At 57.2% G+C, this 115,343-nt stretch carries 101 protein-coding genes and 2 tRNA genes (2 of these 103 only partly in view); 43 read left to right on the top strand and 60 right to left on the bottom strand.

Features of this window, described 5'->3' with window-relative positions; translation table 11 throughout:
* Together G505_RS0107010 and G505_RS0107005 are read right to left on the bottom strand one after the other, a co-directional pair.
* Positions 1–45 carry the start of an acetyl-CoA C-acetyltransferase gene (locus G505_RS0107010; protein WP_028108928.1) on the bottom strand. It extends 1,164 nt beyond the left edge of the window, so only the first 45 of its 1,209 coding nucleotides appear in the window; its start codon is at positions 43–45; its stop codon lies off the left edge, out of view.
* A gap of 282 nt (positions 46–327) precedes the next feature.
* Complete coding sequence (locus G505_RS0107005; protein WP_028108927.1) at positions 328–1,068, bottom strand: TetR/AcrR family transcriptional regulator; 741 nt, start codon at positions 1,066–1,068, stop codon at positions 328–330.
* A gap of 408 nt (positions 1,069–1,476) precedes the next feature.
* On the opposite strand from G505_RS0107005, the gene G505_RS0106995 reads away from it, so the two are divergent.
* Together G505_RS0106995 and G505_RS0106990 are read left to right on the top strand one after the other, a co-directional pair.
* Complete coding sequence (locus tag G505_RS0106995) at positions 1,477–2,061, top strand: helix-turn-helix transcriptional regulator (protein WP_028108925.1); 585 nt, start codon at positions 1,477–1,479, stop codon at positions 2,059–2,061.
* 314 nt (positions 2,062–2,375) lie between these two features.
* Positions 2,376–4,412 (top strand): hypothetical protein, encoded by a 2,037-nt coding sequence (locus G505_RS0106990; protein ID WP_035385149.1) that lies wholly within the window; start codon positions 2,376–2,378, stop codon positions 4,410–4,412.
* Between the two features lie 417 nt (positions 4,413–4,829).
* Here the strand turns inward: G505_RS0106990 and G505_RS0106985 are convergent, their stop codons facing one another.
* Complete coding sequence (locus tag G505_RS0106985) at positions 4,830–6,641, bottom strand: cytochrome c3 family protein (RefSeq protein ID WP_028108923.1); 1,812 nt, start codon at positions 6,639–6,641, stop codon at positions 4,830–4,832.
* A 611-nt stretch (positions 6,642–7,252) separates the two neighbouring features.
* Positions 7,253–7,963, bottom strand: coding sequence for a TetR/AcrR family transcriptional regulator (locus G505_RS0106980; RefSeq protein WP_084643897.1), 711 nt, complete (start codon positions 7,961–7,963; stop codon positions 7,253–7,255).
* 449 nt (positions 7,964–8,412) lie between these two features.
* Between G505_RS0106980 and G505_RS0106975 the strand changes: the two genes are divergently transcribed.
* The 3 genes from G505_RS0106975 (at position 8,413) to G505_RS0106965 (ending at position 13,791) form a co-directional block, all read left to right on the top strand.
* Positions 8,413–10,332: an Ig-like domain-containing protein gene (locus G505_RS0106975; RefSeq protein WP_084643896.1), complete on the top strand. Its 1,920-nt coding sequence runs from the start codon at positions 8,413–8,415 to the stop codon at positions 10,330–10,332.
* A gap of 444 nt (positions 10,333–10,776) precedes the next feature.
* A complete protein-coding gene (locus tag G505_RS0106970) occupies positions 10,777–12,582 on the top strand; it encodes an Ig-like domain-containing protein (protein WP_157509088.1) in 1,806 nt (601 codons plus the stop codon).
* A 231-nt stretch (positions 12,583–12,813) separates the two neighbouring features.
* Entirely contained in the window at positions 12,814–13,791 is a 978-nt protein-coding gene (locus G505_RS0106965) for a helix-turn-helix transcriptional regulator (protein ID WP_028108919.1), read from the top strand.
* 166 nt (positions 13,792–13,957) lie between these two features.
* Here the strand turns inward: G505_RS0106965 and bamJ are convergent, their stop codons facing one another.
* The 5 genes from bamJ to G505_RS0106940 all read right to left on the bottom strand — a co-directional run bounded on the left by bamJ (position 13,958) and on the right by G505_RS0106940 (position 16,992).
* Positions 13,958–14,407: a BamJ family beta-barrel-assembly machinery protein gene (gene bamJ, locus G505_RS0106960; protein ID WP_084643902.1), complete on the bottom strand. Its 450-nt coding sequence runs from the start codon at positions 14,405–14,407 to the stop codon at positions 13,958–13,960.
* 81 nt (positions 14,408–14,488) lie between these two features.
* Complete coding sequence (locus G505_RS0106955; protein ID WP_051215950.1) at positions 14,489–15,193, bottom strand: methyltransferase domain-containing protein; 705 nt, start codon at positions 15,191–15,193, stop codon at positions 14,489–14,491.
* Between the two features lie 582 nt (positions 15,194–15,775).
* Positions 15,776–15,863: transfer RNA gene (locus G505_RS0106950), tRNA-Ser, on the bottom strand.
* A gap of 44 nt (positions 15,864–15,907) precedes the next feature.
* A tRNA-Ser gene (locus tag G505_RS0106945) sits at positions 15,908–15,995 on the bottom strand.
* A gap of 217 nt (positions 15,996–16,212) precedes the next feature.
* Positions 16,213–16,992 (bottom strand): CHAD domain-containing protein, encoded by a 780-nt coding sequence (locus tag G505_RS0106940; protein WP_028108916.1) that lies wholly within the window; start codon positions 16,990–16,992, stop codon positions 16,213–16,215.
* 143 nt (positions 16,993–17,135) lie between these two features.
* Between G505_RS0106940 and G505_RS23450 the strand changes: the two genes are divergently transcribed.
* Positions 17,136–17,690: a type II secretion system protein gene (locus tag G505_RS23450; RefSeq protein WP_051215949.1), complete on the top strand. Its 555-nt coding sequence runs from the start codon at positions 17,136–17,138 to the stop codon at positions 17,688–17,690.
* 60 nt (positions 17,691–17,750) lie between these two features.
* Here the strand turns inward: G505_RS23450 and nadA are convergent, their stop codons facing one another.
* The 5 genes from nadA to astE form a co-directional block, all read right to left on the bottom strand.
* Positions 17,751–18,815 (bottom strand): quinolinate synthase NadA, encoded by a 1,065-nt coding sequence (gene nadA / locus G505_RS0106930; protein ID WP_028108915.1) that lies wholly within the window; start codon positions 18,813–18,815, stop codon positions 17,751–17,753.
* Positions 18,816–19,006: 191 nt separating this feature from the next.
* On the bottom strand, positions 19,007–20,584 hold the full coding sequence (locus G505_RS0106925; RefSeq protein WP_028108914.1) for a dihydrolipoyllysine-residue acetyltransferase: 1,578 nt from the start codon (positions 20,582–20,584) through the stop codon (positions 19,007–19,009).
* Between the two features lie 11 nt (positions 20,585–20,595).
* Positions 20,596–21,573 carry an alpha-ketoacid dehydrogenase subunit beta gene (locus G505_RS0106920; protein WP_028108913.1) on the bottom strand — a complete coding sequence of 326 codons (978 nt, stop codon included), beginning with the start codon at positions 21,571–21,573 and terminating at the stop codon, positions 20,596–20,598.
* A 3-nt stretch (positions 21,574–21,576) separates the two neighbouring features.
* Positions 21,577–22,752, bottom strand: a complete 1,176-nt coding sequence (locus tag G505_RS0106915; protein ID WP_051215948.1) for a thiamine pyrophosphate-dependent dehydrogenase E1 component subunit alpha — start codon at positions 22,750–22,752, stop codon at positions 21,577–21,579.
* 200 nt (positions 22,753–22,952) lie between these two features.
* Positions 22,953–23,999: a succinylglutamate desuccinylase gene (astE, locus tag G505_RS0106910; RefSeq protein WP_051215947.1), complete on the bottom strand. Its 1,047-nt coding sequence runs from the start codon at positions 23,997–23,999 to the stop codon at positions 22,953–22,955.
* Between the two features lie 132 nt (positions 24,000–24,131).
* On the opposite strand from astE, the gene msrA reads away from it, so the two are divergent.
* Positions 24,132–24,614, top strand: coding sequence for a peptide-methionine (S)-S-oxide reductase MsrA (msrA, locus tag G505_RS0106905; protein WP_028108910.1), 483 nt, complete (start codon positions 24,132–24,134; stop codon positions 24,612–24,614).
* 47 nt (positions 24,615–24,661) lie between these two features.
* On the opposite strand, the gene G505_RS0106900 is transcribed toward msrA, so the two are convergent.
* The 4 genes from G505_RS0106900 to seqA form a co-directional block, all read right to left on the bottom strand.
* A complete protein-coding gene (locus G505_RS0106900) occupies positions 24,662–25,171 on the bottom strand; it encodes a GNAT family N-acetyltransferase (RefSeq protein ID WP_028108909.1) in 510 nt (169 codons plus the stop codon).
* Between the two features lie 10 nt (positions 25,172–25,181).
* Positions 25,182–25,589: a hypothetical protein gene (locus G505_RS20785; protein WP_051215946.1), complete on the bottom strand. Its 408-nt coding sequence runs from the start codon at positions 25,587–25,589 to the stop codon at positions 25,182–25,184.
* A 362-nt stretch (positions 25,590–25,951) separates the two neighbouring features.
* Positions 25,952–27,595 carry a phosphoglucomutase (alpha-D-glucose-1,6-bisphosphate-dependent) gene (pgm, locus tag G505_RS0106885; protein ID WP_028108908.1) on the bottom strand — a complete coding sequence of 548 codons (1,644 nt, stop codon included), beginning with the start codon at positions 27,593–27,595 and terminating at the stop codon, positions 25,952–25,954.
* 52 nt (positions 27,596–27,647) lie between these two features.
* Positions 27,648–28,211 (bottom strand): replication initiation negative regulator SeqA, encoded by a 564-nt coding sequence (gene seqA, locus G505_RS0106880; protein WP_028108907.1) that lies wholly within the window; start codon positions 28,209–28,211, stop codon positions 27,648–27,650.
* A 645-nt stretch (positions 28,212–28,856) separates the two neighbouring features.
* On the opposite strand from seqA, the gene G505_RS0106875 reads away from it, so the two are divergent.
* The 4 genes from G505_RS0106875 to fldA all read left to right on the top strand — a co-directional run bounded on the left by G505_RS0106875 (position 28,857) and on the right by fldA (position 30,816).
* Positions 28,857–29,633, top strand: coding sequence for an alpha/beta fold hydrolase (locus tag G505_RS0106875; RefSeq protein ID WP_051215945.1), 777 nt, complete (start codon positions 28,857–28,859; stop codon positions 29,631–29,633).
* A gap of 99 nt (positions 29,634–29,732) precedes the next feature.
* The gene (locus tag G505_RS0106870) at positions 29,733–29,954 is read left to right on the top strand and encodes a DUF2788 domain-containing protein (RefSeq protein WP_028108905.1); all 222 of its coding nucleotides are present in this window, start codon (positions 29,733–29,735) and stop codon (positions 29,952–29,954) included.
* 13 nt (positions 29,955–29,967) lie between these two features.
* Entirely contained in the window at positions 29,968–30,258 is a 291-nt protein-coding gene (gene ybfE, locus G505_RS0106865) for a LexA regulated protein (RefSeq protein WP_028108904.1), read from the top strand.
* A gap of 36 nt (positions 30,259–30,294) precedes the next feature.
* The gene (gene fldA / locus G505_RS0106860) at positions 30,295–30,816 is read left to right on the top strand and encodes a flavodoxin FldA (RefSeq protein ID WP_028108903.1); all 522 of its coding nucleotides are present in this window, start codon (positions 30,295–30,297) and stop codon (positions 30,814–30,816) included.
* Between the two features lie 84 nt (positions 30,817–30,900).
* On the opposite strand, the gene G505_RS0106855 is transcribed toward fldA, so the two are convergent.
* Positions 30,901–31,380, bottom strand: a complete 480-nt coding sequence (locus G505_RS0106855; protein ID WP_028108902.1) for a DUF4442 domain-containing protein — start codon at positions 31,378–31,380, stop codon at positions 30,901–30,903.
* A gap of 294 nt (positions 31,381–31,674) precedes the next feature.
* Here G505_RS0106855 and G505_RS0106850 point away from each other — a divergent pair, with 294 nt between their 5' ends.
* Both G505_RS0106850 and yfbR read left to right on the top strand, forming a co-directional pair.
* Positions 31,675–32,889 carry a pyridoxal phosphate-dependent aminotransferase gene (locus G505_RS0106850; RefSeq protein ID WP_028108901.1) on the top strand — a complete coding sequence of 405 codons (1,215 nt, stop codon included), beginning with the start codon at positions 31,675–31,677 and terminating at the stop codon, positions 32,887–32,889.
* Between the two features lie 128 nt (positions 32,890–33,017).
* Positions 33,018–33,611 (top strand): 5'-deoxynucleotidase, encoded by a 594-nt coding sequence (gene yfbR, locus G505_RS0106845; protein WP_035385148.1) that lies wholly within the window; start codon positions 33,018–33,020, stop codon positions 33,609–33,611.
* Positions 33,612–34,028: 417 nt separating this feature from the next.
* Here yfbR and G505_RS0106840 read toward each other — a convergent pair whose 3' ends face one another.
* Entirely contained in the window at positions 34,029–34,883 is an 855-nt protein-coding gene (locus tag G505_RS0106840) for a cobalamin-binding protein (protein WP_028108899.1), read from the bottom strand.
* A 164-nt stretch (positions 34,884–35,047) separates the two neighbouring features.
* Here G505_RS0106840 and G505_RS0106835 point away from each other — a divergent pair, with 164 nt between their 5' ends.
* From G505_RS0106835 to G505_RS22360, 7 genes are all read left to right on the top strand, one after another.
* Complete coding sequence (locus G505_RS0106835) at positions 35,048–36,319, top strand: DUF2325 domain-containing protein (RefSeq protein WP_028108898.1); 1,272 nt, start codon at positions 35,048–35,050, stop codon at positions 36,317–36,319.
* 65 nt (positions 36,320–36,384) lie between these two features.
* Complete coding sequence (locus G505_RS0106830) at positions 36,385–37,716, top strand: anti-phage deoxyguanosine triphosphatase (protein WP_028108897.1); 1,332 nt, start codon at positions 36,385–36,387, stop codon at positions 37,714–37,716.
* A gap of 274 nt (positions 37,717–37,990) precedes the next feature.
* Positions 37,991–39,034, top strand: coding sequence for a ribosome small subunit-dependent GTPase A (rsgA, locus tag G505_RS0106825; RefSeq protein ID WP_028108896.1), 1,044 nt, complete (start codon positions 37,991–37,993; stop codon positions 39,032–39,034).
* Positions 39,035–39,164: 130 nt separating this feature from the next.
* Positions 39,165–39,677, top strand: a complete 513-nt coding sequence (locus G505_RS0106820) for a phage regulatory CII family protein (protein WP_028108895.1) — start codon at positions 39,165–39,167, stop codon at positions 39,675–39,677.
* A gap of 188 nt (positions 39,678–39,865) precedes the next feature.
* Positions 39,866–40,702 carry a PKD domain-containing protein gene (locus tag G505_RS0106815; protein WP_051215944.1) on the top strand — a complete coding sequence of 279 codons (837 nt, stop codon included), beginning with the start codon at positions 39,866–39,868 and terminating at the stop codon, positions 40,700–40,702.
* Between the two features lie 13 nt (positions 40,703–40,715).
* Positions 40,716–42,044 carry a YfaP family protein gene (locus G505_RS0106810; protein WP_028108893.1) on the top strand — a complete coding sequence of 443 codons (1,329 nt, stop codon included), beginning with the start codon at positions 40,716–40,718 and terminating at the stop codon, positions 42,042–42,044.
* A 213-nt stretch (positions 42,045–42,257) separates the two neighbouring features.
* Positions 42,258–45,083 (top strand): EAL domain-containing protein, encoded by a 2,826-nt coding sequence (locus tag G505_RS22360; RefSeq protein WP_051215943.1) that lies wholly within the window; start codon positions 42,258–42,260, stop codon positions 45,081–45,083.
* Positions 45,084–45,143: 60 nt separating this feature from the next.
* Here the strand turns inward: G505_RS22360 and ahpF are convergent, their stop codons facing one another.
* From ahpF to G505_RS0106790, 3 genes are all read right to left on the bottom strand, one after another.
* Entirely contained in the window at positions 45,144–46,736 is a 1,593-nt protein-coding gene (gene ahpF, locus G505_RS0106800) for an alkyl hydroperoxide reductase subunit F (RefSeq protein WP_028108892.1), read from the bottom strand.
* Positions 46,737–46,848: 112 nt separating this feature from the next.
* Positions 46,849–47,406, bottom strand: a complete 558-nt coding sequence (gene ahpC, locus G505_RS0106795; RefSeq protein WP_028108891.1) for an alkyl hydroperoxide reductase subunit C — start codon at positions 47,404–47,406, stop codon at positions 46,849–46,851.
* A gap of 247 nt (positions 47,407–47,653) precedes the next feature.
* Positions 47,654–48,079, bottom strand: coding sequence for a hypothetical protein (locus G505_RS0106790; RefSeq protein ID WP_028108890.1), 426 nt, complete (start codon positions 48,077–48,079; stop codon positions 47,654–47,656).
* A gap of 410 nt (positions 48,080–48,489) precedes the next feature.
* On the opposite strand from G505_RS0106790, the gene G505_RS0106785 reads away from it, so the two are divergent.
* Positions 48,490–49,404, top strand: coding sequence for an alpha/beta fold hydrolase (locus tag G505_RS0106785; protein WP_028108889.1), 915 nt, complete (start codon positions 48,490–48,492; stop codon positions 49,402–49,404).
* A 177-nt stretch (positions 49,405–49,581) separates the two neighbouring features.
* Here G505_RS0106785 and katG read toward each other — a convergent pair whose 3' ends face one another.
* Complete coding sequence (katG, locus tag G505_RS0106780; protein ID WP_028108888.1) at positions 49,582–51,858, bottom strand: catalase/peroxidase HPI; 2,277 nt, start codon at positions 51,856–51,858, stop codon at positions 49,582–49,584.
* A gap of 520 nt (positions 51,859–52,378) precedes the next feature.
* Between katG and G505_RS0106775 the strand changes: the two genes are divergently transcribed.
* The gene (locus G505_RS0106775) at positions 52,379–53,497 is read left to right on the top strand and encodes an NADH:flavin oxidoreductase (protein WP_157509084.1); all 1,119 of its coding nucleotides are present in this window, start codon (positions 52,379–52,381) and stop codon (positions 53,495–53,497) included.
* A gap of 70 nt (positions 53,498–53,567) precedes the next feature.
* Here G505_RS0106775 and G505_RS20775 read toward each other — a convergent pair whose 3' ends face one another.
* Positions 53,568–54,080: a hypothetical protein gene (locus G505_RS20775; RefSeq protein ID WP_051215942.1), complete on the bottom strand. Its 513-nt coding sequence runs from the start codon at positions 54,078–54,080 to the stop codon at positions 53,568–53,570.
* Positions 54,081–54,315: 235 nt separating this feature from the next.
* On the opposite strand from G505_RS20775, the gene G505_RS0106765 reads away from it, so the two are divergent.
* Positions 54,316–55,293, top strand: coding sequence for a transposase (locus G505_RS0106765; protein ID WP_028108886.1), 978 nt, complete (start codon positions 54,316–54,318; stop codon positions 55,291–55,293).
* Between the two features lie 878 nt (positions 55,294–56,171).
* On the opposite strand, the gene G505_RS0106755 is transcribed toward G505_RS0106765, so the two are convergent.
* The 11 genes from G505_RS0106755 to G505_RS0106700 form a co-directional block, all read right to left on the bottom strand.
* Complete coding sequence (locus tag G505_RS0106755) at positions 56,172–56,981, bottom strand: hypothetical protein (protein WP_028108885.1); 810 nt, start codon at positions 56,979–56,981, stop codon at positions 56,172–56,174.
* Positions 56,982–56,989: 8 nt separating this feature from the next.
* A complete protein-coding gene (locus G505_RS0106750; RefSeq protein WP_028108884.1) occupies positions 56,990–58,009 on the bottom strand; it encodes a hypothetical protein in 1,020 nt (339 codons plus the stop codon).
* 99 nt (positions 58,010–58,108) lie between these two features.
* Positions 58,109–59,602: an AAA family ATPase gene (locus G505_RS22705; RefSeq protein WP_084643891.1), complete on the bottom strand. Its 1,494-nt coding sequence runs from the start codon at positions 59,600–59,602 to the stop codon at positions 58,109–58,111.
* Positions 59,603–60,071: 469 nt separating this feature from the next.
* Positions 60,072–61,832, bottom strand: a complete 1,761-nt coding sequence (locus G505_RS0106740; protein WP_084643890.1) for a sugar phosphorylase — start codon at positions 61,830–61,832, stop codon at positions 60,072–60,074.
* Position 61,833: 1 nt separating this feature from the next.
* On the bottom strand, positions 61,834–63,060 hold the full coding sequence (locus G505_RS0106735) for a glycosyltransferase family protein (RefSeq protein WP_028108882.1): 1,227 nt from the start codon (positions 63,058–63,060) through the stop codon (positions 61,834–61,836).
* Between the two features lie 105 nt (positions 63,061–63,165).
* Positions 63,166–64,026: an HAD-IIB family hydrolase gene (locus tag G505_RS0106730; RefSeq protein WP_028108881.1), complete on the bottom strand. Its 861-nt coding sequence runs from the start codon at positions 64,024–64,026 to the stop codon at positions 63,166–63,168.
* Positions 64,027–64,246: 220 nt separating this feature from the next.
* Positions 64,247–64,915, bottom strand: coding sequence for a DUF7281 domain-containing protein (locus G505_RS0106720; protein ID WP_028108880.1), 669 nt, complete (start codon positions 64,913–64,915; stop codon positions 64,247–64,249).
* Entirely contained in the window at positions 64,912–66,153 is a 1,242-nt protein-coding gene (locus tag G505_RS0106715; RefSeq protein WP_028108879.1) for a hypothetical protein, read from the bottom strand. The genes G505_RS0106720 and G505_RS0106715 overlap by 4 nt, the downstream gene beginning before the upstream one ends.
* Entirely contained in the window at positions 66,153–66,779 is a 627-nt protein-coding gene (locus G505_RS0106710; protein ID WP_028108878.1) for a condensin complex protein MksE, read from the bottom strand. Before G505_RS0106710 ends, G505_RS0106715 begins: the two co-directional genes overlap by 1 nt.
* Positions 66,772–70,482: an ATP-binding protein gene (locus G505_RS20770; protein ID WP_035385147.1), complete on the bottom strand. Its 3,711-nt coding sequence runs from the start codon at positions 70,480–70,482 to the stop codon at positions 66,772–66,774. Before G505_RS20770 ends, G505_RS0106710 begins: the two co-directional genes overlap by 8 nt.
* Before the next feature lie 265 nt (positions 70,483–70,747).
* Positions 70,748–71,659: a LysR family transcriptional regulator gene (locus G505_RS0106700; protein WP_028108877.1), complete on the bottom strand. Its 912-nt coding sequence runs from the start codon at positions 71,657–71,659 to the stop codon at positions 70,748–70,750.
* A 165-nt stretch (positions 71,660–71,824) separates the two neighbouring features.
* Between G505_RS0106700 and G505_RS0106695 the strand changes: the two genes are divergently transcribed.
* From G505_RS0106695 to G505_RS0106685, 3 genes are read left to right on the top strand one after another with little or no spacing between them, the layout of a single operon-like run.
* Positions 71,825–72,274 (top strand): DoxX family protein, encoded by a 450-nt coding sequence (locus G505_RS0106695; protein ID WP_028108876.1) that lies wholly within the window; start codon positions 71,825–71,827, stop codon positions 72,272–72,274.
* Positions 72,275–72,326: 52 nt separating this feature from the next.
* The gene (locus tag G505_RS0106690) at positions 72,327–73,274 is read left to right on the top strand and encodes a glutathione S-transferase family protein (protein ID WP_028108875.1); all 948 of its coding nucleotides are present in this window, start codon (positions 72,327–72,329) and stop codon (positions 73,272–73,274) included.
* A gap of 14 nt (positions 73,275–73,288) precedes the next feature.
* Positions 73,289–74,086, top strand: coding sequence for a DODA-type extradiol aromatic ring-opening family dioxygenase (locus tag G505_RS0106685; RefSeq protein ID WP_028108874.1), 798 nt, complete (start codon positions 73,289–73,291; stop codon positions 74,084–74,086).
* 27 nt (positions 74,087–74,113) lie between these two features.
* Here the strand turns inward: G505_RS0106685 and G505_RS0106680 are convergent, their stop codons facing one another.
* Positions 74,114–74,710 carry a DJ-1/PfpI family protein gene (locus G505_RS0106680; protein WP_028108873.1) on the bottom strand — a complete coding sequence of 199 codons (597 nt, stop codon included), beginning with the start codon at positions 74,708–74,710 and terminating at the stop codon, positions 74,114–74,116.
* A gap of 556 nt (positions 74,711–75,266) precedes the next feature.
* Here G505_RS0106680 and G505_RS0106675 point away from each other — a divergent pair.
* From G505_RS0106675 to G505_RS0106665, 3 genes are all read left to right on the top strand, one after another.
* The gene (locus G505_RS0106675) at positions 75,267–75,983 is read left to right on the top strand and encodes a 4Fe-4S dicluster domain-containing protein (RefSeq protein ID WP_028108872.1); all 717 of its coding nucleotides are present in this window, start codon (positions 75,267–75,269) and stop codon (positions 75,981–75,983) included.
* 6 nt (positions 75,984–75,989) lie between these two features.
* Positions 75,990–79,055, top strand: coding sequence for a molybdopterin-dependent oxidoreductase (locus G505_RS0106670; protein WP_028108871.1), 3,066 nt, complete (start codon positions 75,990–75,992; stop codon positions 79,053–79,055).
* A gap of 232 nt (positions 79,056–79,287) precedes the next feature.
* A complete protein-coding gene (locus tag G505_RS0106665) occupies positions 79,288–79,851 on the top strand; it encodes a hypothetical protein (protein WP_028108870.1) in 564 nt (187 codons plus the stop codon).
* 22 nt (positions 79,852–79,873) lie between these two features.
* Here the strand turns inward: G505_RS0106665 and G505_RS0106660 are convergent, their stop codons facing one another.
* The 5 genes from G505_RS0106660 to G505_RS0106640 all read right to left on the bottom strand — a co-directional run bounded on the left by G505_RS0106660 (position 79,874) and on the right by G505_RS0106640 (position 83,004).
* Positions 79,874–80,074, bottom strand: a complete 201-nt coding sequence (locus tag G505_RS0106660; RefSeq protein ID WP_028108869.1) for a hypothetical protein — start codon at positions 80,072–80,074, stop codon at positions 79,874–79,876.
* Between the two features lie 171 nt (positions 80,075–80,245).
* Complete coding sequence (locus tag G505_RS0106655) at positions 80,246–81,241, bottom strand: hypothetical protein (protein WP_028108868.1); 996 nt, start codon at positions 81,239–81,241, stop codon at positions 80,246–80,248.
* A 120-nt stretch (positions 81,242–81,361) separates the two neighbouring features.
* A complete protein-coding gene (locus G505_RS0106650) occupies positions 81,362–82,105 on the bottom strand; it encodes a class I SAM-dependent methyltransferase (RefSeq protein WP_028108867.1) in 744 nt (247 codons plus the stop codon).
* 62 nt (positions 82,106–82,167) lie between these two features.
* Positions 82,168–82,605, bottom strand: a complete 438-nt coding sequence (locus G505_RS0106645; protein ID WP_028108866.1) for a tellurite resistance TerB family protein — start codon at positions 82,603–82,605, stop codon at positions 82,168–82,170.
* A 75-nt stretch (positions 82,606–82,680) separates the two neighbouring features.
* A complete protein-coding gene (locus G505_RS0106640) occupies positions 82,681–83,004 on the bottom strand; it encodes a cupin domain-containing protein (RefSeq protein ID WP_028108865.1) in 324 nt (107 codons plus the stop codon).
* 273 nt (positions 83,005–83,277) lie between these two features.
* Here G505_RS0106640 and sstT point away from each other — a divergent pair, with 273 nt between their 5' ends.
* The gene (sstT, locus tag G505_RS0106635) at positions 83,278–84,498 is read left to right on the top strand and encodes a serine/threonine transporter SstT (RefSeq protein WP_028108864.1); all 1,221 of its coding nucleotides are present in this window, start codon (positions 83,278–83,280) and stop codon (positions 84,496–84,498) included.
* 180 nt (positions 84,499–84,678) lie between these two features.
* The gene (locus G505_RS0106630; RefSeq protein ID WP_028108863.1) at positions 84,679–85,836 is read left to right on the top strand and encodes a GNAT family N-acetyltransferase; all 1,158 of its coding nucleotides are present in this window, start codon (positions 84,679–84,681) and stop codon (positions 85,834–85,836) included.
* Here the strand turns inward: G505_RS0106630 and G505_RS0106625 are convergent.
* Entirely contained in the window at positions 85,821–86,414 is a 594-nt protein-coding gene (locus G505_RS0106625; RefSeq protein WP_035385146.1) for a DUF938 domain-containing protein, read from the bottom strand. The genes G505_RS0106630 and G505_RS0106625 overlap by 16 nt on opposite strands.
* Before the next feature lie 96 nt (positions 86,415–86,510).
* On the opposite strand from G505_RS0106625, the gene G505_RS20765 reads away from it, so the two are divergent.
* The 5 genes from G505_RS20765 to G505_RS0106600 all read left to right on the top strand — a co-directional run bounded on the left by G505_RS20765 (position 86,511) and on the right by G505_RS0106600 (position 89,955).
* The gene (locus tag G505_RS20765) at positions 86,511–86,906 is read left to right on the top strand and encodes a hypothetical protein (RefSeq protein WP_051215941.1); all 396 of its coding nucleotides are present in this window, start codon (positions 86,511–86,513) and stop codon (positions 86,904–86,906) included.
* Positions 86,907–86,996: 90 nt separating this feature from the next.
* Positions 86,997–87,608, top strand: coding sequence for a peroxiredoxin-like family protein (locus G505_RS20760; RefSeq protein WP_035385145.1), 612 nt, complete (start codon positions 86,997–86,999; stop codon positions 87,606–87,608).
* A 125-nt stretch (positions 87,609–87,733) separates the two neighbouring features.
* Positions 87,734–88,093 (top strand): DUF952 domain-containing protein, encoded by a 360-nt coding sequence (locus G505_RS0106610; protein ID WP_028108861.1) that lies wholly within the window; start codon positions 87,734–87,736, stop codon positions 88,091–88,093.
* A 242-nt stretch (positions 88,094–88,335) separates the two neighbouring features.
* Positions 88,336–89,130, top strand: a complete 795-nt coding sequence (locus G505_RS0106605) for a CLCA_X family protein (RefSeq protein ID WP_028108860.1) — start codon at positions 88,336–88,338, stop codon at positions 89,128–89,130.
* A gap of 171 nt (positions 89,131–89,301) precedes the next feature.
* Entirely contained in the window at positions 89,302–89,955 is a 654-nt protein-coding gene (locus G505_RS0106600; RefSeq protein WP_028108859.1) for a DsbA family oxidoreductase, read from the top strand.
* Positions 89,956–90,060: 105 nt separating this feature from the next.
* Here the strand turns inward: G505_RS0106600 and G505_RS0106595 are convergent, their stop codons facing one another.
* Genes G505_RS0106595 through napF form a run of 5 tightly spaced genes read right to left on the bottom strand, consistent with a single transcriptional unit; the run spans position 90,061 to position 94,411 of the window.
* Positions 90,061–90,672, bottom strand: a complete 612-nt coding sequence (locus G505_RS0106595) for a NapC/NirT family cytochrome c (protein ID WP_028108858.1) — start codon at positions 90,670–90,672, stop codon at positions 90,061–90,063.
* Between the two features lie 3 nt (positions 90,673–90,675).
* Complete coding sequence (locus G505_RS0106590; RefSeq protein ID WP_035385144.1) at positions 90,676–91,122, bottom strand: nitrate reductase cytochrome c-type subunit; 447 nt, start codon at positions 91,120–91,122, stop codon at positions 90,676–90,678.
* Positions 91,123–91,172: 50 nt separating this feature from the next.
* On the bottom strand, positions 91,173–93,665 hold the full coding sequence (gene napA / locus G505_RS0106585; RefSeq protein WP_028108856.1) for a nitrate reductase catalytic subunit NapA: 2,493 nt from the start codon (positions 93,663–93,665) through the stop codon (positions 91,173–91,175).
* A 25-nt stretch (positions 93,666–93,690) separates the two neighbouring features.
* Complete coding sequence (locus G505_RS22700) at positions 93,691–93,933, bottom strand: chaperone NapD (RefSeq protein WP_035385143.1); 243 nt, start codon at positions 93,931–93,933, stop codon at positions 93,691–93,693.
* A complete protein-coding gene (napF, locus tag G505_RS22695; RefSeq protein ID WP_084643888.1) occupies positions 93,926–94,411 on the bottom strand; it encodes a ferredoxin-type protein NapF in 486 nt (161 codons plus the stop codon). Before napF ends, G505_RS22700 begins: the two co-directional genes overlap by 8 nt.
* A 106-nt stretch (positions 94,412–94,517) precedes the next feature.
* Here napF and G505_RS23005 point away from each other — a divergent pair, with 106 nt between their 5' ends.
* The 4 genes from G505_RS23005 (at position 94,518) to G505_RS0106560 (ending at position 97,088) form a co-directional block, all read left to right on the top strand.
* Positions 94,518–94,727 (top strand): hypothetical protein, encoded by a 210-nt coding sequence (locus G505_RS23005; RefSeq protein WP_157509080.1) that lies wholly within the window; start codon positions 94,518–94,520, stop codon positions 94,725–94,727.
* Between the two features lie 55 nt (positions 94,728–94,782).
* Complete coding sequence (locus tag G505_RS0106570; protein ID WP_028108853.1) at positions 94,783–95,130, top strand: DUF1904 family protein; 348 nt, start codon at positions 94,783–94,785, stop codon at positions 95,128–95,130.
* 60 nt (positions 95,131–95,190) lie between these two features.
* Positions 95,191–95,784 (top strand): TetR/AcrR family transcriptional regulator, encoded by a 594-nt coding sequence (locus tag G505_RS0106565; protein WP_028108852.1) that lies wholly within the window; start codon positions 95,191–95,193, stop codon positions 95,782–95,784.
* 80 nt (positions 95,785–95,864) lie between these two features.
* Positions 95,865–97,088, top strand: coding sequence for an NADH:flavin oxidoreductase/NADH oxidase family protein (locus tag G505_RS0106560; protein WP_028108851.1), 1,224 nt, complete (start codon positions 95,865–95,867; stop codon positions 97,086–97,088).
* 63 nt (positions 97,089–97,151) lie between these two features.
* Here G505_RS0106560 and G505_RS0106555 read toward each other — a convergent pair whose 3' ends face one another.
* Entirely contained in the window at positions 97,152–97,454 is a 303-nt protein-coding gene (locus G505_RS0106555; protein ID WP_028108850.1) for a hypothetical protein, read from the bottom strand.
* 233 nt (positions 97,455–97,687) lie between these two features.
* Here G505_RS0106555 and G505_RS0106550 point away from each other — a divergent pair, with 233 nt between their 5' ends.
* On the top strand, positions 97,688–98,758 hold the full coding sequence (locus G505_RS0106550) for an energy transducer TonB (RefSeq protein WP_028108849.1): 1,071 nt from the start codon (positions 97,688–97,690) through the stop codon (positions 98,756–98,758).
* Positions 98,759–98,801: 43 nt separating this feature from the next.
* Here the strand turns inward: G505_RS0106550 and G505_RS0106545 are convergent, their stop codons facing one another.
* From G505_RS0106545 to sdhC, 9 genes are all read right to left on the bottom strand, one after another.
* Complete coding sequence (locus G505_RS0106545) at positions 98,802–98,990, bottom strand: hypothetical protein (protein WP_028108848.1); 189 nt, start codon at positions 98,988–98,990, stop codon at positions 98,802–98,804.
* 341 nt (positions 98,991–99,331) lie between these two features.
* Positions 99,332–100,204 carry a succinate--CoA ligase subunit alpha gene (gene sucD, locus G505_RS0106540; protein ID WP_028108847.1) on the bottom strand — a complete coding sequence of 291 codons (873 nt, stop codon included), beginning with the start codon at positions 100,202–100,204 and terminating at the stop codon, positions 99,332–99,334.
* Entirely contained in the window at positions 100,204–101,370 is a 1,167-nt protein-coding gene (sucC, locus tag G505_RS0106535) for an ADP-forming succinate--CoA ligase subunit beta (RefSeq protein WP_028108846.1), read from the bottom strand. Before sucC ends, sucD begins: the two co-directional genes overlap by 1 nt.
* A 93-nt stretch (positions 101,371–101,463) precedes the next feature.
* Complete coding sequence (gene odhB, locus G505_RS0106530) at positions 101,464–102,666, bottom strand: 2-oxoglutarate dehydrogenase complex dihydrolipoyllysine-residue succinyltransferase (protein WP_028108845.1); 1,203 nt, start codon at positions 102,664–102,666, stop codon at positions 101,464–101,466.
* A 20-nt stretch (positions 102,667–102,686) separates the two neighbouring features.
* The gene (sucA, locus tag G505_RS0106525) at positions 102,687–105,500 is read right to left on the bottom strand and encodes a 2-oxoglutarate dehydrogenase E1 component (RefSeq protein WP_028108844.1); all 2,814 of its coding nucleotides are present in this window, start codon (positions 105,498–105,500) and stop codon (positions 102,687–102,689) included.
* 192 nt (positions 105,501–105,692) lie between these two features.
* The gene (locus tag G505_RS0106520) at positions 105,693–106,400 is read right to left on the bottom strand and encodes a succinate dehydrogenase iron-sulfur subunit (protein ID WP_028108843.1); all 708 of its coding nucleotides are present in this window, start codon (positions 106,398–106,400) and stop codon (positions 105,693–105,695) included.
* A gap of 13 nt (positions 106,401–106,413) precedes the next feature.
* Positions 106,414–108,168, bottom strand: a complete 1,755-nt coding sequence (gene sdhA / locus G505_RS0106515; protein WP_028108842.1) for a succinate dehydrogenase flavoprotein subunit — start codon at positions 108,166–108,168, stop codon at positions 106,414–106,416.
* Positions 108,169–108,516, bottom strand: a complete 348-nt coding sequence (gene sdhD, locus G505_RS0106510) for a succinate dehydrogenase, hydrophobic membrane anchor protein (RefSeq protein WP_028108841.1) — start codon at positions 108,514–108,516, stop codon at positions 108,169–108,171.
* On the bottom strand, positions 108,510–108,884 hold the full coding sequence (gene sdhC, locus G505_RS0106505) for a succinate dehydrogenase cytochrome b556 subunit (protein ID WP_028108840.1): 375 nt from the start codon (positions 108,882–108,884) through the stop codon (positions 108,510–108,512). Before sdhC ends, sdhD begins: the two co-directional genes overlap by 7 nt.
* A 410-nt stretch (positions 108,885–109,294) precedes the next feature.
* Here sdhC and G505_RS0106500 point away from each other — a divergent pair, with 410 nt between their 5' ends.
* Positions 109,295–110,584: a citrate synthase gene (locus G505_RS0106500; protein ID WP_028108839.1), complete on the top strand. Its 1,290-nt coding sequence runs from the start codon at positions 109,295–109,297 to the stop codon at positions 110,582–110,584.
* Positions 110,585–110,739: 155 nt separating this feature from the next.
* On the opposite strand, the gene G505_RS0106495 is transcribed toward G505_RS0106500, so the two are convergent.
* Together G505_RS0106495 and rluC are read right to left on the bottom strand one after the other, a co-directional pair.
* Positions 110,740–111,384, bottom strand: coding sequence for an HAD-IA family hydrolase (locus G505_RS0106495; protein WP_028108838.1), 645 nt, complete (start codon positions 111,382–111,384; stop codon positions 110,740–110,742).
* A complete protein-coding gene (gene rluC / locus G505_RS0106490) occupies positions 111,381–112,361 on the bottom strand; it encodes a 23S rRNA pseudouridine(955/2504/2580) synthase RluC (protein ID WP_028108837.1) in 981 nt (326 codons plus the stop codon). The genes G505_RS0106495 and rluC overlap by 4 nt, the downstream gene beginning before the upstream one ends.
* Before the next feature lie 552 nt (positions 112,362–112,913).
* Between rluC and rne the strand changes: the two genes are divergently transcribed.
* Positions 112,914–115,343, top strand: the 5' portion of a protein-coding gene (gene rne / locus G505_RS0106485) for a ribonuclease E (protein WP_028108836.1). It continues 1,029 nt past the right edge of the window; the window shows 2,430 of its 3,459 coding nt (coding positions 1–2,430); its start codon is at positions 112,914–112,916; its stop codon lies beyond the right edge, outside the window.

Below are 115,343 nucleotides of genomic sequence, written 5' to 3'. Positions count from 1 at the left end.
CCTGGGGGTGCGGATGGCATCAAAGAGGTAGGCGTGCTGAGTCATCAATCGTCCTTGCTGAAGTGAGCCTGTTATCACTCTAGGCAAGGTGGCGGAATTTGATAATGACCTTTCTTGTCAAAGGCAGTGACCTTACTGCTCATCACCATGCTCCAATGGCGATGCCCGGACATAAAAACGCCCCCGAACTCAGGCTCAGGCGCTTGTAACCGACGCAATATTATCCAGTAAGGATAAGTTCAAAAGGGCATGAACAGCACATTGAAGTAGAATGACCGTGTAACGTTGCCTAAAGATATAGGCGGTGACTAAGGATTCTGGTTACCATTACCAAAGTTCTGACACTGATTGCTCAACTTCAGAGCGCAATGCCAGCAAAATAAGTCTTTTATCCGCCCTACCCTCATCTCCTTGCCAATCCAATTGATCCAGCGTATGGCAACACAGACTGATCAGGTCTTCAATCTTAAATGTGTCCTGAGGAATAAACACATGGTTGGATATCACCATCCCCCCACGACCGATTAAAGTCATCTGCCGAAGCACCTGAAATAGAAGCTCCTTATCCGCTTTGACCTTACCGCTATCGACCAAGTCCGAAAACTGCTTCTTAAATCTTATCGTGGACATATCAAAAATGCGCTTGAACTTTTCTCTGGTTTCCGGCCGGGCCTGATTGAATATCGCCTTATTGGTACCTATAAGATCCAGTGACGCGCTGTCTGGGTAGAACTGTCTCAAGTAAAACTGGTAGCAGTGACAACAGACAATTTTTTCCTTTGTTGACAGATCCATCCTGCCAAACTTATACATTGACTCGGCTAGAGTTTCTATGACCGAACTGAACAGATAAACCAGCAAATCATCTTTAGAGGCAAAGGTGCGATATAAAGTGCCAGCGGTTACCTCCACCTCTTTGGCAAGCTCATTCATCGAGAACTGCAAATAGCCCTGCTCTCTGATCAACCTCATGGCGGCTTTGGCAATTTTAACCTTTCTTATCTGAGCTTTATTAAACATTGTAACGTCCAGTGTTGCGTTCTCGTGCAGATAGGAGCGTTGCTCCATCACTCGTATGGCTCCACTATAACACTGAACTCAGCTGCGGCTAATTTGGCCCTGAATGGCAAAAACTCCATCCACCTCTTGATTCAAAATACAGAGCTCACACATAAGCGCCTGATTTAAAAGAATTAATCTTGTAATCAGATCAAGCGCCTGTCGCTCCCCAAAAATGGAGAAACTCTCCACTTCGAACTGGGATGGCAGATGTGATAACACACAGAGCGTGACGCTGATCACATCCAAGGCGCCGACTCCGTATGAAACATTCACCTCGACAAACCGAAGCGTGACACCGATCACACCACCAAGGCTCTGTTATCACCCCTGTGAATCTTGCGAATGGCACTCCGAAATCGGATTTAGGTTTTTCCTACAATGACAGCCATCAAATGCCGCTATCGGAGGATGGTTATGCAATCAGAATTAGGCTGGGTATTTTTCAGTGCAGGTAATGAGCATCTCTCCTACCCGACGCGGGTGGTTGAGATTCATTTAAATGAAATAGATCAATCACTAGTAACAGCCATTTCAGTGTCCGACCATAAGCTGAGAAAAGCCGGTGCGGGCATTGCTCTTGGGCTTAAAGACTGTCTTAAAGGATCGGGCAAAATCACCATAGGAGGACACACCTTATCAGTAAAGTCTTACTCTGTTTTTTCGTCTGATCAACCCATCCTGATGGGCTATCTAGTTGTCGTCTCGAACACAATGCTGTGTCACAACCTTGAACGCTTCTCGACTCAAGATGCATTAAGCCTGGTACGTAACACCATCGTAAAAAACAATCATGCTGGACAAGTTCCCGAAGAGTTGAAGTTAAAAACCCTTCAGGTTGTCAAAATGACCGCGTTGGGTCTAAGCGCCAGTGAAATTGCCGATGTGTTGCATCTAACAAATCGAGGGGTCGATTATCACCTGTCTGTTGCGAAGCAGAAAATTGGCGCAATCAACAAGCCTAACTTAATCTTCGAGGCCAGAAATTTGGGCTGGGTGTAACGCCTCGATCAAACTTCCACCGAAGTCATTTAGCATATTGGCTCTATGGTTCAATCTAGAGAGCAAAATTCTGGTTATAAGCAATCCAGAGTGTTAAAGACACTATGGAATTTATGCAAGTCAGATTTAGATTCAATTTTACACAAAATAATTTCCATAAAAGACAAATCCAAACCATTTTATAAAAAACTGAGATCAAATATGACCTAAAATCAAATGGTTCGGTCATATTCAATCTCATTATCGCCATAATAATTAGAATCCGTATGGCAAAGCCAAAAGTTGACTCTTGGTCAAAAATGGAGAATCGATCGATGATCAAAAACAAAAAGGCACTATCTGGCCTACTCGCATTAATGCTTGCAGGTTGTGGCTCTGACAGCTCTACGACCGCAACACCTGGCCCCGGGCCGGACCCAACTCCAGATAACCCCGCTTGGCAATATGTTGAAAGCGGTAAAATGGCACTCGATACCAGTGGATTAACAGGCCATGTCAATGTGACCTTTGACTACATGAACGAGCAAGTATGGAAGTGGATCCGCGGGATCACCATGGACTCAAGCAAATTCTGCATGACATTGCCAGATAACGTCACCCATCCATGTAACACAGACGTTAATGGCGACGGATTTGTCAATGCCCTCGATGCAAACCTTGCCGGTGTCATTAATCAACAGACAGACATATCTCGAGTCGCAGCCGAAGATATTCATCGAGTATTGTCAACGAATCCCGACGGTCTGGGCGCAGGAACAGCGAGGCCAGACATATTCAAAGAGGGAAGCTACTCTGTTTTTGACCTGCTGCGCTATATGGTCGCAACTCGTGACGACATGAAGTTCGTAGGAGAGATCATTACTCCAGAAAACTCTGACTACAATACGCATGAGTTCACTTTAGCCTACGATCGAAACGGAAATGGCAGCTTTAGCGATGAAGGAGAGGAGTCAAGTAACTGGCACTTTAGATTCACCCAGAGCATGGGCAAGGCCGGGTTGTACAGAGACCATAGCGGGGAGATTCCGTTCAATAGAATGGATATGTTCTTGGTGAAAGAGGAACAACGCATTCGCTTCATTGACGCCTCTTCATCCTTCAAGGCCCGCCTGAAACACCTCTGGAAGAGTGAAGCAGAGCGCCTGGCCTCGAACAATGGAAAAGTCATTGTAGACTGGATTGGCTGGAGCGACGACCCGGAAAACCCAATTGCGACAAACATTGAGGTCAAGGCACACAACCTTAGGAGTGACGTGTACCAAGAGGGCGTCATTACTAACATGGACGTATTTTTGACCTTGGCTGATATGGGACACGACTTCAGGCTCACCTGGTGGCCAACCCTGGAGACTGGCGCTATTGTTAACTCCTTCGCCTTATCCCGTGCCCCTGAACTGGGTAAAACCATAGGGCTGCGCTCCTTCGTCACCACCACTTCTGTCCTGAACGAGTTCGGCAAAGACATCTTTTTCTCAGACCGCATACCAGGGGTCTGTAACTTTGATGCGGTCACGGGTCGCTCCGATACGATCAACACCCCAGTGCCAATGACAGATTGCGTGCGAGACTTCTGGAGTGCATTTGGCATCGGAGGCTTTTTCGGAAACATCAACAACGATCTGTGGATGATGCCTTTTGGTGCCGAAAATGTAGTTTTGTCGAAACAAGATCTAAACAATGCCGGTTACCATAGCCTCGGAACCAAGATCGATAGCGTTTCAAAAAACGAAACCATCCAGTGGGATTACAACTGGCGTCATAATGCGCTTGTGGAAAAAGGCGTTAAGACAGGCTTCATTGACTCTGACATCGTAACTTTGCGCACCCTGACTCCAGCAACAGAAGAAAGTCAGAATGGCAAGGCTCCCCTGTTGAACGAAAACCACTTTGGCTGGAAAGTGGCTGACTGCGCCCTATGCCATAACGAAGAGGCAGCGCCTCTGGGGCATGGCGGCTACTCCTGGCCTGTGAATGCAGCAGACGGATTCGATGAAATCCAGCCCTACTACTGTTCCACTTGCCATGGCAATAATGGTGCTCCCGAAGCCCATGGACGGGAAGCTCGCTGTTTCTGGTGCCACTCAGAAGACAAGTTACCCAAGAATCATGGACCAGCCAGCACTCGCAAGCTGCTGAAACATGAAGATAACTGGATTAATACAGTTACCACGCGTCGCAAAGCAGGAGATGACAACAATATGTATGGATTCTCCGACAACCATAGTGAAGTCCTGGAAGGAGACGAAAAAGGCTATGGCGATCGCTGGGTGTCTTCAAACAATGATTATGACTTCACCAAGAAATTCCCAGACCCATTCTCCTGTGGTACCTGCCACCAAGATAAGCAGTAAATCGCACTACCTGTGAGCCGAATGAAGATCGGTTAACGGCTGTTAATTAAGCCAGTTGTCAATGACAACTGGCTTTTCTATACACCTCGTTATGGACAGCAATTCAGAAGTAGGATTGCATCTCCTCGCTACTGCTCCATTAACTTCAATGAAAGGCTACACCAAGTAGCACTGCATCAGAGTTATAAAGAAGGAACATCTTTACATGTTCCGATTTTACCTTCCTGGCAACCATTAAAAGCAAGTCGTCAATACCAACCTTTTGTCACCTTAGGGTGAATCGCAGTCCAAATAATCAGGCGTATCGTCAAAAAGGGCATACCAACATTGGTATGCCTTCTATTTTATTCTGAGCTCATTCTTCTCAGTCAAGACAAATATCATCGTCTAACAATTGCTTAACTCAGATTCCTGGCACTAGTCGTTGGGATGACAGGTCACACAGGAGTAAGGATCAGGGAAGTCCTCACTGTTGTGCCAGTCGCTGTTGATACCCGTACGTTCACCGGCTCCGTAATACTGCAGGTTATCCGCCTGGTCATGGATGGGCTGCTTAATGCCCCCCCACTCGCCATTAGGACCAGCAAGGCGCTCTGCATCCAGGGTATTCACTGCATTGGCACAAGAACCCTCTTGCATACCATCGAGGTTCAAACCGGTCACGCTGGTACCCTGGCACTCAACGTCACCAAACTTCATGAAACCCGATGCCGAACCGTGGTGAGCCATCTGATTGTCTTCGGTATGACACCAGAAGCAGCGGCTGACTTCACCATGCCCCTTCATGGCGCCATTGCTGCCGTGACAAGCGGCACACTCATAGGGCTGCTCTACCCCCAGTGAGCCCTTATGCACATCATCGTGACAGTTGCGGCAGTCGGCAATTCCCCAACCAAAGTGATCGTCGGTCAAAGGCGCAATGGCGTCATTGATGTCGGCGATTACCTGGTTTTCATAGTCTCCATCTTCATCGACGAAATGGCGTTCGGTGATGTCAAACTGGCCAGGCATCCACGTCTGATAGCCAGCAAAAATCACTCCCTTTGGATAGTGCATGACCTCCTGATCAGGCATGTCGTGGTCCATGAATCCACCAAACTTGTTATACCACTCGTCGATACAGATTTGGGCGGATTCGATGGTATGGCCCTGACCGCCATGCATCCACTGACACTTGCCCTTGAGCTTAGGATCGCCTTCCCCTCTGTCGGCTGCCATCAGTGCACTGGGGGTTGGCCATTCCAGGTCATCCAGGAAGAAGTCCTGAGTTGTAAACATTTCGCCGGTTGCCGCAGCCCAGCCCACCATTCCCTGGGCACGCAGGCCATTGACGGACGTTAACGCGTAGTTGTTAACTTCCGCTTCCGTCGACATGGTGCCCCAATAGGTGAAGCGCACATCGGCCAATCCCTGGTCCTGAAGCGACAGCCACACATCCATGGATGTGATCACGCCGGGCTGAAAGATGTCGGTGCGAAGGTCGTGGGCGGTCACCTCCAGATTTTGAACTTTCACCACGTCATTGCCCTGGGCATCAATTGCCCACACCAACGGCACAATGACTTTATCGCCGTTTGCTCGCCTACGATCCGCTTGCAGCTTGAACTGCATGTTACGACGCTCGGTCACGGCGGAATTGTATGGCTGGATGCGGATGCGCATCTTGCTCTTGGCCAGGCCTAGGTCGGCGCGAACATAGACTGTCTCCAGGTTTGGGGTGCCTTGGAGGCGATCGAACTCTCCGTCGTGCCAGATGTAGGAGGGGTACCAGTCGGTGCTCCGGTTATTCAATTCGGCTTCAGACAGGGTGCCATCGCCATCGGTGTCCCAGGCGGTGCTGAGCAGATGGGTGCCGAGTTCCTCACTCCAGATGGCTTTCACATCCAGGTCGTCGCGGACGTGAGAGGCATAGAGCACCACATCCATTACAGAGAAATGGCCTTCAGCATAGACATCGGGGCGAAGGGGAATGGGGGAGTCAGGCTGTGCCGCATAGGCCTTGATGTCATCGGCCTTCACCTTGAAGATGTACTTACTATCATCCGGGGTAATTTTATTGCGGTTAAACTCGTTATCCGCGTATTCACCCATCGGCGTTGGGGGCTCATCACCGGTGCAATATTGACTGATGTCGACACCGTCACCCTTGTATTCACGCTCCATACAGGGGTACCACCTGCCCAGATAGATGGTGATCTCACCGTCGAAACTGGCCTTTTGTGGCTGCACAATATCCAGTGATTGGTGGGGTTTGCTGCCTGCTGGCGGCTCTACCGGGGGCACTTCCGGAGCCGTTGATTCATCACCATCGGAGCCACCGCAAGCGGTCAGCGTAGCCAATAACAGATATGACGCGCACAGTTGCGCGAGTCTACATGGTCTCATAATCATCATCCAAATTTTGATACTACAAATCCCTGGACAGGCATATAAGCGAATCCAATGTAACTTAGGGAAAAACGATAGACTGAGCCTCTGTCAACTTAGAGCGACTCAGTATCTACCAGCACCAAATATTGTAAATTCGACCACGTTTTTTACCGCTAGAGGCTTCTCACCAAAAGTGTAAAACGCTTATCCTCATGCTTTTTTCTAAGGGGATAACGTTTCCGCCACACTAACTAGAATACTTTTTCACTTTCTCGCTCCCCCTCATTGATCAACACCTCACTAACGCACGAGTGAGATCAGGGAAATGGAGAGTTTCTCCACCGTACTCATCATCAGACAGCCAGCAAAAATCAGAGGGAGCCCAAAGATTAATCCGCCGATCATTACAAGTCCCATTTGGAAGAATCAAAAATCGAATACAACCCTATGAAATAACTATATAAATAGCGTTAACTGGCAAAAGGAAACTGAGATGAATGACCAGATGCTGACTTGTCGCGAACGGTACGCATCGCCAATAGAATAAGTCTAAAATCACATCGTCCCTCGTCCCCAATCCAAGTCAACTGCTCCAGGACCAAATCACAAAACTCCATCAGATCTTCTATCTGATACATCTCTTTCTCAATAAATATATGATTTGCTATAACCATTCCGCCTCTGGAAATTACTATCAGCCGTTTAATGGTCTTTTTCAGCTCCTCTTCACTCGAAATCAATTTCCCCGTGAGAACCAAATTGGTGAAGTTAGCGGCCTGCCACTGAGTTGTCTCATAAAAAATCTCTTTGAATCGATTCCTGGTTTCCTGAGATGCCTGGTTAAAAATCGCAGAATTTGTACCGATCAAGTCCAGGGATGAAAGATCTGGGTTATAGCTTCGAATATAATACTGATAGCAGATTCGGCAAATCACTTTTTCTCTTTCAGAGAGGTCCATACGATCAAACATTCTTAATGATGCTCTCAAGGATCCAACAACAGATCCGAACAGATAAACGAGCAGGTCATCTTTAGATGGGAAAGTTCGATATAATGTACCAGGAGAAACATTCGCGGCCTTACTAAGATCATTCATAGTAAACTGCAAGTAACCGCATTCCCGAATCATTCCTAATGCAGTTTTAGCTACTTTCAACTTTCGAGCATTGTCGTTTTCCATTACTGGCCCCTTAGCTTGATAACTCTGTGGCAGTGGACTCTACATTCGATTCGTTGGCAAGGCGAATTCACCCGCGTCGATGAATCTAAAAATTTCACCCTTTACCTCACGAACGGCATCACCAGCAAATAGCAGCAACATACTGAAGACATTGATTTTAAGAGAGGATTATTAACAACCACGCCCCTTCCCAACCGATTGGAGAACCTCTCCACTTTTTGACGTCGGTAGCCAACCGACGACCTACAGCCCGTGACCTAGCCGGCCTATTCAAACCCTGAAAGTGAAACCGTTTCGCTCCAGATGCAGATTTGTAAAAGAAATGTCACGCCTCGACCCAGGCGACACCCTACCCATGAATCTCTGTCAGCGCGCTCACTCAGCGCCCGTGCCTTTCCACGATACGATCTATTTGCAAAGAAAAATGCGCAAAAAAGGATAACCAAGTGATGATGAAAAAAACTACGCCCCTCATGCTGGCACTGTCAGTGGGCCTGGTTGGCTGTGGCAGTGATGACAACAACAAGATAATACAACTGCCTGACAACCGAGCTCCGGTCACCCAGCCCGATTACGCCACCATAAACCGTGGCGACACTCTGGTGATCGATGCCCTGGCCAACGACACCGACGCCGATGGCGACACCCTGACCATAGTGTCCAGCGATCTGACCATCACCGGAGATGGCAAACTGAGTTTCAGTGCCGCAGCCGATGCCCCCCTGGGCGAGTCCAGCTTCAGCTACACCGTCTCCGACGGTGAGAACCAAACCAAGGGAACCGTCTACATCACCGTAGAGGATGGCGTCATCGAGCCGACCGAGGCCACTTTCGTTACCGCCAAAACCTGTAAGAGCTGCCACTCCAGCCACTACAACGATTGGCAACCGACCAAGCACGCCCAGGATTACCGTCGCCTCTACACCAAGGAAAACAAGACCATTGAGGCGATCATCCCGGAACTGGATTGGGGCACCGAGGCCGACCCCAAGCGTCACACCATTTATGGCAAACCCAATATGGAGTTCTCCACCTATAAAGGGGCCGATGGTAAGTACTACGCCGAACTGCACGATGCCGTCAATACTGACGAGTCTGCGGTGTACCGTATCGACGGCATCTCCAGCACCGTCTCCAAGCAGTTCGTCAGCTACGACTTCCCCTCCGACAACGATCCCAACGTGGAGAGCAGTTATGGCCGGATGATGCCCTTTGCCTGGTATAATAAAGGCGATGTGGCCCGGTTCACTTCGTTCTACACCACCGGGATTTTCTGGAACCAGGACGGCAGCCTGGTCAAAGACGGCGAGATGGTTATGTCATACTTCCCGCCTGCTGGCCCCATCGACCAGCGTGAAGAACTTAAGAAGATGAGCTGGGACAACCAGTGCTTCACCTGTCACACCACTGGCGGCAATGTTGAGGGGTGGGACGTCAGCGAAAAATACACCATGCTGGCTGCTCACACCAACTCCAAAGACTCCGATGCGGTAGAGGATGGCATTAGTTGCGAACGCTGCCACAACGAGGGCTCCATTCACGCCACCAGCATGAGGGGCGACGACATCACCAACCCGGGCAAGATGAGCTTCCAGCAATCCGTGGATTCCTGCGCCCAATGCCACCAGATGGCCAAGCATCCGGACATCTACCACTACTCTCAGCCCTACCTGCCTGAGTTCGATGAAGATGGCAACATCACCACCAACCCCGGAAAGCACTACCGAACCGGCGATGACCTGAGCCTGTTTACCGAAGTGGATACCCAGGACGTGTTCCTTGGCACCGACTACCCCAAGGGGCAGAAGAATCAGGTGGCCACCTACATGACCTCCAAGCACTTCGAGATGCAGATCGACTGCGTGACCTGTCATGACCCTCACGCCATGGGCATGCAGAAAGAGGGAGATGCTCTGTGCACCCAATGTCACCAGGACCGCGGCACCAACCACACCCTGCCAATCCACGACATGGTGGGTGTCTCCTGCGTCGACTGTCACTTCGTCGCCACCGAATCGGTCGCCAACCGCTGGAGCAACGACAACCACAGCTTCGATGCCATCAGCCCGGCCGAGTCCCTGGCCAACTTCGATGCCCTTGCCCCCTACTCCCGTGGTGAAGGCACCGATCCCGTGATGACCAACTGGTGGAACTACATCCAGATGATGGGTGGCGCCAATGGAGTGTGTTACAGCGACGGAATCTTCCGCCCGAGCCAGGTGTGTGATTACTTCGATGTCCTGCCCAATGCCTGCAGCGACTGTCACGACGATGAATATCCCAAGCCTGGGGTGTTCGACGAGACCGAACGCGCCAAACTGGTTGAAGGCACAGAGCGCTACCAGCGCTTCCTGGACCAGCAGAAGTAACACCTTCTTACCTAACCCTAAAAGTGGGTAATTCAGGGCAGCGGCATCAGCCGCTGCCCTTTTTTGTATTCGGCGTCATTGTCTATCTGAATGACATAAGCTTAGATCTCAGTAGCGAAATGACGCCTGAACATTCACAAAAACCTCGCCAAAAAGTGAATCATTTTAACCTTGAACTCATCGTCCAATGGATAAAAATAGACACTATATATAGATGCCAAACCTCTCTTTTTATCCGCTACTGTTTTCACTATCGAATCAAACATAAATTTGTGAACTGGTTAAGCGATCAACGCCACACCGTTCGCGAATCGGAAAAGTTTTGCGTTTGCCTTCAAATCAACCCAGCGGAAAAATGTAATAGCAAACTGCAGACATGCAGATTGCCATTTAATATTTTCACAGGAATGATGATGAAAAAAAATAAACCTATTGTGTGCTGCTTTGATTCCATTGCTTTTTGGGTGCAATGGCAGTGATGACAGCCCGGTTGAGGTAAAAAACTCTGCCCCTTTAGCAAACCCGGATGAGGTTACCCTCTATCAGGGGGAGGCCGTATCAATCGATGTACTAGCCAACGACACCGACCCGGACGGCGACACACTAACCGTCGTTAAAGCCGGCAACCTGACCGTCGAAGACAATCAGGTACTCTATGCCGCCGGGGAAGATCAACCACCGGGCGAGATCTCCGTCTCTTATACAATCTCCGACGGTACGCTGGAGGCCAGCTCCTCCATTACCATCAACGTTCTCGAAAAAGACACTGAGCTGCCTCCCTTAAGCCGGGGAGAGTTTGTCGGCTCAAAGGAGTGCGCCACCTGTCACAGCCGTCAGTATGACGAGTGGAAAGATACCCGGCATGCTACCGTGATGCGCAAACTCTACACCGAAGAGGGCCATACCATCGACGCGCCCTGGGGCACAGAGGATACGCCCCGGGTTGTCTATGCCGACTATCAGCATAAATACACCACCTATATGAAAGGAGATGAATACTGGGTGACTCTGCATGACGGTGTGGATGCCACTAAGGAGGTCTCCTATAGAATTGACGCCGTAGGCTATCGCACCCAAATCAATTTCTTCAGCTATGACCAGGAGAAGAACTCCCTGCAGGTGCTGCCGTTGGTGTATTGGCCCGACACCGGTGTCGGCGAAAACGAGCGATGGACAACCTGGCTATCCTACTTCTGGTATAACCCGGATGGTTCATTCATCGCCGAGCCCACGTGGAGCATGTACAGGTCGATATCCTCCTACGAGAACAAATGCGCAGAGTGTCACTTGACTGCATTTGAAATTGATAAATGGCAGCAATTGCCTATCGGCTTCCCTGTGGTCACCGAGTCCAATATCTGGGACGCCCACTGGGAAACGGGCTGTGAAAAGTGCCACGGCCCCGGAGCCAAGCACAGCCGCTCTATGAACAAAGAGGACATTGTTAACCCAGCGGACCTGACCGGCGACAACAAGGGCTCAGAGTGCTCCAACTGTCACCAGTCTGGCATGCCAGCCAACAAGCCTATCCCATATGCATTGGAGCTGCCCTACAAGTTCAATGAGGAGAACCCGGAAGAGAAAGGTGAGCATTTCAATGTTGGCGACAACCTGTCCGACTTCTACACCTATATGGAAAGGGCGAACTGGATCGGTAACGGCCATAAGCGCGGCTCCAAGAGCCATCCGGAGGAGATCGCGGCATCGTCCCACGGTGAAGCCGGACTGACCTGCAGCTCGTGTCATAACCCCCACTCCCAGGAACTCAAGTTGCCGGGTGACCAGTTGTGCAGCTCCTGTCACACGGATAAGGACAATGCGGCTCACAAGATGACCAGCCACGATATGCTGGGCGTTGAATGCATCGACTGTCACATGCCGTTCAGCAAACACAGTTTTGAGCGCTCACGTCGTTATGATATTCGCAGCCACTCATTCAAGGCCTACTCGCCAACCGACTCTTTGGCCGTTTATGATGCACTTCTCCCCTTCACCGAGGAGGGCGCAGATGAGGAGCAGGATCTGACCAAGGCCTGGCAGACCATCCAGGCTATGGGCAATTGCTATGAAAACTTCGCCTACCCGCCGAACATGAAGCAATGCACTCAATTCGACATCATGCCTAACGCCTGTTCAAGCTGCCATAGCTCAGAGTTCCCCACTCCCGGCGTATTCAGTGATGAAGAACGTAACAAGCTCATCGAAGGTGAGAAGCGCTACCAAAGATTCCTGGATGCAAGCACTCAATAATCGATGCAGCTAATTATCGCTAGTTGAGTTTTCTAAGGCGCTTCGATGAAGCGCCTTTTTCTATCGGTGCCATAGCTACAAATAGACCTGCGGTAAACATGGTTGCCAGTTGATTGTTTCGGTGATGCAGGACATAAAGACCACAAGTCTGTGTAAAGTCACAGTTGGTGACCCCCACCTCCTTAGCTAGAGTCAGGTGATATATTCCGGCTTATGCTCCATGGATGCCTAATGCAATACGAAATCTCTCCAGCCATCTCCGTAAAATCACTGTTGAAATCGGGCAGAGAGATAGGGGTATCCAGGCTTAAACCTTATAATCATATTCTGCAACTGCATGACTTAGAGCCAATAGGTAAACTCACCGCAAACAGAATATTTCAAGTCATGGAGGAGGAAACGGGCAACGATAAGTTTTTTACGAACCACCTCCACAGAATGGCCTCCTCAACCCACCCCGTGTTACCCAATATTGTCGGTCAAGATAACCTTGCCCTCTCCTCAATGTGTCGATACTTATTGGTTTACTCTTCAACCATTGCCAACCCCAACCTATCCATTGCCTGCGACGGCACATCCCTGAAGCTCTCCCACACCCATGCAAGGAAGGACCTGGTGGGTAAATACAGTGACTTGAACATGATCATCTTCCTGCAGTTGATGATGCGTTATGCCGGGCTGAAACCAAGTTCAATGACACTGAAGCTGCCACTTGGAGGGAGGTTTTATGGAGGAGACAAGCCCTGCCTGCAACACGCGGAATTTGACGGCGATGCCTTCGAATTCACTATCAACGGCCCTGACGGCAGTAGGGCTCTGCCCGGCGCAGGTTGCCTGGGTAAGCGCATTGGCATAATCAGGCAGGTTCAGGCAGCACTGAACTCCCTGCCCTTCGAATGCCTCAATGTAGAGCAGTTGTCCCTGATGCTGGGTTGCTCACGTCGGCATCTGGAAATAGTGTTGCGACAACAGGGAGAAACCCCTCTTAAGATGGTTAATGCGGCGATTTTTTCCAGGATGCAGCAGGCTGTTGTTCGGCACAACTGGAATGTGAAGGCGGTGATGCACGAATTCGGAATACGCAGCCAAAGCTCTGTCACAAAGAGGTTCGTACACGCCAGCGGCATGACATTTAAGGAGTACAAGGAGTGGTGGATGAACCCGGGAGGCAAGCCGCTAGGCGAAAATCACCTCTTCAGCCCCGTCTAAAGCAGCCTGATTCACCGGCTGACACAACCGGTACCGGCAGCAGGGGGTAAGGCCCAGTCACGCCTTCGAAACCGAGAAGGCAGGCGGTCCTGCCAACTTGGGAGCCCTGGAACAAAACGCCCCCGAACTCAGGTTCAGGGGCGCCTTTTTGATGGAGACTTTGGCCTTAGTTGATGGCCAGCAGCTCCACTTCGAAGATCAGCAAAGAGCCTGGCGGGATCTTGCCCACACCGCGATTACCATAGGCCAGGCGGGCAGGAATAAACAGGCGGGTCTTCTCACCCTCTACCATGCGCTGCACGCCCTCGGTCCAGCCAGGGATCACCTGGTTCAGCTTGAACTCGATGGGCTCGCCGCGATCCACTGAGCTGTCAAACACCGTGCCATCCAGCAGAGAACCGTGGTAGTGAACCTTCACCTTGTCCTTGGCAGTTGGGTGCACCGCGCCGGCGCCAGGCTGCAGCACCAGCATCTGCAGGCCGCTTTCTGTGGTGATCACCCCATCGCGCTTGGCGTTCTCCTCAAGAAACTCATCGCCAATGCGGGCGTTCTCCTGGGCCACCTTGCCATTGGCGGAGCTCTTATAGAAGAAGTAGCCGACCAACAGCACTACCATGGCGATAATTATGTACTTGGACACTGTTTATCCTCTCGATATCTAAACAGATTTCATGGTAGCAGGGGCAGTGACCCGGGCTCAAGACAATGGTGGCTGACGAAGAGCGAGAATCGACTTGGGCCACCCGGCTATTCGCTCATAGTGCAGCTCTCCATCGGGAAACAGCGCCGCCATCATGGGGGTGTTCAACAACCTGGCACTGTCGACTGTGGCGATGGCTGCATCCAGGTTTGTCGCCTGCTTCCAGTTCCCCAGGGCAAAACGCTGAACCAGGGCCAGTTGCCAGGGACGGGGCAGCCAGTGAAAACAGGGCGTCATGCAGTGAGGCTCTATAGGGAACCAGTAATGGGGTGTCTGGACGAAGTAACCCTGACCGACGCGGGCTATCTCAGCCGCAAAACGCCTCATCCGCTGCCAGTCGCCCACATGCTCAATCACCGAATTGGAGTGCACCAGATGAAAACTGTGGTCGTCGCACAGGCTCAGGTTGCAACCATCGGCTTTAAGCTGGCGGAAATGGCCACGGCCGGTGTCTCTCTTGTGAGGAGCGGGGTTGGCAATGGTGATCTCCACCCGATGCTCTGACAGAAAAGACTCAGGTACGATGCGCCAGTACTGCTCGGTGCCGCCGATATCCAACAGCCTCACCGGCTCCCCCTTGGCCGACAGGCGCTGAATCATTCCCAGCAGAGGCTCAAGCCTGGCACGCCTCAACCTGGCCCCCAGGCAACGGCTGTCCTGATAGTTGACCAGACGCCTGGCCAAGGTTCTGGTTAGGGGCACGGCGGCTCCTTAGGGGCGCAACCTCAGGCAATAACCTTCAAGGATAGTCGCAATTAGAGAGCAGCGTTGGGGAGAGATAGCGAAAGGGGGACAAGAGAACCGAGTTAAGGGGAGATGATCGCCGGGGCGGCTCGAATCAACGACGCTGCCTTAGCGAAGAATTCAAAGGCAGCTTTTCAAACCACTATCGCGGGGCCGAACTAGGGAGAGATGATCGCCTTCGGCGTTACTCCGCTCATGCTTCGCTCCGTTGCGAACTGGAGAGCCCAAACCAAGTCCTCCCGTAACGCGCATAAAGAAAAAACCCCTGCACTTCGTGCAGGGGCTTTTTCTTTGTATGGCGGTTAGGGAGAGATTCGAACTCTCGATACGTTGCCGTATACACACTTTCCAGGTATGCATGGCAGCCCATAGTAATTTGTGGCTTTACCGAGCCAAGTGTCTATAGAGATGTATCAACAGACCGACTCCTGGGCTGCGCACGCATAGGCGTGCATTTTTTCCGCTTCGCGGAGGGCAGCCACTCGGACACCTAACCAACGAAAAAAGGCTCAATCTTTCGATTGAGCCTTCTCTCTTATATGGCGGTTAGGGAGAGATTCGAACTCTCGATACGTTGCCGTATACACACTTTCCAGGCGTGCTCCTTCAGCCACTCGGACACCTAACCATCGAAAAAAGGCTCAATCTTTCGATTGAGCCTTCTCTCTTATATGGCGGTTAGGGAGAGATTCGAACTCTCGATACGTTGCCGTATACACACTTTCCAGGCGTGCTCCTTCAGCCACTCGGACACCTAACCATATTTTTGATTTGTTGTTTTACGAGCTTAAATCTAACTCGGTGGTTTGATGGCTGAGAACCCCGCCTGGGGCGTGGTTATGCTGCGCTGCTGCAGCCACTCGGACACCTAACCAATTTGTTGCGAACAGCGATGCTTCATCGTTGCTGCGGATGCGTATATTAGGGAGACAGGCTGGGGATTGCAAACCCTTTTTACAGATTTCCTGTTGAATGCTCTAATTTTGTTCAGCCTGCCAGCTCTGCTGGTTTAGCTGTGCCAATTGCTGCGCCATTCGCTTGCGCGTTTCCCCAAGCAGAGTCTTCATCTGCGGCCTCACTCCCTCATCCACCTCATCCAGCCTGGACTCAAGAAACCCTATTTGGCTGCAGCTGTCGTTGAACTCACCCAGCGCATCCTGGAGCGCTTTCTCCCGCTTCCAGGGTTTGTGGGGCAAACACACCTCCTTCAGGTAACGCTGAGCCTTTATCCTCAACCTCAATCGGTGCCAGTCCTCGGCGGTACCACTCTCTCTTGCCCTGTGCAGATCCTTTTCCGCCTTACGGGTAAGTTTCCGCTCCAACTTACCGGTGACCTCCTCGAAAGCCTCTTCACCCTTACCCCAGGGAAGTGACAGGCAGACCAAGCACAGCTGCCTCTCCCGCTTAAGTTGCCCCAACGCCAGGTACAACTGTGTGAAAGTTTCCTCCCGCCACTGCCTTACCAGGGCAGCCAGGGGGTGCGCCTCTCCCAGTGAGTCGGCAAACACATCCAAATCCCGCATCCGGTTGCTGATGCGCGCCTGCTGCCCGGTACTGACCAGCAGGGCCTGTACCGCCTCTTGGGGCAGGTAGGGACGATAGAGTTTCAGCAGGCAACGCAGCTTTCGCAGGGCCACGCGATATCGGTGCAACGGCTCGATGTCCCCATGGCAATCCATCGCCATTCCCTGCTCCAGGGCATGCCGATACAGTGACGCCAACCTTGGCTGCAACTCGGTGATCAGGCGGGTTCCCATAGGAGATCTCCAGATATCAAACACCAAACAGTCTAGACTCTGAATCCCAGTCGGTGTCTTATGGCTGTCTGAGGCGACCGGGCTTTACCCGGACAGCCAATCCCCCTATTCTCGTGATTTCCGACGAATACCGGAGCATCCCTTTGCCACAACGCGGCTTCACCCTGATAGAGATTGTGGTCGTCATGATTCTGCTGGCGCTGCTTGCGGCCGTGGCCTTGCCGCGCTTCATCTCCCTGAGTGACGATGCCCACCAGGCCCAGGCCCGGGCCATCTTTGGCGCCTTCAGTTCGGCGGTGGGGCAGTTTCATGGGCTGTGCATGGCCAGGGGGGGAGATATCATCGGCCAGGGGGCCCTGGGAGTCGGAGGTGGGCTGGATTTTCCCGAGTTGGGTGTGCGCTCCAGCACCCTGGGCAGCTGCTATCCTGAAGCCGGCCTGGGAGATGGGCGAATCAGTGATTTTACCGATTGCCTGCAAACGGTAGAGGGGCTGCTCGAGCCGGTGCCCGATCACAACATCAGCGCCCTGCCCCAAAACGAGGCCAGCTACCAGGAAGCGGCCAACTACCACACCCTGGTGATCCACTACGCCGGCGTTCACCAGTGTGAACTCTACTATGTCGCTTCCGGTGAGGGTCTGGCCAGCCCCAGGCTCAGCTATAACGGCCTGACCGGTGAGATCACCACCCGCTTCTAACCCGCACTTACTCATAAAAAAACGGGGCCATTGGCCCCGCTTTTTCTAACCCTCTGTCCGTCAGGCGTTGCCCTTAACCTGCATTCTCAGGTCGGCGGCAAAATCCAGCATCCGGTTCAGCGGAATCATCGCCTTCTCGGCCAGGGACTCATCCACAAACACCTCGTGGTCCGTCAGGTCGTCGGTGTTCAGGCAGCGTTCGATGGCCTGCAGGCCGTTCATCGCCATCCAGGGGCAGTGGGCACAGCTGCGACAGGTGGCGCCGTCACCGCCGGTGGGGGCCTCGAGGAAGGTCTTCTCCGGGGAGAGTTGCTGCATCTTGTAGAAGATGCCGCGGTCGGTGGCCACGATGAAGGTCTGATTGGGCAGCTCCTGGCTGGCCTTGATCAGCTGACTGGTGGAGCCCACCGCGTCGGCAATCTCAACGATAAAATCGGGCGACTCGGGATGCACCAGCACAGCCGCTTCAGGATGCTGCTTCTTCAGATCCACCAGGGCTCGGTACTTGAACTCATCGTGCACCACACAGTGCCCCTGCCACATAATCATCTCGGCACCGGTCTGCTTGGCGATGTAACCGCCCAGATGACGATCCGGCCCCCAGATGATCTTCTTCTCTTCACTGTCCAGGTGTTCAACGATCTCCAGGGCGATGGAGGAGGTCACCACCCAATCGGCACGCGCCTTCACCGCCGCCGAGGTGTTGGCGTACACCACCACGGCATGGTCCGGGTGCTGGTCGCAGAATTCACCAAACTTATCGGCGGGACAGCCAATATCCAGGGAACAGGTGGCCTCAAGAGTCGGCATCAGCACCCGCTTCTCCGGAGTGAGAATCTTGGCGGTCTCCCCCATAAAGCGCACACCGGCCACCACCAGAGTCTTGGCCGGGTGTTCGTTGCCGAAGCGGGCCATCTCCAGGGAGTCAGCCACACAGCCGCCGGTTTCCTCGGCCAGGGCCTGGATCTCGGGATCGGTGTAGTAGTGCGCCACCAGAACGGCGTCTTTCTGCTTCAGCAGGGTCTTGATGCGCTCACGATACTGCTTCTTCTCCTCGTCGCTCAGCTTGGCTGGCTTGGGCGGGAAGGGATAGTGCATATCGTCCAGTTGAGGGACTTCCATCATGATTCTTTACAACAGCCTCTAATTTGGGTCTGACGCCATTATACCTAATTAGAACCGCCGTGCTAAGTCACAAAATCGATTAAGAAGGTCAAAACTGTCTTAACTTTGGTGCAGCAAAAGGGTGGGAAACGTTCAGAAAGGCATAAGCCGGATATTGGCGGGCCCGACTGGGCCCGCCACAGTGGGATTCATCAGCTGAGGTGGAGCATCATCTCCGCCGGATTCTCCAGCAGTGACTTCCACAGGTTGCAGAATCGGGCGATGGTACCGCCGTCAATCACCCTGTGGTCGCCGGACCAGCTCACCTGCATGATGGTGCGGGCTTCCACCTCACCCTGCTCATTGAACCTGGGCAGGGTTTGCAGCTTACCCAGAGCGACGATGGCCACTTCAGGCTTGTTGATGATGGGGGTGGCCACGGTACCGCCCAGGGCGCCGATATTGGACACCGACAAAGTGCCGTCACGCAGGTCTTCCGGAGAGACCCGGCCATCACGGGCAGCAGTGGTGAGTCGGGTCACCTCCTGGGCCACTTCGATGATCGACTTCTCCTGCACCCTCTTGACGTTGGGCACGATGAGGCCCATCTTGCCGTCCACCGCCATGCCGATGTTGTGGTCACCCTTGTAGGTGAGCTCACTGCAGTCGTCGTTCACCTGGGCGTTGAGCACAGGGTACTCCTTGGCCGCCACAGACATCGCCTTGATGATAAAGGGCATCAGGGTCAGCTTGATTCCCTTATCGGCGTAGCGCTGCTTGAGGGAGGCGCGCAGAGTCACCAGCTCGGTCAGATCCAGCTCTTCACAATAGGTGAAGTGGGGAATGGTCTGTACCGAGGCGGTCATCTGCTTGGCCATGGCAGCCTTGATGCCGCGGATGGGTTCCACCCGGTCTTGAGAAGCTGGCGCTGCTACCTGTGCCATCGGCTGTGAAGCGGCAATTGGCTGGCTCGGGCCGTCCACAAAGGCCTGGATATCCTCCTTGTAGACCCGGCCGTTCTTGCCACTGCCGGGCACCTCGGCAATATCCACATTCAGGGTCCGGGCCATGCGCCGCACCGCCGGACTGGCCAGGGCCTTGCCCTGGGTTACGGCGCCGCTGTCGGCAGCTATCTGGCGGTTCACCGGTTCGGGCGCCTCTGCCGCCGCAGCTTGGGCAGGGGCCGGCGCCGCCTTGGCGGGCTCGGCCTGATCCGCGCCGCTCACGGTCAGGGAGAACAGCGGCTCATGCACCTTGGCAATCTCCCCCTTCTGGTAGTGAAGCTTGTGGATGGTGCCACTCTTCACCGCCGGGATCTGCACCAGGGCCTTATCGGTCATCACATCACAGATGGGCTGGTCCTCGACCACCTCATCCCCTTCGCTCACCAGCCATTCGGCCACCTCACACTCGACAATCCCCTCACCGATGTCCGGCAGGATAAACTCCTCCACCTGCTCGCCCTGGGGGGCGGCAGCGGACTGGGCCACAGGGGCCTCTGGCTGTGGCGCCTTGGCGGGGGCTGACGGGGCGGCCACGTCGGCGCTGGCCCCGTTGAGTTCCACCGAGAACAGCGGCTCATGCACCTTGGCCACCTGGCCCTTCTTGTAGTGCAGTTTGACCACCTTGCCATCATAGGGCGCCGGGATCTCCACCAAAGCCTTGTCGGTCATCACCTCGGCGACCACCTGATCCTCTTTGATCTCGTCGCCTTCGGCCACCAGCCAATCCATCACCTCACACTCGACGACGCCTTCGCCGATGTCCGGCAGGATAAATTCCTTAATCATGCTGCGCTCCCTTAAAACTCTACGCTGGCCTTGATGGCTTCAAAGATCTTCAGATGATCCGCCATATGCGCCTGTTCCAGCGCCAGTGGGTATGGAGTGTCCATGCCACACACCCGGGCGATGGGGGACTCCAGGTGCAGGAAGCACTCCTGCTGAATGGTGGCGGCGATCTCGCCGGCAAAACCACCGGTGATGGGCGCCTCGTGGCTCACCAGCAGGCGGCCGGTTTTGCACACCGACTTGGCCACGGTGTCCACGTCCCAGGGCAGCAGGGTACGCAGGTCAATGATCTCGCAGCTGATGCCGATGTCGGCAGCCATCTTGGCGGCCTTCTCAATCAGCTCCATCTGGGCACCCCAGCCCAGCAGGGTGATGTCGCTGCCATTCTGCACCACCTGGGCCTTGGACAGGCTGATGGTGTATTCGCCCTCGGGCACCTCACCCACGGAGGCGCGGTAGAGGCGCTTGGGCTCGAAGAACACCACAGGGTTGTCATCGCGGATGGAGGCCAGCAGCAAACCCTTGGCTTCATAGGGGTTGCGCGGCACCACAATTTTCAGCCCTGGGGTGTGGGTAAAGTAGGCCTCGGGGGACTGGGAGTGGTAGTGACCGCCGGCGATGCCACCGCCATAGGGGGTGCGCACGGTCAGGCGGCCGACGTCAAACTCGTTGCCGGAGCGGTAACGGAACTTGGCGGACTCGTTCACCAACTGGTCGAACGCCGGGAAGATGTAGTCGGCAAACTGGATCTCGGCAATGGCGGTGCTGCCCTGGGCAGCCAGACCGTTGGCAAAGCCGATGATCCCCTGCTCGGTGAGCGGGGTGTTGAAACAGCGCTCCTTGCCGTACTTCTCCTGCAGCTTGGAGGTGGCACGGAACACACCGCCGAAGTGGCCGACGTCCTCACCAAACACCACGGCGGAGTCGTCGGTGGCCATGGCGATGTCCATGGCGCTGTTGATCGCTTGTAACAGGTTCATCTGGGCCATGGGTTACGCCTCCTTGCCACTGTCTGCGGGGTAGTGGTCGGGGTAACGAGCCATGTGATCCCGGGTCTCTTGCAGTTGTTTCTCCAGGTGCTCGGGTACGATGTCGTACACGTCAGTCACCAGGGTGTCGTAGGCAGGCTTGGGCAGGGTTTCCGCCACCTTCACCGCCGCCAGCACCTCCTTGCGGTACTGGTCGTAGAGGGCCTCATCCTGCTGCTCACTCCACCAGCCCTGGGCCAGCAGCCACAGCTTGAAGCGCAGCACCGGGTCGTGCTCGCGCCACTTGGCCTCCTCCTCTCGGGAGCGATAGCCGGAAGGATCATCGGAGCTGGAGTGCGCCCCCAGACGGTAGCTCATCGCTTCGATCAGCACCGGCTTGTTCTCCGCCACGGCGATGGCGCGGGCCTGCTGTGTGGCGGCCAGCACCGCCAGCATGTCGTTGCCGTCCACCCGGATGGTGTTGATGCCATAGCCCACACCACGAGGGGCGATGCCGTCACCGGCAAACTGCTCAGAGGTGGGGGTGGAGATGGCGTAGCCGTTGTTGCGGCAGAAGAAGATCGCCGGGCAGTTGAGTACCGCCGCCATGTTCAGGCCAGCGTGGAAGTCGCCTTCGGAGGCGGCGCCTTCACCGAAGTAGCACAGGGTCACCGCCTCTTTGCCCGCCCGCTTCTGACCATAGGCGTAGCCTGCGGCCTGGGGGATCTGAGTGCCCAGAGGCGAGGAGACCGTCATGTAGTTGAGCTCGTTGCTACCGTAGTGGATCGGCATCTGACGGCCCTTACCCAGATCCTTCACGTTGGAGAACATCTGGTTCATAAACTGCTCGGTGGTGAACCCACGATAGCGCAGGGCCGCCTGCTCACGGTACTGGGCCATGATCATGTCATCCTGACCCAGGGCCGCGGCACTGCCCACCACGGCGGCTTCCTCGCCGATACAGGTCATGTAGAAACTGATGCGGCCCTGACGCTGGGCGGCCAACATCCGCTCGTCCAGTACCCGGGTAAACACCGCAGTGTCATAGATTTTGAGCGCCAGTTCCTGATCGATGTCAGGCAGGGTGGCGCCGGGGTAAGGGGTTCCGTCGGACTGCAAGATCTTCAGTTCAGGGATCTTCAAAGCGTGACCCGAGGTCATGACCGCCTTGTGCACCTGATGTTGAGGTTCGAGGCTCATTATTTCGCTTCCGTCTTGTGTCTGAGGCCAGCATCCCTGGCCGTTTATTATCACCAAACCTGGGTTTGGCCTTGTTATGTTTGGGCTAAGGTTACTGCCTGCCCATAGGGTGCTCAAGGTGGGAGCCATCCATGATCGCGATCACACTTTGTCAGCTGTATCGCAATATTTACAGTGACTTCTCACCAAGCACTCTAAATCTACTCAAATCGTTCGTCTATCTCTGTGGGCACCACAGTCAACAGCGCCCGCTGACCGATGGCCACATTGGCGTTGGGGAAGATGATCGACTCCGCCACCTCCCCGACCCTCACCTCCAGCTCGCCATCGTTGGCCAGCAGATGCCCCGGGGCGAACTCGGTAAAGTTGGCCTGATCATCGGCGAAGGTGAACTGAAAATCTTCATGGTGCTTGTTCACCACCTGGCAGACATCAAACACCACACTCTTCGACAGGGGCGGATAATCCAGCGCCTCGGCGGCAATCAACCTGGCCAGCTGCGCCTTGCAGGAGGCGAAACGGCTCATGTCGTTCTGGCCGAAGGGGAACACCTTGCCCAGTTCCACGGTGAAGGCATCGGCGCCAAACTCGTTGGAGGAGAAATAGCTGTAGGTGGTGGTGGGGTTGTGGGACAGCAGTATGGTCTGCACGCCGCACCCGGCCAGGAAGCGGATCTGCTCGATGCTCCAGGGGCGGCCCGGGCGGTAGGGGTAGACCGCAAACTTCTCCCGCTGGGAATCGCGGATGGCGGTATGCAGATCGTAGTGGAACCGCTTGCGTCCCGGCTCCTTGAAAAACTCTCTGACCGTCTGCTCCAGCAGGGCCGCCCGGCGCTTCTCATCGTTGGGCTCCCCCTCGGCGTGGGCGCCACTGAACAGCCGGTTCATGTTCTCTGCCACGCCCCGGGTGCCATTGACCATCGCCTGGGTATTGCCCAGTTGCACCAGCAGCCGCTGGCGACAGATGAGGCTGCCATCAATGATGGCATTCACCAGCTCATTCACCAGCTCTATGGGGGCGGTCTCATTGCCGTGGACAGCGCAGGAGAGCACGATATCGCTGTCGCCGGGCTCAGCCGGTTCGATGGCCAGGATGCCGGTATCGATGAGGGTCAGCAGGGTGCCGTCGGCCAGGGTGCGGCTTTGCGGTTGCTTGCGGGGGTGGGGATGGGCCAAGGTCAGCGCCAAAAGATCCTGGTGTTCAAATAACACGTCGCACTCCAATTGCTTTTTTCTTGTGCTGGCCATTGTAGCCTCAGAAGCCGCAAAGCGGCACCCCGGACGATTAAGATTCGGGGTTGCAATCTGTCATGGAGCTGATACAGTTTACGGACATTTGGACGTTTAGCCGTCTAGAAATCCAGATTAAGGAGTCACAGTATGGCCATTGCCACCTTCGGTGCAGGATGTTTTTGGGGTGTAGAGCAGTTCTTCAAAGAGCTCGATGGCGTGACCTCGGCGGTGTGTGGCTATATGGGCGGCGAGCAGGACACCCCCAGCTATGAGCAGGTAAAAACCGGCGAAACCGGCCACGCCGAGGTGGTGCAGGTGGAGTTCGATGAAGCACAAATCAGCTATCGGCAGCTGCTGGACACCTTCTGGCAGTTCCACAACCCCACCACGCTGAATCAGCAGGGTGAGGATCACGGCAGTCAGTACCGCAGCGTGGTGTTCTTCCACGATGATACCCAGCGCGACATCGCCGAGGCCTCCAAGGCGCATCAACAGGCAGAGGGGTATTGGAAGGAGAAGACCATAGTCACCGCCATCGAGCCGGTCACCACCTTCTTCCGCGCCGAAGAGTACCACCAGGGTTATTTCGACAAGCACGACCTGCCCAGCTGCCACATCGCCCTGTACTGAGGCCCGGCTCTCGACCAAGCCGCTGTTTTCGGCGTCGACGCTGGGCACTAGAGGGTCAGGGGAAGCACCGCAATGGGGGGGCGCTCAAAGGTGAGATCCCACAGCTGCCTCGCCTCGTTGAAATGGCGCCGGGTGCACTTAAAGCCAAATTTCTCCAGGATCCGGGCAGAGGCGACATTCTGCTCGAAGGCTTCCGCCACCAGAGGCGCATCGGGGTGGTGCTCCGCCACCCAGAGCATCAGCGCCGCCATCGAGGCACTGCCCAATCCCTGGCCCCAATACCGTCGGGCCAGCTTGTAGCCCACCTCGTAGTGGGTGCTCTCCCCCCGATAGAAGGCGGCGGTGCCGATGCTGCCGAGAATGGGGTGTTCCACCACCCACAGCTTCAGCCCCTCGGGGTCGTCGTAACCCGCCAGCAAGCTGGGCATCTGCGCCTGAATCTGCGCCAGCGTCTGCGGGCCGCGGTCGGTAAAGCGCATCACCTCTGGATCACGCTCCAGCTCATAGAGCCACTGCTCATCCTCTGCCGTCAACAACCTGAGACTCAGTTCGGTCAAGGCTTTCTCCTTAGTTCTGCTCCGGGGCTTCGATACGATCTGCCACTACCCTGCCCTGCTCTATCTCCAGAACCCGGGCCCGTTCATAGACCAGCTTAAAATCCAGCTCCGGCTTACAATCGAGCAACTCTCCCTGGGGCAGAGTCAGCTCACCGCTGAACCATTGGGCAAACAGCGGGCCATCGGTGAGCCGGTACTTACCCCTGATCTCTTTCAGATACAGCCGGCCGTCGTCAATGGACCAGGTGCCCAGGTATTCACGCCAGCAACAGGAGGACAGCAGGGCTTTATCCACCTCCTCCCACTCGGCGTCGGCACGCGGGGCTACGCCCTGGCCAAGCGCTGGCAGGGATGGCCAATCATCGAGGGCATGAAACTCACCATCAAGATACATAAAATCCGGTGTCTGTGCGGTCATCGCCCCTCCTCCCTTACATCATCAAAACGGCTTATTTTGAGATAGATGCGCCCTCCAAGGTGGCTCTCCACCTCCCGGGCACCGCCCCTCAATGCCAGTTCACCTAGCCCCCACATGGTGATGGTTTCAGCCATATTGGGGGAGGATCTTCCCGGTGGCGATGGCACTCATCACCACTACACCACTCCTGGAACCCACTGACCTTACCGCTCCTTGGCTGTTTTGCCTAACCCTGGGGCCACAACTCACGCATTAACCATGCCTTTATCACGACACCTCTGACAAGCCGTCTGGCCACCTGCTGTGGCACTAGTCCAAAAAAAACGGCAGCCCAGGGCTGCCGATTTCTACGAGGTCGTCGCTTATTTGGCGGCGAACACGCTGTCCACCAGGGCCTTGGCATCCTCAATCAACTCAGCCAGGTGAGCTTCGCTCTTCAAGCTCTCGGCGTAGATTTTGTAAATCGCCTCGGTTCCCGAAGGACGAGCGGCAAACCAGCCGTTCTCTGTGGTGACCTTCAGCCCGCCGATGGCCGCACCGTTGCCGGGAGCCCGGGTCAACTTGGCGGTGATCGCCTCACCGGCCAGGGCATCAGACTGCACCATCTGCGGATCCATCGCTTTGAGCAGCGCCTTCTGCTCATCGTTGGCGGGAGCATCGATGCGGCTGTAAAACGCCTGACCAAACTTCTGCTCCAGACGGCGATAGTGCGCGGCAGGAGATTCGCCGGTGACCGCCAGGATCTCTGCCGCCAACAGGCCCAGGATGAACCCATCCTTGTCGGTGGAGAAAGCGTTTCCGGCCTTGTCCAGGAAGCTGGCACCGGCGCTCTCTTCGCCGCCGAAGGCCAGATCGCCGCCGTGGAGGCCGCTGACGAACCATTTGAAGCCCACTGGCACTTCGTTCAACACCCGACCATGGTCCGCCACCACCTTATCGATGATGGCGCTGGACACCAGGGTCTTACCCACGGGCAGATCGCTGCGCCAGTTGGGGCGATGCCCCAGCAGGTAATCGATGGCCACCGCCAGATAGTGGTTGGGGTTCATCAGGCCGCCGTCGCGGCAGACGATGCCGTGACGGTCGAAATCCGGATCATTGCCGATGCTGATGTCGAACTGATCTTTAATCTTCAGTAGGTTGGCCATGGCATAAGGCGAGGAGCAGTCCATGCGGATCTTGCCGTCTTTGTCCAGTGGCATAAAGGCAAACGCCGGGTCCACCACAGGGTTGGCCACGTCAATATCCAGGCCATAGCGCTCGGCGATGCGAGGCCAGGTATGGATGCCGGAGCCGCCCATGGGGTCGACACCAATTTTCAGGCCCGCCTTGCGGATCGCCTCGAAGTCGATCACCTCGGCCAGGTGCTCCACATAGGTGCCAATCATGTCCACCTGCTCCACCAGGCCGGTGGCCATGGCCACGTCCAGGGTCACCAGACGCACGCCCTGCAGACCATCGCTCAGATAGGCGTTGGCACGATTGGCGATGTAGCCGGTGGCGTCGGTGTCCGCCGGGCCGCCGTGGGGTGGGTTGTACTTGATGCCCCCATCCTGTGGCGGGTTGTGTGAGGGGGTCAGAATCAGGCCATCGGCCAGGTCGCCGCCCTGGCGGTTGTGATCCAGGATAGAGTGGGAGATCACCGGGGTGGCCACAAAGCCACGCTCCTGCTGAACCCGCACCGTCACCCCGTTTGCCGCCAACACCTGCAGCACAGAAGCAAAGGCGGGCTGACTCAGGCCATGGGTGTCAAAACCCAGGTAGAGGGGGCCGGTGAATCCCTGCTCACTGCGGTAGTCCACCACGGCCTGGGTAATGGCCAGAATATGCTGCTCGTTGAAGGAGCGATTCAGCGCACACCCGCGATGACCCGAAGTGCCGAAACTGACCTGCTCGGCGCCCTGGCTTGGGTTGGGTTTGAGGGTGTAGTAGCTGCTGATGAGGTGGCTGATGTCAATAACATCAGCCGGGCTGGCAACGCTGCCAGCCCGGGAATGGATTGCCATAAATTGTCCTACAAAGTGGCTTCCGTGCGTCGGAGTAGTAAAGGTAGCGGCCTCAGATGCGGGCCGCAATCTCCTTGGCTACGTCCGTGGGGCATCCCAGAGACTCGGCAGCAGAGCTCAGCAGAGAGCGCTTCTTGCCGGTGTTGTTGTTGGTGGTCACCCAGTAGAGGCTGTCGCCAATCTGCTTGGGGTTGGCACTCTTACTGGCGGAGAGCAGCTCGTCTTTGCTGGTGGCAAAATAGAGACGGTCACGGCCGCGAATCTCCAGCACGGAGACAAAGGCTTCTGGCTGCTGACGATAGAGGGCGTCCAGCAGATAGAGGAAGCGGCCAACGGCGCCCTTCTGCTTCTCCAGCAGGGCATCGTCCAACAGCTCATTGAACTGGCCGGCCTCGGCCACTCGGGAACGAACTTCCACCTGCGCCTTAGGCGCTTCAACGACGGCTTCACCGGACTCCAGTCCGGGCTGGCTTACATGCTTGGGCTTAGGGGCCTCTGCCGCGGTACCGGGCAGGTCCAAAAGACGGCGCAAGATGTCAGACGCACTCTCGCCGATACGCTGAGTGTTGCTGGCAATATGACTGTAAAGTTCGTCGTCGATTTCGATGTATTTCATGGGCTTTCCAATCGCCGGGGTTCAAGTCGTCACGCATTATAAACACACCTGGGGAGATCAGACCAAGCCACCGATTGCTTTTTGCCGTTGCCATCCGCACAATTTGCGCCATCAAACTTTAGGGCATGTAGATCTTTACTGAATACTTTTGCGCCAGCACCTGGCCTCTGTGACATCAATAAGATCGAAGTTTGCCCTGAACTGGGTTGCCTCCAAGCGGATTGGAGCGCCCTTTCGGGGCTGGCCTGACGACAACCACTCTGCGTTGTTCGATATTGACGTAGAGCAGTACCAACACAATTTGATATCTGCGAGCTCAGTTGAAATAAAACGGGCTTCAGGCAAGGCAGCCAATCAAAGCTCTAGTGGTTCTAAAGCGAGATTGGCAAACGCAGCATGAAGTCCGTTTTAATCAACCCGCAGGGAAGTTGCCCTGAGCGTTGACTCTGTGTTGTGACTCTTTAGAAGGGCAATACCATTCCTTCAGAGTCACGCCTTGATTCATCACTCATGGCAACTTCTGAGCGACACAGCTACCACATTGGGTTGGTACCTTGCCTGCAATCGAACGCCTTAATTGGTTGCCGTCATTCTCAGCCAAAAGTTCACCATCAAAGATCAACACACCCTAGGAATCAGGATGTCATGTTGAATTTTATTGACCAGGGCAGCGGGCCGGCGGTGGTATTGGTCCACGGTTTATTCGGCAGCGCAGACAACCTGGGGCGCCTGGGACAGACCCTGTTGGAGCACCATTGGAGGGTGATCCGGGTGGATCTCCCCAATCACGGCGACTCCCCAAAGGGCCAGTCCATGGTGTTGTCCGATATGGCGGACGAGCTGGAGTCCCTTCGCCAGCAACTGGGGCTGGAGCAATGGGCCCTGGTGGGCCACTCCTTGGGTGGCAAAGTCGCCATGACCTACGCCCAGAGCCACCCGAACCGGGTATTGGCCCTGGCGGTGGCGGACATCGCGCCCAACGGCTATCGCACCAACCGCCACCAGAGCATTCTGGCCACCCTGACCCAGCTGGAGAATCAGCCCGGGCTGACCCGGAAGATGGCTCAGCAGGCCTTTATGGACGCGGGCATCGAAACCGGCACCACCGCATTTCTGATGAAAAGCCTGAAGCCGGAGAAACAGGGCAGTTACGACTGGCAGCTGGATATCGGCGCCATCGTTCACTACTACCCAGAGATCATCGGCCCGGTACCAGAGCTTCCTCCCTACTCGGGCCCGGTACTGTTTTTGAAGGGTGAGCTGTCGGAATACCTGCTGCCGGAACACCGCGACGAGATTGTCCGCCGCTTCCCCGCCTCCAAGGCACGGGTGATCACCGGCACCGGTCATTGGCTGCATGCGGAAAAGCCGGAGCAATTTAATCGTCACGTGGCCCAATTTCTCGCGTCACACAGGAACTAGAGGGCATCGGCTGCTGTGCTAATCCACACAGGAAAGGCGTTCTAACGCCCAGGTGGTTGTGCTATAGTAGCCCGCCGGTTTCGCCAGGATGGTAAATAGATGTTAGTCAGTGATGTAGCACAGCTCGAAGCAGTAGGATTGAACCTCTTTTTTGCAGCGGTGTTTTTCCTGATAGGAATGTCGATCCGGGACGTATTAAATCGAGGCGATGTCCCTGCGTTTGGTCGCTACATCGTCTGGTTGGTTCTCTTCCTCGGCTGTGCCGGCTTTATCGCCAAAGGCATTATTCAGCTGGTATGGGAAGGGAGCGGAGTAGGTTGAGCAGCGACTTTGCATGGCAGTAGAAAAAACCGATAGAACCACCATGGATCTGTTCGCCACCGAAAGGCGGCGCGGCAGACCCAAGACCAACCCCTTGCCTCGTAAAGAGCAACTGCGCGTCAACAAGCGAAATCAGATTCAGCGAGACCGCTCGCAGGGGTTGAAACGTATTGAACTAAAAGTGTCGGATGCACTCTATAATGCGTTGAATGAGCAGGCGATGACCGACAACGTCAGCCGCAGTCAACTGATTGAGTCCATCCTACTCGAACAGTTTCAACAAGTTGGTAAGGCTCAGGATTAACTCCTGACCTAAGTCAGTGAAAAGATAGGTAGATAAATGGCAAGTGTAGGTCTGTTTTTTGGCAGTGACACCGGCAACACCGAAGCCGTGGCCAAGATGATCCAGAAGAAACTGGGCGGAATGTGCGACGTTAAAGACATCGCCAAGAGCACCAAGGAAGAGATTGATGAGTTCAGCCTGCTGCTGTTCGGCATCCCCACCTGGTACTACGGCGAAGCCCAGTGCGATTGGGATGATTTCTTCCCCGAACTGGAGCAGATCGACTTCACCGACAAGCTGGTGGCCATCTTCGGCTGCGGCGATCAGGAAGATTACGCCGAGTACTTCCTGGATGCCATGGGCATGGTGGGTGACATCGTTCGCGACCGTGGCGGCATCATCGTCGGTCATACCTCCACTGAGGGCTTCGAGTTCGAAGCCTCCAAGGCGCTGGTAGACGACAACACCTTTGTCGGTCTGGGCATCGACGAAGATCGTCAGCCTGAGCTGACCGAAGCCCGTGTTGACGCCTGGGTAAAGCAGATCTACGAAGAGATGTGCCTGGCCGAGTTGGCCTAAGCCCCCAGAGCTTTGCAAAAAAGCGGACCCTACCGGGTCCGTTTTTTTATGGGCCTTAGCTAAGACCTGCGCCCATCAAAACAATCAGGCGGCTTGATCCTGCTTGTTGGCGTATACCTTGCGTACATAGAGGGTTCGGTGCAGACGACACACCACCTCTCCCCGGGCGTCGATCACCTCCACCACAAACTCCGGGTGGTACTTGGAGCCACACTCGGTGGCCTCGCGAATCCTGGCCAGCTGCTCCTCGCTGACGCGAAACTCCGCGGTCAGATTACCCTTGCCGGGTTTGATGAAGTCGATGGACGCAGCCTTATCCCACACCCGGTAGCCACGGCCCAGTTTGCCCATCAGCAACAGGGCATAGATGGGGTCGGTCATGGAGAACAGGCTGCCACCAAAGTGGCTGCGATTGATGTTGCGGTTCCAGGGGCGCTCCTTCAGCGCCACCCGGCAGTAGCTGTAATCCGGCTCCAGGTGTTCCAGCTTGATGCTGCTGAACAGAAAGGGGGGCCAGAGGTTGATCAGGCGGCGAAAAGCGGCCGCAGAAAAAGGGATAGCCATGAGTCTCCGTACTGGTATGACCTGTTGTTAAGAGGGTGTTATAGCCCACGGCGAACAAAAAGTCATCTGTAGATTCAATATTTGAAATCAGCAGATAAGTGAGGCTTGAAAGCCGCTCACCTCTCTCTCCTGCCTCAGCCCAACCACATCACCAGTGATTTCCACTGCACATTTCATCCAGCAAGCCGAATGACGCCGACAAACCAATAAATCCAAGGCTTTTCACCACCAGCATATTTCGCTATGGTGAGCCTCCAGACACTGTTTTTCACCCCCCACCAGAGGTTCCGTGGTATGCATCCCATCCTAAAATCCGACAAGCTCAGTACCGTCTGCTACGACATTCGCGGTCCGGTGGCACGGGAAGCGAAGCGCTTGGAGGAGGAGGGTCACCGGGTCCTCAAGCTCAACATTGGCAACCCCGCCCCCTTCGGCTTCGAAGCCCCGGAGGAGATTGTCCGCGACGTCATTCACAACCTGCCGGAAAGCCAGGGCTATTGTGATGCCAAGGGACTGTTTTCCGCCCGTAAGGCGGTGGTGCACTATTTTCAGCAGATGGGGATCAAGGACGTGGATGTGGACGACGTCTACATCGGCAACGGCGTCTCCGAGTTGATTGTGATGGCGATGCAGGGCCTGCTGAATAACGGCGACGAAGTGCTGGTCCCTGCCCCGGACTACCCCCTGTGGACCGCGGCAGTGCACCTGGCCGGGGGCAACGCCCGCCACTATCGCTGTGACGAGGAAGCCGACTGGTTCCCGGATCTCGATGATGTGCGCGCCAAGATCACCCCGCGCACCCGGGCCATGGTGCTGATCAACCCCAACAACCCCACCGGTGCCGTCTACAGCAAGGAGATCCTGCTGGGGATGCTGGAGATCGCCCGTGAACACAATCTGGTGGTGTTCTCCGACGAGATCTACGACAAGATCCTCTACGATGGTGCCGAACACATCCCCACCTGCACCCTGGCCGATGACCTGTTTATCATCACCATGAACGGCCTCTCCAAGGTGTATCGCGCCGCCGGTTTCCGCGCTGGCTGGATGGTCCTCTCCGGGGACAAAGGGCGGGCCAAGAGTTACATCGAAGGACTGGAGATGCTGGCTTCCATGCGCCTGTGTGCCAACGTCCCGGTGCAGCACGCCATCCAGACCGCTCTGGGAGGCTATCAGAGCGTCAATGAGCTGATCATTCCCGGAGGCCGCCTCTATGAGCAGCGCCAGCTGACCGTGGATCGGCTGAACGCCATCGACGGCGTCACCTGCAAGATGCCCAAGGGCGCCATGTACGCCTTCCCCAGGTTGGATGTGAAAAAATTCAACCTGATGGACGACGAGAAACTGGTGCTGGACCTGCTGATGCAGGAGAAGATCCTGCTGGTACAGGGTACCGCCTTCAACTGGCCGGAGCCGGATCACCTGAGGTTTGTGTTCCTGCCCCACATCGAGGACCTGGAGAAGGCCCTGGATAAATTTGAGCAGTTCCTGAGCCGCTACCGCCAGTAGTTCAGCCTGGATGCAACCTAAGCGCCCCTGACCGGGCGCTTTTTGTTTGCCCCCTTAGTCAGCGAGCGCGTTTCCTGTCCCCCTCCCCTTTGTTATGCTCAGTCGATGAACCTCCACAGGAAGTGTCCATGAGTTATAAGTTTTTGAACCTGGCCCTGCGCCAACGCCTGCTCAAACGCTGGAGCCTGATGTACTCCATGCAGCCGGAATCTGTGCTGGAGCACTCCGCGGTTGTCGGCATCCTCAGTTTCCTGGTGGGCAAAATTGCCCAGCAAAATGGCCGCGATCTGGATCTGTCCAAAATGCTGTCCCACGCCCTGCTCCACGACATCTCCGAAACCATCACCGGCGACGTGGTTACCCCGGTGAAGCGCTCCTCCGACACCCTCTACAACGAATTCAAGGCATTGGAGCGCACCGCAGAGCAGAAGATTCTCAACACCACCCCGCCCGACCTCCATCAGGCCATCGAGGAAGCCTTTAACCCGGGCGGGATTGAGCAGGAGCTGGTGAAGGCCTGTGACATCTACTCCGCCTACCTCAAGTGCCGGTTGGAAGTGGCCTTTGGCAACTCGGTGGAGTTTGGCGATGCCCTGGCACGAATGGAGGACGCGGTGGAGGAGGTGTGCAACAACTACCCAGAATTAACCACCCTGCATCAGTGGTTTGGCGAGGACAGCGACTGTTCGGTGGATCACCTGATCACCTCCAGCAAACCGTAGACAACAGCAGGAAACGACAGAATGTTGGCGGCGTCATCCTTTTGACGTCTTTTCCTTTTAGAATCAACCATTAAGCATATAGCCAAACGGTCTAGAATCACCCCGGCCAACCCGTGTATCTCTCTTATACTTTCCCTACCCATGCGGTCATTATTCTGATTCACAGGGGAGGGCACCCTCTCTGACTGCGCGAATGGGTGTCTGATCGGGACAGGTTCCCCATCAACAGACACCCGACGCTCTCCCCTGTGCTCAGGGCCACCGCATTCATTGGCAATCAAGGAGGAGAGCCTATCGAAACCACACCCAAAACAACGGTCAGCTACCGGCCTCTGCCCCGGTCACGACCGGTTTCCGGCGGATCAGCGGAAACACCCACCTTATGCGCACCTGTGCCTGATCCAGATTGACCCAGCCTTAATTTTGCCCCGCACCCGCGGGGTCTTTTTCCTTCGAGCGGCGCACCTGCTCGATGGCTTCACACAGCTGGGCCATCCCTTTGACAATTCGCGGGCCGGTGCGATGCAACCAGTCACTGTTCACCGACAGGATCTGACCATTGGCCACCGCCGGGATCTCCGGCCAACTCTGCCAACGCTCGGTACTGTTCTCGCCCAGACCATGGTTGGTGGGCACAAGGATCCCTTGCGGCGCGGCCGCCACCACCTGCTCAACACTCACCTGGGGATACTCCGCCAAACTGTCGGCGAACAGGTTCACCCCACCACAATCGCTGATCAGGCCATCCATCCAGCTGCTGGAAGCGGTCATCAGAGGCTCGGACCACAGCTGGTAGAACACCGGCACCGGCGAGCGCCCCTGGTAGGCCGACTTCAGCCTGGCATACTCTGTCGAGAAACGGCTGGCCGCCTTGGTCCCCTGCTCCGTGTGGCCGGTCAACTCTCCGAGGCGGGCCAGCAGTGGTGCAATATCCGCCACTCGAGTGACACTGGTATCAATAACATTGAACCCCAGCTCCTTTAGGCGGGTCACAAAGTGCATGGAGGTATCGCTGATTCCAAGCACCACCAGATCAGGCTGCAGCGCCATCAGGGCTTCGAAGTCCATCTGGTTGTGATGACCCACCCGCCGAATGGACCGGGCGGCGTCGGGATAATCGGCGTACTCCACCGTGGCGACAATCTGCGCACCGGCGCCCACCTCGAACAGCAACTCAACCGAATGGGGCGTCAGCGCCGCGATGGTGGGCTGTTTTGCCAGGGCTGGCACGGTCAAAAACACCAGGGAAAGGGCAAAAAGGCGACGCAGCATGGTTCCGTCCAACAATAAGCTTGATACACTGGCGGCTACTCTAGCAGAGGCCCTGAGCCTTGGCTAACGAGCCAAATGATAATAATTCTCATTGACATCATTTGTCCCGCCGCTAGACTTGTATCACTACTGAAACATATCGGGTTGAATCACAGGAGTTCTCAATGTGTGAGCAACACGCCACCCCAGTCGGGTCCACCGTTATCACCACCTTCAAGGGCAAACGCAAGCTGTGGGAGCTCAACTCCAAGCTGCTGTGTCCGGTGATCGGCACCTGCCTGACCACCATAGAGATCCGCAAGTTGGTGGAGAAAGTGGCCGACAAGCAAGCCGCTCGCAACAGCGACTACTGGCTGCACACCTGGGTGGTCTCCAACTGTGATGACAAGAACCGCCTCTCCATGGCGGTACAGAAGCACCTGGACCGCAAGTTTTCCGCCGCCACAAAGCGCTTTGGTCAGATAAAGGACCGGGAACAGCTCAAGCAGGCCTGGAAGGAACACATCGACCGGGGGGCCGCCGCCGAAGGCCTGTGGGCCCTGCTGACCCACCCACTGTGCGACATCCCCACCCAGGATATGGCCTACGAAACCATCCATATGCTCTCCCACCAGGTGGGGGCGGGCGAACGGGCGGATCTCAAACGGCTGCACGCCCTGGAGAAGGAGGTGGCCGATCTGAAGCGCAACCTGGAGCGCAGCCAGCAGAAAGCCGCCCAGAGTCTGGCCAATAAAGAGAGCCAGATGATCAACCAGCAGCGGGAGATCACCCTGCTCAAGGCGGAGAACCACAAGCTTCAGCAACAGCTGCAACAGGCCACCACCAAGCCGGGGGACAACCTGGAGCAGGTGATCCAGCTCAAGAGTGAACTGACCAGTGCCCAGGCATCCGCCCAGGCCCTGGCCCGTCAGAAGGACGCCTGGCAACAGAAGCTGGAGCAGACCGAAGCCCAGGTGATCACCCTCACCCAGCAACTGACCCGCAAGCAGGAGGAGACCATCGCCCTGGAGGGGATGGTCAGCCAGAGTCTCTCCCCCTGCGGAGGCTGTGGCCCGGAAAAGGGAGGGTGCACCGACTGCACCAAGGTGCCGGATCTCAAAGGCCAGAAGATTCTGGTGGTGGGCGGCTTGCACCGTATGGTGGATCAATACAAGGCACTGGTGGAACGCTGCCAGGGCGACTTCAGTCACCACGATGGCGGCGTCGAGGACAGCCGCAAGCGCCTGGACGCCCTGCTGTGGAGCGCCGATGCGGTGATCTGTGCCACCGACTGCATCAGCCACGACGCCTACTACCGACTGAAAAAATTCTGTAAGCAGCAGGGCAAACGTCACCTGTTTGTGCCCTCCTCCAGCTTGTCCACCATCGCCAAGGCCCTCTCCGATGTGGCCAACGACAGCGGCTGCATCGCCTTCGGTACCCAGGATGCCTCGTAACAAGCCGTTGATTAGTTTATAGAGTTAGTCAAAACTAAGGGGAGAACATACAGAGGAAGCCAGATATGCAGTATTCCGACTCGATGGCGCGCCGGTTCGAAGAGTCCAAACAGCGCCAGGACGATCAACGCTCCCCTCTGCAGCGGGACAAGGCCCGCATCATGCACTCCGCCGCCTTCCGCCGGCTGCAGGCCAAGACCCAGGTGCTGGGTGTGGGGATGAACGACTTCTACCGCACCCGGCTGACCCACTCCCTGGAAGCCGCCCAGATAGGCACCGGCATCGCCGCCCAACTGCGCCGGGCCCATCCGCAGCACGCCGACCTCATCGGCAGTGACCACCTGATTGAATCCCTGTGTCTGGCCCACGACCTGGGGCACCCGCCCTATGGGCACGGTGGCGAAGTGGCACTCAACTACATGATGCGCAACCACGGCGGTTTCGAGGGCAACGGACAGACCTTCCGTATTCTGGCCAGGCTGGAGCCCTACACCGAATCCTTCGGTATGAACCTGACCCGACGCACCCTGCTGGGCGTGCTGAAATACCCGGTGCTGCTCTCCAGCCTGGGCGGACATCTGGAGGAGGCCCACAGCGGCAACTTCCGCCAGCTCAAGGCTGACGAGTGGGCTCCTGGCAAGGGGATCTTCGATGATGACGCAGAGATCCTCGACTGGGTACTGGCGCCACTGGGCGACAAGGACAAAGACCTGGTCACCCAGACCCGTCCCGGTCCCAGCGGTCGCCCGCGCTCTCTCTACCGCTCACTGGATGCCTCCATCATGGAGATGGCCGACGACATCGCCTACTCGGTCCACGATCTGGAGGACGCCATCGTCATGGGGATCGTCTCCTACGGCAGCTGGCGCCAAAAAGTGGCCGAGCCGATCAAGGCCATCGGCGACAACTACCTGGCCCAGCGCATCGAGGCCATCGGCGAGAAGCTGTTTTCCGACGAGCATCACCAGCGCAAAGACGCCATCGGCACCCTGGTCAACGCCTTCGTCACCCATATCCGCATCGAGACGCAGGGAGAATTTGACTCGCCGCTGCTGGCCTACCACGCGGTGATGGAGCCCGGCTTCGATACCTGCCTCAACCAGCTCAAGCGCTTCGTCTTCGAATGCGTTATCCGCAAACCGGAAGTGCAGATCCTTGAGTACAAGGGGCAGCAGGTGGTGATGGAGCTGTTTGAAGCCTTCGCCTCAGACCCGCTGAGGCTGCTTCCCAAATCCACCCAGAAACGCTGGCAGGCCGCCCAGGATGCAGGCCACAGCGGCCACCGAGTGATCGCCGACTACATCTCCGGCATGACCGACGAGTTTGCCGCCCGCCTGCACCAGAACCTGTTTACCCCCAAGATGGGAAATCTGGCGGAGTTGCACTCGCCGTTCTAGACCATTTTTTGCTAGCCCGGCCCGCTGGCTGCCAGTCCAAAAGCTGGTATACTGCGGGCCAGCCCCCCACACAGAAACTGGAGATTTTGATGATTGTGCCAACCACCCACCCGGTAAAGGCCACCAAGTAGAGACCCAACAGCAACCGTCTCCGCTTCCCCCTCCTTTGCCCGGTGTTCTGTAACCGGGAACCGGTCGACCACGACCACACAGGTTTCCAACACTTCTCTGTTTAGTGCACACAGAGTCGACTCTGTATGCCTAGGGAAACCCAATGAGTACACACATCTCTCTCTTACACCTGGGGTGGCAACCCTGCTTTCAACAACAGCTGAACCTGGACGAGTTCGAATTGGCTCATCCCGCCCGGGTCATCGCCCATCACCGCAGTGAGTACCAGCTACTGAGTGAGCGGGGCAAGCATACCCTGGCACTCACTCCCTCGCTGCCACAGATGACCCCGGGGGACTGGCTGCTGCTGGACAACCAGGGGCAATTGCTGCGCCTGCTGGAGCGCAAGTCCCTGTTCAGCCGTAAGGCCCCCGGCAGCAAGCTGGGGCAACAGCTGATCGCCGCCAACATCGACACCCTGTTTGTGGTCTGCTCCCTCAATCAGGACTTCAACCTGAGTCGGATTGAGCGCTACCTGGCCCTGGCTCACGAAGCCGGTGTCGACCCCGTGGTGGTGCTGACCAAGGCGGACCTGTGCGACGACGCCGAAGAGAAGCGGCGCCAGGTGCAGCAACTGGACCCGCTGCTGATGGTGGAATCGGTCAACGCCCTGGAGAGCGACAGCTGCCAGTCTCTACTGACCTGGTGTCGCCCAGGTCAGACCCTGTCGGTGCTGGGCTCCTCAGGCGTGGGCAAGTCCACCCTGATCAACACCCTGCTGGGCAGCGATGCACAGCAGACCGGCGGCATCCGCGAGGACGACAGCAAGGGCAGGCACACCACCACCGCCCGCTCCATGCACCTGCTGCCATCCGGTGGGGTGATCATCGATACCCCGGGAATGCGCGAGCTGCAACTGGCAGAGTGTGAGCAGGGAGTGCGGCGCACTTTCGCCGACATCGACGCCCTGGCCCAGGAGTGCCGTTTCAGCGACTGCCAGCATGGCAGTGAACCCGGCTGTGCCGTCCAGCAGGCCATCGACCAGGGTCAGTTGGAGCCCAGACGTCTCGGCAACTACCTCAAGCTGCAGTCCGAGCAGGCCAGAAACGCCGCCTCCCTGCAGCAGCTTCGCGCCCAGGACAAGGAGTTCGGCAAGATGGTGAAATCCGTCGGCACCGCCTCCAGGCGAATGAAGAAGGGTTACTGACCGTTCACCACCAAGAGCATAAAAGCCAGGCGCGACGCCTGGCTTTTCTTTTTCAAAGTTTGGCTTCAATCCTCTGAAAAATCTCTGTAAATTCCCCAAACAAGCCCCTCTAACCACCAGGATCCTCAAGGTGAGTGACGACAAGATCTACAAGTTTCACAAGACCCTCCATGCCCAGAGCAAGCTGATGGGCATCGACCGCCTCTACGCCAGGGTCGACGACGCCTTCCAGCAAAGCCGCGGCCACAGCGTCAAGAAGAGCACCTTCCACAACAAGATCAATCCGGACAGAGAGGCCCATAAGCTCAATGTGGATGAGTTCATCCTGGTGCTGATGGCCCTCAAGGAGGAGAATCAGCACGCACCGGTGCTCGATGATCTGCTCTCCCTCTACGGCATGCGACTGGAGTACCTCAAGAGTGACGGGGAGCAGGAGCACGACTACAAATCCTTCATGGAGGATTGGATGGGGCTCAATAAGGAGCACGGTGATGTGCAGGTGGCCCTCACCTCGGCCCTCAGTGACTACAAGATCTCCGAAAACGAACTCAACGGCATCAAAGTGGAACTGTCCGAGCATATTCAGGCGCTGACTCAGCTGCGCCAGGCCCTGGACAGCGTCTGCGGCAAACGCCTCGATTAGCCCGTCACCCCGCCCTGAGGTCGCTCCCCCCTGGGGTGACCGGCCTTCCCCTTAACACCACCCCACCTGGGATCACCGAGAAAAGCGCCCGCTTTTCTCGTAGATGCTTTGTGGCGACTTCCTTAGATTCAACCCAACGAAACAATAACTTAGGGCCATGCCCCGTTGAATCGACACAAGGAAGCCATATGCACTCTATGACCCAATCCACGACGCGACGCCACCTGCTCGCCCTGAGCCTGGTGGGGATGCTCTCCGCCTGCGGCGGCTCCGACTCCGACAGCAGTCCAGCCCCCCAGCCAGAGGTCAATCTGATTCCTGTGGCACAACTGGACGGCCCGGCCTCGACCACCGAGCGCGCCGATGTGCTGCTCAGCGCCGAAGCCTCCAGCGACGCCGATGGCGGCATCGTCAGCTACCAATGGCAGCTGAATCTGGGCGGCTATGACCAAGGCCAGATCTCACTGCTTCCCAATGGCGAGACCGCCACCCTCAGGGTGGGTGAACTGGCCGAGGATACCGAAATTGAAATAGCCATCACCGTGGTGGATGACCAGGGCGCCAAAGACCAACACGCCCTCCTCCTCACCTTGGAGGAGCTGGACAAAGACAAGCTGCCACAGATGCCTGACGATCCCGATCAGGAGGTCGCCGGGGTGGACGCAGACAGTGACGGCGTTCGGGACGATGTGGAGATCAAGATTCTCGAGCTCTACCCCCTCTCCCGGCCAGAGCGGGAACTGGCTCGCATGGGCGCCGCCAAATACGCCGAAGTGATCGCTTCCGGCACCGAAGGGGATGACGTCAAACAGACCCTGGCCGCCAACGAGCTGGCCAAGATGAGCGCCTGCTTCGTGAATGAGTACGGCATGGAGGCCAGCCAGAAGGCCGCCGTCATTCGGGCGCTGATGCTCAATACCCGTGAGCGCCAGCAGGCCTATGACGCCTTCGACCGCTCCCGCAGCGGCACCGTGGGCAACAGCTATGACCCCGCCAACCTCGACTGCCAACTGCCTCAGGAGTAAGGAGACCATGACGATGAAGCACAGCACCATTGCACTGGGGATCCTCAGCGCCCTGACTCTGGCCCCTGCCGCCGAGGCCAGCCTGAGTGGTTGCACCTTTCCGGATCAGGGCAGCAAGCAGACCCAGGTCTACTTTGCCAACGGCATCAACACCAAGTACGCCGACGCCCTGATCGCCAGCGATACCTTGCGCAGGGAATACAAGGGTCCACTGGAAGCGCTGGAGGAGAACAGCGCCTATCAGTTCTTCCCGGCCTACAACCTCAGCCAGGGGTTTACCACGGATGTGATTCAGGTGTTCCAGCAAAAAATGCATGAGGATCCGGACGGCAGCATCGCCTACATGGTGTACGACATGCTGCAGGCGGGCCTGACCAACGACGCCATTCGCCAGACCGTGGCCATCGCCGTGACCGACGGCTACCTGCTGGCCGCCGCCCTGACCGATGAACTGCTCGACGAGTTGGCCGACACCATGGCGCAGATCTCCGCCGACGCCATGAAGGATCTGAACCGGGTCAACGACCTTCACAGCGGCCTGTACGCCGATGCCATGCTCAACGGCAAGCGGGTACTGATTGTCGCCCACAGCCAGGGCAACCTGTTTACCAACACCTCGGTTGCCCGGGTGATCGACATGCTGCCAAATCACAGGCAGAGCATCGGCTACTTTGGGGTGGCCTCACCGGCGGCGGAGACCGTCAACGGCGCCAGCTATGTCACCGCCGACGATGACCGGGTGATTCAGTTGCTGAGGGTGACCGAGACCGTGCTGCCCGCCAACATAGACAACGATCCTGGCGTACTGAATGACCACAGGGACTTCCTCAACCACGGCTTCCTGGAGAGCTATCTGGACGGCAGGCTGAAATCCCGTGAACGCATCGACAGCGGCATCCTGCAGCTGGCCAACAGCCTGGAGTATCCCGAACTCATCGCCGGGGAAGGCGCCATTCGCGCCACCCTTACCTGGGGAGACCAGCCCGATGTGGACCTGCATGTGTTTGAGCCCGGCGGCGCCCATGTGTACTACCGCAACCCACAGGGCAACGACGGTACCCTGGATGTGGATGACACCAATGGCTTTGGCCCGGAGAACTACTATGTGGCCTGCAATGACGTCAGCGAAGGCAGCTATCGAGTGGGCGTGAACTACTTCAATGGCCGTGGGCCGGAAACCGCCAGCGTCACCCTCTACCTGGGCAACGGCACCACCTTCGGCCCGCGCCAGATAAGCCTGATCGATGACAGGGGCAGCGCCGGAAACGATGCCCCCAACAGCGCCTTCACCCTGACAGTCAGCGACGATGGTCAGGGCAATGCCCTCTACTCAGTGGAGTAAGCGCCTGATAGCGCATCTCATTAAGAGAGGCTGCGGCCTCTCTTCGCTTCTTCCTCTCCAACACCGCCGTCGCCTGGCCGATTAAAGCCGGGGTAAACGGCAAACCGCGCCAGTCAAAACTATAGTTATTTCCAAGTTGCTCCAGATAGCCTGACCATCACATACAGCCATCCCAATCCGGGCACAACAATCAACCCTGGCCAAACCTGAGACATGACCAGAACAACGGACTCAGACCAACGCTATCAGGCCATCTTCCATCAGGCGGCGGTGGGCATCGCTCGCATCGCACCCGATGGCATGTGGCTTGAGGTCAACGAGAAGATGTGCCAGATCCTCGGCTACTCCGAAGAGGAGCTGCTGCGCCTCAGCTTCAGTGATGTCACCCATCCGGACGATCTCGAGATCAACCTGCAGCTCCAGCAGCAGGCGCTCGCCGGCGACACCCAGTCCTACACCATGGACAAGCGCTACATCCAGAAATCCGGCAATGTCGTCTGGGTCTCCCTGACTGCCTCGCTGGTACGCGGCCCCAATGGCACCCCCAAGTACTTTGCGGTGGTGATTCAGGACACCACCGAACTTCACCGCATACGAGATGACCTGCAGAGGAAAGAGGCTCACTACCGCCAGACCCTCAAGGTCACCAACACAGGCTCCTGGGAGTTTGACCTTATCACCGACGAGGTGTTCTGGTCCGAGAAGATGGAGCAGATCTGGGGCATGCCGCGGGGCAGTTTCGACGGCAAACTGGAGACTGTCGCCGCCTCCATCCACCCGGAGGATCTGCCGGCCTGGCGTGAAGATGTCAGGGCCTGCATCGAGGATGGCAAGGAGCACAACCTGGAGTATCGGCTGTTGCTGGCCGACGGCAGCGTACGCTGGATGCACACCATAGGCGACGCCGAACGGGACGAACGGGGCCGGGCCATTCTGATGCGCGGCCTGACCATGGACATCACCGAGCGCAAGCATCATCAACAGGCACTGAAGGACAGCGAAGCCCGGCTGCAGGTGGCCGGACAGGTGGCCTATGACCTCATCTACGAATGGGATGTGGCCACCGACAAATTGCAATGGTTCGGCAACATCGATGGCTTCCTTGGCTTCAAGCCGGGCGAGATCTCAGAGAACATCGAGGCCTGGCTCAACCTGATTCACGAAGAGGACCGTCAGGCACTGAGTGATGCGGTGGAGCTGCACCGGGTCTCCACCCAGGAGCTCAACTACGAGTACCGCATCCGCGCCAAAGATGGCAGCTATCAGTACTGGAGTGACCGCGCCCTGCCCATCATCGACGGCACTGGTCGGCCCCATCGCTGGATAGGGGTGTGCCGCAACATCACCAAATTCAAGGAGCAGCAACTCGAACTGGAGCGCATCGCCCATTACGACAACCTCACCAACCTGCCCAACCGGGCGCTGCTGCTGGACCGACTGCAACAGGCCCTGGCCTACGCCCAGCGACACTCCACCCAGTTTGCCGTGGTGTTTATGGACCTGGACGGCTTCAAGCAGATCAACGATGAGCACGGCCACGATGTGGGTGACAAGGTCCTGGTGCAGGTTGCCTCGAACCTGCTGACCGCCATCCGCGGGGAGGACACCATAGCCCGTCTCGGCGGTGATGAGTTCGTGGCGATCCTCAATGACTTCCCTCCTCTGGATGAAGGGAAAGCCTTGCTCGACCGCCTGCTGATCGCCGCCGCCACCCCGATCCGGGTGAACTCTCACTCCTTGAGCGTGTCCACCAGCATCGGGGTCACCCTCTATCCCCAGCGGTCGGAAACTACGGTGGAACAGCTGCTGCGCCAGTCCGACCAGGCGATGTACCTCAGTAAGCTGGCCGGAAAAAACCGCTACAGCTTCTACGACCACGAACACGCCGATAACCTGGGCAAACACCACAAGGCGGTGCAGCGCATCGCCCAGGCCCTGCAACGTGACGAGTTCATTCTCCATTACCAACCCAAGGTCAACATGGCCCGGGGAACCTTGATTGGGGTCGAGGCGCTGCTGCGCTGGCAACATCCGGAGCGGGGCCTGCTGGAACCCAATCACTTCCTGCCCCTGGTGCACGAACACTCGGTCTATGCCCAGATTGGCGAATGGGTGATCAATGAGGCGATGAAGCAACTGGAGATCTGGCAGAGTCAGGGGTTCTCCACCCCAATCAGCATCAACATCGGTGCCCGGCAGCTGCAATCGCCGGACTTCATCAAACTGATCGAGTCCATCAAGGCCCGTCATCAGTCGGTCACCACAGACTCCATCGAATTCGAGATTCTCGAGACCAACGCCATTCGTAAGATTGATGAGGTCTCCAAGGTGATGCAGTCCTGCCAGCAGATGGGGATTCGCTTCGCCCTGGACGATTTTGGCACCGGCTACTCCACCCTCTCCTACCTCAAGCAGCTGCCCGCCACCCAGCTCAAGGTGGACCGCAGCTTCATTCGCGACATCATGCAGGATCCGGTGGATCTGGCCATCGTCCAGAGCATACTGGCGATGTCCCTGGCCTTCCGCCAGCAGGTGATTGCCGAGGGCATCACCTCGGAAGAGCATGGCAAGCTGCTGCTTTGGCTGGGCTGCGAACACGCACAGGGCTTTTTCATCGCCCAACCCATGTCCGGTGGCGAGATCCCCGACTGGCTGGCCAACTGGACGCCCCCCGCCAGCTGGTTGAGCACCCGCTCACTGGATCCAACCCGGCTCTCCATCGTCATCTCCATGGTGGAGATCCGCTCCTGGTACAACGAGCTGCAGTGGTTCCTTGAGGATAGGCGCCCCCATCCGCCCGCTCTGGGAGGCCATGACTGCCGCTTCGGCCAGTGGCTGCTCGGTGAGGCCAAGCAGCTGTACGCCGGTCACGCCGACTACCAGTCTCTGGAACACCACTATGCGGAGCTGCAGCGCTACGCCAACCAGGTGAATGACGCCAGACACAAGGGCCAGAGCGCCCGACTCGACGCCGCCCTGCAAAGCCTGACCAACACCAAGGAGATACTGCTGAGCCAGTTGAGCAGCATGGTGAGGTAAGCCCATAAAAAATGCCAGTCAGCGGCACTGACTGGCATTGAAACTTGGCTATGGTGGCGGTCAGGCGGCCTGAGTCTGCTTGGCGGGGACCGGAGTGCGAATCAGGTAATCGAACGCCCCCAGGCTGGCCTTGGCCCCCTCGCCCATGGCGATGATGATCTGCTTGTAGGGCACGGTGGTCACGTCACCGGCGGCAAACACCCCCGCCAGGCTGGTGGCACCGTGGGCATCCACCTCAACCTCACCGCGCTGGGACAGGACCACCTTGCTGTCCTTCAACCATTCGCTGTTGGGCACCAGGCCAATCTGAACGAAGATCCCCGCCAGCGCCAGCCGGTGCAGCTCTCCGCTGCTGCGGTCCTGGTACTCCAGACCGGTGACCCGAGTGCCGTCGCCCAGTACCCGAGTGGTCTGGGCCAGGGTGATGATGTCGATGTTGGCGGTGGCATTGGCCTTATCGATCAGCACCTGGTCGGCTCTCAGGGTATCGGCAAACTCCAGCACAGTGACATGGTCGACGATGCCGGCCAAATCGATGGCCGCTTCGATGCCGGAGTTACCTCCGCCGATCACCGCAGTCCGCTTGCCCTTGAACAGCGGACCGTCGCAGTGGGGGCAGTAGGCCACTCCCTTATTGCGGTACTCCTGCTCACCGGGCACCTTCATCTCACGCCAGCGGGCTCCTGTGCTGGTGATGACGCTGCGGGCCCTGAGCACCGCGCCGCTCTCCAGCTCCACATGGATGTAGCCGTCACCGCTCTCCTCGGCGCCGACAAGATTGGCCGCACGCTGCTCGGTGATGATCTCCACCCCGTACTCCTTGACGTGCTCCTCCAGACTGGCCACCAGTTTCGGGCCTGTGGTGGCCTTGACCGAGATGAAGTTCTCGATGGCCATGGTGTCCTGCACCTGACCGCCGAAGCGCTCGGCCACCACCCCGGTCCGAATGCCCTTACGGGCCGCGTAGATGGCGGCGGAAGAGCCTGCAGGTCCGCCGCCCACCACCAGCACATCGAAGGGCGGCTGCTGGTTGAGCCTGGCCGCCTGCTTCTCGGCAGCGCCGCTGTCCACCTTGCCGAGGATCTCCGTCAGGGACATACGCCCCTGCCCGAAGAGCTCGCCGTTCACGAACACACTGGGTACCGCCAGGATGTCGCGGGACTTCACCTCGTCCTGGAAGGCGGCGCCGTCGATCATGGTGACCGACACCAGCGGGTTAATGGCCGCCATCATGTTGAACGCCTGCACCACCTCGGGGCAGTTCTGGCAGGAGAGGGAGATAAAGATCTCCACCTTGAGCGGGGCATCCAGGGCCGCAATCTGTTCTATGGTCTGCGGCTCCAGCTTGATGGGATGACCACCGCTGTGCAGCAGCGCCAACACCAGGGAGGTAAACTCATGGCCCATGGGCAGACCGGCAAAGCCGATGGCGGTGCCCTTCTCCAGGTTCTCCACCAGCATCAATGGCTTGCGCTCGCTGTGGCGGTCATCCCGCACCACGCTGATGCGGTCACTGAGGGAGGCGATGTCCGCCGCCAGCGCCGCCAGCTTGCTGCCGGTGTCGCTGTCATCCAGGCTCAGGCGCAGCTGCACATCGGACTTCAGGTTGGACAAGTAAGAGTGTAATTGCTGCTTCATCGCGTGGTCTAACATGGTGGAACCTCAGAATTTCAGTGGTGGTCGATGATGGGAGTGAAGTGGTGGCCGGTGACCACCCCGCCGCACCAGGGCGGCGGGAGGCACTGGGGAGAGACCCCGGCAGAGATTAGATCTTGCCGACCAGGTCCAGGGAAGGGGCCAGAGTCTGTTCACCCTCTTTCCACTTGGCCGGGCACACTTCACCTGGGTTGTTGGCCACATACTGGGCCGCTTTCACCTTGCGCATCAGGTCTTCCGCGTCGCGGCCGATGCCTTCGGCGGTGATCTCCATCGCCTGGATGACGCCCTCAGGGTCAATCAGGAAGGTGGCGCGGTCTGCCAGGCCCTGGCCTTCACGCATCACGTTAAAGTTGTTGGTGATGGTGCCGGTCTGGTCGCCCACCATGAAGTAGTTGATCTTGCCGATGGTGTCGGAGCTGTCGTGCCAGGCCTTGTGGGTGAAGTGGGTGTCGGTGGACACGGAGAACACCTCGACGCCACGGCGCTGCAGCTCTTGGTAGTGGTCCGCCAGATCACCCAGCTCGGTGGGGCAGACGAAGGTGAAATCCGCAGGGTAGAAGAAGAACACCGCCCACTTGCCCTTCACATCCTGCTCGGTGATCTCGACAAACTCGCCCTGTTTGAAGGCGGTGGCTTTGAAAGGCTTAATCTGAGTGTTGATCATGTCGTATCTCTCTTATTCGCAAGGTTTAAATGGTGACGCCCGCTGCGTCGATGGAGCTATAGTGCCCCAGACCGGTCACCAACAAAAGCGGTTGCAAACTATCAATACAAACTCATTTATCGATTAAGAGGGTGAGAAAGGATAGAGAAGGGAAAAGCGAGGAGGAGCAAGGGGGGAGATTTAGGCTGACCCGCCAGGCCTAGCTGAGCACTTCTGCAGCGCCAGAAGCACTCAGCCGATGGACAGTCTAGGAGGAGTGCTCGGCGGTGGATGAGACGGTCAGATGCCTCTGGGTCAGCCACAATACAGTCACCACAATGTACATCGCCAGGGGAAGCAACCTGACGGTGATGGAGGTGGCCTCGGGACTGGCTGCCAAACCCAGCATGGGGGTCTCGCCCAGGTCCCACGCCCCGAAAGTGCCGTGCAGATAGAAGGACTGCGCCGCCCAGAACAGGCTCACCAGCACGAAGGGAAAGCGTCGGCGCGACAACATCTGATAGCCGCCATAGGCCCCGGCCAGGGACAACAGGCAGATGGCAACAAAACCGGTCAGTTCGGCGCCATTGGTCCAATCGGAAAACATCAGGGTATTGAACAACCGGTAGATGGCGTAGAACACGGTGATCGCCATACTGGCCACCAGGGCCTTCGCTTCCTTACTGTGGGTCACATTCAGCTCCTTTTGGCAATGCTTCCTCTGGCAATCTCAAGGCAGATCTCTTGTTTACTCAGAAGATTAGGCTAAACCACAAGAGTATCAGAACAGTCGGTATAAACACCGCGGAAAAGTGACCCCTTTTGTAACAACTCTAATTCGACTCCGGCCGCCTGGGCGCGAGCGGGCGATCGCTCTTTAGCAAAAAGTGTTGATCATTAGTTACATTCCCGGCCATACTAAACTAGAGCAATTACTCTAATTCAGATATTGCCATGAGGATGACACGGCCGCTGCCCTAAGGGTTGGCACTCGCGACTGTCAGGCGGCTGCGGGGAGTACCGAAAGTCGGACAACACAGAGATTCCTCTATGTCGAAGAGGAGTACGTTCAACTCACAAAGAAAACGCAGGAAAGGAAGCAATATGAAGAAAGTCTTCGTGACCGCTGTGATAGCAGTACTGGTATTACTCTCTCCCGTTCTGTACATGCTCTATTCGTTCTCCACCAACGGTCCCATGCCCGACGAGGCGTTCCAGGCCAAGTTACCGGAGATCGTCAACAACCTGGAAGTCCAGATTGAGGGCAATGGACCGCAGACCCTGGTGCTGATCCACGGCTACCCCGACAGCCTGGAGATGTGGGACAAGCAGGTGGACTACCTCAAGGACCACTACACTTGCGTGCGCTTCACCCTGCCGGGCTTCGAACTGGACGACAATGGCCAGCGCCCCGAATTCAACATTCAGCAGACCCGGGCGATCATCGACAGCTTCATTGAATCACTGGGCAAAGACAAGGTGACGGTGCTGGCCCACGACTGGGGCGCGGTGTTTGCCTTTAAGTACCTGGAGAAGAACGACCTGGTAGACCGGGTGGTGCTGTACGACATCGGCAGCTTCGGCGACGAGAAGCGCCCCGCCATCAACGTCAAGTACACCTTTGCCCTGGCCGTGGCCTGGGCCCTGCCCGAGTCCTGGGGGGAGAGCCTCACCCGCTACACCGCCGAGGAGATTCTGCACATCGAAGATGTGGACCCGCATAAGACCATCGACGACCTGCGCTCCGATCCTCGCCTGACCTACCCCTACTGGCATCTGTGGAAGTCGATCCTCGCCAAGCAGCTTCCGCCCTCTCTGGAGGTGGAAGACTATGGCACCCCCTTCCTGTTCCTCTACGGCAAGGATAAGAAGGTGTGGTTCCACGCCAATAGCTGGGCCGAGAAGGTAGAGGCCCTGAACAAGGGCCAGGTGGAATCGGTTCCCGGCGGCCACTGGTTCATGCACTCCTCCGCCGACCTGGCCAACGAGAAGGTACACGACTGGTTGCAGCAGCATTGAGGCGTCAGAGGTCACCCGCCTCAAGCAAAGACGCCCGGAAGCTGAGCAGATAAGAAGGCCCGCTTGGCAGTTGCCAAGCGGGCCTTTCATACGCTTCTGTCAATCGCTTGTGATACCAGCCCCTCACGGCTGGGAAAAGTTGAATGCTCGGTTAAACACCCAAACCCGCACCGAGTTTCAGCGCTGGCTCAGTTGATGGCCCAAATCGAAACGATCCAGCTGCATCACCTTACTCCAGGCTTTAATAAAGTCATCAACGAACTTCTGCTGAGCATTATCGTAGGCGTACACCTCTGCCACGGCGCGTAACTCTGAGTTGGATCCAAAGATCAAATCCACCGTGGTTGCGGAGAACTTCTGCTGGTTACTGTCCCGGTCGAAGCCGTAGTAAAGCTCCTCCTGCTCTGCTTTCTCCCAACGAATGGACATGTCCATCAGGTTCACAAAGTAATCGTTGCTAAGCTGCCCCTCCTTATCGGTGAAAACGCCGTGGGGGCTGTTATCGCTGTTGGCACCCAGTACCCGCAATCCGCCCAGCAATACGGTCATCTCGGGCACCGTCAGATTAAGCTGTTCAGCCCTGTCCACCAGCATCTCTGCCGGTGGGCGATAGCTGCGCGACGCATCAAAGTAGTTGCGGAAGGCATCGGCTGTGGGCTCCAGCAGGGCGAAGGAGGTCACATCGGTCTGTTCCTGGCTGGCATCGGTACGACCGGGAACAAAAGGTACTGCCGCGGTTACGCCGGCCTGCCTGGCCGCCTCTTCCACTGCGGCGGCACCGGCGAGCACAATCAGGTCGGCCATGGAGATGGCTCCGCCACCTTCCGCAAACCGCTTCTGGATCTTGCCCAGCTCAGCCAACACCGTTTTCAGCTCATCAGGGTTGTTCACCGCCCACTGGTTTTGCGGAGCCAGCGCCACGCGGGCGCCATTGGCCCCGCCACGCATGTCAGAAGCACGGAAGCTCGATGCAGACGCCCAGGCGGTTCTGACCAGCTGACCCGTGGTCAGCGAAGAATCAAGAACCTGCTGTTTCAGTTGACGCACCTGCGCCTCGGTCACCAGTGGGTGCTCCACTGGCGGCACGGGATCCTGCCAAATCAGGGTTTCACTGGGCACTTCACTGCCCAGATAGCGAGCCGCCGGCCCCATGTCACGGTGAGTCAGCTTGTACCACGCCTTGGCAAAGGCCAGGCGATATGCCTCAGGATCCGCCAGGAAGCGCTCGGCCACTTTGCGGTACGCCGGGTCAAACTTCAATGCCAGATCGGCGGTGGTCATCACCGGGGGATTCTTCTTGCCCTCGATGTGAGCATCAGGAACGCTGTCATGCACCGACTTGTCCGTCGGTACCCAGATGATGCCCCCTGCCGGGCTGCGGCTCTGCTCCCATTCGAGGTTAAGCAGGTTTTCCAGGTAAAGAGTGGTCCACTGAGTCGGCGCCTGAGTCCAAGCCCCTTCCAGGCCGCTGGTGACCGTGTCTTCCGAGTGGCCCTTACCGCAGCGGTTCTTCCAGCCCAAACCCTGCTCATCGGTTCCTGCAGCGCCCGGCTCGGCACCGACACAATCCGCTGGCTTATGGGCACCGTGCATCTTGCCGAAAGTGTGCCCACCGGCAATCAAAGCGACCGTTTCCTCGTCGTTCATGGCCATGCGGCCAAATGCGACGCGAATGTTCTTAGCAGATCCGGCGGGATCCGGCTTGCCTTTGGGCCCCTCCGGATTCACATAGATGAGTCCCATATGAGTAGCACCCAGCGGCCGCTGCAGCTTTCCGCTGCTGTCTTCCCGGTCGCTGGCCAGCATCTCAAGCTCCGGTCCCCAATAAACCAGATCGGGTTCCCAGTCATCGCTGCGGCCACCGGCAAAACCAAAGGTCTTGAACCCCATGTTTTCCAGGCCAACGGTACCAGCCAAAATCATCAGGTCGCCCCAGGAGATCTTCTCACCATACTTCTGTTTCAATGGCCAAAGCAGGCGTTTGGCTTTGTCCAGGTTACCGTTGTCAGGCCAACTGTTGAGCGGGTCAAATCGCATTTGACCACCATCGCCGCCGCCGCGACCATCCAGGGTGCGATAGGTGCCGGCGCTGTGCCAGGCAAGGCGAATGAACAGTGGCCCGTAATTACCGAAATCGGCAGGCCACCAGTCCTGGGAGTTGGTGAGCAACTCGTTCATATCAGCCTTGAGTTGTGCCATATCCAATTGGCTGAACGCCTTGGCATAATCAAAGTCGGCACCATAAGGACTGGAGTGGGCATCATGGTCTCGCAATGGCGACAGGTCCAATTGCTGCGGCCACCAATAATGGTTCGGCTTCGCTTGTCCGACGGAGGCGTTGTCCTTGGGATCTTCAGAGGAAACAGGTGTGGCGGCAATGGCTCCGGCACTGCACAGCGCCAACATCAGCGCACTGACAGCCCAGCGACTTGATACTCGAGCATTGATTTTCATGACCTCTACCTATCTTGAGTGATTGGCGGCAGCTCCCTGCAATCAGCAATGCAGGCGCCTTGGGCTCACGTAATTCAACGATCCACTACGAAGCTGCGTTGTAATTTCATTAAAGGTAGAAGTCAGCTTTCATTCGTAGAAACAGACAGGGTAGATTGTTGTAATCGATAAATGCTATGGCCTTGATGGCTGACATAGCAACTGATTGAAAGGTTAAGCAACATGGGCAGGATTCGAGCTGACTAAGAGCCTCAATGACCGAAGAAATTACCGCGTCGTTGCTCTTCCCCTCCAACACGAACCAACCGCAGCTGGGCTGAACTGCTGACGTTCTGGTTTGCGGCACAGATGGGCGACTCAATAAGCTCCTTCAAATCAGCCACATGCCTGAAGACGGTACGGCTGCGCCTCAATCATGACCGCCATGCATCTACTAAATGTATAAAATTCATGATTTTTATGAGAGCCCGGCTTTAGCAGGCCATCGGGTTTTCATGTAAGAATTCGGCCAATTTTTTGCATGTTGTTGAGGCCAGAAGTGAAGAGCTTATTTGAACAGTCCCATCTCGGAAGCATGAGGCTGAAGAACCGTTTTGTCAGAAGCGCGACCTGGGAAAATATGACCACCGAAGATGGCCATATGACCGATAAGCTCTACGCCATCTACGATGAACTGGCCAAGGGCGAAGTGGGGCTGATCATCACCGGTTACGCCAACATCGTCGAGGAGGAACAGCCCAACCCGGGCATGATGGGGATCTACGATGACTCCTTCATCAACGAGTACCTCAGGCTGACCGACCTGGTCCATGAAAGTGACGCCAAGATAGTAATGCAGCTTGCCTATGGCGGCACCAAGACCACCCACAATGTGGGCGAGCGAGTCATCTTCGCCCCCAGTGATGTGCCGGAAAGAGGCACCAAGACACAAGGCAAGGCGATGACCAAGGAGGAGATCGACTACATCATCGATGCCTTCGCCAAGGCCGCTTGGCGAGCCAAGGAAGCCGGCTTTGACGGTGTTGAGATCCACGGCGCCCACACCTATCTGATCAATCAGTTCCTAAGCCCCTACTACAACCGCCGCGAAGATGAGTACGGTGGCAGCCTGAAGAACCGCATGCGGTTCCTGCTGGAGATCTACGCCAGGATGCGCCAGATGGTCGGTGCCGACTTTCCAATCATGGTGAAGCTGACCGCATCAGAGTTCTTTGAAGGTGGACTCACCTTCGACGAGACAAGAGTCATCTGCAAAAACCTGGAAGCCGTAGGCGTCGACGCCATTGAGATCTCCGGCAACATTCACGGCAAAGCAGACACCCTGGTGGGAGAGGAGTTTGACGAGCATAAGATTCAGGAAGAGGGCTACTTCCTGGATTTTGGCAAGGTAGTCAGTGAAGAGATCAACGTACCTGTCATCACCGTCGGCGGCCTGTCTGACATCGAGACTCTGGAAGAGATCGCCAGCACCACCAAGATTGAGTACTTCGCCATCGCGCGGCCTCTTCTGGCCGAGCCGCAGCTGGTTAGGCGCTGGAAAGAGGGTGACCGCAGCCCAGCCATCTGTGAACGATGCTCCAAGTGCCGCACCCGCAGAGGTAACTTCTGCGTGGTGCACAATAAGCGTAGAGAGCAGTAAGCCAGTTCGGCGTAACTAGTGGTTTCCTGCGCACTCGCTCAAGCTATCTCCCCAATTATGGGGAGACAGCTTAAGACATCTTGGAATCTTGAGGTTCATCGTCCCCTAAAACCAGATGAGAGTCCGTTTTCGTTTCGACACTGACACTCAGTTTCTGATAAATGCCAAGAGCCACAATCGATATCGAGGAAACAAGAATCAGCACTGCCGGATAGATCAATAACCGCAGATCTTCAGTGCCCGCCTTAAATATATATACCAGTCCTTCGATGCTAACCGCGATTGCAATAATCACCATGATCTTAGTAATCGTCTTCCGGGCTTCTTCAGGATTGCGAAGCTCCTTTTCCTGGAAGACCTCCTCTTCGACCATATACTGCGCAACATCAATAATGGCAGCCGCAATGATGATAGCCCCAACCGAATGCAACACAACGGGAATAAACGCCGTCCTGTCACTAAAGAAGATGCCCTCGACAATCTCGTACGCTGACCAGAGAATGGTTATCAGCGCAATCAGCATCAAGGTCATCGCGGCCAAGAAGTGAATCAGAGTTAGAAATTTTCCACAAAAGCTCTTCATCCATTACCCTCTCGTTTGCTAACCACAGCTGAAAACTGTCAATAAACCAAATATTTAATATAGCACAGCCACACACAGCCCTTATGTGGATACCCAGGTTAACAACAACGGATCGTCGTCAGTTCTACCCAAAGTCTTCACTCTCAAGGAGCTCCCCATACGTGGACACCCACACTAACAGCAACAAATCTCTTCTACGCCTATCCTTAGTTTTCATTCTCAAGGAGCGAGAACGATGCCTAAAGCCAGGAAGCAACAAATCAGCTTGGACGATACCCGCTACTATCACTGCGTCAGCCGATGCGTTCGACGCGCCTTCCTATGTGGCCAAGATCCTTACACCGGCAAGTGTTATGAACACCGCAGGGAATGGGTACAAGAACGGTTGCTGTCACTGACACAAGTGTTTGCCATTGAAGTCATCGCCTTTGCCGTCATGAGCAACCACACCCACGCGGTGCTTTACGTCAATGTGGACAAGGCCAATGTCTGGAGCGATTTAGAAGTCGTTGAGCATTGGCATATGCTGTTTACGGGCAATGTCATGACCCGCCGCTTCCTGATAGAGGAAGAGCGTGATGAGATGGAGAGTTGGGAGCTGCACCGAGTGGAGCAATTGGTGACTCAGTACCGTCAGCGATTAACCGACATTAGCTGGTTTATGCGGACCCTCAACGAATTCATCGCCCGTAAAGCCAACAGGGAAGATAACTGCAGCGGTCGCTTTTGGGAGGGCAGATTCAAGTCTCAGGCGCTGCTGGATGAACAGGCCCTACTCTCTTGTATGGCCTATGTCGACCTCAATCCCATCAGAGCCAAGATGGCCAGCACACCCGAGCAATCAGACCATACCTCAATCCAACTACGCATTAATGCCGCGTTAGCTGGAAAGCAGCCGGCAAGGCTAAAAGCGTTTGATGCAGAGGATATCGAGAACTGTACCCTACCCTGCCACCTCAATGACTACCTGGAGCTGGTGGAGTTTACCGGCAGAGTCATACGAGAAGACAAGGCAGGACATATCACCAAGGGCACCGCCGACCTGCTCACCAGGCTGGAGATAGAACTCGACAACTGGATGGAGCTTACCCAAGGCTTCGAGTACCAATTCCATCACTTGGCAGGCCGAGAGAACAGCATACGCCAATGCCGCCAAGCCGACGGGTTGAAGCGAATACGAAGCTCAACCAACGCCAAACGATTACTCGCCTAATCGTCAGCAAAACCCCGCCTTCATGTCGACCACGCAGCGCTCGACGGCCTAAACGCGCCCATTGCCCAAAAAGTACAGCCCAAAGCCACAACTCCAGACCCCTTCACTATCGGAAGTGCAGTAAACCTCATCTGTTAACCACTAGATTCAGCTAGCCCAATCGAAGCAAAATGAACGCTCCATTAACATGGGTGTCTTTGTAATTACCCTTAGCAAAGGGATTGCCATAACCGTAGAACCGGTCAATGTCGGCGGCTCTCTGCGGGGGGAGATCAGAGATCCAGACGGATTGATCATCGAACTACGTCAGTGGTTGTAACCCACTGATGTTGAGACTCTTCAATTGGTTTAGGCTGAGCTCGGCGCCTTACCCTGACCTACATCAAGAAACCACTACCTATCACGGCATCTGGACATCCAGCATCATCGCCGTACTGATTCCTCCCGGAATGTAGGCTGAGCGCCCACGCCGCTACTCAAACAAAGGCCAAACACCCTGAAGCAAAAATGCTCCTTGCTCATTGGAGCAGGAGCATTTTGGGCTTCAGATAGCAGGCCCCTTCTTAGCATGGGTGTCCATGTAAGGCCCCAAGGCCCCTGACCTACATCAAGAAACCACTACCTATCACGGCATCTGGACATCCAGCATCATCGCCGTACTGATTCCTCCCGGAATGTAGACTGAGCACTCACGCCGCGACTCAAACAATGGCCAAAGGCCCTGTAGCAAAAATGCTCCTTGCTCATTAGGGCAGGAGCAATTTGGGCTATAGATAGCAGGTCCCCTCTTAGCATGGGTGTCCATGTAACCATTGTATCACCTGTATCTTGCCTCTCAGCATGGGTGTCTTTGTATCTGTAATGTAATTTAATCTTCTTTACTGTCTTTGTGCCTTACTACTCTTCATATATTTTATTTGATTCAAAACCTCTTTCGTCATATAAATAGTACACTCGCTATCATCTATATCCTCTAAGCGAATCCATTCCGATCTGCCATTTGTCATCAACTCAACTATTATTTCCTCTTGAAAAGTCAAAGCCACTCTCTCAACTACTATTGCAGGCTCTTCTTCAGGTTTATTCTCTCCATACCAGCGTATAGATGTCATAATGCTATGATACACATTGTATATGAATGACTTACACATCAATAAAATAAGAACAAAAAATGACTGCAGAAGTGATAGTGTAAAATACAAATAAACTTTGTAGACCGACACTCCAAAAACAAAAACATTTGAAGCTTGCATTGGAATATCTGTTTTCATGAATAGAGAGTAAAGGTACGTTATAAGTGTTAGAGATATTATATCAACAACAACTTTAATAAATACGCAATGACTACTTTTTAAATGACTAACTCCATTTTTCTTATCATGGAATTTAGACATTGATAACTGAAATTCCTTATCTGACAAGGTCGAATATATTGAATATCCAGCAAGAATAAAACCCACAATCGAAACCGACCAACCAATTATATTCCCCGAAACCTTTTGGATCTCATCTGAGAGATATACAACATCCCCTTCCGTATTGACGTTTAACAAAAAAATCAAAATGAAAGAAAGGAGGGATATAACTTTAGTATCAGTACCGCTCTTTATTCTTCGTATAATAATGTAAAGTTTCCAAAAGTTACTCTCACTAGTCAACTCAGATAAATCGCTATTTGAATCTGTCATTAGTGCACCTACTTAATCATATTAATGATGAATTCAAGCTTCTCCTTGATGCTACTTCCATCTGAAATCCTAGGGGCTCTAACAACTCCGTCCCTAATAAGCTCCAAAAATGACTCGTACGTTTCTTTGACCAATATTCGTGGTGAATCATTTATATCACCTATAGTTCTAGTTAGTTTAAACTCTTCATGTGTACCAATCAATTTATCATCATTAATATCTTTACCAGTCATTTTGATTAAGATATTTCCATCTTTCACTGCTTCTTTCGAAAGATCTGCAACTTCTTCATGAGGTAGTGTTTTCTTACTCTTTGAAAATTCCACTTTGGACTTAGATTGGCCAAGCTTTTTATTCTTTTCTCTCCAAGACTTAAAGAACTCATTACAATCATACTCACTATTCGGCATCACTAGCTTCAAAGATAACTTGTCTATAGACTTCATACCTCTGATAAATTCATCAATATCTGCATCAGAAGATAAAGGGATTACCTCTATGTCAGGTTTTGGAAACGAAGCTTCTAAGTCACATTTTTTCGTAACTTTATAGTTTCCACCTCTCTCTTGCCTGAGCTTCTTTTGATATTCATATTCATCGTTTATATAAGTTCTACGTTCATTATTTATAAACTTTTCAATTGTTGCTTTAAAGTTTTCCATTGTTGGAGAGTCCTTTTGCTCCTTTATGAAAAACATACGATGTTCTTTTAACGAGAGAATGAATATAGATGAGGGTGAATTTTGAATACGAAGATTATCATCAATTAGCTCATCACCTTTAAGAACCTGCTCTCTTTCTAAAATCGTATCTTTTACTATCCTACCATATATAAAAGGAAGCCTTTCATTATTAATTGTCACCTCAATTAAACGAACCCCATTAAAAAGCCATCTGGAGTCGCCATAATTCCTAATATGCTCATTCATAAATGCAGGATGAACAAATTGTACATATCTGTCCAAAAGTTTTAAATCACCAAAGTGACAAACAAAGTTCCAAAATTCTATATTGTAGTTTTTTTTCATATTACACTCAATTTTGAATTATATCTTTTCTGCACAAAAGACTAAAAATAGCCAAATGAAACTGGCAATCTAAAATCGAAGAAAAGCTTACTTAGTGGGCTAGTGATTACGATTATTCCTTGAATTAAAAACTGGACCAAGTAACCCCATCAGACTCCCTATATTGCGGTAGTGGTTATCAATATAGCCTCTATATAAATTGCGATGAATTGAAACCCTTTCATCTCCTGAGCGATCCTGGATATAATCTACAATTGCATTTAACTTATTTTTTGCTACCTGTCTTGCGTTGTCTCCATTAATGGCTTGATATTCCCGAGATAACACATAATTACCAATTCTCACTTCCACCCCGCAAAAGCTCATATTTAAGTTAGCTTGTGACTCAATAAAGTCTACCAAGCCGACTTCCGGAGTGCACGGTAAGAAATTAACTTTGGCATCTAATCTATCATAAAGATCAGTTACTGTTCTGGTACCTTGTCTTCGTGCATTTGGAATTGCCTCTGTTCGAACATCATCATCAAGGAATGCATACCTTCGAACATGACCCGGGAGTATCTGGCTAGATCTGTCAAGCATTTTTAAAACTTGATAATATCCACCTACGGGAACAACTTTAAACATCGGCTTAAATACATCAGACACCTCATAAAACTTACCGCACATTTGTTCTAGCAGAACCTTTGCTTGCTCATCTTCAACAAAGAAAACAAAATCCGTGTTTAATTCTTCGTCAAATGCAATTTCTCCAAGGACATGAGCAGGATATACTTGCCTTTTAACATCCACGTGAGTTCCATTATCGGAAAGCAAGATTATTTTATTTCTGTCCACATTTTTAATTAGTGTTGAAGAATGTGTGGAAAATATTACTGTCAAGCTTTTATCATTTGCAACACGCTCTAGTTTATGTAACAATCTAACCTGTGCCTGAGGATGTAAAGCCATTTCTATTTCATCTATGAGAACTAGACTGTTATCTTGTGACATAGATAACTTTTCTGCTAGTTTCAATATGCAAAGCTCTCCTAGACTAAAGTTCTTTTCTGAGTAATAATGTAGCTCTCTACCCGCTCTGTAAGGTAATAGATAAGCTTGATTACCCACTCCTCTTCTTGTGTTCACATATTTAAGTTCATTCCACTTCAAATCTCCTAATACAGATGACATAAAATCTCGAATCACATCGTTCGCGGCATTAATTCTTCTCGGAATGATTTCATCGCCATATGGTTCAACTCTACTTCCATTGGCTTCAATAAACTGAGTACTGGAAAATGGAAACCTTCTAAGAAGTGATGAGTTACGTTTCGGTTTTGGAGGCCACCTTTTCCCTCCATAAGTATAAGTAACCTCCTCACCATCAATAATATATCTCACTTTAGATTGCCTAAATGTATCCAACCTACTTTGTGTGGCGGTTGTTTTATAGTAATCCTGAAAAGCCCTAGATTTCTTTATTCGGAACAATGCTGCCAGTAAGCTGGTTTTTCCAGAGCCATTCAAACCAGTTAAAAGCCATAGACCTTGGTTAGGAATATCAAACTTTAAGCTTGATATTCCTTTTAGGTGTTCTAATTCAACTCTCATACTTCAATGAATCTCAACTCTAGTTAGTTTCTGTTCTTCTAATAAATCAAAGTTATTTCATTATGATTAGCAAAACATCAACATTTATAACTAATCACTTTTTGAAAACCTGAGTCAATAGATATTATCTTTATGTTACGCGCATTATATAAACGAATGACATTCGAGTATAAACACCCGCTAACCCACAACTCATTGATTCAAAACCGTAACCACATTCATCCTTCCAATGCACCGACACGGCTCCGCCCATGCTTCCCGGGTAACCAGCCTCGAACCCACATTGAATCGATTTGTAGATGTCCCAAACTACCTCTCTAAGCATCAGAAAAGTATGGCCAATCTCTCACAATCGCTAGAGAGATTGGCCATAGATGACTGATCTACTGTGAAAAATCAGAAATGAGGTCGCAATGGACGCAAAGAGAACTGTGGTTCTGATAGGAAAAGAGGCGCCGAAGCGCCCCTGTTATCGAGCTTTGTTGGTCAACCACACCACCTGATAGGGCGCCAGCTCTATCTCGCCGTGCAGGTCGGTGTACTCCTCATCGCTGAGCAGGTCCCACCAGGTGTCGGTGCCGATAAGGTTGAGACTGGAGAGGCGCAGAGGCTGAGGCTGGTTGGTGACGTTGGCCACGGCGAACACGCTCTGATCTCTGAGCTTGCTCTGACGCCACAGGCCGAAGAGTTCGTCACGCAGATGCAGAACAAACTGGGTGGCGCTGGGGTGGAACGCCGCTTGCTGCTGGCGCATGCGCACCAGCTGGGTCAAGCGAACAAACACCTGATGGTGGTGACTGTTTGCGTCCTCCAGCAGGGGCTCCAGTTCGTCCACGTCCCAGCAATGACGGTTGATGCTGCGGTTGTTGCCAGTGTTGCGCACCTTGGCGTGGTCGTTCTTGGTGGCCAGCAGGCTGTGGATGTAGATGGCGGGCAGTCCCTCCAGGGCCAGCATGATGGCGTGGATGCACAGGAAGCGCTCCTGCTGAAACTCATCGCTGCCCTCTAGGGTGCCCTTCATGGCATCGAACAGGGAGATGTTGATCTCATAGGGGCGCAGCCCCTGATAGCCGAGGCTGCGCCAGGAGATGCGCGCCCCGAAAGACTCCATGGTGGTGGCGATGTCGGCAATCTGCTTGTCATCCAGCAGGCCTTCCACCGGCCTTAGGCCAATGCCGTCGTGGGAGGCGATGAAGTTGAGGTAGGTGGTGCCCAACTGGGCCGGCGGCATGCTCATCTGCCACAGCTTCAGCGCGTTGCAATCGCCGGTGAGCATGGTGTGCAGCAGCAGCGGTGGCAGGGAGAAGTTGTAGATGGCGTGGGCTTCGTTGCCGTTGCCGAAATAGGCCAGGTTCTCCCGGTTGGGGATGTTGGTCTCGGTGATCAGCAAGATCTTGGGGTCGTAGAAGTTCACCAGGGTGCGCAGCAGGCGGATTATCTCATGGGTCTGAGGCAGGTTGAGGCAGTTGGTGCCCAGCTCCTTCCACAGGAAGGCCACCGCATCCAGGCGGAAGATGGTCACTCCCTGACTGAGGTAGAGAGCGATGATCTTCACCATCTCCACCAGCACCTGGGGGTTGGCGAAGTTGAGATCCACCTGATCATGGCTGAAGGTGCACCACACATGGCGCTCACCCTCGGCGGTGGTCACCGGCCGCAGCAGATCGCTGGTGCGCGGGCGCACCACCTGATGGTAATCGCCATTGGGGTCGGCGCTGATGAAGTAGTCCTTGCCCGGTGCCTCCCCCGCCTTGAACTGCTCGAACCAACGGCTGCGACTGGAGCAGTGGTTGATCACCAGATCCGCCATCAACCGGCTGTCTGCGGCAATCTCCTGAATGTCCTGCCACTCACCCAGGTTGGGGTTGACCCTGGCGTAGTCGATGACCGAGAAGCCATCGTCCGAGCTGTAGGGGAAAAACGGCAGTATGTGCACCCCGGTGGCCAGCTTAGCCAGGTAGCGGTCCAGGAAGCGTTTGAGGGTATGCAGGGGCACCTCCCCCTCGCGCTTAAGGCTGTCGCCATAGGTGATGACGATAAGGTCGGTCTCATCCCAGGGCTCTGCCCTGGCTTCCACCCCATCCACCCGGCCCTCGACGCCCAGAGCCTGCATCAGCTGCAGCGCCAGGGTGCCTTGGTCGGTGTCCGGGTAGATGAGCTGCAGATGGTCCACCAACTGCTGATGCAAATTGTCCAGGCTGCTGTGGGCCAGCAAATCGTCGCTCGACATATCAGGACCTCATAAACTCCCGGTGATCCTCCTCCACCGCCTCCACCAACTGCTCGAAGATGTCGGGGATGGCGCTGCGCACCCGGCTCCAGCTGGGAATAAAGGGTTTTTCCATGGGGTTGTCCAAGAAGTGTAGCCCGGCCTTGAGCACGTTCTCGGCAAACAGCTCCACCGACTCCTCCTCGCTGTGCACATCGAACTTGAGGCCGTTGATGGCGGCGTCGTTGCGGTAGGTCTCGATAAAATCCAGGGCGATGCGGTAATAGGTGGCTTTGATAGAGCGGAAGGTCTCGGTGGAGAACACCACCCCGTTGGTGGCCAGCTTGCGGAATATCGCCTTGCTGATGTCGATGGACATCTTGGACAGGCCGCCGCTGTCGTCGTGTTTGGACAGATCCTGATGCTTGTGATCGTAGCAGTCGGCGATGTCCACCTGACACAGGCGGTTGGTGGCGTAGTTGCGCTTCATCTCCGACAACACGCCAATCTCCAACCCCCAGTCGCTGGGGATGCGGATGTCGTTGATCACATCGATGCGGAAGGAGAACTCCCCGGCCAGGGGGTATCGGAAAGAGTCGAGAAACTCCAGATAATCCAGGTGCCCCAAAATCTTCTTGAGGGAGCGCAGCAGCGGCGTCACCAGCAACCGGGTAACCCGGCCGTTCATTTTGCCCTCGGCCACCCGGGCGTAGAATCCCTTACAGAACTCGTAATTGAAGGTGGGGTTGGCCACCGGATAGATCAGCCTGGCCAGCATGCTGCGGTCATAGGTGAGGATGTCACAGTCGTGCAGGGCCACGGATTCGGTTTTGCCCCGGGCCAGCACATAACCCAGGCAGTACCAGACGTTGCGCCCCTTGCCCATCTCGGTAGGCGCCAGCCCTTCGGCCTTGAGCCTCTCATCGATGGCCCGCAATCTGGGGCCGTCGTTCCACAACACCCTGTGGCTCTGGGGCAGGCGGTTGAAGAACTCCAGGGCGTGCTGATACTGGTCGCGGTCGGCCCGATCCAGTCCGATGACGATCTCCTCCAGATAGGGCACCTGGGTCAGCTCCTGGACGATGTTATCCAGGGCCGGTCCCTGCAGCTCGCTGTACAGAGAGGGCAGCACCAGAGACATGGGGCGGGATTTACTGAACTGAGTCAGCTCGGTCTCCAGGTCATTGATGTCGCGGTCGGTCAGATTGTGCAGGGTGGTGATGATGCCGTTCTGATAAAAATCGCCCATGGTGCTCTCCCTTAGCCTTTCCCAATCCATGCTCTGGTCCGCAGGACACATTGCCTCTCCCCCTCACGTAGCAAGTGTGATGCCAGCGCCTTTCAGGGCCGAGGCTCAGGGGAGCCGGTACTGGTCCAGCAGCAGGTTAATGGTGTCGTTCCAGCCCTCTGGGCCGCAGCGTTCGGTCACCTGGGTGATCGCTCGGGTGGCATCGCTGAGGCTGGGAGGCGGATTGACCGGCGAGCGCACCAGCACCGGGTGATCCGCCAGCTCCAGCATGGCAATGTCGTTGTCGCCATCCCCCAGGGCGATCACTCTGGGCAACTCGCCCCCCTCCATGGCCCAGTGGTGGGCGTAGGCCTGTCGCAGCGGCGCCAAGCAGCAGCCCTTGTCGCTGTGCCCGACTACGTGGAGGAAACGCCCGCCCATCAGCAGTTTGAGCCCATAACCCTCTACCGCCCGCCTGAGGGTCTTCAGATCGGCATTGCTGCCCTGCCACAACAGGGGCTCGGAAAACTGCCTGTCCAGGGCCTGTGCGGCACTGTCGCCATCCAGGCCGGTGAGGTCCATCAGGGTGGGCACATCCCAGTCGGCGAAGCCTTCGAGTTTGAGCCCGGTATCCCGGCGAATTTGCGCCAGGGCGGAGAGAATTTGCGCCCGATTTGCACCAAAAGCTTGCAGGCGATAACCGGGCGCTGCACCAGTGTGGTGCTCGTCCATGGCCTGATGCAGGTCCACTTCCGGGGGCCAGAACAACGCAGCGCCATTCTCCACCACATAGGGGGCGTGATTGTTCAGTTGCGCCCGCAATGGCGCCAGCTCGGCGGCGGTTTTGCTGGTGTTGAGGATGACGGGGATGCCCAGGCTCTCCAGCCGCGCCAGGGCAGGCACGGCTGCCTGAAAGCTGTAGTTGTGGTGATCCAGCAGGGTTCCGTCGAGATCGGTAACCACCAGCAGTTTGAGTGATTGGGCCATCCGTGTGCTCCTTAGCTCAGCAGAGGATGAGTATAGCTAAGCAAGGATTGGCCCAAGATGGGATGGCAGCGAAAGTGGGGTTCTCTGAAAGAGGTCGGTGGTCAACATCAAAGCCACTGGACTACGGCCTTCGCCACAATGACAATCAAAAGCAGAGCCGCTGGATTGCGCCGTTCGTCACCAGCTCTGGGAAGCAGGCGGAACTTAGGGGTTTTGAAATCTAAGAGAGGGGAAAGAGTGCCAGTGGCACTTGGTGGGCAATAAGGTGCTCTTGGGTACGGGTCTGGCCGAAGCGGCCCATGGTGGACAGCGCTGTATCTACCCACTCGGGTTTTGCCGCCCGCTCGCCCAGGCCAACTCTGGCATCCCTTTGGTTCTGCCAGCGCTGCTCCGGCCCCTCGAGGGATCTCCAGCCGGCATCACAGATAAGCGGCCACTGCTGCTGCTCGGGCAACAACGCCTGCTCAGCCCCGCACGTCAGGGCAATCTCCACCCCCTTGGGGTCGAAATCCGCAAACACCACTTTAAGCGGGCAGGACAATCGCGCAAACGCCTTGCTGGCCGCCGAGTTGGAGGTGTCCTTCATGTCCCCGCGATAGAGGAAGAGTGCATCGCTCAGGGGCTCCGGCAGCAACAACCTGGGCAAGGCGGTCATCACCGACAGGTTCTCCACCAATACCAGAGCCGGGTGTTCCACCGAGTCGATAAAACGCTGATCAATCAAGCTTCCAGCTCCGGCAAAGGGGAGCACGGGGTAACGCTCCCCGTTGAGCTGTAAACTGCCCAGGGCATTCACCAGCACCATGTCCGCCTTAACCGGTGCGCTGCCGCGCTTCTCATCATTAAAGCGTCCCGCCTGGGTGATGCGATCCGGGCGGCTGTCACTCATGAACGCAAACCCACGGTGATGTTGCTGTAGGTAAAGTTGTTGTTGGTGCCATCGACCAACGCCTCTTCCAGCTCAAGATCGAGGCTGCGCTGCAGGTCGATGCTCAGGCTGCAGTAGTAGCCAAACACCAACTCAATCCAGGGTTCTGGCTCCAGTTGCCAGCCCTGCTCCATCCAGTGGCTCTGGCGCTTCTGCCAGTAGTCGAGGGCGCTCAGTGAGGTCTCGAGGGATTGCTCGAAGTAACTCTCCACCTCATCCAGGGCCCAGTCACTGATGTAACCCAGGATCTCCAACGCGTCAGATTCCACCTCGACACCCTCTCGACCCCGCACTTCCGGCGCCGCCTGGCTGAGCTTGCGCAGGTGCTGAACAATGGCAACCAGGGACTCCTCCTGGGCGCTGCTGCGCACATCGGGGTGGCCCCCAGTGGTGAGCGGCGGCGACAGTCTCAGTGCCTGAGGCAGGGTTTCGCTGAAGGGCAGCTCTTCCGACAGTTGATACTCAGGGTGCTGACGAAGGAAGCGGGCCATCCCCTTAAGCTGATTGGCTTGTTTCACCTGACGACGCAGCCGGAACAGGCTCTGGCGCATCTTGTCGATCACGTGGGCCAGCCGCTTGAGGGCGTCGCGGTACCAGCGTACGAAGCCGGTAACCTTGCGGGCGAACTCGGTGGGCGCAGAGTCGAAGATCCAGTCATAACAGATCTCAGGGTCGATCTGCTGCAGCTCATTGAGCAGCTTCTGGGCGTAGGCCAGCGCCTTTTCGTTCTCGCGCACCTTGGCATTCAGTGTCGCCACAAAACCGAACTGGCTGGAGATGGCGTAGTGCATGTTGTCCAGACTGTTGTTGAGGCTGTCTCTGGCCTCGAACACCAGATCATCAAACTGGTCCAGATAGTGCTCGGCGTCGTCCCACTGATCGGTTTCATAGGAACTGCGATAATCGTGGGTGGCGTCCTCGAGGGCGTCCATCACCTTGCCCATGTCGGTCAGCTGCCGGTAGCTGCTCTGATGGCGCAGCAGCTTATTGAGCAGGCGCTTGAGATCCGACGTCAGACGATAGTCGCCGAGGTCCTCCTCCGGGCGCAGCAGCTTGGCTTTGTGCAGCGCTCGCAGCTGGCTGTCGTTGTCACTGCGACTGCTGATGCTGCCATCCACATAGGCGGCACTGAGCAGCTCATCGGCCTGGCCAATTTGCCGCAGCAGTTTGGCGACTTGTTCGCGGTCGTAGAGGCCCATTACAGCAGCAGCTCCGCCTGTGGATCTTCAGGCTGTATTTCCGGCAGTTCCAGCTTCTCACTGTCGTTGAGAAACTCAATCAGCAGGTAGATAAGATCGAAACGAGCCGTCGCATAGTAGCTGTTGCTGCCCTGGGCGTGGCGCACCAGGTACCCCATCTCCTCCAGGCGCTGGAACACGGTACCCAACTGATCCCGAAGCTCCACCCGCGAGGTTTTAAAGGGCACCATGTTGGTGAGGCGACGCAACTGCTCCGCCAGAGTCTGGTCGTGCTCAAAGGCTTCCAGCAGAGAGGTAAACTTGATGCTGTCTTTGGCTCTCAGAGGCGCATCACTGCCGGTGGCCTGCAGCAGCATATCCAGCCACTCCACCAAGGGCCGGAAATGGCTGCGCATGCTGCTGAACAGCTCACTGATCTTCTTGCGGTTGCTGTCATCGACGCTGTTGTAGGTGCAGTAGAAGGCATCGGCGGTCTCAAAGTGGGTGAGGCTGCGCTCAAGCTGCTGCAGAAACTCATCCACCTTGAGTCGATTGGCTTCTGACTGCAGGTACTCATACTCGTCAGCAAAGGCGGTTTGGCAGATCACGTCACCGGCCAGAAGTTTTTCCACTGTGTGCTTAAACATGAGTAGCCGCCTCTTGAGTTTGCTTGGCCGCGGCGCGGGACGCCATCAGCTGTTCCAGCTTGGACATGGGCACCGAGGCCTGATAGATCTTGCTGTCTTTGAGTTTGTAGTGGTTCTTGTACAGGGCCAGTACCTGACGGTCGGTCGCCGGAGAGGCGGACAGAATCTGAATGGCGTTGTCATCGAACATGGTCAGCAGCAGCTTGATGTTCTCCGCCGCCAGCTCGCCCAGCTCATCCACCGGCAGGATAATGGAACTGGGGTGCTTGCTGTCGCCTCTGAGCATCGCCAGCAGGCCGGCGAACAGAGACAACATGGCCAGGTAGGAGAGGCCGGTGGAGCTCACCTTCTTCAGCTGTCTGGCATTGCGGGCCCGTTTCACCTGGCCCTTTTCGGTGATGACAAACTCAAGATCGAACAGGTCGTTGTGCTCGAGCTGCACCCCCTCTGCAGGGAGTACCCGGGCCAGAGACTGCATCGCTTCGATAAGCTCTTCCGGGATGTCACTGTTGATGTCTTGCAGCTTGTCTTTGCACATTAGGTAGCGCTCAGAGAAGCTCTGCAGTGGGCTCCAGTATTCGAGCTGATCCAGTTTGGTGACGGTACCCACGCTGATCTCGGCAAAGGCCTCAAATTGAGCCAGCTTGGTGACCCGCTCAGACAGGCGGCGCCCCACGGCTTTGATGCGGCGGTCGAAATTCTCCAAGTGCTGGTAGAACTCATTGATCATCTGCGCATTGGTTTGAATCAGCAGGCTGGTGGAAGCCTTGAGCTGACCGGCGCTGGCCAGCAGGTCGCCGATGGGGTCGCGATACTTGAGTACCGCCTCACAGCCCTGATGGTGGTCGTTGTCCGCCACCAGTTTCACCCAGGACTCATACAGGCTGCTCTTGCCATGCTTGGTTCGCAGGGTGCTGGAGAAGTTGGTGATCTCACGGTTGAGACTCTTCTCCAACTGGCTGAATTTTTGCTGATTTTGCTTAACGAATTCCGGCAGCAGCTGAGCCTGATACACCGGCAGGTTGGGGTCGATGGCCGCGTCCAGTTCCAGGGCTTCACAACTGGTCTTCGCCCTACCGATGTGGTCCAGCAGCTCCAGGGTACGCTCCTGCTTCTCCTTCAGCTTGCCCAGGTCGTTATCCTGCTTGCCGTAGTGACTGTCGAAGTCCGCTTTCAGTTTGCTCTGGGTATTGTCCAGCTGTGACACCCGCTGCTGCAGGTCCATCAGTTGCTGGCCCAGCTGATCGCGGTGACAGAACTGCTGCTCAAGGAAGAAGCGGTAATCGTTGGCTTTCTGCTGAAACTCGGTGCAACGCATCAGCTTGGCGTTCAGCTGTTTGCGCTGCTGGTGACGACGGTCAATCTCGCCATCGGGATCCACCTGCTCCAGAGCCTGCTTCTGCTGGCGCTTGTAATCTTTGCGGCGCTCGGCGCAGGTTTCCTGCAGAGTGAGCAGTTGCTCACTCAGGGTCTCCATCTGGCTGTCGCGCTCAGTTTCCACGTCCGCCCGGGCTTCCATGGAGAGGTTGTGCAGCTCGTGCTGCTGCTCCTGAGCCTGCGCCACTTGCTCCGCTTGCTGATGCTCGAGCTGGGTAATGCGTTTGCGCAGTTGCTCCGCTTCCTGGTCGAGCTCCGCCAGCTTCTGCTTCACACTGTCGTCGCGCAGCCGCTGCTGACGCTCAAGCTGCTGTTGCAGCTGATCTATTTGACTGGCAAACCGCCCTTCCTGCTGGTGAGCCGCCGATTGCTTCTGCTGCTGTTCGGCAATGGTGCTGCCCATCTCCTTGAGCAACTGGTCTTGCTGCTCATTAAGCTGCTTCTGAGCTTCCACCTGCTGGTCCAACTCCGCCAACTGCTCTTTCAGCTGAGCTTCGTTGCGAGCCAGGGGGTTGTTGTGCTGCAGGGGCGCCAGGTCCAGACGCACGCCATAGAGGCTCTCGAGCCCCTCGCCACTCCAGCTTGGGTTCAGATCGGTGCGCGCCAGCAGCTGCGGAGAGAGCAGACAGCCTATGGTCTGCTTCCACTCACCCACTTCGCTCTGCTCGGCCAAAAACTGCTGCAGGGAACCAGGGTTGGGATTCAGCTGCAGTGACAGGGTGTCTCGCTGAGCTTGCAACTCTTGCAGACGCTTATGCTCGGCGGCACGGGTGGACAGTTGGTGATCCCGCTGACGCTCAAGCTCACCCAGGTGCTTGGCGATCTGCGCCAGGGCCATCAGGTGTTCGTTGCGATGGGACTGCGCTTCGCTCAGTTGCTGACGGGATTGCTGCAGGGCGAGCTCAATCTCAGGATCCGATTGGGGGTTGGCGCGGCTGTCGCGGTTGATCCTCAGCTTATGCTGTTCGGTCATCAGCTGCTCTTTCAGCTCCAGGGCCCGGCTGTCCTGAGCCTGCTCCAGTTGACGGCGCTTCTGCTGATAGCCTGCATCGATCTCGCTGAGACGCTCGCTGGCTTTCTCGCGAATGCTGGAGAGCCGGGCGTTGATCTCCCCCTCCCCTTTCGAGAGCTGAAGCTCGGTCTTGTGCAGCAGATCGCGATACTTGTCGGCGATTTTGGCGACGTCCCCTTCGAGGCTGGAGAGGATCTGTTCGACGTCCTGCAACTCGGCGGTCAAGCGGTGCTTCTCATCCGCTTTCAACTGATAGGAGGCGGCATCGTCGTCATCAAAATCCGCTTTCTGATCATCCAGGCGGTCGCACTCCTGCTGCTTGGCCTTGAGATCATCGCGGGCCGTGGTCAGCTGCTCCTGCAGCTCATCACGCTGTCGGTTGTAATCCGCTTTGAGCGTCTTAAGGCTGTCCCGAATCACCTTGATGGCGTCGCCCTGCTGCTGCTGCTGCTCATCCAGCTCGATCTGCTGGGTTTTCAGCAGCGCATACAGATGACTGAGCTGATTCAGATGCTGCTCCAGTTCGCTGAACTCGCCCTGCCAGCGGGCAATCTTCTCTGAGATACCATGGACTTCACGACTGGCCTGAATGTCCGACAGCCAGCTGCCAATCTCATCCTTGTTGAGCTGCATCGGCTCGCGGTGATCCCCTGCCTGACCCCGAGCCAGATAGTCGGCGGTGATCGCCACCAGCATCTTCTTTACCGCATCGAAATCCAGGTTCTTCTCGATGGTGCCATTGACCACCTTATCCACATGGGGCATGGGATTCTGACTGAAGGCAAAACGGCGCTGCAGCTCGCGTACGTCACTGCTGGTGCGCCCCTCCCTCAGGTTTTGAATCACCTGGCGGTACTTGGCGACGTTCAGATAGTTGGACTTGAAGCAGTTGCGGCCATAGTTACGCTCGATCTCCGCCATCTTGTAGGGGCGATGATCCGGGCCGATGAAGTGGTCCTGCTGGTAGGGGGCATCAAACAACTTATATTGGATGGTGCGACCCGAGGTGCTGCTGGCGACCATACAGCAGATATGGTGTTGGTAGGCTTCCACGCGCTCATATTCGTACACCAGCATGCTGGATTCCCGCGGCAGGTAGTAATCGACGAAGTTCTTCGCCTGATCCACCTTGGAGACGATGTCGCCGGGACGCATGCCGTAGAACAGGGGCAACAGCCTCATCAGTGAGGTTTTGCCGGCGCCGTTGGTTCCCTCGAGCTGGGTGTGGCCGTCGAAATCGATCTCATTGACCTTTCCCTTCCAGAAACTGTCGATGATGATGATGCGACGCAGTCGAAACGCCTCTTGACTCATAGGGATACCTTATCTCCGGGAGCGTGAAATTATTCAAAATGGAAACGGCTTAGAGTACCGCAGCAGTGCGCCAGCGACAATACACAACCCGCGCCAGCACTGGGTTTGAAGGCGCAACTGACTCTGTTTTGATCAGTTTGCGCCGAAGCCGGGCCTGTGAGGGCTTTGGATTGCACTGAACTGAGGCCCAAGGCGGTCCTCAACCTCGGTGGAGAGTGACCCGGATTCGGGGTTATTGAGCTCCTCTCCCCCCGATCGGCGATGCTCAGCTGTCCCTGGAGTAAAGCCCCAGATCCCAGCTGGGGGGCGAACCAAAATAGCCGTCCATGAAGTCGATAAAGCTGCGCACCTTGCTGGCCAGCAGCTGACGGTGGGCGTACACCGCATAGAGCCCCATGGGGGCAGGGGTGTGCTCCGGCATCAGGGTCACCAGCCTGCCGTCGGCGATGGCCGGGCCGGCGATGAAGGTGGGCTGCAGGGCGATGCCCGCCCCCTGCACCGCCGCCTCCACCAGCACGTCACCGTTGTTGCAGCTGATGCCATGCTGCTGCACCAGGGCGCCAGCACCCTTGCCAAATAGCTGACTGTTGTCGCTGTAGCTGTAGTTGAGATACTGATGGTCAGCCAGCTGTTCAGGGCTCTGCGGCGTGCCGTGAGCCTGCAGATAACCGGGAGAGGCCACCCAGGCCAGGTTGATGGAGACAATCTTCCGGGCGATCAGCGACGAGTCCTGCAACTGACCGATGCGCAGGGCGATGTCGAACCCCTCCTCGACGATGTCCACCCGGCGATCGTTGAGGTGCAGGTCGATCTGCACCTGGGGATAGGCCCTGCGAAAATCGCACAGCAACCCGGCCATGTGGCGGCTGGCAAAGGAGACCGGGGCGCTGATGCGCAGCTGCCCCCTAGGGCTGTGCTGCAGATCGCCGAGCTGGCTCTCCATCTCGTCAATCTCCGCCAGCACCTGTTGCGCCCGCTGGTAGTAGACCCGCCCCGCCTCCGTCAGGCTGACCTTGCGGGTGGTGCGGTTGAGCAACCGACTGCCCAGCCGCTGCTCCAGCTGCGACACGTATTTGCTTACCAACTGAGGCGAGTGCCCCAGCCGCTCCGCCGCCCGGGTAAAAGCGCCTTCGCTGACCACCGCCACGAAGGTGCGCATCGCTTCCAGTCTGTCCATGTCGCCACCCTTGCTTGATTCAATCTCGACCAATTATCCACGCAGCATTGATAATAACACAACAGGCAAGGCATATATCACTTATGCGGCGAGAGTTAAAGTGTTCCCAACAGTCGAGGCAAACCGTCAGCCTCGTCACCCAGACCCAAACCTGAGGAACAGATTATGAACAGCCCCTTTGTGAAATCCCTTTTCGACTCCACCGCCGGCAACGCCGCCCTGATTCTGCGTGTGCCCACCGGCCTGATCCTGGCTGCCCACGGTGCCCAGAAGCTGTTTGGCTGGTTTGGCGGCTACGGCCTGGAAGGCACAGGTCAGTGGATGACCAGCATCGGCCTGGCACCCGGCTACCTGATGGCCCTGATGGCGGGCAGTGCCGAGTTCTTCGGTGGCCTGGCCCTGGTGTTGGGACTGCTGACCCGTCCCGCCGCCGCCGTGTCCGCCTTCACCATGCTGGTGGCCATGTTCAGCGTGCACATCGGCAACGGCCTGTTTATGAGCAACAACGGCTACGAATATGCCCTGACACTGGCGGTCATCAGCCTGGCCCTGACCCTTCAGGGAGGCGGCCGACTCGCCCTGGACAACCTGATTGCCCAGAAGCTCAATCGCTGAGACCGATGACGGTGGCGGGCCCGGCCCGCCTCAACTCTTTAAGGAGCGCAGCATGTTAATCAATGGACGTTGGACAGAGGACTGGCAGCCGGTACAGAGCCAGGACGATGAAGGGCGCTTTATCCGCCAGACCTCCTCTTTCCGCCACTGGATAACCCCGGATGGCGCCCCTGGGCCCACAGGAAAGGGAGGCTTCAAGGCCGAAGCCGGCCGCTATCACCTGTATGTGGCCTACATCTGCCCCTGGGCATCCCGGGTGCTGATGACCCTGAAGCTGAAAGGACTGGATAAGCTGATCAGCGTCAGCGTGGTCGACCCCAGGCTGAGCAACCAGGGCTGGCAGTTTGGTGGCTACCCCGGTGCCACCGAGGACAGCCTCCACGGCGCCCGTTTTCTGCACCAGCTCTACAGTCGGGCCGACAGCCAATACACCGGCCGGGCCACGGTGCCGGTGCTGTGGGACACGCGCACAGACACCCTGGTGAACAACGAGTCGGCGGACATCGTCCGCATGCTCGGCAGCGCCTTCGACCACCTGACCGGCAATAGCCTGAATCTCTATCCCCAGCCCCTGGCCGGCGAGATAGACGCCCTGAGCACCCAGCTCTACACCGAGCTCAACAACGGCGTCTACCAGGCGGGATTTGCCTCGAGCCAATTGGCCTATGAGGAGGCGTACCACAGGGTATTTGCCATGCTCGACCAGTTGGAGACTCGGCTGGAGGATGGCCGTCCCTACCTGTTTGGCGACACACTCACCGAGTCGGACCTGCGTCTGTTTGTCACCCTGGTGCGCTTCGATGCCGCCTATTACGGCCTGTTCAAATGCAACCGCAACACCCTGAGCGCCATGCCCAGGCTGCGGCATTATCTGCGGCGGATTCTGGCCCTGGAGGGGGTGGCCGACACCGTCAATCTGGACCACATCAAGGCGGGTTACTACTCGGTCAAAGCCCTGAATCCCGGCGGCATCGTGCCATTGGGCCCACACTCACTGTAAGGATGGAACCGGCCATGACCCGACAGTACCGCAGTTTCTATCTCTCCCACGGCGGCGGTCCCATGCCGCTGCTGGGCGACCCCGGCCACCGGCAGATGGTGGACAGACTGAAGGCGATCGCCCAGACCATGGCGCCCCCTTCGGCCATAGTCGTGGTCAGTGCCCATTGGGAGGCGGACAGGCCCAGCATCACCTCGGCGGCCTCACCAAGTCTCATCTACGACTACTATGGCTTCGACGAGCGGGCCTACCAGATTCAGTATCCGGCTCCGGGGGCCCCTGAGCTGGCAAGGGAGCTCCACCAAAAACTCCGACAGGCGGGGCTGTCGCCCGAACTGGATGAGACGCGGGGCTTTGACCATGGCATGTTTGTCCCCCTGAGCATCCTGTTTCCGGAGGCGACCATCCCGGTGGTGCAACTGTCGCTCAACCACAGTCTGGACCCGGCGCAGCACATCGAGATGGGGCGTGCCCTCAGTGGCCTGGGGGATGGCAAGGTGCTGGTGGTGGGCTCCGGCTTCTCCTTCCACAACATGCGCGCCTTCTTTGCTAAAGATCAGGGGGGCGCCGACCAGGCCAATGCCGCCTTCGAGCACTGGCTGATTGAAACCTGCACCAGCTCGAGACTGAGTGAATCCCAGCGGCGTCAGCGGCTGATCCTCTGGGAGCAAGCCCCCGGCGCCCGCTTCTGTCACCCCAGGGAGGAGCACCTGTTGCCCCTGATGGTCTGTTACGGCGTCACTGAATCCGCCGCCCTCGAGCACCATGAACTGGCGGTCCTCGGCAAGCGCGCCAGTTTCTACCTGTGGTAAAACTGGGCGCCAAAGGCAATCCGGCGATCAGAGAGGCTCGGGGACCGAGAAGCCCATCCCCTCGCAAATTCGCTCCAGATTGGCTCTGGAGGTAAGCACCTCCGCCAACCGCAGAGCCACGGGCACCGCGGTGGCCGGATTTTGCGAGGTGATCAGCCGGCGGTCTTCCACCACAGGCTGATCGCACAACTGCGCCCCCATCTGCCTGAGCTGGGCCCGGCGTTTTTCGCTGAACTGGTAGGTGGTGGCCCGGCGCCCCTGGAGCACACCCGCCCTGGCCATGGGCAGGGCACCGACGCACACCGACGCCACCCAGCGATCACTGTGGTGGAACCGACGAATCAGCTGCAGCAGCCGCTCATCATAGCCATCCTCGTAAAAGCCGGCGCGACTCATCCCACCGGGAATCACCAGGGCATCGAAACTGTCCGGGTCCACCTCATCAAGCAGGCTCTGGGGCTCTATGGTGAAGTTCCAGGCGCAGCGCACCTTAGGTCTCAGTCCCACGGTCACCAGCTCCACCGGTTCCAGCCCGTAAGTGGTGGTCCAACCGAAAACATCGGTGAAGGCCGCCGCCTCCAGTTCTTCCAACCCCTGACAGAGGAACAGCATCACTCTTTTCATCATTTTTCTCGGATTCAGTTCATTGAGCCAGTTTACTCAGGGCCGAAAAGAAAAACGGGAGTGAATGCACAAAAGATTGGCGGTAAGAGAAAAGATGTCTACCTGCCACACCACAAATGACCTATATCGACCCGGGATATAATGACATGGATGTAATAACCGAATGGAGATATATTTCCCGCAAATCAAAAATTGCTTTTCCCACTTTATTGCAATCTCTTTTCATCCACAATAAGGCTCGACAAAAACCAATAATTAACAAAGAGATACATCAAAGAACGCCTTTTGCCGGGATACAGAAAATGCATTTCCCGCCCGGGTAAATTCGGCCTGAAATTCACAATTATAAAAATTCAAAATCTTGGCGTGATGGGGCTCACACCATAATTAAATTTTCCAGACATATACTGATTCCAACGAGTGAATTAAACCAATTCATTCTACGTCCCTTAGAGAGTTTTCTAAGAAACCAAACTATTGTGCCTCTATATTAAATCGGCGCAACTGATCTCACATGCGAGTATTTCTCCTTAAGAAATACCATCAGGAGCGAACCATGTTAGATAGAAGATCGATACTGAAACTGATGGCGGGGGGAGCCCTGAGCGTCGGTTCTCTCTCCTTTATCTCCGCCGCCGACGCGGTGGCCGCCATTCGTACCAAGGGTGGCAAACACCTGGCCATGGTCATTGACCTGCGCCGCTGCAACGGCTGCAAGGCCTGCGTGGTTTCCTGCGGTAACGAGAACGGCAGCCTGCCCAAGGAGAACCGCACCGCGGTCTACCAGGCCAGCTCAGAGGTTCAGGGCAAACCCTACGCCTTCAACCTGCCGCTGCTGTGCAACAACTGCGACAAGCCCAGCTGCGTAGAAATCTGCCCCACCGGTGCCACCTTCAAGCGTGAACAGGACGGCATCGTGGTGGTGGACTCCACCGAATGCATCGGCTGTGAGATGTGCATCGAAGCCTGTCCCTACGAGGGAGTGCGGTTCGTCAACTCCAACACAGGTACGGTGGACAAGTGCAACTTCTGCGTTCAGCGCACCGCCCGTGGCCTGCTGCCCGCCTGTGTCACCACCTGTACCGGTGGCGCCCGCATCTTTGGCGACATCAACGACAAGGGCAGCGAGATCGCCAAGGTGCTGGAGCAGGAGAACCCTCTGGTCCTCCAGGCGGCCAACAACACCCACCCCAATGTGTTCTACATCGGCCTGACCGAAGCGGAGAGCAACGCCCAGTTCAGCCTGAAATTCCCCCAAGCGTGGCAGAGGTAACCCATTATGGATCGTAGACAATTCCTCAAGGCCGGCTCAGTCGCGGCCCTCTCCGCCTCCGGCGCCGCCAAGGCAGCACAGGCTGAGACCCCCACCAGCGACAAGGCGCTGGAAAAATTCGCCCCCACCTCCCTGAAACCCGAGTTCCAGGTGGACGGCAACTCCATCAAACCTGCCGAAGGGCAGCGCTTTGCCTTCTCCAAGTGTTACGGCTGCTTCAACGTCTGTGGCGCCCGGGTCAGCATCGATGAGGCCACCGACCAGGTGGTGCGCGCCTGGGGCAACCCCTATATGCTCACCAGCAACACCGAGCCCTTCAGCATGTCCGTGCCGCCCAAGGAGGCGATGTTCCGCCTGGCCGCCGCCAGCCAGTACAATCAGGACAACGCCGCCACCCTGTGTGGTCGCGGCAACGCGGTGCTGGACGCCTTCAGCAACAAGCACAGGATCACTCAGTGCCTGAAGCGGGCGGGTAAGCGTGGTGAGAACAAGTGGAAGACCATCTCCTATGAGCAGATGATCAAGGAGGTCACCGAAGGGGGCAACCTGTTTGGTGAAGGCCATGTGGACGGTCTCAAGGCGATCCACGCCAACCCCAAGCTGGCCAACCCCCTCTACCCGGACTTCGGCCCGGTGAAGAACCAGCTGCTGGTCTCCACCTCCACCGAACAGGCGAACCGCTGGGACTTCATGCATCGCTTCTCCCACAGCGCCTGGGGCACCCCCAACGTCGGCAACAAGGACTCCTACTGCGGTCACCAGCAGGTGGCAGGCTGGGCCCTGGGCTGCTTCGACGCCGTGGATGAGATCGCCCTGCCCATCACAGATTTCGAGCACTGCAAGTTCGCCATCTTCATCGGCACCAACCCCGGCCTGTCCGGCAACAGCCTCAACTCCGGCTCCCGCCGCCTGGCCAAGGCCCGCGCAGAACGGGGGGACTTCAAATACGTGGTGATCGATCCGCTGCTGCGCTCCCTCAGTTCCGAGACCGACGCGGACAACAGCGAGTGGGTGCCGATCCGCTCCGGCGGCGACACCGCCCTGCTGTTCGGCATGCTGCAGTACATCATCAACCACAAGCGCTACCGCAAACACTACCTGGCGGCCCCAAGCCAGGCGGCGGCGGACAAGCAGGGTGAGGTCAACTACACCAACGCCACCTACCTGGTGGTGAAGCAGCCGGGTCACCCGCTGCACAACCGCTTCCTCACCGCCGAGGCGATGGGCCTGGGCAGCGACGAAGTGAAGATGGTGCGCCGCGAGGGCGATGGCCAACTGGTGACCAGCGACAGCGACCAGCAGGCCAGTCTCTACTACCAGGGCGAGGTCAAGCTGGCCGACGGCAGTAAGGTCAATGTGGAAACCGCCTTCGCCCTGCTCAAGAAGCGGGTCAACGAGCACAGCCTGGAGGCGTACGCCAAGCACAGTGGCGTGCCGGTGGCCAAAATTCAGGAGCTGGCCAAGGAGTTCACCTCCCACGGCCGCCAGGTGGCCATTGAAACCAACACCGGCTGTAACGCCACCGACGGCGGACAGTGCACCTTCGCCCAGGCGATGCTGGCTACCATGGTGGGGGCTCACAACGCCAAGGGCGGCCTGAACCACATGACCGGCGTAGGCTTCGGCATGATGTATGAGATCTTCGACGGCCCGCTGTACAAGCTCAATGACTTCCACCATGTGGAGCCGGTCGGGTTCAACGCCGAACGCTCCGGCGACTACGAACAGAGTGAAGAGTACAAGGCTAAACTGGCCCGGGGCGAGAACCCCTATCCGGCCAATCAGCCCTGGAACAACACCTTCGTACAGGACAACAGCGGTGAGATGCTGGTGGCCCACGCCAACGCCAACCCCTTCCAGTTCAAGGCGTGGTTCATCTGGTCCACCAACCCCATCTACAACTGCTCAGGCCTGGAAGACCAGGTGGTGGACTCCATCACCGACCCCAGACAGCTGGGGCTGATCGTCGGCATCGACCCCTACATCAACGAAACCAACGTCTACTCCGACTACCTGGTGCCGGACCTGCTGCAGTATGAGCAGTGGATGTATTCGCGCATGTGGGGCAGTGAGTACGTCGGTGACGTGGCCACGGTGCCGGTGATTGAACCCAAGACCGTCAAGGACGCCAAGGGCAACCCGGTGTGCATGGAACAGTTCATCATCGACGTCAGCAAGACCCTGGGCCTGCCCGGGTTCGGCGACGACGCCTTCTCCGACGCCAAGGGCCGTCGCTACGGTCTGCATGTGCCCCAGGATATGTACATACCGCTGTTTGCCAACGCCGCTCACTCCGGTGAGGTACTGCCCTCCCCCACCCAGGAGGACATCCAGTTCACCAGTGTCGACCGCATCCAGGGCGAGTTTGCCAAGCGCCTCAAGTCCGAGGAGCTGGGCCCGACTCTGTATTTGCTGACCCGAGGCGGCCGTTACGAGCAGCTGGAGCAGCGCTACGACGGTGAGTTCCTCAATCCGGCCATCCGCATGGATGTTCAGTTCCAGGTCTACAACGAGACCCTGGCCCAGGTGAAGGACTCCTACACCGGCGAGTACCTGGATGGCCAGCCCACCTTCGATGTGGACCGTTTCTGGGATGGCTCTGCGGTGCGGGATCACTGGAGTGAGGCGCAGTACCCCTTCAGCTTCTCCACCTTCAAGCCACAGCTGCGCAACGCCTACTCGGCCCAGCTGCCACGGCTGACCGCCCTGGGTGAAGCCAACTTCATCCAGATGAACGCCGAAGATGCGGGCAAGTATGGCCTGAAGTCCGGTGACCGGGCGCAGGTCCTGTCTCCCAAGGGCACCACCCTGGAGGGTGTGGTCCAGGCGGACAACACCGTGGCCAAAGGCACCATCTCGGTGGGCATCGGCTTCGGCCACAGCCAGTTCGGCGCCCAGGCCATCAGCATCGATGGCACTGAGATTGCCGGTGAGCCCGAGCGTGGCGGCGGCATCAACCCCAACCCCTTCAACGTGGTGGATCCCACCCGCAAGGGCGCCAGCCTCTACCGGGATCGCACCTTCGGCTCCACCTGCCGTCATGGTGTCCCGGTGGGCATCCGCAAAGTGTAACAGCAAGGTCTAAGAGAACGGGCTTGAACAGGGATGTTCAATTCTCTTAACGCAAAATCCGGAGCCAGGCTCCGGATTTTTTTGTCTCGGCCAACCAGGCCTGGAGTCCTCCCCTTTGGCAGACGCCGATGCGGGAATGAACTGACGCCGACTGAATCGACCTTGATCTACTGCGGTAAAAGCCGATGAGCTCTGCCGTAGACTATGGAAAACATCATCAAGGCAATTGAACATGAAAGGAATCTCAACGCACATCCTGATCATGGTGGCGTTTTTCTTCGCCTTCCCCTCCTGGGGGAAAATCTACTGCACAGACAAAAACTGGAATACCGGCACCGAACTCTACAAAAAGTACGAACAGCGCTACAACGACCTTTCGACCGATTTCAACCACAGCCTGGAGCAGCACCGGGAGTTTCAGTTTCTTTCGTTCAACTTCTCCGAACCCCAGTTGGCCCAGGCATGGCAAGACAACCCCGACAAGATGACTCCGGTGTTTGAGCTGTATCGCCAACAGCTGTTTTCTCACGCCGACACCTTTGCAAAGCTGAGGCAGCGAAGCCTGGCGGTCTCCAAGGGGTTGAAAAAATCGAGGGACCTCTGGGAGAAGCTGGCGGATTACTGCTATGACGAGGATAACTACACAGACTACAAAGCCGGCAGAGACAACATGCGCAAGGTGATAAACACCCTGAAGATGGCCAATGAGCTTGTGGCCAGGTGCGACAGGATAAAGCTCAAATACCTAAAAGAGGTCGGCTTCCTGGCGGATATGGAACACGGCCTCACACTGTAACTTGCCGCAACTCTGCTGCGTCTCACTGGCCCAGTATGCGATTTAGGGCCTCACGTTTTCCCATGGCCTGCGCCAGGCGCCCCAGCATCTTCAGTCCCAGCCACACCATGGCGCCAATGAGCACCCCCTGCACCATAAACAGGACAGGACCTAACAAGATGATCATCAGGGCGATGGGCAGGCTGAAGCCCACGGTCACCAAGGGAAAAATGGGGATAAGCATCAGGGAGAAAAGGTAACAGAAGGCCAGCCAGCCCAGGGTTATCTGTTTGATGGTGGTTTAGTTTGGCTTCATCCTCTTGCCCTCCCGGCTGACTCAGATCCCAGATTAACACCCCGGACAGGGTCAAAAATGGGCGCCGGTCGGCGCCCCCTGAAACAGCTGATTTCGCCCCTAGCCGCCGATGTAGGGCGCCAGTTTGGGATCCGATTTGAGCTCATCCAACAGCTGATTCTCCTCTTCGCTGCGGCTGGCCTTGCCCTGAAGCTCATTGTGACGTTTGAGCCGCTTGAAGGTGGTGTAGGCTTCCAGGGTTTCCCTCAGGTGCACCAGGGCCTCGGTGCCCTTGCTGCCCTTGCCCTTCTCAATCTCGGTCAGCAGGGTGGCCATGCTCTGATTGATCTCAAACTCAGGCGCACTGGGTCCATCCCTGTCGATGCGGATAACGCAATAACTCTTCTCCTGATAGGGTTTATGGACCCCGCCATCCTGATAATAGATTTTGCGATCGGATCCCAGCATCAGCGAGGAGGCATCCACGTCCGAGGCAAAACACACCAGCAGCCCGGGCTGCAGGTGATCGAACGGCTGGTTCGCCGGTTTGTTCACCGACAGCCTGATCTTGCCCTTGATCAGTTCATCGTGCTCATCCAGCTTGTCCACCAGGGCCGCCATCGCCTTGCCGACTCCGGCGGTCAGGCTGGCATAGGGCGCAAACACCGGGAACGCCAGGGCAAAGGCGCTGGTTGAGCTGTCGAGGGCCTGGTTGAGTTGTTGCTGGGCGTCATCCCGCAGGCCATCCTCGTCATAGACATTCAGTTGCAGGGCGATTTCACCATCGGCCTCACGAAAGTCGTTGGTGGCGAAAATCTCCGGATGAAATGCCACCGTCTCCCAGGTTTTCTCCGGAACATCCGGCTTGTAGAGGTGAAGCTTGGTGATGGGGGGCTTTTTACCGATGCGGAAACGACTGGCGATCACCAGATCGTTGCTGCCCTTGGGCCAGCCATCTTTGTCGTCGCGGACCCAGGCGCCCTCAACGGTCAGGCGCAGTTTATTGGCATCACGGAAAAAGCGCTGTTCTCCGTGGTCCATGGGCGTTGAAGGGGGAAGAAGCGGACCATAGCCGTCGATCAGATTGGGCTTAACGTACCACCATTTGGCGTGCATAACAGACCTCCTGTCCGTATTGAGAGAACCTCAGTGGAACTCGCCAACTCCTTCGGCGAGCCAACTAGTTCTAGCCCAAAAACACAGGTCAATCAACGCAATCAACAGATCGGTATCGTATCAGCCCCAGGGCTCCAGTCGCCCCAGGCTGTCGGTCAGGGGATAACCCAGTTTCGGGGAGAGCTGCTGGGCCTTGTCTCTCAGCTGAGCCAGGGACTGGGTTTGGGGCGCGCGTGCGGCCAGGATCACCAGATTACCATCGGCGGTGGGGCAGCTGTGACAGACCGGAAAGTGGCGAGCCAGGGCACGATTAAGGCCTTCATGGTGACGATGCTCCTCCCAACAATTGAGCACCAGCATGCCATCCTCTTTCAGCAGGGCGGCGGCATCATCGATAAAGCGCTCATTGAGCTGAACATCGTCGACGGCGTCGGCGCCGTAGAGGTCGGTGAACAGCAGGTCCACCCGCTTGTGGTTGCCCTCGGCCAGGAAAGCAGCGCCCTCCTGATGAACCAGTTCGATGCGCTTGCTGCGGGGCAGGCGAAAATGGGTCAGGGCCATCTCGGTGACCAGGGGCCGCAGTTCCACCCCGGTGATCTTGATCCCCTTGACCGCATTGGCCAGGGCGGAGATAAGACAGCCACCGCCGACGCCGAGCACCAGGGCACGCTTGGGCTGGCAGAACAACAGAGAAAGCAGCATGGCCCGGGTGTAGTCGTGTTGCAGCACCCAGGGTTGCTTGGTGAGGATACGGCTCTGCTCATCGGCCGGGCCGAAACTGAGGATGCGATGCGGCCCCTGCTCAATAACCCGAACCTGGCCCCACTCATCTTTGCCATCAAACAGAACTGTTTCGCCGCTCATACCGCCCCCTAGATTGAAGGCAGGCATTATGGGGGAGGCGGGTCGACGACTCAAGGAGCAGATTACAGCTCGCCGGTAACCGCCAGCTTGGCCTGGATAAATTCACTGTGGCGCAGGTAGAGCAGATCGCTCACCTTGCGGATCATCGCCTCTTCATGGGGGTCGAGCTCATTATCCTCGTAAGCCACCCGCCACAGCCCCTCGATCAACTTAATCTTCTGCTTGAGGTGCAGGTTCTTCTTCACCACGTTGGTGAAGTTGTGGATGGAATTGGCCTGCTCGGTCTGGATCAGTGCCTCCTCGATGAGATCGCGGGCTTCTCGATCGGACAGCTGATGCAGCCCCTTGACCAGATGCCAGACCGCCTCCTTCTCCTCATGACTGATCTGAGAGTCGGCCCTGGCCACCTCCAGCAGCAAAGCGGTACTGGCCAACTCCACGTTCAACTCTTCGGCGACGGAGCCCTGGTCAGAAAACAGAGATTTAAGGCGATTTATCATGGGCAGAAACTCCTGTGTTAATGCAGTTTTGGACCCCGGACCTCTGAAACTGGTTCCTCAGGCCGGTCTGAATGCTCACTCTCCGTTCGGCCAGTGCACCGCCAGCCACAGGGTTGGCTGCTGCGGATCGGTCCAACTGACCCGGTGTTTGCAGCCCGATGGCAGCCAGGCATGATCTCCGGCCTCCAGGTGTTGTTCCCGCCCATCTTCAAACATCAACCGGGCGCCCCCCTTAAGCAGCACCACCCACTCATTTTCGGCTTGATCGTACCACTCTCCCTCTGGCGTCACCTGTCCCAAGGAGGTAATTCTTTCAATTTTCACCCCTTTATTCTCGATGATGGTCTGAAACACCTCGGCTGTTAAGATTTCGGGAATGTCAGTTAGCAGGTTCTTCACAATTCACCATCCGTTTACCACGTGATCACATTTCAGACCCATAACGCTATCCCCCTTACAGATAAGGGGTTTTGGCCAAGAGATCGGACCAACGCATAAGTTTGAAGCATTAAATCATAAGAATGAGTTGTTTAAGTTAATTCATATGGAAATAGTGTCGATTAAGATCAATCAAATATCGAATCCGGGTGGACATGACGCAAGGAAAATTGCCAAAATTCCCCGTTCTGGCGGCCTGTCCGCCCAATATAAAAATAATGCGTTAGGCAAATCATGAGTAATCAGCAATCTCTACTTAAGAAAATCGCAAGCGGCAGCCTGGTCCTGCAGATCCTGGTGGGCATCATCGCCGGTGTCGGCCTGGCCATGGTCGCGCCAGACAGCGCCAAGTCCGTGAGCTTCCTCGGCGGCCTGTTTGTGTCCGCCCTGAAGGCCGTGGCCCCGATCCTGGTGTTCATCCTGGTGGCCTCCTCCATCGCTAATCAAAAGCGCGGAGAGCACACCAACATGAAGCCGATCATCATGCTTTACCTGTTCGGCACTTTCGCCGCCTCTCTGACGGCAGTGGTGCTGAGCTTCATGTTCCCCACCACCCTGGCCCTGGTGACCAATAACGCCACCGTAGCCCCACCGGAAGGGATCACTGAAGTTTTGAACACCCTGCTGTTCAAGGTAGTAGACAACCCGGTGAACGCGCTGATGACAGGTAACTTCATCGGCATCCTCGCCTGGGGTATCGCTCTGGGTCTGGCTCTGCACAAAGCCACCGACGCCACCAAGCAGGTGTTCCACGACGTTTCCGAAGGGATCACCAGCATTGTGAAGGTGGTGATTCGCTTTGCCCCCATCGGCATCTTCGGCCTGGTGGCCAACACCATCGCCACCACCGGCTTCGATGCCCTGGCTGGCTACTCCCACCTGCTGGCGGTACTGCTGGGGGCCATGGCGTTCATCGCTCTGGTGGTCAACCCATCCATTGTCTACGTCAAGACCCGCCAGAATCCCTTCCCGCTGGTGTTCCAGTGTCTGCGTGAAAGCGGTGTGACCGCCTTCTTTACCCGCAGTTCTGCCGCCAACGTACCGGTGAACATGGACCTGTGTAAGCGCCTGGACCTGCATGAGGACACCTACTCCGTGTCCATCCCCCTGGGGGCCACCATCAACATGGCTGGCGCCGCCATCACCATCACCGTGCTGACCCTGGCTGCCGTGCACACCATGGGCGTACAGGTCGATCTGCCCACCGCCCTGCTGCTCTCCATCGTCGCCGCGGTGTCCGCCTGTGGTGCCTCCGGCGTGGCCGGTGGCTCCCTGCTGCTGATCCCTCTGGCCTGCAGCCTGTTCGGCATCTCCAATGATGTGGCGATGCAGGTGGTGGCCGTTGGTTTCATCATCGGCGTGATTCAGGACTCTGCAGAGACCGCCCTGAACAGCTCCACCGACGTGATCTTCACCGCCGCCGCCTGCCGCGAAGCAGAGCGTAAAGCCGGTTAACCCTAGTCAGGTTAGGATGATGCAGGGGACTCCATGGAGTCCCCTTTTTACTGTGCCGACTCCGGGCTGACAGAGCCGGTTAGGGAGTGCTAACTTTGGTGTAGGTACCGGCGCCTGCCTCTGCCGTGAAGCCGCCTCCCGAAAAGGGGCGACCCGACACTGTCACCAGATGGAGCACCCATGGCCAGGGACTGTGGCCCCTTCACCCTGAGATGGCTCGATGCCATCGACAAGATTGACGCCCAGAGCTGGGACGCCCTGTTTCCCGGCGACCAGCCCTTTCTGTGCCATGGCTTCCTGGCGGCGCTGGAGGTCAGCGGCTGCGTGGGCAAGAGCAGTGGCTGGAAGCCCCTGCACCTGCTGATCGAAAAGGGTGAGCGCCTGGTTGCCGCCCTACCCGGCTACATCAAACTGCACTCCTTCGGTGAGTATGTGTTCGACTGGAGCTGGGCCCGGGCCTATGAAGCTCATGGGCTGGACTACTACCCCAAGTGGATCAATGCCGTCCCCTTTACCCCGGTGACCGGCCCCAGGCTGGGCACGGCCGATGAGGTGGACCAGGAGTGGCTGCTGATGACCCTGTCCGACAGCCTCAAGGAGCAGGGACAGGAACTGGGGCTCTCCGGCATGCAGTGGCTGTTTCCCCCAAAGGGGTTGTCCGACAAACTGGAGCGTCAGGGCTGGCGTCAGCGCAAAGATATCCAGTTCCGCTGGCATAACCGGGGCTACGAGAGTTTTACCGCGTTTCTTGCCGGACTGACCGCGCGCAAGCGCAAGAGCATCCTCAAGGAACGCAAAGGCTGCAGCGATATGGTGATTCAGCGCTTCGAAGGAGGACAGATCACCGACGACCTGTGGCGGCAGTTTCTAAAATGCTACCAACACACCTACGCCAAACGATCAGGTCACTTCGGCTACCTCAACCTGGCGTTCTTTCAGGAGCTGCACAAACGCCTGCCCGACGCGGCGGTGCTGGTGATGGCCAGGGAGGCGGAGCAGAGCCGGTGGTCCGCCGCCGCGCTCTACCTCAAAGGGAAGGATGCCCTCTATGGCCGCTACTGGGGCAGCCTCAGGGAACACCGGGGGCTGCACTTCGAGCTGTGCTACTACCAGGGTATCGACTACTGCATCGATCACGGCCTGGCCCTGTTTGACGCCGGCGCCCAGGGAGAACACAAGCTGACCCGGGGCTTCGAACCCTGCTGGACCTACTCCAACCATCTGCTCTATCACCCCCTGTTTGATCAGGCGGTGGCCGATGCGGTACTTCAGGAACAGCGGCAACTGGAGCAGTTGATGAAGCTGTATCGCAGCGCCCTGCCCTACAAGGCCTTATGAAACTCCAGCAGCAGATTATTGGCCGGCATGGTATGGATGGTCGCCAGTGACATCCCCTGACTCTCCCCCTGGGCCTCCATCGCCTCCAGGTCGCGGATGCCGCTCATGGGATCCCTCTGCATCAACCACTGATCAAACTGGGCGTTGCTGTCGCTGGTGTAACGGCCGTTGCGATTGAAGGGGCCGTAGACGCAGAAGCGGCCTCCGGGCTGCAGTACCTGCCCCACTCCCCGCCACATCTGCACCACCTGTTCCCAGGCCATGATGTGGCAGGTGTTGGCGGTGAACACCCCATCAAAGCTCTGTGCCGGCCAGCATCCGGTCACATCCAGCTCCAGAGGCGGCCCCAGATTGGGTTTGGGAAAGCGCTCCAGACGCATCTTCAGCGCGGTCAGGTACTCCCCCTGATCCGAGGGCTGCCACTGCAGGTGGGCGAGGTGTTCGCAGAAATAGACCGCGTGCTGACCGGTGCCACTGCCTATCTCCAACACGTGAGTGGCGGGGGCCAGGGCCTGTTTCAGCACCGCCAGAATCGGCGCCTTGTTGTTTTCGCAGGATTGGGAGAAGGGCAGCTCCATGAACACTCCAGTTATCGGTATCGCAGTTTTACTGAATTTGCGATCTTGGTCACACTCAATTAAGGTCTTCAGCATACCACCCTAAGGAAGAAAATGATGAAGTCCTCTCTCGTGATTGCCGGATTGATCCTGGCTGGCCTGGTCGGCGCCGGTGCGGTGATGGTCAACCAGACTCAGGCGAATGCCCCCGAACTGTCCGTCAAGGATCAGCAGCAATGGGATGGCCTGGTTCAGTGCGCCGCCTATTACCAGATAGCCTCCAATGCCATTGCCGGCATGAATGCGCCACAGATGCAGGCAGTCGGACAGCGGCTGCAACTATCGGCCGTTACCGCGGAGCAGCAGGCCGCCGCCCTCGGCGGGCAGGAGCCGGCCAAAGCCGCCATCGCCCAGGCCAAAGAGGCGCAGTTGGCCAGCCTGCCCGACCCCAGCGCCCTCGGCCCGTTGATGGGTAAATACAAAACCCGCTGCCAAAGCCTGATGCAGGGATGAAATAGAGGGTGAGTTCCCCCGGTCTGTTGGGGCGTGACGGCCCCAGGTCGCACGCCCCTGATTAAGACAACAGACAACAAGGAACTCACCATGAACCTTTGGGGACTCTTCGCAGCCCTGCTGCTCAGCTTGCCGTTGCATGCCGCCATCGCCCCGGCCCCGACCCAGGTCACGCCTCTGCTCAACGGCATGACCATCCCCGCCCCCGCGCTGACCGGCCTGGATGGTCGTAGCCAACCTCTGAGTGGCTGGCTGAAAGGAAAGCCGTCACTGCTGGTCTTCTATCGCGGTGGCTGGTGCCCCTACTGCAATGCCCAACTCTCAGGCCTGAAGAAAATCGAAGCACAGCTGGCATCCATGGGAGTACAGATCGTGGCCATCTCTCCGGATCCCGCAGAGCAGTTGCGGGACGGTCCGGGCGACACGGGTTACCTGCTGCTGTCAGACCGGAGCCTGCAGGCCAGCGAGTCCTTCGGCCTGGCCTACACCCTGACGCCAGAGCTTTCCGCCGCCTACCGGGGCAAGATGGGCCGCCGCCTGGTCACCGAACAGGGCTCGGACCTGGTGGTGCTGCCGGTTCCGGCGGTTTACCTGGTGGACGCCGACGGCCTGGTGCACTTCTCCTACCTCAACCCCAATTACAAAGTCAGGGTGGCCCCTGAGCTGATCCTGACCGCCGCCAAACTGATGCTCAAGCCGTGATCATCTAACACCTGCTGGCCCCGGCTTTACGCCAGGGCCGTATCACCCGTGAGAGTTTCCCGCCTGTGGGGCTTCCCCAAGTTGGTCGGATCTGATAGCTTGAATTCCCGAGAGTCTTACGGAGCATGAAGCCGTTGATCCCATCTCTTTTTAAAGTGGTTACCCAGTCCCAGTGGCATCAAGCCCAGGACAGCGGTCTGATCCCCCTATGCGGTGCCGATCAGGCCCAGGGTCACATCCACCTGAACTACTACCAGTCCCTCGAACAGGTCACCAGCCACTACTTCGGTGCCGACGATCACCCCCTGGCACTGCGGCTGGACGGCGACCGCCTCGCCGAGTACATCAAGGAGTTTGACGCCACCGACGACAAACCCTGGCCTCAGCCTTGCGCCAAGGTCTCCCAGTTGACCCTGGAGATGGTCACCGAGCTGCTGCACTTCGACTACCAGTCAGACACCGGTCGTTTTACTCTGCAGGAGTAGCCAGACGCGTACCTACACCCATGAGGGGCAGGCTTGCCCCTCCCGGTTAGGCCGACAAACACCTTGGCGTCTATGCTGACGATCACCGCCTTAGTCAGCCCGCATCGAATGGTGATGGAGGGTCTCCCATGCCCGGTAGGCTCGTTGAGCATCAGCCTTTTCGCCCGCTCCTCCCACCAGCTGTGCCGCTGTGGTGCACCCAGCCCTTGTCGGATACCGCCCCGTGGGGTATAGATCCCCCCATGAACGACAACCACTCCCCAGGTGCCCTGCACCGTCAGCACTTTCGCCGCGGTCCGGACTACCGCTGTGGCGACGATGTCTCCTTCGCCGAGATCCGCGACCAGTTTGGCCTGGCCGGGGTCAGGGTGGGCCGATGGGTGACCCGACGTGAACAACAGTTGGCCGCCAACCTGGTGTTCGACGCCATGGCGGACCTGGCGTACATCCTCAATGTGCCGCCCCAGGTAATAGGACTGAGGGGCAAGTTGCACCTGGCTTTCGGCACCGGAGGCAGTCCCCACAGCCAGGCCCACTACGAACCGGGCGCCCATACCCTGGCCCTGGCCAAAAACGCCGGCGCCGGCGCCCTGGCCCACGAATACTGGCACGCCTTTGACCATCACATCGCCGCCAAGGCCTTTGTCACCCCCGCCAAGGCCAGTGCGTTTGCCAGCAACCTGTGGCTACTGCAGCAGCCGATGCACTCCCATCCGTTGAATCAGAGGTTGTCAGAGCTGTTTAATGCGGTGTTTGCCCCGGATAAAGAGGCCCACGGAGAGTTTGTCGATAACGCCCTGGCCCTGGATGACCAACTGGGACGGCGCTACTTCTCTCTACCCACCGAGCTGATGGCAAGGGCGTTTGAAGCCTGCATTCAGGATCACCAGATAAAGAACCACTATCTGGTCAGCGGCACCAAACAGGGCAAGCTGGCCCAGGCGGGTGCTTACCCGACGGCCGACCATTTACAGCTGATTAACACCATGGTGCACCGTTACTTCCAGCCTCTGGGCCAGGCCCTCTCCAGTCAGTGATCCTGATCACGCACCGGGTTATTTTGATGTGCCGATGATCCCAGTTCAGGCCAGCCTTTGATCCTGCGAGCAATTGTGAAAAATTGTTAATCTATACTGCGAATGGGTCGATTGACCCCCACTATGTTACCCAGTAGTGTGGAGTTTCGAACCTGATTTGGTGATAAAGCAATGAACCATCTGCGTATCGACATCGTCTCGGACGTCACCTGCCCCTGGTGCATCATCGGTTATAAGGCGCTCGAGACGGCGCTGACCGAGCTTGAAGGGGAACTGGATGCCGAGATCCATTGGCAGCCCTTCGAGATCAATCCCCATCTGGGCCCAGAAGGCCAGTCGCGAACGGAAAATCTCAAAAACAAATATGGTTTTACCGACGCACAGGTCGGACAAAACCAGTTGGTGCTGGACAAGCGGGCCAACCGACTGGGTTTTGAGATGCACCTGGACCGCCAGCCCACCACCTACAACACCTTCGACGCCCATCGTCTGCTCCACTGGGCCGAACTCAAGGGCAAACAATCCGCCCTGCAGCAGCACCTGTTCCATCTCTATTTCACCAATGGGGGTAACCCCAGTGACCACGACGCCCTGATTCAGTGCGCCGAGGCCGCGGGCCTGGCCGTCACAGAGGCCAGAGAGGTGCTGGAGAGCGACCAGTATGGCGACGAGGTTCGTAAGGACCAGATGAAGTATGTACGCCTGGGCATCACCTCGGTCCCCGCTTTCATCATCAACGATGAGTACATCATCAGTGGTGGTCAGCCGGTTGAGACCTTCATCAATGATTTGCGGGAGATTGCCGGTCACCTCAGCGCCGCCTGAGTCCCGTAGGCAACACACAAAAACAAGGGGGAATCCAATGGATTCCCCCTTAGTCTATTTGGCCCGACTGACTGGGTTCCGGGCCAAATTCCGAACTCTCAAACGCTAGTGCGCTGCCAGCGTCTCAGAGATGGCGTCATTGCCCTCATAGTTCTCCGGCAGTTTGTGGGCGATGCCTTTATGACAGTCGATGCAGGTCTTGCCCTGCTCGCTGGCGGAAGCGTGCATGCGACCGGCCACCCCTTTCTGCTCGGTAAAGTCCATAAACTCAAAGTTATGGCAGTTACGGCACTCCTGGGAGTCGGTTTTGCGCATCCGCGCCCACTCCCGCTCCGCCATAACCAGACGGTGATCACTGAATTTCTTCGGTGTGTCTACGATGCCGATCGCCTTACCCCACAACTCCTTGGAGGCCTGAATTTTCCGCACCATCTTATGGGTCCAGTCCTTAGGCACGTGGCAGTCCGGACAGGTGGCACGCACGCCACTGCGGTTGTTGTAGTGGATGGTGGTAACGTACTCCTCGTAGACATTCGCCTCCATCTCGTGACAACCGATGCAGAACTCTTCACGGTTGGTCATCTCCATGCCGGTATTGAACGCACCCCAGAACATGATGCCGCCGACAAAACCCACCAGCAGCAGGCTGCCCAGCGCCTTGCCACTGGGGCGGCGGAGCCAGCCCCAAATACGCCCGATAAAGCCAGGTAATTTCATGGCTTACTCCTTATCTTTGGCAAACTGGCCCAGGCCTTCGAAGGTGTTGGCCACCGGAGGCTTGGCATCCGCCTGGGTCACATGGCACTGCAGGCACAGGTAGCGACGAGGCGCCACATGCGGCAGCACGATGCCGTCACGATCGGTAAAGTGGGTTGGGCTGACCCGAGGCGCACCGGTGGTCAGGTAGTTGTCCACGTCGTGACATTGCAGGCAGCGGTTGGTGGACTGGGTGATCTGATACCCCTGAACTTTGTGGGGCACCAGAGGCGGCTGGTTTACGTAGTTCAGTGCCTGGCGGTCGATCTCCTTCAAGACCTTCTTCAGTCCCGGCGCCTTGTTGGTTTCCTCCAGGGGCACATCTGAACGCATGCCAAACTGGTGTTCTTCGGCGGCAATGGCCACCAGGGGAAGCAGAAGTGCGCCACACAGGGCAATTCGAAGTTTCATGGTGTTCTCCAATTCTTTTGGCAAGGGGCCCCTCAGGGCCCATCTCTCAATCAGGCCTTACGCACCTTGACGGCGCACTTCTTGTAGTCGGTCTCCTTCGACAGCGGGTCGGTGGCATCCAGAGTCAGTTTGTTGACCAGGGTGCTGGCGTCGAAGAAGGGCATAAAGACCAGACCACGAGGCGGCTTGTTGCGGCCACGGGTTTCCACCACGGTCTCCACCTCGCCGCGACGAGAACTCACCATCACCTTGTCGCCACGGCGCAGGCCGCGCTCCTTGGCATCCAGTGGGTGCATAAAGACCACAGCATCGGGGAACGCCTTGTACAGCTCGGGGACCCGCTGGGTCATGGTGCCGGTATGCCAGTGCTCCAGAACCCGACCGGTGGAGAGCCACAGGTCAAACTCGCCATCCGGAGACTCTGCCGCAGGCTCGAAGGGCAGCGCGAAAATCACCGCCTTGCCGTCTGGCTTGCCATAGAATTGGAAATCGCTGCCCGCCTTCACATAGGGATCGGCACCCTCTTTGAAGCGCCACTTGGTCTCCTGACCGTTGACCACCGGCCAGCGCAGGCCGCGCACCTGATGGTAGGTGTCGAAGTCGGCCAGATCGTGGGCCTTGCCACGACCGAAAGTGGCGTACTCCTCGAACAGCCCCTTCTGGATGTAGAAGCCGGCGGCGCGGGCGTCGTCGTTCAGGCGCTCGGCAGGGACTTCATCCAGGCCGTACTGGTTCACCTGGCCATTGGCGTAGAGGACGTCGAACAGGGTCTTGCCACGGTATTCGGGCTTCTGGGCCAGCAGCTCTTCGGGCCACACCTCTTCCACTTTGAAGCGCTTGGAGAACTCCACCAGTTGCCACAGATCAGACTTGGCTTCGCCCGGCGCCTTCACCTGCTGATACCAGAACTGGGTACGACGCTCGGCGTTGCCGTAGGCACCCTCCTTCTCCACCCACATGGCGGTGGGCAGGATCAGGTCGGCGGCCATGGCGGTCACCGTTGGGTAAGGGTCGGACACCACCACGAAGTTGGCGGGATCTCGGTAGCCCGGCAGGCGCTCTTCGTTGATATTGGGACCGGCCTGCATGTTGTTGTTGCACATCACCCAGTAGGCATTGAGCTTGCGATCCTTGAGCATGCGGTCCTGCAACACGGCGTGGTATCCGGGCTTAGGCGGAATGGTGCCCTCGGGCAGCTTCCAGATCTTCTCTGAGTAGGCGCGGTGTTTGGGGTTCTTCACCACCATGTCTGCGGGCAGACGGTGAGCGAAGGTGCCCACTTCCCGGGCGGTGCCACAGGCGGAGGGCTGGCCAGTCAGGGAGAAGGGGCCGTTGCCGGGCTGGGAGATCTTACCGGTGAGCAGATGGATGTTGTACACCAGGTTGTTGGCCCACACGCCACGGGTGTGCTGGTTAAAGCCCATGGTCCAATAGGAGACCACTTTGCGGTTGGGGTCGGCGTACAGCTCCGCCAGGGCGATCAGCTTGTCCGCTTCCACACCGGAGAGCTTGGCTACGGTGTCGACGTCGTAGTCGGCAACAAACTTCTTAAACTGCTCGAAATCAATGGCTTCGGAGCCGCCCTTGCCGGGGTTCTTCGCCGCCTTCTCCAGAGGATGCTCGGGGCGCAGGCCGTAGCCGATGTCGGTGATCCCCTTACGGAAGTTGGTGTGCTTGTTGACGAAGTCGTGGTTCACCTTGTCATTCTGAATGATGTAGTTGGCGATGAAGTTGAGGATCGCCAGATCCGTCTGTGGGGTGAACACCATGGGGTTATCCGCCAGCTCGAAGCTGCGGTGCTCATAGGTGGAGAGTACCGCCACCTTCACATGCTCGGCAGAGAGCTTGCGGGCGCTGAGGCGCGACCACAGGATGGGGTGCATCTCCGCCATGTTGGAGCCCCAGAGAACGAAGGCATCGGCCTGCTCCAGGTCGTCGTAGCAGCCCATGGGCTCATCGATGCCGAAGGTGCGCATGAAGCCACCCACAGCGGAAGCCATACAGTGGCGCGCATTGGGATCGATGTTGTTGGAGCGGAAACCGGCCTTGTACAGCTTGGCGGCGGCGTACCCTTCCCACACTGTCCACTGACCGGAGCCGAACATGCCCACAGAGGTCGGGCCCTTCTCTTTCAGGGCCGCTTTGAACTTGTCGGCCATCACGTCGAAGGCCTCATCCCAGGAGACCGGAGTAAACTCACCATTTTTGTCGTACTTGCCGTTGCTCTTACGCAGCATGGGCTGAGTCAGACGGTCCTTTCCGTACATGATCTTGGGCAGGAAGTAGCCCTTGATGCAGGTCAGGCCGCGGTTCACCGGCGCCTGTGGGTCGCCCTGAACCGCCACCACCTTACCCTGGTTGGTGCCCACCAGAACGGAGCAGCCGGTGCCACAGAAACGGCAAGGCGCCTTATCCCAAACAATGGTGTCGTCGTTGCGGGTGGCGATGATCCCCTTAGCAGCAGCGGGAACAGCCAGGTTAGCCGCAGCAGCGCCGGCCGCGATGGCTTGCGCTTTTACAAAGTCTCGACGTGATAGTTTCATCATCTATTCCTTGAACCTTTTACGGTCAGTCGTTAGAAATTTTTTGGTGATAGATCAGGGAGGTTGCGCCTACACCCTGCAACCCTTTGATCTGGTCAATGCACTCCACCTGGGAGTTTTGATGTGTGTGTGTCAGCAGGACCACCATCTTGCCGGAGGGGTCGTTGACCTCGACGCTGACTCCGGGCAGCTCATTGAGACGGGATTCCACCACGAACCGTTTTTCCGGCTGGGTATTCACCACCAATGAACAGATGTGTTCAGTCATGGGCAGACTCCTTGGGTATCTGCAAAGAGAGGGATTGACTGGGACAACGAGGTAGACAGGCTCCGCAACCATTGCAAGCCGTTGAGAGAACCGGATGAGAGATACCAATTGTCGGCTTGAAGCTGATGGCGGCCATATCGCATGCGTCTGCACAGCTGCGACACTCAATGCCCTGCAAGGTTAGGCAGGTGTCGTCCAGTGCCACGCGGTAGGGCCAGGGGGAGTGCTCCGAATCCTGAAAAAGGGCTTCCCCACAAGCCTTGGCGCAATGTCCACAAAAGCTGCACTCCGCCTTGTCAAAGTCCAGCTCGGGGAAGCCCCCATCGCCGATAACGATGACGCCGGTTTCACAGGAGGAGAGGCATTGGTGACAGCGCGTGCAGCCGTCAATAAACTCTTCCTCTGAAACCAGATGTGGCATTCGCAGAACCTGAGCCTTGCGGCCGGTGGCTCTGCGCCACAGCGGAGAACGTGCCATCTTGTTGTCCCAGTCAAATAAATCGGGCTCGCGCCCGAGAATTCTTCAAACTCGTGTGCAATGTAACCGCTGGGTTAACGATGGGGATATACCCATTAGGAAATAGATGAAGTCTCGCTTGATCCTCATCAATAAAACTGCTTGTTTCAGTTGCCTTTTGAGTTCACAAAACAATCACATTTTTGCACCCGGACACACTTCGCCACCACCAAAGCCAACAGATTTCACATTTTTCCGCCACTTTCGCGACCCGCAAGGCGAAGTTGGTTCCGGCATCGCTGGTGTGTTCCCCTCTGTAACGACCGATGAAATCTGACCGGCTAACGCCTACAATGCCGGTAGAGCGACCAACCAAAAAACAGGAGAGAGGGATGCCCCATATCAGAATCAGTGGAATGGAGCGTCAGCAAGTGATGCACATGAGCGAGGCCCTGGTGGACCAATTGGCCGAGGTGGTGGGCTGCCCCCGGGACCATTTCACCATTGAGCTGTTGCCCACAGAGTTCATTTTTGACGACAAGATGGATGCAAATCGCTACCCATTCATTGACGTTCAATGGTTTGAGCGTGGCCAGCAGATCCAGGACAGAGTGGCTGAAATCATCACAGATGCGGTGCGCAACCGGTTAAGAGGGGAGGAGAAGGAGCTGGATGTCTGTGTTCGGTTTTACCCGCTCGATCCCTTCAAATACTACGAAAATGGCAACCATTTCGGCTAGTTTAGATGACTCTAAACTTTGGGCTTCACATTTCTAGACGACCGGTCATATAATACAAGCATGGCAAGACCAAGACGAAGCGATCACAATCGGCAACCTTTGCTGGAGGCGGGCGTTACCCTGCTCAGTGAACAGGGCTATCACGGCACCGGCCTGAAACAGATCCTGGACAGGGTGAAGATCCCCAAAGGCTCCTTCTACCACTACTTCGACAGCAAAGAGCAGTTTGCTGCCGAGGTGATTCACTATTACATCGACCAGTACGTGAGTCAGTTGAAGCAGGTGACGGACCAGCCGGGCCTGGCGCCCATGGAGAGATTACTGGCTGTTATAGAGTTCACCCTGGATAAGCTGGAGCAGGAGGGGCTGGAGAAAGGGTGCATGCTGGGTAACCTGACCGCCGAGGTCGGGGGCCAGAGTGAACTGTGCACCCAGGCGATGCTGCGAGGCTGGACCCTTTGGCAGAGCTGGCTCACCTCACAGTTTGAGGAGGCGCAGCAACGCCATGAGGTGCGCCAGGACCTGACCGCCGAACAGATGGCCAGGCTGTTCTGGGACAGATGGGAAGGCGGGTTACTTCGAATCAAACTTCAGGGAAGCACCCAAGGGTTCCGTCAGGATATGGCCCTGATGCTCAAGGTCATCTTGCGCTAATCACCATGAATACCAGGCGCAGCCCAGGCTGCGCTTTTTTGAAATCAATTTATAGACGACCGGTCTAGCAGGAGAGATGGATGACTGATATCGCCACCCCATTGCAACTGACTCCAGAGGTCCAGTTCAGCAACCGCCTGTTCAAATCCGCCATGAGCGAGCAATTGGGCGATCGCAATCACAACCCCACCACCGCCCTGCCCCGGCTGTATCGCACCTGGGCCGACGGCGGCATCGGCCTCTCCGTCACCGGCAACGTGATGGTGGACAGAACCGCCCTGGGCGAACCGGCCAACGTGGTGCTGGACGACCACAGTGACCTGAGCGCCTTTCGCGCCTGGGCCGACGCAGGCAGGAGCAACGGCAGTCAGATCTGGATGCAACTGAACCATCCGGGCAAGCAGATCCCCGCCATGCTCAGCAAGGAACCTCTGGCGCCCTCTGCCATTCCCCTGGGCGGCGGTCTGGAGAAATCCTTCAATACCCCAAGGGCGATGACCGACGATGAGATTGTTCAGACCATCGGCGCCTTTGCTAGGTCGGCCCGACTGGCCAAAGAGACGGGTTTCGATGGCGTGCAGATCCACGGCGCACACGGCTACCTGGTAAGCCAGTTCCTCTCTCCTCGTCACAATCAGCGAGAAGACGATTGGGGGGGCGATGCCTCAAAAAGGATGCGCTTCGTGCTCGAGGTCTACCGGGCCATTCGTGCCCAGGTCGGCGATGACTACCCTGTTGGCATCAAACTGAACTCCGCCGACTTTCAGAAGGATGGCTTCAGCGAAGCGGAGTCCATGGCGGTGGTCGAGGCCCTGGAAGCAGAGGGGATCAACCTGATTGAGATCTCCGGCGGCACCTACGAGGCGCCGGCGATGATCTCCGGTAACCGCAAAGCCTCGACACGGGCAAGAGAGGCCTACTTCCTGGAATACGCCGAGCAAGTGCGTCGCCGCGTCTCTGTACCCCTGGTGGTCACCGGAGGGTTTCGCAGCAGCCGGGGGATGAACCAGGCCCTGGCCAGTGGCGCCGTGGACATGGTGGGGCTGGCGCGGCCGCTGTCGGTGATGCCGGATCTGCCCAACCGTGCCATGGCCGATGCAGACTTTGAGATTCGCTTCAAAGAACCCACCACAGGCTTTAAAGGGGTGGATGCCATGGCGATGCTGGGGATCACCTGGTATGAGTTCCAGCTGGAACGCATGGGCCATGGCAAGGCGCCCAAACCCAATCTGTCTGCCTGGCTGGCAGTGGCGGGCACCGTCAGGCGTCTCGGCGCCCACGCCTTCCGCCAGCGCCGCGCCTAGACTGGCGCAGCACAAACAGAAACGGGGTCCCAGAGGACCCCGCTTTTTACCGCCTGTCTGGCCTTACTTGACCACAATCTTGCCGGCGAAAATGATCGGAGAGAAGGTGCGCTTCAGGCTCTTACTCTCGAAGCTGGGCAGGTTCATCTGCTCATCGAACTCCACCTTGTCACCCTTTTTCACCTTGGTCTCCGGCGCAGCGGCCCAAACCAGTTTGCCCTCTTCCTTAATCTGCACATAGGTGTAACCGCCGGCGTTCATGGTCTCCACCACTTCGCCGCTGTGCAGCTGAGCCGCGTGCGCCGTCGCAGCCATGCCCAGAGCCAGAATCGCCGTGCTGGCTGCCTTAACCAAAGTCTTAAACATGTTCATCCCTTATATGGATTTGAGTGAGCTAATGGTGCAATTAAAGCAGTGATGGGCGCTTGGGACCAGCTTTTACGGTAACTCTGCAATACGGTGCGCAAAGCCCAAAAAAAGATGCAGAGAAAAGGAACTTTTTACTCGAGCGAAAAAGGATGTTCCAGCAGCGGTTTCTCTTTACATTCGACTGAATCTGTTTAGTATTTTTTGGTTAAATTCAAAACAAGGATGTTCATATGTACCGCTCTCTAGCAATTGCTGCCCTGACTCTGGCCCTGAGTGCACCACTTAAGGCTGTGGCAGGCTCCGCAGAATTTGACCAGGCCTACAACGCCTACCAGCAAGCCGTCAACGCCAAAGACCTCCAGTCTGCCCTGACTCATGCCCGGGAAGCCTATCGACTGGGTGCCGACCTCTTTGGTGTCGATTCCGTCGACTACGCCAACCTGGGCATTAACCTGGCCAAGCAACTGCCCCCCAACGAACAGGAGAAGGCGGCGTCCCTGCTCAAGCAGGCTTTAAAAAGCTACAAAAAAGCATACGGCAAGGAGAGTGACAAGCTGCTGGAGATCTATGCGCGATTGATCGAAACGGATTTCGACCATCGCAAGAGCCACCTCAACGCCATGCTGGCCCTGGGTGAAGAGGTCTATGAGAAAGACTCTCTGGCCTATGCCAATCTGATGTTGGAAGCATCACGCATCTGCATGCGTGACAGCCAGCTGGCCAGAAAAGGTCGCAGCCTGGCCGGTGACGCCCTGGAGATCATCAAGGAGAAAGCCCCCAGGGAGACCCTGGAGCGAGTTGAGGCGGAATACGTCAACGCCCTGTGGGCCCAGGGGTTCAGCGAAGATGAGGCCGCCATAGAGCATTTCGGCACCGTCATTGAACTGCTGGAGGATCTGGAGTACAGCCACCCCTATGCCCTGGCTGCCCACTCCCGGCTGGTCCCCCTGCTGGAGCAAAGCGGTCGCAGTGACGATGCCACCGCACACTGCCTGGCGATCGCCCAGATGAAACCCTGGGACAACAACCAGGAGCAGAAACCTCTTTTTCGACAGGAGCCAAGGTGGACCAAATCAGCCATTCAACGCGGTAAGAACGGCTCCGTCGTCCTGGATATCACCATCGACAAACAGGGCTTTGTGACCGACATGAAGGTGCTTGAGAGCGAGGGGCACAAAGACTTTGTCAGAGAGACCAAGAAAGCGGTAAAGAAGTGGCGCTACGCCCCCAAGTTCCAGGATGGCCAACCGGTGACGGCCAACACCCAGGTAAAAATGGAATTTCTGGTACGCAAAGGTTAAAAGAGGAACCATCGAGAGAGCCTGCCTCCGGGCTGGCTCTTTTCTAGCGCCCCGCACTTTGGGTCCAGGGCACATCACTCACCCTGCCAGCCAGATCGAGAAATTGGCTGAAACCGGGCAGCCAATCAGGCCAGAATGGCAAATGCTCCTGCCGGGGCATGACCAGGGCTCGCCTCTCTCCAAACTCGGACGCACAGCCGGCATTGGCCGACAACACCTGCGCCACCGTCATACTCAGACTGCCTCCCGGTCGCCCAGACGCCCCTTTTCCGGCTCATTGGCCTCGTGCCTTGAACTCCCCCGGGATGAGTTGGAGGTGATTGGCCACGACAGCGCAGACATAAAAAAACGGGCCCCTTTCGGGGCCCGCCTCTGTGCCGGTCAGTGAGTGAGCACTGACACGGGACAGATGACACCAATTTTACTCAATATCTGTTCACTACTGCTGGCTTAAATTGTTCCACTCTGCGTTGTAAGACTGACTGTTAGGGCCACTAGCAGCGGCGTCTTACGCCTTAATTGGAACAATTTCTTGGTCGCATTAGATTGAACATCTACCTAATGAAACTGGCATTACCAACCGGTGATTTCGCGCAGGGCGGATCCGATCTCGGCCAGGGAACGCACGGTCTTGACACCGGCGTCTTCCAGGGCGGCAAACTTCTCGTCGGCGGTACCCTTACCACCGGCGATGATGGCGCCGGCGTGGCCCATACGCTTGCCTGGAGGTGCGGTCACACCGGCAATGTAGGAGACCACAGGTTTGGTGACGTTGGCCTTGATGAAGGCGGCCGCCTCCTCTTCCGCGGTACCGCCAATCTCACCGATCATCACGATCGCCTCGGTAGCCGGATCCTTCTCGAACATCTCCAGCACGTCGATGAAGTTGGAACCCGGGATTGGGTCACCACCGATGCCCACACAGGTGGACTGACCGAAGCCTTCGTCGGTGGTCTGCTTAACCGCCTCATAGGTCAGGGTGCCGGAGCGGGAAACGATGCCCACTTTGCCAGGCTTGTGGATGTGACCGGGCATGATGCCAATTTTGCACTCACCCGGGGTGATGACACCTGGGCAATTGGGGCCAATCATGCGCACGCCTGCCTGATCCAGCTTCACCTTCACTTCCAGCATATCCAGGGTCGGAATGCCTTCGGTGATGGTGACGATCAGCTCGATGCCAGCGTCGATGGCTTCCAGGATGGCGTCCTTGCAGAAAGGCGCCGGTACGTAGATCACGGTGGCAGTGGCGCCGGTGACCTCGACCGCTTCACGAACGGTGTTGAACACCGGCAGACCCAGGTGGGTGGTGCCACCCTTGCCTGGAGACACGCCACCGACCATCTGAGTCCCATAGGCGATCGCCTGCTCGGAGTGGAAGGTCCCCTGACCGCCGGTGAAGCCCTGGCAGATCACCTTGGTGTCTTTATTGATAAGAACGCTCATTACTGACCCTCCGCGGCTTTCACTACTTGCTGCGCGGCGTCGGTCAGACTGGTGGCAGCGATGATATTCAGACCAGACTCGGCCAGGCGCTGTTGGCCCAGCTCGGCGTTGTTGCCCTCCAGGCGAACAACCACAGGCACCTCGACGCCCACCTCTTCCACGGCACCGATGATGCCCTCGGCAATCAGATCACAGCGGACGATGCCGCCGAAGATGTTCACCAGTACCGCCTTCACGTTGGCGTCGGACAGGATGATCTTGAACGCTTCGGTAACGCGCTCCTTGGTGGCACCGCCGCCCACATCCAGGAAGTTGGCAGGCTGACCACCGTGCAGGTTAACGATGTCCATGGTGCCCATGGCCAGTCCGGCGCCGTTGACCATGCAGCCGATGCTGCCGTCCAGGGCCACGTAGTTCAGCTCCCACTGAGCCGCATGGGCTTCGCGAGCGTCTTCCTGAGAGGGATCGTGCAGCTCGCGAATGGAGGATTGACGGTACAGGGCGTTGGAGTCGATGTTGATCTTGCCGTCCAGGCAGTGCAGGTCACCCTGGTCGGTGATCACCAGAGGGTTAATCTCCAGCAGGGCGAAATCCAGGTCCAGGAACATCTGCCCCAGGCCCATGAAGATCTTGGTGAACTGCTTGATCTGGTCACCCTTGAGGCCCAGCTTGAACGCCAGTTCACGGCCCTGGTAAGGCTGAGGGCCCACCAGGGGATCGATGGCGGCCTTGTGGATCAGTTCAGGAGTCTCTTCCGCCACCTTCTCAATCTCTACGCCACCTTCGGTGGAGGCCATAAAGACGATGCGCTGGGTTCCGCGGTCCACCACGGCGCCCAGATAGAGTTCGTTGGCGATGTCGGTGCAGGACTCCACCAGGATCTTGGCCACGGGCTGGCCGTTGGCGTCGGTCTGGTAGGTCACCAGGTTCTTGCCCAGCCAGTTCTGAGCGAACTCGCGGATCTCTTCCTTGCTGGACGCCAGCTTTACACCACCGGCCTTACCACGGCCACCGGCGTGCACCTGGCACTTAACGACCCACTTGTCGCCGCCAATCTTGTCGGCGGCTTCAGCAGCTTCCTGAGGGGTGTCACAGGCGTAACCCTCAGATACGGGCAGGCCGTACTCAGCGAACAGCTGCTTAGCTTGATACTCATGCAGATTCATATGTTCTATCCATATAACGTCTTGTTATTCCGGTCGTACTCCGACCAGGCATGGGGTGACCGCACCGACAGCCGGTGCGGTCGCATTTTGGTATTAGATGTCCAACAGCAGACGCGTCGGATCTTCCAACAGCTCCTTGATGGTCACCAGGAAGCCCACAGACTCCTTGCCATCGATGACCCGGTGGTCATAGGACAGGGCCAGATACATCATCGGCAGGATCTCAACCTGGCCATTGACCGCCATGGGGCGATCCTTGATGGCGTGCATCCCCAGGATGGCACTCTGAGGCGGGTTAATGATGGGGGTGGACATCAGCGAGCCGAACACACCACCGTTGGTGATGGTGAAGTTGCCGCCGGAGAGCTCCTCCACAGTCAGCTTGCCGTCGCGGCCCTTGATGGCCAGCTCTTTGATGCCTTTCTCGATCTCGGCCACAGACAGCTTGTCGGCGTCACGCAGCACCGGCGTCACCAGACCACGAGGGGTGGACACGGCGATGCTGATGTCGAAGTAGTTGTGGTACACCATGTCATCGCCATCCAGGGAGGCGTTGACCTGGGGGTAGCGCTTGAGCGCCTCGACCACGGCTTTTACGTAGAAGGACATGAAGCCCAGGCGAATGCCGTGGCGCTTCTCGAAAATGTCCTGATACTGCTTACGCAGCACCATGATCGGCTGCATGTTGACCTCATTGAAGGTGGTCAGCATGGCGGTGGAGTTCTTGGCCTCCAGCAGACGCTCGGCGATGCGCTTACGCAGACGGGTCATCGGCACCCGCTTGTCGGTGCGGCCATTGAGCTCAACCGCAGGGGCTGACTCGGCTGCGACCGGGGCGGCGGCGGGCTTGGACTTGAGGAAGGCTTCCACATCCTCTTTGGAGATGCGACCGCCAACGCCGGTGCCCTTGATCTGAGCAGCCTCCAGGTTGTGCTCGGCGATCAGGCGGCGGACCGAAGGGCTCAGCGCGTCATTGGCATCGCCCTCGTCGGCGGCGGCCGCCGGGGTTTCCGCCTTGGCCTGGGCTTCCTCTTTGGTCACCTCGGCGCCGGGTGCGGCGCCGGCCTTGAACATGGCGATCACCTGCTCCGCCAGAACGGTGTCTCCCTCGGCGTGAATGATCTCGCTGATGGTGCCATCTTCCGGCGCCACCACTTCCAGTACCACTTTGTCGGTTTCGATGTCCACCAGGTTTTGGTCGCGGCTGACGCTTTCACCGGGCTGGACGTGCCATGTGGCAATGGAGGCATCGGCGACTGACTCTGGCAGTACGGGGACTTTAATTTCGATGCTCATCTGAACCTTTCCTTGTGCAATTATTCTTCAATATTCAGGGCGGCATTCACCAGCGCCTGTTGTTGTTTGTTATGGACAGAGGGGTAACCCACCGCCGGGGCCGCGGAGGCCTGACGGCCCGCGTAAGTCAGGTTCGCCCCGGAGGGGATCGCCTGCCAGAAATGGTGCTGACTGGAATACCAGGCCCCCTGGTTCTGGGGTTCCTCCTGGCACCAGACGAAATCGGTCACGTGCTGGTAGTCTGCGAGCACCTTGGCCATCTCTTCGTGTGGGAAGGGGTAGAGCTGCTCGACCCGAATCAGGGCCACGTCGGTCAGTTCACTGCGACGACGCTTCTCCAGCAGGTCGAAGTAGACCTTACCGGAGCAGAATACCACCCGGTTCACCGCCTTGGGATCCAGCTCATCCATCTCGCCGATGACGTTCTGGAAGGTGCCGTTGGCCAGCTCCCCCAGGTCGCTCACCGCCAAAGGATGACGCAGCAATGACTTGGGCGACATCACCACCAGGGGGCGACGCATGGGGCGGACGCTCTGACGGCGCAGCATGTGATACACCTGGGCCGGGGTGGAGGGCACACACACCTGCATGTTGTGGTCGGCACACATCTGCAGGAAGCGCTCCAGTCGGGCCGAGGAGTGCTCGGGGCCCTGCCCCTCATAGCCGTGCGGCAGCAACATGGTCAAGCCGCACAGACGGCCCCACTTCTGCTCACCGGAGCTGAGGAACTGGTCGATCACCACCTGGGCACCGTTAGCGAAGTCACCAAACTGGGCTTCCCACATGGTCAGGGTCGCCGGCTCGGCGGTGGCGTAACCGTACTCGAACGCCAGCACCGCCTCCTCGGACAGCACCGAGTCGTAGATCTCGATGGTGCCCTGGCCGTCACGCAGGTGGCGCAACGGCATGTAGGTGGTGGCATCGTCCTGGTTGTGCAGCACCGCGTGGCGGTGGAAGAAGGTGCCCCGGCCGGAATCCTGACCGGTCAGGCGGATGCGGGTGCCCGTATCCAGCAGAGTGGCGTAGGCCAGGGTCTCGGCCATCCCCCAATCCAGCGGCTTCTCACCGGCCGCCATCAGCTGGCGGTCCTTGTAGGTCTTGGCCACCCGGGATTGCAGCTTATGGGCTTCGGGCACATCACAAATGGCCTTGGCCAGCTCAGTCAGCTTGGGCATAGGAACCTGGGACTGGTACTCAGAGTTCCAGTCGTGCCCCAGGAAGGGGCTCCAGTCGACAGAGTGGGCTTCCATGGTGCGCCACTCGGGTACCACACACTCGCCCTGGTCCAGCAGTTCACGATAGGCGTTGATCTGCTCGGTGACCTCTTCCGGGCTCATCACCTGACTGTCGATGAGGCGATCGGCGTACACCTTGCGGGGAGTGGGGTGCTTCTTGATCTTCTGGTACATCAGAGGCTGAGTGGCGTTGGGCTCATCCGCCTCGTTGTGACCGTGTCGACGGTAGCAGATGAGGTCGATCACCACGTCACGACCAAACTCGTGGCGGTAATCCACCGCCAGTTGGGCAACGAAGGCCACCGCTTCCGGGTCGTCGGCGTTCACGTGGAAGATGGGGGCCTGCACCATCTTGGCGATGTCGGTGCAGTACTCGGTGGAGCGGGTATCTTCCGGGTTAGAGGTGGTGAAGCCCACCTGATTGTTGATCACCACCCGCACGCTGCCGCCGACGCTGAAGCCGCGGGTCTTGGACATGTTGAAGGTTTCCTGGACCACCCCCTGACCGGCGATGGCGGAGTCGCCATGGATGGTCACTGGCATCACCTTCTGGCCGTTCTCACAGCCCAGGCGGTCCATACGGGCGCGCACAGAGCCCATCACCACCGGATTCACGATCTCCAGGTGAGAGGGGTTGAAAGCCAGGGCCAGGTGGACGTTGCCGTCCGGGGTGGCGAAGTCGGAAGAGAAACCCTGGTGGTACTTAACGTCACCACTGCCCAGGGTCTCATCGTGCTTGCCGGCGAACTCGTCGAACAGATTCTGGGGCTTCTTGCCCAGTACGTTCACCAGCACGTTGAGGCGGCCACGGTGCGCCATGCCCACCACCACCTCTTTGGTGTCATGGTGACCGGCGCGGTAGATCAGCTCGCGCATCATGGGGATCAGGGCATCACCGCCCTCCAGGGAGAAGCGCTTGGCACCGGGGAACTTGGCCCCCAGGTACTTCTCCAGACCTTCGGCGGCGTTGAGGCCAGCCAGGATCCGCTTCTTGTGTTCGCCGTCGAAACTGGCCTTGCCGGAGATGGGCTCCAGGCGCTGCTGAATCCATCGCTTCTCCTCGGTGGAGGTGATGTGCATGTACTCGGCGCCGATGGAACCACAGTAGGTGGCTTTCAGGGCGTCCAGCAGCTTGGACAGCTTCATGGTGTCACCGCTGGCCGACGCGTAGGAGCCGATGTTGAATTCGCGCTCCATGTCGGTGTCGGTGAGACCGTGGAATTCTGGGGTCAGTTCGGGGACAGGGTCACGTTTCCACAGACCCAGGGGATCCAGGTCGGCAGCCTGGTGGCCACGGAAACGGTATGCGTTGATGATCTGCAGGACCTTAACCTGCTTTGCGGTCAGTTCAGGGTCGACGGCGGTCTTCACCGAACTGGTCTGCTCCATGGCTACCTGACGGAAGTAGTCCTGGATGCGACGGTGATTCGCCTCCTGGCCCGCTCCGTTGGTGGGCAACCGGTCGAAGATCTCACGCCACTGTTGCGATACCTCTTCTGGTTCGTCCAGGTAGAGTTCGTACAGCTCTTCGATGTAACTTGCGTTGGCACCGGCTAGATGGGAGCTGTCCAGCCAGTCCTGCAGTGAGCCTTGTTGCATCTGTATTCCTTTATCAACCAAGCCTGGTTATACCTGTTGCCTTTCTAAGGCATTGTTATTGTTTTTACCACTGCCCTTTAGTCGTATTTTATCGATTCGGGGCGTTAGAGCACTATACAAAAAGGTCACGCTCTTCGCAGCCGAAGAGGTGACCTTGATATCAAATACAACGATAAACAACGCGTTGCATCATTACACCGCCCGTTGCAGCAACATTGACTTGATGTGACCGATCGCCTTGGTGGGGTTCAGACCCTTGGGGCAAACGTTCACGCAGTTCATGATGCCGTGGCAGCGGAACACGCTGAAGGCGTCATCCAGCTCTGCCAGGCGCTCGTCGGTGGCGGTGTCGCGGCTGTCCACCAGGAAGCGGTAGGCGTGCAACAGGCCGCTGGGGCCGACAAACTTGTCCGGGTTCCACCAGAAGGAGGGGCAGGCGGTGGAGCAGCAGGCGCACAGGATGCACTCATACAGCCCATCGAGCTTTTCACGCTCTTCCGGGGATTGCAGGTGCTCACGGCCTGGATTCTTATCGTCGTTGATAAGGTAGGGCTTCACCTTCTCGTACTGCTTGTAGAACAGGCTGAGGTCCACCACCAGGTCGCGAATCACCGGCATGCCCGGCAACGGACGAATCACCAGCTTCTTGCCGTTGAAGGCGGAGATGGGGGTGATACAGGCCAGACCGTTCTTACCGTTCATGTTCAGGCCGTCGGAGCCACACACGCCCTCACGGCAGGAGCGGCGGAAAGTCAGCCCGGGATCCTGCTCCTTGAGCATCATCAGCACGTCCAGCACCATCATGTCCTTGCCTTCCGGCAGGTCCAGGGTGTAATCCTGCATGGTGGGCTTGGCGTCAGTCTCCGGGTTATAGCGGTAGACAGAAACTTGCAAACTCATTCCCTGTCACTCCTTAGTAGGTACGCTTCTTGGGCGGGAAGGCTTCCCGCAGCTTGGGCGTCATGTTCACGTCACGTTTGGACATCTCGCCTGTGATGGGGTCATACAGGGAGTGGCACAGCCAGTTGCCGTCATCCCGCTCGGTGAAATCTTCACGAGAGTGGGCACCGCGGCTCTCGGTGCGGAAGTTGGCTGCCTCGGCGGTGGCCAGGGCGGTCTCCATCAGATTATCCAGTTCCAGGCACTCGATGCGGTTGGTGTTGAACGCCTTGGAGCGGTCGTTGAGCTTGGCATTCTCCAGGCGGGCCTTAATGGTCTTGAGCTCCTGGAGCCCCTCGGCCATGGCTTCGCCCTGGCGGAATACCGAGAAGTTGAGCTGCATGCAGTTCTGCAGGTCCTTACGGATCTGGTTCGGATCTTCGCCGCTCTGGTTGTTCTCCCAACGGTTGAGGCGAGCCAGGGAGGCATCGATGTCAGACTCTGAGGCGTCACGGGCTTCGGTTTGAGCTGCCAGGGTTTCACCCAGGTGCTTACCGGCCGCGCGACCAAAGACCACCAGATCCAGCAGGGAATTGCCGCCGAGGCGGTTGGCGCCGTGTACCGACACACAGGCGATCTCACCCACGGCAAACAGACCCTGAACCGGCTTGTCGCCCAGGCCGATCACCTGGCCGTTCACGTTGGTGGGTACCCCGCCCATCATATAGTGACAGGTGGGGATCACCGGAATCGGCTCCTTCACCGGATCAACGTGAGCGAAGGTACGGGACAGTTCACAGATACCCGGCAGGCGCGATTCCAGCACCTCTTCACCCAGATGGTCCAGCTTCAGCTTGGCGTGGGGCCCCCAGGGGCCATCGCAGCCGCGGCCTTCGCGGATCTCGGTCATGATGGAGCGGGCCACCACATCGCGGCCGGCCAGGTCCTTGGCGTTAGGAGCGTAGCGCTCCATAAAGCGCTCGCCATCCTTATTCAGCAGGTAACCGCCTTCACCCCGACAGCCTTCGGTCACCAGTACCCCGGCGCCGGCGATGCCGGTGGGGTGGAACTGCCACATCTCCATGTCCTGAACCGGAACACCGGCGCGCAGGGCCATGCCGACACCGTCACCGGTGTTGATGTGGGCGTTGGTGGTGGAGGCATAGATGCGGCCGGCGCCGCCGGTGGCCAGCACGGTGGCCTTGGCCTTGAAGAACACAATCTCGCCGGTTTCGATGTCGATGGCGGTGGCCCCCACCACGGCACCGTCCTGGTTCTTCACCAGATCCAGGGCGTACCACTCGGAGTAGACTTCGGTCTTGTTCTTGACGTTCTGCTGATACAGACAGTGCAGCAGGGCGTGACCGGTACGGTCGGCCGCGGCCGCGGTCCGGGCTGCCTGCTCGCCGCCGAAGTTCTTCGACTGGCCGCCGAAGGGTCGCTGATACACCTTGCCGTTGTCGAAGCGGCTGAACGGCAGGCCCATGTTCTCCATCTCGATGATGGCTTCCGGGCCGGTCTTGCACATATATTCGATGGCGTCCTGGTCGCCGATGTAATCGGAGCCCTTGACGGTGTCGTACATGTGCCATTCCCAGTTATCCTCGTGGGCATTGCCCAGCGCCACCGTGATGCCGCCCTGAGCGGATACGGTATGGGAACGGGTCGGAAACACTTTGGACAGCAGGGCACAGGATTTGCCCTCCTGAGAAATTTGCAGTGCTGCGCGCATGCCTGCGCCGCCGGCACCGATGACGATAGCGTCAAATTCGCGTACTGGAATACTCACTTACACACCCCACAGAATAACAACACCGGTGGCCAGGTAGGCCAGCAGGACAACGTTGATCACAAACAGGATAAAAGCACGAAGCTTGGCGGGCTTGATGTAGTCTGTGGCCACCTGCCACATACCAATCCACCCGTGAATTAATACGCTGAACAGCGCCAAAAGGGTGAACACTTTCATGCCCACAGAGGCGAACAGCCCCTGCCAGGTGTCGAACGTCAGTGAGGGGGAGGTCACCAGGTAACCCACCAGAAACAGGACGTAAGCCAGCATCACCAGAGCGCTGGCTCGAATCAGAACGAAATCCTGGACGCCGCTGCGTCCAAATGTCGCGGCATTCTTTACCATAACCAGGCTCCTGCCAGAACGGATACCACCAGAGTTATGACAAAGCTGGCCTTGGCGGACGCGTTGCCGGACTCCATCTCTTCAAAGTGTCCCAGGTCCTGGAACAGGTGACGAATGCCGCCGATGGCGTGATACGCCAACGCGGTTAGGATTCCCCACACGATGAATTTGACGAAGAACGTCTGGAAATAGGATTGAACCTGGGCAAATCCTTGAGCACCGCTCAGGGAAGTGGCCAGAAGCCATAGCAGGATGGCAAGGGCGACGAAGGTGATGACACCACTGACACGATGCAGAATCGACGCTATCGCCGTGGCGGGAAACTGAATCTGGCTCAGATCCAGGTACACAGGTCTTTGCTTATTCACAGCTGCTCACTCAGCTCCATTGAGCACTTTTTGTTATTTCCACCGAAATTGGGACATCCGTCCCTACTCCTAGGTAGGCGTTTTAAACAGAAAATAGGCAATATTTTAGCCGAGTGATTGCTGGGTAATTCCGCAGGACCTCACCGCTCTACTGCCTCTTTTCAGCGGCCCGCGCCCAGTATACATAGCGCTGTTTTTGATTACAAACATCACATTTTGCCAATTTCTGAGATTTGCCACACAGATCCATCCGAACCGGCAGTGAGCTGTGAATAGCGTCCAAAAGTGCATGAAAGTGAAGCAATTTCGATTAAACATCCGACCAGGCAATTGATTTTTGTGATTGCTGTCTCTTAAAATGGGACGGACGTTACGGATAGATAACAAGAATGTAGTAAGGAGAACACGGTATGGCTGAATCTAAAGCCACACTTCAGGTTCCAGGCCAGGAAGCGGTGGAACTGCCCATTAAACAGGGCTCCGCGGGCTTTGATGTAATCGACATCAGCACTCTGGGCAAGCATGGGTACTTCACTTTTGACCCTGGCTTTATGGCCACCGCTTCCTGTGAGTCTGCAATCACATACATCGACGGCGCCAAGGGCGTGCTGCTGCATCGCGGCTACCCCATCGACCAACTGGCCACCCGCTCCAGTTATATAGAAGTTTGCTATCTATTGCTGTTCGGTGAGCTGCCCGGCAAGGCGGAGCTGGAGAAGTTCGAGAAAACAGTGACCTACCACACCATGGTTCACGAACAGATCTCCACCTTCTTTAAAGGTTTCCGCCGCGATGCCCACCCCATGGCGATTCTTTGTGGTGTGGTAGGCGCTCTGTCCGCCTTCTACCACGACTCCCTGGATGTGAACGACCCCAAACACCGTGAGATCTGCGCCTACCGTCTGATCTCCAAGATGCCGACCCTGGCGGCCATGGCCTACAAGTTCAACCTTGGCCAGCCATTCGTGTATCCACGCAACGACCTCTCCTTCGCCGGTAACTTCCTGCACATGATGTTCTCTGTGCCCTGTGAAGACTACCAGGTGAACCCTGTGGTTGAGCGCGCCATGGACCGCATCTTCATCCTGCATGCGGACCACGAGCAGAACGCCTCCACCTCCACGGTGCGACTGGCGGGCTCCTCCGGTGCCAACCCCTTCGCCTGTGTGTCGGCCGGTGTGGCCTCGCTGTGGGGACCCGCCCACGGCGGTGCCAATGAAGCCTGTCTGGAGATGCTGGCAGAGATCGGTACCGTTGACCGTATCCCTGAGTTCATCGCCCGTGCCAAGGACAAGGAGGATCCGTTCCGCCTGATGGGCTTTGGCCACCGGGTGTACAAGAACTTCGATCCCCGTGCGACCGTGATGCGTGAGACCTGCCACGAGGTGCTCAAAGAGCTGGACATCAATGATCCACTGCTGGACGTGGCCATGGAGCTGGAGCGCATTGCGCTGGAAGACCCCTACTTCGTTGAGAAGAAACTCTATCCCAACGTCGACTTCTACTCCGGCATCATCATGAAGGCCATTGGGATTCCAACCTCCATGTTCACTGTGATCTTCGCCCTGTCCCGCACCGTGGGCTGGATTGCCCACTGGCAGGAGATGCTGAGCCAGCCAGGCCACAAGATTGGCCGGCCCCGTCAGCTCTACACTGGTGCCGACAAGCGTGATTACGCCGAGCTGTCTGACCGGGACTAAGGTCAACGCGCCCCAAAACAGAAAAACCCGGAACCAGGTTCCGGGTTTTTTCTGTCTGACGGGTCGGCGGCGGCATCATTGTTTGTCGGAGAATTCGATTGCCTCAATCGAAAAATACCCACACATTTCCTGTGCCAACTCCCTTTTTAACAGACTCAAAGCAGTTCTAGCAGCTCCATGGGGTGATGAATGATCCCCTTCGGCGAAGCAGAGCGCAGTACATCGACAGACCCAGCCCCGTAAGACACCCCCACACCGATGGCACCTGCGCGGTTGGCCATCTCCAGATCGAACAGGGCATCGCCCACCATCATCGCCCTGCCCGGCTGGCAGTTTAGCTCGCCACACAGTTGCAGGATCATCTCCGGGTGAGGCTTGGAGGCCGCTTCGGTGGGGGTGCGGCTGGCATCGAACAGCGGCCGCAGCCCTGAAGCGTCCAGTACCCGTTCCAGTCCGGGCCGGCCCTTGCCGGTTGCCACCGCCAACCGGTACCCCTGCCCCTTGAGTTCATGCAGCAGCGCCTCGGCGCCATCAAACAGCGGGGTAGGCACATCGGAGCGCTCCAGGTACCAGCTGCGGTAGGCCTGGATAAAGGGCTCGACCCGTTGAGGATCCATCTCCGGCACCAGGGTGTCGATGGCGGACTCGATGGAAAGACCAATGATGGAACGTACCGACTCGGCACAGTTCACCGCCATGGACAGCTCACCACAGGCGCGTTGCCAACTGTCGACGATGCGGTCCACCGAGTCCATCAGGGTGCCGTCCCAGTCGAAGATCACCAGATCACACTGGCTCATGCGGCCCCCTCCGACTTCAGCTGCGTAATCAGCTTCTGCAGCCTGGGCTCCAGCGGCGCCTCCAGCTCCATGGTGACCTCCTCCCCCGGATGGAGGAATCGCAGCTTGTGGGCATGGAGGAACAGACGATTGAGTCCTTTGCCCTTCATGCTGCGGTCGAAGCTGTCATCACCGTAACGGTCGTCACAGGCGATAGGGTGTCCCTTGCACTGGGTGTGCACCCGAATCTGGTGGGTGCGGCCGGTAATGGGGCTGGCTTCAACCAGGGTGGCATCGGCACCAAAGCGCTCCAGTACCCGGAAACGGGTCTCTGAGGGTTTGCCCTCGCCACTGACCCGAACCATGCGCTCGCCGGAGTTAAGGGTGTTTTTCAGCAGAGGCTCGCTGACCACACGGTCTCTGTCCTGCCATTTGCCCTTTACCAGCGCCAGATACTGCTTCTTCATGGTCTTGCTGCGCAGTTGGTCCTGCATATGCTTCAGGGCGCTGCGGCGCTTGGCCAGCATCAACAGTCCGGAGGTGGCCCGATCCAGCCGGTGTACCAGTTCCAGGTTCTTCTCTTTCGGTCTCAGGGCACGCAGGGCCTCGATGACACCGAAGTTCACCCCGCTGCCGCCATGCACCGCAATGCCCGAGGGCTTGTTGATCACCAGGATCAGTTTGTCCTCGTAGACGATGCACTCCTCCAGTTGGGCCACCTTGGTCAGCTTGGCGGAGGGCAGGTTGTCCTGTTGAGACTTTTCAGAAACACGAATGGGGGCGATCCTCAGCTGATCACCGGCCTGCAACTTGTACTCCGGCTTGATCCGTTTCTTGTTGACCCGGACCTCACCTTTACGAAGCAGTCGATAAATAAGGCTTTTAGGAACCCCTTTGAGGAAAGTGCGCAAAAAGTTATCAATCCGCTGGCCTTCGTAGTCAGGCTCCACGGTCACCCATTGCACCTTGGGTGAATTACTCTGTGATGAATCAGTCATGGGCGCCATTGTACACCTAATCGCACTCAGGCGGACAATATGGAGAATGTTGATTGCCGCAAGGGGAGGAAGTTGCTATATTCTTGCGGTTGCAGCTTGACTAAAAGATGAATTTTTAGCGCGTCTGCACAGATTTGGTCCTGCTACCGGTTTTTATAGATAAGACCTTCGATGCCAGGTCCGGGACAGTGAGGAACTCTCTCCTGCCACAGGACCGGCGTGAAGCTCCAACCGAGCAGTTGACCCCTAAACAGGAATGCAAAATCGGAAACCGTTTCAGGTCCTCCGTCCGGTGATGTACCGGGATAGAATTTCGGCCGCAACGCCCTTTGGCGCTGCGGCAGCAGTTGTAAGCTGCACAGCAAAGTGAACCGGGGTTGAGACAGAGCATCTGCGGCGTGCCCGCAGCCAACCCCCCAAGTAACCGGATGTGTTGATGGGCAAAGCCCCGGTCAACCAGTCGTGAGACTGCCTAAAAATTGATCCTGGGGCGCCGGTGCAGCCGACGCTCGACCTGAAAGCGGTGACCAATGGAAAATTGGACCACCCAAAATGAAAAGAATGTTGATCAACGCAACTCAATCCGAAGAGTTGCGTGTTGCCCTGGTTGATGGGCAACGTCTATACGACCTGGATATTGAAGCACCAGGCCACGAGCAGAAAAAAGCCAATATCTACAAGGGTAAAATCACCCGCGTAGAGCCCTCTCTGGAAGCCGCCTTCGTGGACTACGGCTCAGAGCGTCACGGCTTCCTCCCCCTGAAAGAGATCGCCCGCGAGTACTTCCCCGAAGGCTACTCCTTCCAAGGTCGCCCCAACATCAAAGAGGTGATTAAAGAGGGTCAGGAAGTGATCGTTCAGGTGGACAAAGAGGAGCGTGGCAGCAAGGGCGCCGCCCTGACCACCTTCATCAGCCTGGCTGGCAGCTACCTGGTTCTGATGCCCAACAACCCTCGTGCCGGCGGCATCTCCCGCCGCATCGAAGGTGATGAGCGGACCGAACTCAAGGATGCCCTGAGCCAGCTGACCGTGCCCCAGGGCATGGGCCTCATCGTTCGCACTGCCGGCGTCGGCAAAGCCGCCGAAGAGCTGGAGTGGGATCTCAAGGTTCTGCTGAACCACTGGGACAAGATCCAGGAGGTTTCACAATCCCGCGCCGCACCATTCCTGATTCATCAGGAAAGCAACGTGATTGTGCGCGCCATTCGTGACTACCTGCGCCGTGACATCGGTGAAATCCTGGTGGATCACCCCCGCATCTACGACGAAGCGATTCAGCACATCAACCTGGTGCGCCCCGACTACGTCAGCCGTGTTAAACAGTACAAGGCCGAAGTGCCGCTGTTTACCCACTACCAGATTGAAAGCCAGATCGAATCTGCCTTCCAGCGTGAAGTTCGACTGCCCTCCGGTGGCTCCATCGTTATCGATCCAACCGAGGCACTGACCGCCATCGACATCAACTCCGCCCGGGCAACCAAGGGTGGCGATATCGAAGAGACCGCGCTGCAGACCAACCTGGAAGCCGCCGATGAGATCGCCCGCCAGCTGCGCCTGCGTGACCTGGGTGGCCTGGTGGTTATCGACTTTATCGACATGGGCCCAGTGCGCCATCAGCGAGAGGTGGAAAACCGCCTGCGTGACGCCGTCCGTCAGGACCGCGCCCGCGTACAGATCGGTCGCATCTCCCGCTTCGGCCTGATGGAGATGTCCCGTCAGCGTCTGCGCCCCTCCCTGGGTGAGTCCTCCGCACACATCTGCCCCCGCTGTAGCGGACAGGGTGTGGTGCGCGGCACCGAGTCCCTGGCTCTGTCCATCCTCCGCCTGATGGAGGAGGAAGCGATCAAGGACAACACCGCCCAGATCGAGGCCCAAGTGCCCACCGACGTGGCCGCCTTCCTGCTGAACGAAAAGCGCAAAGCGATTCGCATCATCGAGGAGCGTCACAAGGTTGAGGTGTACGTGATTCCTCATCCTCACATGGAGACCCCACACTACACCGTGGCGCGTCACCGTAAGGATGACACCATCACCGAAGCCAGTTACAAGATTGCCGAAGCGCCAGAGCCGGTCCTCTACGAGCCGCGCAAACTGGAGAAGCAGGTTGCTGACCGTCCCGCCATTCGTGCCATGGAGGCGCCTAAGCCTGAAGAGCTGAAGCTGCAGTCCAAGGCGAAGCAGGAGAACGCCAAGCCTCAACCTAAGAAGGACAGAAAGCCTAAGGTTGAAGAGGAGAAGCCCTCCCTGCTGACCAAGCTGGCCGGTGCCCTTAAGTCCCTGTTCGGCGGCGAAGAGGAGCAACCGAAGCAGGAAGACAAGAAGGAATCCCGTGACGGCAAGCGCGGTGACCGCCGCCGTAACGACCGTCGTCGTGGCGAGCGCGGTGACCGCAAAGAGCGTGGCGACCGTAAAGAGCGCGGCGAACGAGGTGATCGCAAAGAGCGCGGTGACCGCAAAGAGCGTGGCGACCGTAAAGAGCGTGGCGAGCGCCAGGAGCGCGGCGAGCGCCAGGAGCGCGGCGAGCGTCAGGAGCGCGGCGAGCGTCAGGAGCGTGGCGAACGTCAGGAGCGTGGCGAGCGTAAAGACCGCCGTCGCCGTGATGACCGTCGCGACGAGCAGAAGTCTCAGGAGAGACAGGAGCGTCGTCAGTCCGAACAGCAGGCCCGCTCTGAAGACAAGCAGGAGCAGCCTAGCCGTCAGCGTCGTCGCCGCAAGGATCTCGAACCCGAAGCCACCGAAGCCGCCGAAGCTGGTGAAGCCCAGGAGTCTCCCAAGCAGGAGAAGCGTGAGCGCGAAGTGGTGAAGGAGCGTCGTCAACGCCGCAAGATGGACAAATCTGTTCGCCTGGGCGCCGAAGGTCGCGACAGCGCCCCCGCCGCCAAGGCTGAAGAGACCGCCCCGGTTGCCGAGGAAGCGCCAAAAGTTGTTGATGCTCAGGTCGCTGAGGTCGTCGCCACCGAAGTCCCTGCGGAAACCAAGGTC

The sequence above is a fragment of the Ferrimonas futtsuensis DSM 18154 genome (genome assembly GCF_000422645.1).
GTDB classification, from domain to species: Bacteria; Pseudomonadota; Gammaproteobacteria; order Enterobacterales; family Shewanellaceae; genus Ferrimonas; species Ferrimonas futtsuensis.
Note: the sequence above shows the minus strand (reverse complement) of the source record. Positions and strands in the feature narration are given on the sequence as shown.

Bases quoted from the DNA above. Each gene is read 5' to 3' on its own strand.
- G505_RS0107005 (WP_028108927.1), bottom strand. From the start codon at position 1,068: ATGGAGCAACGCTCCTATCTGCACGAGAACGCAACACTGGACGTTACA.
- G505_RS0106995 (WP_028108925.1), top strand. From the start codon at position 1,477: ATGCAATCAGAATTAGGCTGGGTATTTTTCAGTGCAGGTAATGAGCAT.
- G505_RS0106990 (WP_035385149.1), top strand. From the start codon at position 2,376: ATGATCAAAAACAAAAAGGCACTATCTGGCCTACTCGCATTAATGCTT.
- G505_RS0106980 (WP_084643897.1), bottom strand. From the start codon at position 7,963: ATGGAAAACGACAATGCTCGAAAGTTGAAAGTAGCTAAAACTGCATTA.
- G505_RS0106975 (WP_084643896.1), top strand. From the start codon at position 8,413: ATGATGAAAAAAACTACGCCCCTCATGCTGGCACTGTCAGTGGGCCTG.
- G505_RS0106965 (WP_028108919.1), top strand. From the start codon at position 12,814: ATGCAATACGAAATCTCTCCAGCCATCTCCGTAAAATCACTGTTGAAA.
- bamJ (WP_084643902.1), bottom strand. From the start codon at position 14,407: ATGGTAGTGCTGTTGGTCGGCTACTTCTTCTATAAGAGCTCCGCCAAT.
- G505_RS0106940 (WP_028108916.1), bottom strand. From the start codon at position 16,992: ATGGGAACCCGCCTGATCACCGAGTTGCAGCCAAGGTTGGCGTCACTG.
- nadA (WP_028108915.1), bottom strand. From the start codon at position 18,815: ATGATGGAAGTCCCTCAACTGGACGATATGCACTATCCCTTCCCGCCC.
- G505_RS0106925 (WP_028108914.1), bottom strand. From the start codon at position 20,584: ATGATTAAGGAATTTATCCTGCCGGACATCGGCGAAGGCGTCGTCGAG.
- G505_RS0106920 (WP_028108913.1), bottom strand. From the start codon at position 21,573: ATGGCCCAGATGAACCTGTTACAAGCGATCAACAGCGCCATGGACATC.
- G505_RS0106915 (WP_051215948.1), bottom strand. From the start codon at position 22,752: ATGAGCCTCGAACCTCAACATCAGGTGCACAAGGCGGTCATGACCTCG.
- astE (WP_051215947.1), bottom strand. From the start codon at position 23,999: ATGGCCAGCACAAGAAAAAAGCAATTGGAGTGCGACGTGTTATTTGAA.
- msrA (WP_028108910.1), top strand. From the start codon at position 24,132: ATGGCCATTGCCACCTTCGGTGCAGGATGTTTTTGGGGTGTAGAGCAG.
- G505_RS20785 (WP_051215946.1), bottom strand. From the start codon at position 25,589: ATGACCGCACAGACACCGGATTTTATGTATCTTGATGGTGAGTTTCAT.
- pgm (WP_028108908.1), bottom strand. From the start codon at position 27,595: ATGGCAATCCATTCCCGGGCTGGCAGCGTTGCCAGCCCGGCTGATGTT.
- seqA (WP_028108907.1), bottom strand. From the start codon at position 28,211: ATGAAATACATCGAAATCGACGACGAACTTTACAGTCATATTGCCAGC.
- G505_RS0106875 (WP_051215945.1), top strand. From the start codon at position 28,857: ATGTTGAATTTTATTGACCAGGGCAGCGGGCCGGCGGTGGTATTGGTC.
- G505_RS0106870 (WP_028108905.1), top strand. From the start codon at position 29,733: ATGTTAGTCAGTGATGTAGCACAGCTCGAAGCAGTAGGATTGAACCTC.
- ybfE (WP_028108904.1), top strand. From the start codon at position 29,968: ATGGCAGTAGAAAAAACCGATAGAACCACCATGGATCTGTTCGCCACC.
- fldA (WP_028108903.1), top strand. From the start codon at position 30,295: ATGGCAAGTGTAGGTCTGTTTTTTGGCAGTGACACCGGCAACACCGAA.
- G505_RS0106855 (WP_028108902.1), bottom strand. From the start codon at position 31,380: ATGGCTATCCCTTTTTCTGCGGCCGCTTTTCGCCGCCTGATCAACCTC.
- G505_RS0106850 (WP_028108901.1), top strand. From the start codon at position 31,675: ATGCATCCCATCCTAAAATCCGACAAGCTCAGTACCGTCTGCTACGAC.
- yfbR (WP_035385148.1), top strand. From the start codon at position 33,018: ATGAGTTATAAGTTTTTGAACCTGGCCCTGCGCCAACGCCTGCTCAAA.
- G505_RS0106840 (WP_028108899.1), bottom strand. From the start codon at position 34,883: ATGCTGCGTCGCCTTTTTGCCCTTTCCCTGGTGTTTTTGACCGTGCCA.
- G505_RS0106835 (WP_028108898.1), top strand. From the start codon at position 35,048: ATGTGTGAGCAACACGCCACCCCAGTCGGGTCCACCGTTATCACCACC.
- G505_RS0106830 (WP_028108897.1), top strand. From the start codon at position 36,385: ATGCAGTATTCCGACTCGATGGCGCGCCGGTTCGAAGAGTCCAAACAG.
- rsgA (WP_028108896.1), top strand. From the start codon at position 37,991: ATGAGTACACACATCTCTCTCTTACACCTGGGGTGGCAACCCTGCTTT.
- G505_RS0106815 (WP_051215944.1), top strand. From the start codon at position 39,866: ATGCACTCTATGACCCAATCCACGACGCGACGCCACCTGCTCGCCCTG.
- G505_RS0106810 (WP_028108893.1), top strand. From the start codon at position 40,716: ATGAAGCACAGCACCATTGCACTGGGGATCCTCAGCGCCCTGACTCTG.
- G505_RS22360 (WP_051215943.1), top strand. From the start codon at position 42,258: ATGACCAGAACAACGGACTCAGACCAACGCTATCAGGCCATCTTCCAT.
- ahpF (WP_028108892.1), bottom strand. From the start codon at position 46,736: ATGTTAGACCACGCGATGAAGCAGCAATTACACTCTTACTTGTCCAAC.
- ahpC (WP_028108891.1), bottom strand. From the start codon at position 47,406: ATGATCAACACTCAGATTAAGCCTTTCAAAGCCACCGCCTTCAAACAG.
- G505_RS0106785 (WP_028108889.1), top strand. From the start codon at position 48,490: ATGAAGAAAGTCTTCGTGACCGCTGTGATAGCAGTACTGGTATTACTC.
- katG (WP_028108888.1), bottom strand. From the start codon at position 51,858: ATGAAAATCAATGCTCGAGTATCAAGTCGCTGGGCTGTCAGTGCGCTG.
- G505_RS0106775 (WP_157509084.1), top strand. From the start codon at position 52,379: ATGTTGTTGAGGCCAGAAGTGAAGAGCTTATTTGAACAGTCCCATCTC.
- G505_RS20775 (WP_051215942.1), bottom strand. From the start codon at position 54,080: ATGAAGAGCTTTTGTGGAAAATTTCTAACTCTGATTCACTTCTTGGCC.
- G505_RS0106765 (WP_028108886.1), top strand. From the start codon at position 54,316: ATGCCTAAAGCCAGGAAGCAACAAATCAGCTTGGACGATACCCGCTAC.
- G505_RS0106755 (WP_028108885.1), bottom strand. From the start codon at position 56,981: ATGACAGATTCAAATAGCGATTTATCTGAGTTGACTAGTGAGAGTAAC.
- G505_RS0106750 (WP_028108884.1), bottom strand. From the start codon at position 58,009: ATGAAAAAAAACTACAATATAGAATTTTGGAACTTTGTTTGTCACTTT.
- G505_RS22705 (WP_084643891.1), bottom strand. From the start codon at position 59,602: ATGAGAGTTGAATTAGAACACCTAAAAGGAATATCAAGCTTAAAGTTT.
- G505_RS0106740 (WP_084643890.1), bottom strand. From the start codon at position 61,832: ATGTCGAGCGACGATTTGCTGGCCCACAGCAGCCTGGACAATTTGCAT.
- G505_RS0106735 (WP_028108882.1), bottom strand. From the start codon at position 63,060: ATGGGCGATTTTTATCAGAACGGCATCATCACCACCCTGCACAATCTG.
- G505_RS0106730 (WP_028108881.1), bottom strand. From the start codon at position 64,026: ATGGCCCAATCACTCAAACTGCTGGTGGTTACCGATCTCGACGGAACC.
- G505_RS0106720 (WP_028108880.1), bottom strand. From the start codon at position 64,915: ATGAGTGACAGCCGCCCGGATCGCATCACCCAGGCGGGACGCTTTAAT.
- G505_RS0106715 (WP_028108879.1), bottom strand. From the start codon at position 66,153: ATGGGCCTCTACGACCGCGAACAAGTCGCCAAACTGCTGCGGCAAATT.
- G505_RS0106710 (WP_028108878.1), bottom strand. From the start codon at position 66,779: ATGTTTAAGCACACAGTGGAAAAACTTCTGGCCGGTGACGTGATCTGC.
- G505_RS20770 (WP_035385147.1), bottom strand. From the start codon at position 70,482: ATGAGTCAAGAGGCGTTTCGACTGCGTCGCATCATCATCATCGACAGT.
- G505_RS0106700 (WP_028108877.1), bottom strand. From the start codon at position 71,659: ATGGACAGACTGGAAGCGATGCGCACCTTCGTGGCGGTGGTCAGCGAA.
- G505_RS0106695 (WP_028108876.1), top strand. From the start codon at position 71,825: ATGAACAGCCCCTTTGTGAAATCCCTTTTCGACTCCACCGCCGGCAAC.
- G505_RS0106690 (WP_028108875.1), top strand. From the start codon at position 72,327: ATGTTAATCAATGGACGTTGGACAGAGGACTGGCAGCCGGTACAGAGC.
- G505_RS0106685 (WP_028108874.1), top strand. From the start codon at position 73,289: ATGACCCGACAGTACCGCAGTTTCTATCTCTCCCACGGCGGCGGTCCC.
- G505_RS0106680 (WP_028108873.1), bottom strand. From the start codon at position 74,710: ATGAAAAGAGTGATGCTGTTCCTCTGTCAGGGGTTGGAAGAACTGGAG.
- G505_RS0106675 (WP_028108872.1), top strand. From the start codon at position 75,267: ATGTTAGATAGAAGATCGATACTGAAACTGATGGCGGGGGGAGCCCTG.
- G505_RS0106670 (WP_028108871.1), top strand. From the start codon at position 75,990: ATGGATCGTAGACAATTCCTCAAGGCCGGCTCAGTCGCGGCCCTCTCC.
- G505_RS0106665 (WP_028108870.1), top strand. From the start codon at position 79,288: ATGAAAGGAATCTCAACGCACATCCTGATCATGGTGGCGTTTTTCTTC.
- G505_RS0106660 (WP_028108869.1), bottom strand. From the start codon at position 80,074: ATGCTTATCCCCATTTTTCCCTTGGTGACCGTGGGCTTCAGCCTGCCC.
- G505_RS0106655 (WP_028108868.1), bottom strand. From the start codon at position 81,241: ATGCACGCCAAATGGTGGTACGTTAAGCCCAATCTGATCGACGGCTAT.
- G505_RS0106650 (WP_028108867.1), bottom strand. From the start codon at position 82,105: ATGAGCGGCGAAACAGTTCTGTTTGATGGCAAAGATGAGTGGGGCCAG.
- G505_RS0106645 (WP_028108866.1), bottom strand. From the start codon at position 82,605: ATGATAAATCGCCTTAAATCTCTGTTTTCTGACCAGGGCTCCGTCGCC.
- sstT (WP_028108864.1), top strand. From the start codon at position 83,278: ATGAGTAATCAGCAATCTCTACTTAAGAAAATCGCAAGCGGCAGCCTG.
- G505_RS0106630 (WP_028108863.1), top strand. From the start codon at position 84,679: ATGGCCAGGGACTGTGGCCCCTTCACCCTGAGATGGCTCGATGCCATC.
- G505_RS0106625 (WP_035385146.1), bottom strand. From the start codon at position 86,414: ATGGAGCTGCCCTTCTCCCAATCCTGCGAAAACAACAAGGCGCCGATT.
- G505_RS20765 (WP_051215941.1), top strand. From the start codon at position 86,511: ATGAAGTCCTCTCTCGTGATTGCCGGATTGATCCTGGCTGGCCTGGTC.
- G505_RS20760 (WP_035385145.1), top strand. From the start codon at position 86,997: ATGAACCTTTGGGGACTCTTCGCAGCCCTGCTGCTCAGCTTGCCGTTG.
- G505_RS0106610 (WP_028108861.1), top strand. From the start codon at position 87,734: ATGAAGCCGTTGATCCCATCTCTTTTTAAAGTGGTTACCCAGTCCCAG.
- G505_RS0106605 (WP_028108860.1), top strand. From the start codon at position 88,336: ATGAACGACAACCACTCCCCAGGTGCCCTGCACCGTCAGCACTTTCGC.
- G505_RS0106600 (WP_028108859.1), top strand. From the start codon at position 89,302: ATGAACCATCTGCGTATCGACATCGTCTCGGACGTCACCTGCCCCTGG.
- G505_RS0106595 (WP_028108858.1), bottom strand. From the start codon at position 90,672: ATGAAATTACCTGGCTTTATCGGGCGTATTTGGGGCTGGCTCCGCCGC.
- G505_RS0106590 (WP_035385144.1), bottom strand. From the start codon at position 91,122: ATGAAACTTCGAATTGCCCTGTGTGGCGCACTTCTGCTTCCCCTGGTG.
- napA (WP_028108856.1), bottom strand. From the start codon at position 93,665: ATGAAACTATCACGTCGAGACTTTGTAAAAGCGCAAGCCATCGCGGCC.
- G505_RS22700 (WP_035385143.1), bottom strand. From the start codon at position 93,933: ATGACTGAACACATCTGTTCATTGGTGGTGAATACCCAGCCGGAAAAA.
- napF (WP_084643888.1), bottom strand. From the start codon at position 94,411: ATGGCACGTTCTCCGCTGTGGCGCAGAGCCACCGGCCGCAAGGCTCAG.
- G505_RS23005 (WP_157509080.1), top strand. From the start codon at position 94,518: ATGAAGTCTCGCTTGATCCTCATCAATAAAACTGCTTGTTTCAGTTGC.
- G505_RS0106570 (WP_028108853.1), top strand. From the start codon at position 94,783: ATGCCCCATATCAGAATCAGTGGAATGGAGCGTCAGCAAGTGATGCAC.
- G505_RS0106565 (WP_028108852.1), top strand. From the start codon at position 95,191: ATGGCAAGACCAAGACGAAGCGATCACAATCGGCAACCTTTGCTGGAG.
- G505_RS0106560 (WP_028108851.1), top strand. From the start codon at position 95,865: ATGACTGATATCGCCACCCCATTGCAACTGACTCCAGAGGTCCAGTTC.
- G505_RS0106555 (WP_028108850.1), bottom strand. From the start codon at position 97,454: ATGTTTAAGACTTTGGTTAAGGCAGCCAGCACGGCGATTCTGGCTCTG.
- G505_RS0106550 (WP_028108849.1), top strand. From the start codon at position 97,688: ATGTACCGCTCTCTAGCAATTGCTGCCCTGACTCTGGCCCTGAGTGCA.
- G505_RS0106545 (WP_028108848.1), bottom strand. From the start codon at position 98,990: ATGACGGTGGCGCAGGTGTTGTCGGCCAATGCCGGCTGTGCGTCCGAG.
- sucD (WP_028108847.1), bottom strand. From the start codon at position 100,204: ATGAGCGTTCTTATCAATAAAGACACCAAGGTGATCTGCCAGGGCTTC.
- sucC (WP_028108846.1), bottom strand. From the start codon at position 101,370: ATGAATCTGCATGAGTATCAAGCTAAGCAGCTGTTCGCTGAGTACGGC.
- odhB (WP_028108845.1), bottom strand. From the start codon at position 102,666: ATGAGCATCGAAATTAAAGTCCCCGTACTGCCAGAGTCAGTCGCCGAT.
- sucA (WP_028108844.1), bottom strand. From the start codon at position 105,500: ATGCAACAAGGCTCACTGCAGGACTGGCTGGACAGCTCCCATCTAGCC.
- G505_RS0106520 (WP_028108843.1), bottom strand. From the start codon at position 106,400: ATGAGTTTGCAAGTTTCTGTCTACCGCTATAACCCGGAGACTGACGCC.
- sdhD (WP_028108841.1), bottom strand. From the start codon at position 108,516: ATGGTAAAGAATGCCGCGACATTTGGACGCAGCGGCGTCCAGGATTTC.
- G505_RS0106500 (WP_028108839.1), top strand. From the start codon at position 109,295: ATGGCTGAATCTAAAGCCACACTTCAGGTTCCAGGCCAGGAAGCGGTG.
- G505_RS0106495 (WP_028108838.1), bottom strand. From the start codon at position 111,384: ATGAGCCAGTGTGATCTGGTGATCTTCGACTGGGACGGCACCCTGATG.
- rluC (WP_028108837.1), bottom strand. From the start codon at position 112,361: ATGACTGATTCATCACAGAGTAATTCACCCAAGGTGCAATGGGTGACC.